Genomic DNA, 115343 nt, shown 5'->3' with positions numbered 1-115343 from the left:
GCGTTGGTAACTTATTAGCCTTGATAGCAGCCTGCACTATATCTTTTGCTGTCAGGTTTCCTATTTGGAATTCAGATAGCAAAGTACCCGCACTGGGAATACCCTGCTCTTTGAAAGCACCTTGATAAGCTAGAAAAGCAATATTGAAAGGTTGAAGATACCTGACATTTTGCGAATCTGTGTTGATTTGCCTCCCACTATTATTAACTGTTTGAGCGTCAACAATTCCAGGCATAAAAGCAATACAGGCAACGACAAGTGCAGAATTTATCAAATTTGTTAGTTTCATAATCTTTTCCTCAAATGAACTAGGTTTATTAGTTTTGTTTAGTAACAAAATCCTATTTTTTAGTAATCTATAGGATCTTGATATTCAGTTTTTATCTTCCGAAATCTTCTTTAATCAAAATTACTCAGTCCCATCATTTGATATGCAATAAAAGCAGTATCAAATGATTTGAGATAATTTACATTCTTGGGATAGCTAGATAAAACGTCATAGTTTACGAACGTGTTCATTGATGCGCCAGATTTTTGATTATCGGCTGTATGAACACTAGTGATTTTAGGCATAGAATTAATCCAAGCAACAAGATGTGCAGAATTTATCAAGTTTGGAATTTTCATATAGTTATCCTTAATTGAAATAAAGTACACCAGTTAGTATTATTAAGTTGCAAAGTCTGCTTTTTTATAAATCTCAACATTTTACACTCAGTTTATTTGATAGGTTGATTTGTTAATTACACCAAATAGCTGAGTCAAATTAACCCCACTCTCAGGAGTTGAAAATTTGTAAAAGATTTAGTAAGTAAAAACTTATAAAATGCAAAAGTGCGCCAAATTAAATATCTGGTTTGCTAGCCGTTCTCAAAGGTGCGATCGCTCATATATATGTAATAACGATTTTCTCTTTTAGATATTTTTTACTTTTGGCTATAAACTGAAATCCAACTTTTTTTAGCTACTTTAAAGTTTCCATACCAATATGCTAGGAAATCTTTCCGATAGAAGCAAATACTTTTAATTTTTAATTTGATAAGCAAAAGTGATGCTAATTAATACTGGCATTGCAAAATTTTCTCTAAACCTTATTGATGATTGATTTGAGGTTAGATGGGCTCTGGTGTAAGTTAGGCGCTCAGGAGGATAAAATAAGCTGATCGTGTCAAAATGTTAAGTGTATAGTTTATTTGCAAACTCACTTATGCCGAAAGCAATTTGGAATGGCGCAGTTTTAGCCGAAAGCGATCGCACCGTAGTTGTGGAAAACAACCATTATTTCCCTGCTGACTCTATTAACAAGGAGTACTTCACAGACAGTAATACCCACAGTACTTGTCCTTGGAAGGGTGTCGCCAGCTACTACAGTATTGAGGTTGATGGACAAATCAACAAAGATGCTGCTTGGTACTATCCCAGCACCAAGGAGAAGGCTAAGAATATTGAGGGTTATGTAGCCTTTTGGAAGGGTGTAAAAGTAGAGGCTTAATAAAAGTTGCTGGAAGTATTTTAGTTTCAGAAAATTGATTTAGTATTTACAGCAATCATCAAACAAAATTTTGTGGAGGTTGACTTGTGTCAACCTCCACATTTTTAGAGGTTGTTTGAAAAGTGCTTGGCTGTGATTTTAGGCATTTATTGATCCCCCCTAACCCCCCTTAAAAAAGGGGGGAACCGGAATCAAAGTCCCCCTTTTTAAGGGGGATTTAGGGGGATCTAAAACGTCTTGCTACCAAGAAGAGGACTTTTCAAACATCCTCTTAAACTATTTGCTAATTTATTATTAATTGCTGCGTTTTTCAATTCCAAACTCAGAAGTACAGCCTGATAGCTATGTAAGAAAAGTCTCATTGAGAATCTTTGCTAACCAGTACTTTAAAATGTCATTATACCTTTGCTTTACAAAGTGGGGTTTGCTTTCTCTTCGCTAGACCAATCCTCTGGTGCGTCAACAGTTCCCGTGATCGCTTCCAGCACATCCCAAGCATCCTCGGATGATGATGTTTCTTTCAACTCTTGAATTGTAATTACATAACGCCTGTTAGGTGCTAAATCTAAAGGGACATCTGGGCGCAAAACACCCCCGTCAAATACAACTGTTACTCTCTTGTTCATAAAAAACCTCTGAAACTTGTGCAGCAGTTGTGTGAGCTAATCTAAAGTACTCGAAGCTGACCCGATCGCGCTTCCACAATCATGATAATATAGTGCCGAAAATTGGCAGAAGCAAAATTGCGCGTAGGCGTAGCCCATTGTAAAAATTGTTATTTGCGATCGTTTTAGAGGATGCTTTTAGACTGTGGTAACGATCGCATAAGCGTTTGCGATAAATAGATAAACTCTGGTAACAAAACAACTTAATTAATAAGCTTTTCTTAAGTATTGTTAACGATCGCATAAGCGTTTGCCACAAATAGATAAACTCTGGTAACGAAACAACTTCATTGATAAGCTTTGCTTAAACGTTGTTAACGATCGCATAAACGTTTGCTACAAATAGATAAGCCCTGGTAACAAAACAACTTAATTGATAAGTTTTGTTTAAGCGTTGTGAACGAAGACATAAGTTTTGTCACAAAAACACAAGCATTCTGGACGAAACAACTTGTGTTCTGGACGAACAAACAAGTTTTCTGTAACAACGGATAAGCATTCTGGACGAAACAACTTGTATTCTGGACGATCGCACAAGTTTTCTGTAACAACGGATAAGCATTCTGGACAAAACAACTTGTATTCTGGACGATCGTACAAGTTTTCTGTAACAACGGATAAGCATTCTGAACCAAACAACTTGTGTTGTGAACGATCGCACAAGTTGTGGTAATGAAAACAACTTTATTCTTAACGTCCGCTTCTGTTTTAGTAACAAATTGACAAGCTGTTGCGAGCGCGGGAATTTGATTTGTAACGTCGCTGCTGCAAAAATACTTAAATTATTCTTGTGAAAAGGATTTTCTTTAAGCTTCGCATGGCACAAGTAGCAAAATTATGCTGATGCCAAGCTTGATAGAAATCGGGGTAAGGCATATTCTGGGCACATTTCCAGGCTAAATCGTAGAAATCATCATCCAATCGCCAATAACCGCTTAAAGCTTTAACTATTTTAAACCAATGGTTATTATCTCGTATAATTTTCCCTAAGCTTAATGCTGCACGCCTACGTGTGTAGTCATTCACATTATTGGATTGCAGCAGTTGCACCAAGGCGGTGATTGCAATTTCATTACCAGGGTCAATTTGCCCTAATGCTGCTGACAGCATTAGGGTATCGTCATCGAGATGATTTGATTGCAGCAGTTGCACTAAGGTGGTGATCGCAATTTCATTACCAGGGTCGATTTTCTCTAGGCTTACTGCTGCCTGGCAACGGGTGTAGTCATTCACACCATTGGATTGCAGCAGTTGCAGCAAGGAGGCGATTGCAATTTTATTGCCTGTGCCGATTTGCCCTAAGCTAGATACTACCAGCATACGAGTGTCGTCATCGAGATGATTTGATTGCAGCAGTTGCACCAAGGCGGTGATCGTAATTTCATTGCCAGTGCCCATGATTCCTAAGCTTTCTGCTGCCAGGCTACGGGTGTAGTCATACATATTATTGGATTTATTGGATTGCAGCAGTTGTATCAAGGCGGTGATCGCAATTTCATTGCCAGGATCGATTTTCCCTAAGCTAGATGCTGCCAGGCAACAGGTGTAGTCATTCACATTATTGGATTGCAGCAGTTGCACCAAGGCAGTGATCGCAATTTGATTGCCAGGATCGATTTTCCCTAAGCTTTCGGCTGCCAGCCTACGGGTGTCTTCATTTACATTATTGGATTGCAGTAGTTCCACCAAGGCGGTGATCGCAATTTCATTATCAGGGTCGATTTTCCCTAAGCTTTCGGCTGCCAGCCTACGAGTGTAGTCATTCACATTATTGGATTGCAGCAGTTGCACCAAAGCGGTGATCGCAATTTTATTACCTTTACCGATTTGCCCTAAGCTTTCGGCTGCCAGCGTAGGGGCGACCAGATGGTTTGATTGCAGCAGTTGCACCAAGGCGGTGATCGCAATTTCATTGCTAGGGTCGATTTTCTCTAAGCTTACTGCTGCCTGGCAAAGGGTTAATTTATCCACATTTATGGATTGCAGAAGTTGTACCAACGCAGTGATCGCTTTTGTATACTCCGTCTGTTGCAGTGCCAACCTAGCTTCCTGGGTAATTTTATAGGAAAATTGTACCCACTCTTGCTTTTTGATGTTGAAATAATCAAAGCCCCATTTGGTAATTTGCTTTACGATTTCATTGGCTCTTAAATAATCTTTAAACTCTACAATTCCTGCGGCTGCTAAAAAATAGGCACGGTATTTATAAAATTTTTGACATCCATCTTTAAAACTAACTAAAGCATCAATAAACTGTTGTTTTTGCTCTTTTAGATTTTCTTCTTCTCGTCCTAGCCAAAGTAATATTGTTTGCTTCCATTGCGGTTCAAAAATGCGATAAGTTCCTTGACTGGGATTTTTAGGAACGTGATTGAGAAAGAAATGCCAATCATCTATTGCTTTAGCAGCAAAATACTCTTGAAATGAGGCATGAAAGAAAGCGTAAACAGGTTTTCTATTTGTATCTATTCCTACACAGTTCAACCAGCCGCGATTTAGTGCCAATTTCAGCAGCGAATTTTCATCATCAGCATTCCCTAAGAAGAGATTAACAAAATCCTCCCGCAAGCGAAAACGGTTAGCTTCTTTGTCTATTGCTGCTTTAGCTAATTCTCCCAATTTAATATTAAGTTGCTGACGCTGTTTAGAGTTTGTCACAAATTCGGCTTTTTTCCACTTGTCAAAGTCATCAACAAATTGCTGATAAAGTCCCGCTTGAGTACCGGGTAATTTACCATCTCCCGATTGCCAATTTAAACACAGCAGCGTCAACCGCAAAGGATTTTTCACTAAATCCTGAATCCGTTCTTTACCTGATTCTTTTAACGCAGTACATAACTGCTTTCCAGTTTCAGGAATAGCAGCAAACCATCTGTGAATAAATCTCTCTACCTGTTCTGGATAAGAAAAATCTAAACTGCGATAGGTATCAAAATCATCAAGTGCATTACTGCTGCCATCCCACAAATTAACCCGACAGGTCAGCACAATTCGCGCTTGAGAAATTAACCCTCCTTCACGAAATTGCCGTGCAATCTCTGTTAGAGGATTAGATGCGGACATTTCATCTAACCCATCTAACAACAGCCACACATTATTTTGATTAAACAGAGCAACAAAATCATCCTTTAGTTGCTTAGTGGCTTCAGCTTTACCTATTTTCTCAGCTACCTGAGTTAACCAATTCTCCAACAGATAAGCTTTTAGTTCCTTTTCTCGCAAATCTGCTAAAGATACCCAAATGACAATCGACTGGTGAATCTCACGAGATACCCAATCAGCAATCTGCTGTAATAGTGTTGTCTTTCCTGCTCCTGGTTCGCCAATAATTGCAATTCGCTTACCTTGACTTTTAGGCGTGTTTTTCTGTTTGAGAACTTCATCTAGAAAAACATTATGCTCAAATGTTTTGGTGATTTCTGTTTCTTTGTACAGTTCTGAACCGTGTTCTGGAGAAACATCACCCTGACGTTTAGATTGTTTTTTGCGCTCAACTAATCCCAGTGGTACATAAACATCATCAACTTGCAAGGCTACCCCTTCAGTTGATGTCAGAGGATTTGTAGTTAGCTTTTGCCGTTCTCCGAGTATTTCACGGCAGACTTTACGCCAGTCATCGGGAGTTAACTTTGTCCCATCCTCCCCTGGGGACGACTGTAGTCAGTTGTAAGTATTGTGCTGTTGCCCTATTGTGATTTGTTGGGCAACCATTGCACCTTTCTCTGCTTTTATTTCTTCTGCTAACTTCGCAAAGTTATTGACAACTGATGGCTGTGACTTGATTTCTTCTACTAATTTTTTAATTTCCTTAGCAGTCTCAGACTGGTCATTGTTAACTGCTGCTTCCACATCCACAACTGCTTGAGCAATTTCTGGGTCTGCATCTGCTGCGGCTTTCAGTTCTAGCACTGCTTGACCATAATCTAAACGCTGTGGTTCATTTCCCTCTACAGCATTGGTGAGTAATGGCGATTTATTCTTTTGGCGGAGTAATCCGATTAACTTGCTACCTAGCGTCCATGTAGCATCACCAAGGTTTTCGCCAATTTTCTCCTGTGCTTTAGTCCAAAGTGTAGTAGCGATCGCAGTAGCAACAGCCGTCAGTGTTACAGTTACCATAAATTCACTACAAATTGAATTAAATAATATAAATAGTATTACGCAAATGGGCAATTATTACTGATATAACCCAGTTCTTAACCCGCGCAGGCGGGTTTTGTCTGTGTAGCCGCGATTTCTAATCGCCCACGCACTATAAAACAAACAGTGCGTTACGCCAAAGGCTAACGCACCATAAAAAAATATATAAAACCTAATTATGAATTATTAATTAGAGGCTGCCTTTTCTCCCACATTACGAATTATCTCCTCCAGGGTTTGCAATAACTCTTGCTCGTTGTAAGGTTTAGAAAAGTAAGCCCGTGCCCCCAATTGCATAGCTAGTTGCCGATGTTTATTGCTGCTACGAGAAGTCAGCATTGCAACTGGAATATTTTTTGTATCAACATCCGAATTGACCTTACCTAAAAAGCCATAACCATCAAGACGAGGCATTTCAATATCACAAATTACCGCTTCAACTCTCAATCCATTATGGAGTTTTTCTAAAGCATCTTGACCATCTTTAGCTTGCTCTACTTGATAACCTCCCTTTTCAAGAGTCAGGGCTAAAAAGCGGCGAACATTAATCGAGTCATCTACAATTAAAATTGTGCCTTTCTGCTTAACGGATGCTGCTGATATTTTATTTTCATCAAATATTAGGAACGGTGTTTTTAACCTTGCTGATGGTAATTGAATACCTTTAGGAGTCCGGCGATTTGTAGCAATCCAATAAAGCAATTCATTAACATTAACTAGTGGCACTACTCGACCATCACCGAGAATTGTGCAGTTGCTGAAGCCTTCTGGTAAAGGTATATTTCCCTCAACTTGGCGAATAGCAACTTCTTGTTCACCCCAGCAACGGTCTATTTGGATTGCTACTGGCTGATTATTCCCTTTGACTACTAATACACTGTTAGCATTAATTGCTGCCGGAGTCTCTAATTCTGAAGTATCGTAGCGCAGACAATTAAACTCTAAATAAGGAGTCAGGCGAATCAGTGGCAGCATGGTTCCTTGCCAATTTAGAACTTCGCTACCTGCCATTTGGAAAACTCGCTCTTGTTGGAGTAAGAATATTTCTGAAATGACATCTGTGGGAAATGCCAACAGCATTTTGTTGATTTCTACCAGCAGAACTCGCGCAACAGAAAGTGTAAATGGTACTGATAGAGTGAAAGTAGTACCAACTCCTGGTTCCGTATCAACTTTCACATCTCCTCGAATTAGTTTGAGATTGTTACGAACTACATCCATGCCGACACCTCGACCAGATAATGCTGTAACTTGTTCGGAGGTGGTAAAACCTGGTTCAAAAATTAGTGATAATAGTTCTTCGTCACTAGCATTAGCAAGTAGAGAAGCATCCAATCCCATAGCTAAAGCACGGGTGCGAATTTTCTCTAGAGAAATGCCCCAACCATCATCTCGGATGGTAATCAGGGTGCGATTACTGCGGTGACTAGCTGTAATTTCAATCAATCCTTGTTCTGGTTTACCTAAAAGGCGACGAGTGCCAGAGTCTTCGATACCATGATCGAAAGCATTCCTTAAGAGATGCATTAAAGGTTCGTTTAATGTTTCTAAAATGCTGCGTTCAATTAAAGTATTGCCACCTTCAATTTTTAACTGAACATTTTTCCCATACTCTACATTTAAATCGCGCAAGGCTCTAGGAAAACGTTCGGTTAAATCGGACAGTGGCCGCATTCGGATGTGATTTAACTTTGTCTGTAACTGTTTGGATGTTTTGTTGATTTTACGAGCGATTTGGTCTGTATCATCTACACTGAGTTGCACATCAGTTGTAACTTCCTGTACCTGAACAATGGTTTCCATAACTTCCTGCGATCGCAAGTTTAAATCGTTATAGCGATCCATTTCTAAGGCATCAAATCCTCTGTCTGTGCCTTGTGCTTGGTGGCCATTTTCAGCTTGTACCCGTAACCCAGTAGCTTGAGTAGAAATTTTGTCATAAGCTATACGCAAATCCTGGTTTTCTCGGTCGAGAACTTGTACTCGCTGGTTCAGGTTCCGAACGAGTTTGCGTAATCTTTCTAGTTGCGAGTTTAAGCCATTTCGCTGAACAATCAGTTCGCCAAATAAATCATTAATTTGCTCTAGTTGTTTACTGGGAACTCGGACGCTATTTTCATGAATTTCCCGATCTTTAACAACGCCGTTTGACTCTCCTTTTCCTTCGCTAGATTTAGCATCGGCAGGATTATTTTCTCTAGCAAATATGGGATTTTGTTCTGTAACATTAATAGAATTAACATCATCTGCAAATTCTGCATCTACAAATGTAAAATTAGCAGCGATACCTGCGCCAGGATGCGCCAACGCTTCATCATTAGTCCAATTTTCTCTAGTATTTTCTGGCTGCCAAACAGGTGTTGGCACTGCTTCTGGCAGGGCAATATCTATGTGTGCGATGGGAAGCTGTGGTATTACTTCTGCTGCTGGTAATAGTAGTGGTGATTGTGTATAACTAGCAAAATCAAGTTCCGTAGGTAAGTTATCTAGTTGATTTGTCAGCACCAAAGCTTGCGATCGCCGCCATGCTTGCAATGCTAATTGGGCAATTTCGGGAATGCGCGAACTGCTAACCGTTTCCAATTGCTGTGTTACTGACTCACAAAGCTTGGTAAAAGCTGCCAACTGAAGCATTTCACCCAAACCGCCCAATTCCGCTGCCATGATCACAATTTCTTCATGCAAACCAGGCTGTTCGCTATCTGCCAAGATAGATTCTAAACGCTGCAAACACTCTTCTACTTCTGTGGCAAATAGCAAGGGGATAACGTCTTGTCCATCCTCTGGGGATAGCATGGATGAGGCATCCTCCGGGGTGGGGTCGCCTAAGCGATCGTGCAACTCATCAAAAACTGGGTAACAAAAGGTTGCTAACCACGCATCTTCAACAACATTTCCTTCTGCAAGCAATTCGACAATCTGACGCAGCCAATCAACTCCAGATAGCAATAAACTTTGCAACTGGGTGTCAATTTCTAGAGAATTTTTTTTCGTTTTTAAAACTTTAAAGGAATCTTCCAAACGATGGGATAAATGACTTAGCGATTTAAATCCCATCATCCCCGCGCCACCTTTAATGGAATGAGCGGCTCGGAGTGCAGCATTGATTTTCTCTAAATCAATGCGGTTAGTAGTATCAATTTCTAGCAATACCCCTTCTAAGGTATTTAAGTAATCAGTTGCTTCTTCCAGAAACTGCATCTGGATTTCTAATTCTTTGTCTTGTAACATGGTTTTTGTCCTTAGTCATTGGTCATTGGTCATTAGTCATTGGTCATTGGTCATTGGTCATTAGTCATTAGTAAAAGGACAAATGACAACGGACAAATGACAACGGACAAATGACAAATGACAAAATTAACTAACTTTGAAAGCCTCGACAGTCTCTTGTAACTGTTGAGAAATCTCCACCGTTTGTTGTAGAGATTCGGAAACTTGACGAGAAGAATCGCTGGTACGTTGTGATATAGCAGCAATATCTTTCATCAATTGGCTAACACTTTGTGATGTTTCAACTTGAGATGCAGTTGCAGTAGAAATCGACTGTACTAAGGAGTCAATTTGACGCGATACATCCAAAATTTCACTCAGGCTTTGTTTCGCCTCCTCCACAATTAGAGTCCCTTCCACCACTTGGGTAGTGCCTATTTCCATCGCTTGAACCACTTCACTGGTTTCTCGTTGGATATTTTCAACAATTTGTTCAATTTCTTGGGTTGCTGCGGCACTCCTGACTGCTAATTCACCGACTTCTTCAGCAACTACGGCAAAACCTTGACCTTCTTCACCTGCACGCGCTGCTTCAATGCCGGCGTTAATGGCTAGTAAATTAGTTTGAATGGCGATTTGGTTAATCAAGGAAACTACACGGGAAATTTGTTGCGAAGATTCTCCCAAACGTTTCACTTTCTTAGCAGTTTCACCCACAGTTTCCCGCAAAGACAGGATATTTTGTACTGTTAAATCCATCGCGTGTCCACTCTTGGTAGCAGTGTTAGCGGCATGATTGGCAACGAAAGCAGCTTTTTCGGCGCTTTCGGCTACCGCTTTCATGGATTGAGTCATTTGGTCAACAGCATCTAGGGTGCGGTTGATTTCGGCAGCTTGCGTAAGTGCTTCTTCTGCTAAATGGCGCATTGCTCCTTCGTTAGAGCCAATGGCAGTATTAACGTGGGTGGCAGCTTTTTGAACTTGGGTAACAATATCGCGGAGACTTTCGACAATTGAGTTGAAAAAGTCGGCAACAGTACCGATTTCTCCAGCTGTCACGTCTGCACGTACTGTTAAGTCGCCTCTGGCTGCACCTTCTACATCGTTGAGTAGTTCTAAAAGTTGTTGTTGCAGTGTTTCTTTTTGATGCCGTTCATCATCAGAATCGGTAATTCCAATATTCCTAACTTGTTCTATCTCCTCTAATAACTTGGCTTGTTCTAAGGCATAGCCGACTTGAGTTGCTATCTGTTGAAATAAGTCAATTTCCGGCTGTTGCCAAACACGTGGGGTTTCGCAATGATGAGCAATTAATAAGCCTAAAAGTTTTTCTTGAGCAAGAATTGGTACAACCAAATTACCTTTGACAGCAAATTTTTCTAATAGTCGAATGTAACTGTTGGCATTTTTCAGACTTTGGTCTTGATGAATATCTGCAACTGCTTGCACCTGTCCATCACGCTCGGTTTCTATATAACGTTCCCGAAAATAAGGATCGTCGATTTTCACTCCAAGCATTTCCGGCCAATTACCAGTTACCGATTCCGCAACAACAACGCCATCCCGATTATCTGAATTCAGGCTATAAATTATTACTCGGTCTGTTTTTAGAACTTGCTGAACTTCTTTCACTGCTGCGTGATAAATATCTTCAGTTTTCAGACTTCTCCGAATTCGTAAGGTAATATCTGCTAGTAATTTTGCCCCTTCAACGTCTATTTCCTGTTCTTTAACTAAGACCTGTAATTGTTCGGCCATCAGGTTGATATTTGCACTCAATACCCCTAATTCGTCTTCCCTTTCGATTTCCACACGGGTATTGAATTTACCTTGACCAAGCTTTGTTAATGCCGCAGTTGCATTGAGAATTGGCAGTGTAGTAAGTTTAGCTAACCAAGATGCGATCGCACCCACAATCAATGCTGTCAGTGCTGTACCAATCGCTATAGTCCACAACAATTGTCTTTGCGGCTCAAATACAGTTGCAGTATCTGTGGACAAAAGCACTTGCCAGTTTAAATCAGGTAAGCCATCTAGTTTGGCGGCTGGTACGTAGCTGACCAATTTTTGTTTTTTGTCAGTTTTAGGAACATCTATAAAACTATCTACCTTGTTTGCTGTCAGCAGTTTAGGTAAATTAGCATACTCTCCCTTTGCCTCTTTCCCCAATAATCCCTTTTGGGGACTCAAGAAAACTGTTCCTGAAGCATCAAGCAACTGATATTGTTGTCCATTGGCTACGTAGTTTTTGATGACTTCTTCTAAAGATGTTACAGGCAGCCGCGCTCTTACCACGCCAATGGTTTGGCCCGTCCTTTTCTCTTTCACAGGTGCAGCTATATAAATACTCACTACACCAGTATTCTTTACTGCTTCTGGTTTACTGATGACAGGAGTATCTTTTTGTAAAGCGTCTTGAAAGTAGGCAAGGTCTTTTTGATTTTCCAGGGGTTCGCCTGTGGATTGGACAATCAAGTTACCTTGACGATCAAAAACAGCCACGCTGTCATAAGCTTTGTAAGCTTCGACAATTCGATCTAAAACTGCTTGTTTCTGTGAATTGCTGGTACTACCTTGGGAACTTGTCAAAAAAGGCAAACTTGAGATTACCTGAATATCCCCGTAGCGCCCCAGCATAAAGCGGTTAATTTTATCACTTAAACCAGTTGCTTCAGCTTGTTGAGACTGGGTAATTTGCTTAGTAATGGACTTGTTGGCAAAAGTAAAAGCGATCGCACCGATGCCCAATACTGGTATTGTACCGATTGCGATCGCTAAAATAGTCGCCTTCTTAGCCAATCCGAGTTTTGTAAAAAAGGCAAAAGCCTGGTTTAACGAAGAATTATTAGCAGTTCCACTACTATTCTTAGTTGGTAGCTTTATAACACCACTAGTTATTTTTTGGGATGAAATCAGCGACGCTCTATTTTGAGCGCTGCTACTTTGATTTGTGTTGGTTTTATTAAACATAAAAATAGTTCTCTTAACTATGTGAATAAGAACACTAAAAATCCTTTTTAGTAGTACATTTTAATCACTGCGGAGAATAGAAGACTGCCCAATTGCCTGTGCATCTAATACCAGCAAGATTTCTTCTTGTTGGACAACGCAGCCACATAAATAAGGAACCAAACTGGATGCCACTTGTCCTATAGGAGAATGAATTTCATCAGCAATGAACTTAGTTGTACCTTTGATTTCTTGCACAACTAAACCTAGCACCAATGATTCCACTTGGATAACGATCGTACTGTATTGTCGCAGTCGGTAATCTAGAGATTCTAAATTTAGCATTCTTGGCAAATCAACTACCCAAATTATCCGACTCCGCCAATTCATTAATCCTAATATGCAGGTGGGCATATTAGGCATTGAGGTTACAGATTCAATAGGTACAAGAATTGCTTCTTGCGTATGCTTCATTGATAAAACAGCAGCAGTTTGTTGATTTAGCTGAAACTTTAGATAACTGTCTGCTAAATTATTTTGATTTGGTTTTAAAGGAAGTGGAATGTTTGTACTAGTCATTGATTCAAATTACCACTGATTTAATAGTACGTAGGAGATGTTCGCGGGTGTAAGGTTTAGTTATGTAGGCATCTGCACCTTGTCTCATTGCCCATAAACGGTCAATCTCTTGGTTTTTAGAACTACAAATCACAATCGGCACTTTTGCAGTAATCGGATTTCTTCTCAGAGAACGACACAATTCAAATCCGCTCATCTCTGGCATTACTACATCAGTAACGATCGCATCTGGTTTTTCTAACACAGCTTTTTCTAAACCCTCTTTTGCACCACTTGCTTTAATTACGTTATAACCACTCTCTTTGAGATAATGACTCATTAATTCCAATTCACTGGGAGAATCTTCTACAATCAGAATTGTGCCAAGTAAAGTCAGACTCACTATATAAATCTCCTAAAAAATAACTTAAGGCGATTAAATTTGCTTATAGTTATTGGTTACTAGTAAAATTAACCAAGATGTTTAAAAACTATTTTTAGCAATTCTGATTGTGTAAAAGGCTTAGTCAAATATCCTGAAGACCTAACCATTTTCGCTTTTGCCCTGTCAATAAATCCTGTTCTACCAGTCACCATAATGATAGGTGTGTATTTAAAAGCTGAATGTTTTCGTAATAAGGAACATAGCTCATAACCATCTAAGCTCGGCATCTCAACATCTAGTAAAATCAGATCGGGCTTACTCCGCAAAATCTGCATTAAAGCTTTCACCGGATCGTTTATCATAACAACAGAAAATGTATTTTCATCCAAAAAGTGTTTAATAGAATTTAAAACTGTTTGGCTATCATCAATGCAGGCAATTGTATATAGTTTTTTTGCAGCAGGTAGTTGATTAGTTTTATTATTTTCAGGCATGTCAAAGTTGATTGATATTGGCAAATTTTGCCCAAGTTTTATTTGTATTGGTGGCTGAATTTGAGATGGTTGTATTTTAGATAAAACTTGGGAACCTGCACCAGACGGAATTGATGACTGGATATTTTGCCGATTTCTTAACTGTCTTTGACAGTGTTCAACAAGTAACCGCAAATCCAGGCGACAGAACTTTGGTAGTTCATCCAAAGAGCTTTCCGGGCTGAATTCATAGCTACCTTCTTTTAAACACAGAAATGATTCCAGTACTTCTTTTGCCAATTCGTCTATCAGGCTTGCTGCTTGCACAGCAGTAATATAATCCTGATTTACTAACCAACAAATAGCTTGGTAATCCGCATTAGGTATTGATTGATGTTCATCCTTCGTCTCAAACATCAGCCGCATTTGCACGCGAGTGGCGCTGTTGAGAGCAGGAATCTGCTGGCTTAAGCGTCGCAAGTGACTGTCAAGCCGCTCAAACAGTTTATCTGAATAGGAGGCATAAGTAAGTTTACCGTCCTCTAGATAAATTGACCAAGAAACTATTCCAGTAAATATGCTTAAGCACCCTGTAGCACGGCGGCTGGTTAATTGTGCTAACAGAGATAGTGGATGTAGTTTCTGGAACAACCTGTAGCTACCTATAGGAGTTGTGCTCATTTTGCTTTTACTTCAGCTAAATTCGATACGTGTTGGCTAAATTCGTATAGAGTTATTCCACATTTGAAATCAGCTAAAAAGCATCAAACTTTTGTATTTTAAAGTACATCAGTTTACATCTAGGTTTGTGGTACAACTCAACGACAGTAGCGTTATTTTCAGATGAGTAAATCTTAGTAAATTCATAAATCGTTATTAATTTACTTACTGTTACTGAGATTGATAAACATCTTGCGAGAATAAGACATAAAAATGTCAAGACTAGATGAAGCCACTTTCCATTGAGTAACCCCCATCTGACCACAGGAATAATACTGATTTTGTAGATAGTGATATATTTGAATTTCTGTATTTACACTGAAGTAAGCTCTATTTTTAAAGGAGCTAAACGCTAGATGAAGCCACTTTGTATCGAGTTACTTCAACTTGACCACAGTAATAATACTGGTTTATTGATAATAATAAATTGATTTTTTATATGTTTTAGTTTCATGAACAGAGATAATAGTATCTCTTATTTCAGTGTTCATACCTCGGTGGATGCTGCAAAAGCCTTATCAGCAGAATTTATCGAAAAGTTCCAGAAAAAGTATTAGCAGCAGGATTAGTAGTTTTCCATTCTATAACTACGTCATCGTGAGAACTTTCGATGATATTACCTGCGCTATCAATAATTTTTTTCACAGGAAAATCAGGAATAGGATTTGTAATTTGTGCTGAGGAAATATTAGAAAATACTAAGTTGAAAAGCAGAACTAGGCAGATACCAATTAAAAATGATGATTTATATTTAATTTATCGCGTGATTAACCTATTTGTCTGAATGACAATAATCTGTCACTGACAAAAAAATTAGTCACTGCACAGTATAACTACCAGCCTAGGTAAAGTAATTCAATTTATTAAAAATGCGGATAAAAGGACTTGAACCTTCACTCCTTTCGGAACTAGAACCTAAATCTAGCGCGTCTGCCAATTCCGCCATATCCGCATCAGTTTACTATCCTACCATAAGAAATTATTTTTGTGAATAGGGAATAGGGAATGAGGAAGAAGCAGTTCTTGCTGGGGCAATGGGGAGAATAAAAAATTACCTCTTTCCCCCTCTGCTCCCTGCCCCTCTGCCTCTTCTCCATACCCAATTACATAACCGCAACACGAGGCAGACGATGCTTAAACCCACAGAGAATTTCCCATGAAATAGTGTTTAGTTGTTCTGCCCAATCGTCTGCGGAAATTTGTTCTTTTCCCTGTTCCCCTAGCAAAGTGACTACTTCTCCTTCTTGGATATTGGGTATGGCACTTACATCCAACATCAACTGATCCATCGTAATTGTGCCGATTTGCGACACTCTCTGACCGCGAATTAACACCTGCATTTTGTTAGAAAGACTGCGAGGAACACCGTCAGCATAGCCAATTCCGACAACAGCGAGGCGAAGTTCACGCGGGGCAATAAATTTATGCCCGTAGCTAACAGCAGTTCCTGCGGCAATTGTTTTAACTTGGGTAACTCGTGCCTTAAGTTGCAAAACGGGCTTGAGGTCGATCGCATTTTGTAAATGCGGTGCTGGGTAGAGTCCGTAAACAGCTAAACCTACTCGCACAATGTCGTAATGCAATGCCGGATTTGTAAGTGCGGCGGCTGAGTTTGCCAAGTGCAAGCAAGGTGGTTCAATTCCCATTGCTTTGATTTGAGCGATCGCTTCCTCAAATCGTCTATGCTGTTCTTCCATTGCCGTTGTATCAGGATCGTCTGCTGTTGCCAAATGAGAATAAATACTGGCAATCGATAGATGTGGTAGGCGCTGCACTAATTGCACAAATTCACCTGCTTGCTGCCAATTAGTTCCTAACCTAGACATACCCGTGTCTAATTTGATGTGTACGGGCACTGGCGAACCATGATTCATGGATTCCAGAATATTGGAAAATACCAAAGCTTGTTTAGGGCTACAGAGTGTGGGCTGAAGTTTCCATTGTGCGATCGCATGAATCTGCTCTGGTGTATGAGTTGCTCCTAAAATCAAAATGGGCGCTTCAATCCCGCCTTCTCGCAATTGAATAGCTTCTGGAACTGTAGCGACTCCCAGCCAACTAGCTCCCGATTGAATTACAGTTTGGGCAACTGTCACCGCACCATGTCCATAAGCATCAGCTTTTACTACTGCCATCAACTGGGTACGCGGCGATAAAAACTGCACCAATTGCTGTACGTTATACGACAACGCCCCCAAATCAATTTCTACCCAAGCTCGTTGCGAAAACCACGCGTAGGTGTCGCACTGCTGATTAGGAACTACACCAGGGATTTGTTTGCGACTTAACATTTGTACTGACTCCTATCCCACCACGGCTAAACTTTCAAGTTATCTATCTATACACGCTCCTAAAAGCGAGATCAGATTAAATAGGAAGTTTAACCTTCATATTGGAAGTGATACAAGATGTTGCAGTAGTAAACTAAAAGTTAAGATTTATGAGTAGGGAGTTAGAGGTAAATCTTATAGCTCTGTTTTTTGCTGTGTTATTCGCATTAATCTACGTAAAATTATTAGTCTGATGTTAGAAGTTTTACTTCCAAACTCCTAACTCTTCACTCATAACTCTTAAGTCATAAATTAATTGCCGAATTCTGCCGAAAGTATAATTTATTCTCATCTCCCTAGCAGGGTGTATTTGTGTTAACATTTATGTAAAGCTAATACCCTGAGCGCAGATAAATGGGGAAGGTTTTAGTCTTAAACGCATCTTACGAACCTCTCAATATAACGAGTTGGCGGCGTGCTGTGGTTCTGTTAATCAAGGGCAAAGCAGAACGCGTAGAACACAACGGTAAATTTTTGTACTCGGATTTTCCGTTGCCGACCGTAATCCGGTTACGTCATTACGTGCGTGTTCCTTATAAAGAAATTCCTCTAACTCGCCGAAATATATTGCACCGTGATGGTCATGCCTGTCAATACTGTGGTTACACAGGAGATGAGTTGACTCTAGACCATGTAATACCGCGATCGCGCGGCGGGGGCGATGCCTGGGAGAACATTGTGACAGCTTGTGTCCGTTGCAATGTGAAAAAAGGCAGTCGGACTCCCCATGAAGCTCACATGCCTTTACGCCATCCTCCCCGCCAACCTTATAGCAGCCTCTATTTCGAGGTCAGCAAACATCTTAAGAGTGGACTGCATACAGAGTGGCAAAAGTATGTTATAGGGCTTTGAGCAAAAACGCAGAGGAGTAGAGGATAAAAAAGAAACACCTTATTGCTTTAGGTTCAATCTAACAGCTTTACTAATGGAGTGTTGAAAACTTGGCGGCTATATGGCTGGCAAAATGGCGATCGCGTCTCGTAGATCGGCGCAATGGTCAATGCTCAAGCCTATACACTTGTGTATGTGGTTCAACTTTTCTTAGGCATCCTCTCTGAATTCTGAGACTTTCCAAAGGGGATAGAAACAGGCGTTGTTAATTAAAAGTAATTGTTAATTGCTCAATAGTCATAATAATGAGATTATTGAGCATAAGAATATTTGAAAGATTAAGGACTAACCCTAAAGTATAAGATAGAAAGTATACCCTAAGTCAGATAAAAAATTCAGATAAAAATCCTGCTGATTCAATTTAAGGAAGAGAAAAAAGCTCCTCAAACAGATTTATGCTGCCAGATACAGCCCGATATACAAAACTTGCTTGTTTTCAGCACTCATATACCCTCTAGTTGAATTTAATTGATATCAAGCGCTGTTACTGACAAAAAATATACTTAGATGTATAGTGCAATGTCTTGATATTTTTGCGAAGATCAAAATAATGTGGCTAAATTCAGTGAATTGCTGATCTTAGTATTTCTGAATTAAAGGAGCCTCACACTTTAAAAAAGTTCCCTATGTACTTGAATTCTCCCGTTACTCAGTTTGAGAGTTTGTCATTGACCACAGCAGAGCCAAACCCAGAGGAACCTGAAATCGAGAAAGCGCCAGTGGAAATTGCATTTAAAAGTCCATCATTACCGCCATCGGTAGGTGACGGAGCTATATTTCTTAGTCACCGTGGTAATTCTCTGGCACAACAAAAGTCCGAAGAACTGCAAAAAACCCTTTTGGCACATCGACACGATCGCCAACTGGTAATTTTGCAAGATTTTCCTGACCCTGATGCCCTTTCTTGTGCATGGGCTTATCAGTTAATCGCCCAGCAATATGATATCAAATGCGAAATCATTTATGCTGGTGCATTGAGCCATCAAGAAAATATAGCTTTGGTAAGGCTGACTAACTTACCTATCCAACGCTGGACAACGCAAACCTTGAAAACTAAAGATTTGTCATCTTATCAAGGTTTTGTATTAATTGATAACCAGGGAACTACTTCACAGCTACTGTCAGCAGTGCAGCAAGCTGGAATTCCCCTAGTGGTACTCGTTGACCATCATAGTATCCAAGGCGATCTGCAATCAGAGTTTGAGGATATCCGCCCTTATGTAAGAGCGACAGCAACAATTTTTACGCAGTATCTCCAAACGGGATTACTAGCATTAGATAGCAGCATAAATCAACACGTTAAATGTGCAACTGCCTTGATGCACGGCTTGCGATCGGATACAAATCGGTTAATGCAAGCGCAAGAAGAAGACTTTATGGCAGCTGCGTATTTAAGCCGATTTTATGATGCCCAATTGCTAAACGCCATTTTACAGGCGAACCGTTCCAAGCGGGTAATGGATGTGATCGAGCGATCGCTAAAAAATCGCATCGTTCAAAATAACTTTTCCATTGCTGGTGTAGGTTACTTACGCTACGATGACCGCGATGCTATCCCCCAAGCGGCTGATTTTCTCGTTACCGAAGAAAACGTTCACACTGCGGTAGTTTACGGCATTGTTCATGATGAAGACGATGAACTAGAAATAGTCATCGGTTCCCTGAGAACTAGCAAACTGACCCTTGACCCTGATGAATTCATCAAAGAAGCCTTTGGACAAGACAGCGCCGGGCGGTTTTTTGGCGGTGGAAGGACAAGCGCAGGCGGCTTTGAAATTCCGATGGGCTTCTTATCTGGCAGCAACGAAAATTCCGCTTATGCGAAAATGAAGTGGGAAGTATTTGACGCTCAAATCAAGCAAAAACTGCTGAGGTTGGTTAATCCTAGAGATAACCCAATTCAATCAGAATAGAGAAAGATAAAGGAAGATGGAGAGAACTCCTAACTAATGCAGCAGTACAAGTGTTTGTTCAGATAGCATCCCTTCCCGATTTTTGATAAAAGTCGGGAATTTGGATTTTATGACGAAGGCTGAACTAAATCAAAGTTAACTTGCGCCTACTTATTTATTCGTGAAGAAGGAGCGCCATGAAGTCTATAAAACTCCAAATCTTACAAACTCTGTATGAGCAAGATTTTTATGCTTGGGTAGAGCAGACAGCAGAGCTTTTGCGATTGAACCACTGGGACACGCTGGATTTAGAACACTTAATTGAGGAAGTGGTGGACTTGGGTAAGAGTCAACAACGGGCGTTGCAAAGTGCGTTGCGGTTAGTCTTATCGCATTTGTTGAAGTGGAAGTATCAACCAGAACGTCGTAGCCACAGTTGGCAAGTCACCATTACCCGTGAGCGACTGAATATAGATGAATTGCTGCAAGAAAGTCCCAGCTTGCGGCGTTTTTTAAATGATGCCGAGTGGATAAATACTACCTATCAAAGAGCGCGGCGAGAGGCAATAGTGGAAACAAGTTTATCAGAGGATAACTTTGCGATCGCTTGTCCGTTTTCTGTTGATGAGATTTTAGACTTAGACTTTTATCCTAATGCTGAGGAATAATCGTAAAGTTATTTACCCTCTAACAACCGCTAATCATAGTCTAAATTAAGTAAATATACGGCTTATATTTAGTATGATAAATGGCTAGCATCATGGCAATCGTGATTAGTCAATTTTATTTTTGATGGAAACTATAATTTTTCTTTGCAACGGTGAGGCAGAATATTACAGTGCGAAAGGAATCATTAAAAATAGTGAACTTCCTGGCTTGATAAAATCAGAGATTTCGTCAGGACAATACTACGAAACATCCTGGAGTTGCTGGAATTCTAGATTTATACAGGTTGGAGATAGAGCTTACTTTCAGAGAAGCGGAAATATTGGTAATGAACCTAGTGGTTTTATTGCTGCTGGTCATGTTATTGCAGCACCAAAAGATGAGCAATTAAAGCTTTTAGATAGAAAAAAATATTCAGATTTAAGTGCAGCATATATATCCTACGATGGGAGATGTTTTGCCGTTAATATCCAAATAGATTCAGTTGTTGACTTTGATTTTCCTCTGGAACAAAAGGATTTAAGAAGATTACCTCAATTTCAGGGAATAAATTTTAATTTTGGAGCAAGCGGACGTAGATTCAATAGCAAAGCATCTGAATTTTTAAATTCAGAATGGGAGAAGCATTCCCTAATAAAACAAAGGCAAAGACGAGGAGTTAGACTTGTTGACATTTTTTTTGATAAGGGAGAGACATTTAAGCAAAATAAGGAGTACCAAGCTGCAATAGATGCTTATAAATTAGCTTTGGAAGTTGATCCAAAATATGTTAAAGCAATTAATAGAATAACTTCTTGTGAATCAATTTTGGAGAAGATTGACAAAACGCCAAAGCCTCCAGAAGCACCGATAGAACCGGAGCCAAAAATACTGCTGATTGAGCCAGAGCCATCGCCAGAGACGAATGAATTATTGCCTGCGATAGAAGAGCTTGATAAGGAAAATTTCTTCACTTTTACAAGTGATACCGAGGCTCGTCAAAAAATTGCTGTATCAATAGTTAGGAGGCAGGGTCAATCACAGTTTCGTCAATCTTTGCTGAAAGCCTATTCTTGCAAATGTGCAATTACAGATTTTGATGCTGAGGCTGCACTTGAAGCTGCCCACATTATTCCTTATATTGAAACCGAAAATAATGATCCGTCAAATGGTTTATTGTTACGTGCTGATTTACATACCTTATTTGACTTAAACCTCATTGCTATTAATCCAAAAACAATGATGGTGCATATTTCCCCAATTCTTCAAACGACTGAGTATCGAAGAATTGATGGGATAAAGTTGCGAGTTCCAGAAGATCAAATTTGCCATCCAAAACAGGAGTATTTAAAACAGAGGTTTGATCAGTGTAAATGGTGTCCTACTGTTTAATAATTTAAAATCAGATCAACGAATACGTAATAATAATTAAGATTAGGATAGGTTAAGTCACACCAGACGTAAATCCTAACTAAGCAAGGGCTACGCTAACAAAATTTAAAGTATGGAACTATACTTAATTCGTCATGGCATCGCCGAAGACAAGGGATTAGGCATCAAGGATGAGGAACGCAGCCTTACCAAAGAAGGAAGGCAAAAAACTGAGAAAATTGCCCAGAAACTTATTAAATTGGGTTTAAGCTTTGACTTGATTCTCACCAGCCCCTTAGTGCGGACCCGCCAAACGGCTGAAATCCTGATAGCAGAAAAACTAAGCTCTCAGTTAGAAGAATCTAGCCACCTCGCCCACGATGGTCAAATTTCTAATTGGCTCAAAGACTGGTTAGAACCGAGAAATTATTCCCAAAATACCCAACTGGCGCTGGTTGGACACGAACCTGATTTGACCAATTGGGCAGAAATTCTCCTGTGGGGAGAAGTCAAAGAAAGCTTAGTCTTGAAAAAAGCAGGTATGATTGGGATAAAACTACCAGAAACAGGTTCTCCTCTGGGTCGGAGTCAGATGTTTTGGTTGACACCACCCAAGTACCTGCTATAACAGTTTTCCAACATTTTCGATTGTTGTTAGAACGGCTACTGTTATGGCGACAATAAATTTCTGGTAAGTTAGCTTGATCAGATATTTCAAAAAGCAAATGGTGGTGCCATGATGGTGTGCGAATACAAGCCTGGTTTAGAAGGCATTCCCGCCGCTCAATCAAGTATCAGCTATGTTGATGGGCAAAAAGGAATACTAGAATATCGTGGCATCCGGATTGAAGAACTAGCAGAAAAAAGTACATTCCTAGAAACTGCTTATCTCTTAATCTGGGGTGAACTGCCAAGCAAGGAAGAACTGGAAGGATTTGAGCATGAAGTTCGTTACCACCGGCGGATAAAATACCGCATTCGGGACATGATGAAATGCTTTCCAGAAAGCGGTCACCCAATGGATGCCCTACAAGCCTCTGCTGCTGCTTTAGGTTTGTTTTATTCACTCCGGGATTTACATAATCCTGCCTACATTCGAGATTCCGTGGTGCGCCTGATAGCAACCATTCCGACGATGGTGGCGGCGTTCCAACTGATGCGAAAAGGCAATGACCCGGTACGTCCCCGTGATGACTTAGACTATTCGTCCAACTTTCTATACATGCTCGATGAGAAAGAACCCGATCCTTTAATGGCGCGGATTTTTGATATCTGCTTGATACTTCAAGTCGAGCATACAATGAATGCTTCTACCTTCAGTGCCAGGGTTACAGCTTCTACCTTAACTGATCCTTACGCTGTGGTTGCTAGTGCTGTGGGAACATTAGGTGGGCCCCTGCATGGTGGAGCCAATGAAGAAGTAATTCAGATGTTGGAAAAAATTGGCTCTGTAGAAAATGTCCGTCCCTACATAGATCATTGTCTAGAAACTAAATCTAAGATTATGGGCTTTGGACATCGTGTGTATAAAGTAAAAGACCCACGAGCCATAATTTTACAAGGTCTAGCAGAGCAACTGTTTGAGAAGTTTGGCTATGACAAATTCTATGACATTGCTCAAGAAATGGAACGAGTGGTAGAGGAAAAACTCGGTAGCAAAGGGATTTATCCCAATATTGACTTTTACTCAGGTTTGGTGTATAGGAAGATGGGGATTCCTACAGACTTGTTTACACCAATATTTGCGATCGCTCGCGTTGCCGGTTGGCTAGCCCACTGGAAAGAACAACTAGCAGAAAACCGGATTTTCCGTCCTACCCAGGTTTACAACGGCTTGCACGAAGTTACTTATACTCCCATTGAGCAACGGTAATTGGGCATGGGGCATGGGGCATGGGGCATTGGGCATGGGCAAGAGGACAAGAGGACAAGGAGAATTGGGGACAAGGGGAAAGACTTGTTTCAAGTTCTCACCTCTTGTCCCCTTGTCCCCTTGTCTCCCCTGCCCCCTGCTCCCATTCCCTCTGCTCCCCTTGTCCCTTGAATAGCCAATCCCAATGCCAACCATAAGTAGAAGTTCTCATATCGCTTCAGAGGGCTAAAACCATCCAAGGATATACTAGGCATGGGAATTAGCGACAAATCTTCAATCAAGCATCATCTGGGCAAAAATTAAAAATGGGTGAATTTACAGGTATTAATTTAACTAATAGTTGTAACTCACCATGACTCGATGTCTTAAAGAGCGGAAACATGAACTCAGGAATTGACCTCCAAGGAACTTTTATTGAATCCCTCCGGGATTTAGGTATACCAGCAGGAACAGCCAAAGCGATTTGGATGCCCCTGCCAATGATACTGATGCTGATTGGGGCAACAGTGGGGGTATTAGTTGCTACTTGGCTAGAACGGAAAATTTCCGCCTCCGCACAGCAGCGAATTGGGCCAGAATACCAGGGGCCTTTTGGGTTGCTGGTACCTGTAGCTGATGGTTTGAAGCTGGTATTTAAAGAAGATATAGTACCAGCCAAGTCTGACCCCTGGCTGTTTACTCTCGGCCCCATTATTGTTGTAATTCCGGTTTTTCTGTCGTTCCTGATCGTTCCCTTTGGGCAGAATATCGTTATTAGCAATGTGGGCATGGGCGTATTCTTGTGGATTGCCTTGTCAAGCATTCAACCCATTGGCTTGCTGATGGCTGGCTACGCATCTAATAACAAATACTCCCTCTTAGGGGGCTTGCGGGCAGCAGCGCAATCTATTAGCTATGAAATTCCTTTGGCGCTGGCGGTGTTAGCGATCGCTATGATGTCTAACAGCCTCAGTACCGTTGATATTGTCAATCAACAATCTGGCTACGGCATTCTGGGTTGGAACATTTGGCGACAACCAATCGGTTTTCTGATCTTTTGGATAGCCGCTCTAGCTGAATGCGAACGATTACCCTTTGACTTACCTGAAGCGGAAGAAGAAATCGTCGCAGGTTATCAGACTGAATACTCAGGCATGAAATTCGGTCTGTTCTACCTGGGTTCCTACGTTAACTTGATCCTTTCTTCCTTATTAGTAGCAATTCTCTACCTGGGCGGTTGGGACTTTCCTATTCCCCTCAATCTCATCGCTGGTTGGCTGGGAGTCAGTGAATTAAATCCCGTGTTCCAGATAGTAACTGCTTCTTTGGGAATCACGATGACCGTCTTCAAAGCCTATTTACTAGTGTTTGTCGCCATCCTGTTGCGCTGGACAGTGCCACGGGTACGGATTGACCAACTGTTAGATTTAGGATGGAAGTTTTTGTTACCAGTTGGTTTGGTTAATCTTCTATTAACCGCCGCTCTGAAACTAGCCTTTCCCTTCGCTTTTGGTGGTTAGTCATTTAGTCATTAGTTATTAGTCATTTCTACAAATGACTAATGACCAAGGGCAAAAGACAAGGGATAAATAACGCTGATAGCTTAAAAAGAGAGAGTGAACCAAAAATGCTCAAGTTCCTGAAACAAGTTGGTGATTACGCCAAAGAAACGGTACAGGCTGCACGTTACATTGGTCAGGGGCTTTCTGTCACATTCGACCACATGCGGCGGCGACCAATTACCGTACAGTATCCTTACGAGAAACTGATTCCTGGCGAACGGTTTCGCGGTAGGATTCACTTTGAATTTGATAAGTGCATCGCCTGCGAAGTTTGCGTTCGCGTTTGTCCAATTAACCTACCTGTAGTCGATTGGGAATACGACAAAGCCAGCAAAAAGAAAAAACTCAACCACTACAGTATCGACTTTGGAGTTTGTATCTTTTGCGGTAACTGTGTGGAATTTTGCCCCACTAACTGTCTATCCATGACAGAAGAGTATGAGCTGGCCACTTACGATCGCCATGAATTGAATTATGACAACGTAGCCCTAGGTCGTCTGCCCTATAAAGTAACAGATGACCCAATGGTTACACCACTGCGCGAACTAGTTTACCTACCCAAGGGTGTCCTCGAACCCCACGGACTGCCCGCAGATGCACCACGTGCAGGTGCGCGTCCAGAAGACCTAGTAGAACAAACAGAAAAATAAATGTAATTTGTCATTTGTCCATTGTCATTTGTCCTTTGTTATTTAACCAATGACTAATGACTAATGACCAATGATCAATGACTAATGACCAATGACCAATGACCAATGACTAAGGACAAAAAACAGTGAATCTAGCAGAAGGAGTACAGTTAGTATCACTTGGCATACTGGGCGTGATGATGATTGGGGCAGCCATTGGTGTAGTGCTGTTCTCTAGCATTGTCTATTCTGCCTTTATGCTGGGGGGTGTGTTCATCAGTATGGCGGGAATCTACCTCTTGCTAAATGGTGATTTTGTTGCCGCTGCACAAATACTAATTTATGTTGGGGCGGTTAACGTGCTGATTTTGTTTGCCATTATGTTGGTGAACAAGCGTCAGGATTTTGTTGCATTTCCCAACTCTTGGGTGCGTAAATTACTTACTGGTCTAGTCAGTGTAGGATTGTTTGGTCTTTTAAGTACAATGGTGCTGGCTACTCCTTGGGCTTACTCAACTACTCCTGTAGTGGGTGGTGAAAGCTCAATAGTTGTGATTGGAGAGCATTTCTTCACTGACTTTTTACTACCTTTTGAACTGGCTTCCATTTTGCTGCTGATAGCAATGGTAGGAGCAATTATTTTAGCCCGTCGTGAGTATTTGCCAGATCAACTGACACGATCCAATGTGGGGCAAACTGTTTTGACTTTACAAGAACGCCCCAGAGAATTGGTATCAACAACCAGCGAAACAAAAGAGTAATATTTGCGACTTCATTCGCAGATAAACAGCCAGCTTTTTCAGGAGGGATACTCAGATTCATGCAACTCCAGTACTTTTTATTACTAGCAGCAGCTTTATTCTGCATCGGCATCTACGGTTTAATTACCAGCCGCAACGCTGTGCGGGTGCTGATGTCAATTGAATTACTGCTCAATGCTGTTAATCTGAATTTAATGGCATTTTCCAACTTCCTCGACTCAACATTAATTAAGGGTCAGGTTTTCACAGTATTTGTGATTACCGTGGCCGCGGCCGAGGCGGCGGTGGGTTTAGCGATCGTGCTTGCCATTTATCGCAACCGCGATACCGTCGATATGGAGCAGTTCAATCTCCTGAAGTGGTAATTGTGCGTGCAACTCAAGCAGGTAATCATTGCTTATAAAGCGCGGGATGCCCGGAGTAAACAATGGGCAGAAATCTGTGCTAAACAACTAGAAAGCCGCGAGTGCCAAGTGTTGATGGGGCCGAGTGGGCCAAAAGACAACCCTTATCCAGTCTTTTTGGCTTCGGCGGCTCAACCAATCGATCTCGCTTTGGTACTCGGTGGCGATGGTACTGTTTTAACTGGTGCCAGACATTTAGCCCCAGCTGGTATCCCGATTCTGGGAGTGAATGTGGGAGGTCATCTGGGGTTTTTAACTGAGTCAGTAGAAGAGTTTCAGGATACAGAGAAAGTTTGGGATCGACTGTTTGAGGATCGCTATGCTATCCAACGGCGGATGATGTTACAAGCTGCGGTGTATGAGGGACACGGGTCTAATTTAGAACCAGTGAGTGAACGTTACCTGGCTTTGAATGAATTTTGTGTCAAACCCGCCTCTGCTGACCGGATGATTACCTCAATTCTGGAAATGGAAATCGATGGTGAGGTAGTCGATCAATACGTCGGGGATGGGTTGATAATTTCGACTCCCACAGGTTCCACAGGTTATACCGTTTCTGCTAATGGCCCAATTATGCACGATGGTATGGAGGCACTTACCATCACTCCCATTTGTGCAATGAGCCTTTCCAGTCGTCCCCTCGTTTTACCCCCTGGCTCTGTAGTGAGTATTTGGCCTTTAGGGGATTACGATTTGAGTACCAAACTGTGGACAGATGGGGTGTTAGGGACTTCTATTTGGCCTGGACACCGCGTTGATGTGCGGATGGCAGAGTGTCGGGCTAAATTTATTATTTTGCGCGAGAACAATTCCTACTATCAGACACTACGGGAGAAGTTGCTTTGGGCTGGTACAAGGGTTCACTACAACAATAATCACCGTAATTAATTAAGTATTTTAGAGTGCATTTATCACAGATTGCGATCGCGCTGCCGGCTGTAGGCGATGTCTACGACGGGCTACGCCTACGCAACCAAAACCATCCAAGCCCCTAGATTCATCTAGGGGCTTTCCCCATTCTGCTGAGACTTATGGCAAAAGTCTATCTCCTTGTCCTTTTATTTGACTTGTATTTATAGCCTATATCAAAGGAAAATTTTGTATCTTATTGCCAGATTTTTTAGTAATTAATGTCCATAATAAAAGCACTATACCTCTAATCCAAAAGAGCAAGAAAGCTCTCTAGAGGTTATTTTATCGAAAACTGTCTCAATCACGCTTCGACACATTAATGCATAATGTGAGCTATTTGTATAGTGCCTAAATCATAGTAGGATATTTTCGCAAATCTAAGTAGGAAGATAGATGGAAGTTTCTGGATGCAACATCAATTACTCACTGAATCCTCCTCCCTCTTTTGAAGATTTTCCCATACTTCAAACTGAAAAATATACCCTACGACTGGCTTCAACCGAAGAAGAATTAGAATCAATCTTTCGGTTACGCTTTGAAGTTTTTAATCTAGAACTAGGCTTGGGATTTTCTGCTTCTAACTTTACGCAGATGGATATAGATAAGTTTGATGCGGTTTGCCATCATTTAATCATGATTTCCAAACAAACGGGTAAAACCATTGGAACTTATCGGATGCAAACCTATATAATGGCTTCTCAAAGACTAGGCTTTGATGCTGCCGATATATTTAATCTGAATGGAATTCCTAATTCTGTGCTTCAGGCATCAGTTGAAGTTGGGCGTGCATGTATAGCTAAAGAATATCGCAACAGTCAGGCACTTTTACTATTATGGAAAGGGCTAGCAAATTATCTGATCTGGAGTAAAAATCAATACTTCTTTGGCTGTGCATCATTACTAACGCAATCTCCTTCGCAAGCTATTTGCACTTATAATTATTTTCAGAACAATGGCTTGATGCATCCAAGTATTTTAGTTTATCCAAATTCACAATCTTGTCTAGAACTGCCCCAAAATTGTCCAGACTCGTATAATGTGGAAATTCCTAAAATTTTGCAGGCATACTTGAATATTGGAGCTAAAATATGCAGTATTCCCGCTATCGATCGACACTTTAAAACTATTGATTTTTTAACCATATCTAATACCAAAGACTTTGCTAGATGGCGTTATCAAATATTGTAAAAATTATCTTTAGTCCTAACATCCCTTGGGATGTGTAATGAACAGACTTAGATATAACTCGTAATTACGAATTACGTTAGCGTAGCGGGGCGTAGCCCATTACGAATTATGATGATGGGCGTAGCTGCGACACTTCATCTAGTAGTGCGCCTGACTGGATTATTTTAGACAAAATATTGGGAAAAACACTTATGCGCCACCTCAAATTTGCTCCGAGTTGGTTGCGATTTTTAATTATTTTATTATTGACAATGGGTATATTGTTTCGCTTTTTTAACCTTGATACCAAGGTTTACTCCCATGATGAAACCTATACCTCATTGCGAATTTCTGGTCATACAAGAACTGAAGCACAAAACAAACTATTTAATGGTAGTGTCATTGGCAAAGAAAGTTTTGCTCAGTTTCAAGGGGTAAATAAAAAAAGCTTGAATGACACAATCATGACTTTGGCTAAAGAAGATTCTTTGCATCCACCGCTTTATTACATAATAGCCAGATTGTGGTTGGAAATTTTTGGTAATTCGGTGACGGCAATCAGAAGTTTATCTGCTTTGATCAGTTTGCTGGTTTTTCCTGGTGTTTATTGGCTATGTCGAGAATTATTTAATGTGCCGCTATTGGTTCCTGGTGTAGCGATCGCACTTATGGCAATTTCTCCAATTCAACTAGTATACGCCCAAGAAGCACAAGAATATATTCTCTGGTTAGTCACCATATTACTATCTAGCGCTTCTTTGCTGCGAGCAATACGCCTGGAATCACAAGATCAAGATCAGCTAGCAAAACAACGACAACAGCCAGAAATATTTACTATCTGGAGTATTTATGCAGTAACTTTGGCAATCAGTCTTTATACATTTCTTTGGAGTGCATTTGTCGCAGTTGCTCACGGAATTTATGTTATTACTACCGCCAGATTCCAGTTCTCTTCAACTGTCAGAACTTATCTTCTAGCATCATTGATAGGTTTTTTAGCCTTCATGCCTTGGCTCGTGGTTGTGATAGGTGATTTTTTCCAATTTTTGATTTCAGCAGATAAGGCAACACCACAGTCATCTTTGATGCCTAGATTTGAATTTTTGTTGATGCAATTAAGCCGAATATTTTTTGATATAAATCTGAGTTCAGATAATCAATTTAACTATTTAATTACATTAACTTGTTTCATATTTGTAGGATATTCAATTTATTTCCTTTGCCAAAGAACTAACTATAAAGTTTGGTTATTTATTATTATATTAATTGTCGTGCCAGCACTGCCTCTAATACTGCCAGATTTAATGGTTGAGGGTATACAATCATCTGAACCATATTTCATACCATCTTATTTAGGGATTCAAGTAGCTGTTGCTTATTTACTAGGTACACAAATATATAATGAGAGCATGTCACGCCAGAATCTTGGGTATGCGCTCGTCGGATTAGTAATTATTTGTGGTTTAATTTCTTGTAAGGTTAATTTTCAAGCAGAAACTTGGTGGAATAAGGGTATAAGCTATGGCAATCCCAAAGTTGCCCAAATCATCAATCTGACCACTCGCCCACTTTTGATTAGTGATGCTTTGGGTAATAATTATGGAAATGTCTTTTCTCTGAGCTATCTTTTGGAGCCAAAGGTACAATTTCTATTGGTTCAAAATCAAAAAATTCCTAAAATTCCTGATAGGTTTGCTGATGTTTTTTTATTCAATCCTTCAGACACTTGGCGCGAAACGATAGAAAAAAAATATAATTTAAAAACAGACATTGTTTATAGTGACAAATATTATTCGGTTTGGAAATTAGCTAAACCTCGCAGTGTACGCCAACGTGATATTCTCCGCAAGACGAAATTATCTGCTCATTGACTATCAGGTTATGAGAAAAGTTTAGTTTTTAGATACTTAATTGTTTCAAAGATATTTAAATTTTTACTTGCTTAAAAATAGCTAAAAATAACAAAAATAAATATTCACCAGATTCTTATCTAAAATTAATTTAAGTGGTACTACGATGCTTTAAATTGTCAGTTGAGATTAATTTAAAGGTGTTGTATGGGAATAGCAGATTTTCTTGGTCTTTTACATCCAGCGATCGCAATCATATTCGTGTTTCCACTCATTGGGACAGTGATTAATTTTGCTTGGCAAACACGCCAACGCAGATTGCAAATTTTAGCCGGGAGTAAGAGCAAAATTCCTCCAGTAGTGGGTGTAGAACATAAGCAATTAGGTGAAAGACTAACAAGTGCGGTTGTCGGATTAACTTTAATCGGATTAAGCTACCCTATTGGTAAAAATATTATTAACAATCAATTATGGAATAAAACACCTTTTCAAGTTGTTTTTATCCTATTAATATTAGCTGCTACTATCGCCTCTTTAGTATTTCTTTATCGGGCAAAGCCGCGAGTGTGGCGGGCAGCTTTTGCTACTTTAACTGGTGCAGGTTTAGTCATATTAGGCTGTCAAGATGGAGTATTTCGCCGTACCAATGAGTGGTATTGGTCACATTATTATATTGGTATTACCGCAGCACTGCTAATGATTTTTTCATTAGCTATTGTTCAAGATATTTATCAAGATAAATCCAATCGCTGGCGGATCGTTCATACGATTTTAAACTGCATTGCTTTGTTGCTATTTATTGGACAAGGTATGACAGGAACGCGAGATTTATTAGAAATTCCCTTAAGTTGGCAAGAATCCTATATTTATCAGTGTGATTTTGCTAATAAAACTTGTCTAATGCAAAATTCTTTACCACCAAAGTGAACTAAGAGATTTTCAATAAATCTATTATTCAATTTCTCTATATCTTAAGATTCAGCAGTCTAAAATATAGTGGCGGGTTTGAATCCCCCACTCAAAGATTGCTGGATTCTGGATTCTTCTTCAACGAAGAGGCAAGGGGAATGAGACATTGGGAATTGGGCATAAAGAAGAGACAGGGAAGATGGAGAAAACTTGTCCCCCTTGTCCCCCTACTCCCTGCCCCTTGCTTCTTTTTTAAGCAATATTATCTACAAGCCGATCGCGAATTGTTTTAAGTTGATCTTGAGTCTTAATTGGCTCTCGTGGTGCTGGCAGTTCTGTATTAGGCCAGTTAGGTAAACTATTACAGGGACATAACAATGCCGGCATCCCGACGTTTCGCGCGGCTACTGGCATACTGCAACGACCACAAGGAACCATATCCCATGCTGGTGTCAACAATTCAGCAATGGTTTCTTGCGTACCCTCTAAATGACAATCACCTGATTCAGGCGCAATCATTTTCTGCCAGCACTCTTCAAATTCTTCACTATAGCGATCGCCATTTAGCACCGATTTGGGCAAAATGCTTGCCTTGCCGTTGCTCGTAATCACTTTCTTACCCAACTGAAACCAGTAGGCAAGGTATCCTCTAACTTCTTGTTTGGTTGCCATAAGACAATTTTAGATTTTAGATTTTGGATTAATTTGAATCAATAGTTAAGAATCTTGACTTCTGAATACTCCAGTATCCTCTTTGGTTGGCAATGGCGAACCAAGGACACTAAGATTGAGAACATGACCACCAGTTACTAAATAAACAGTTTCACTAAGGGCAGCTAGTTGGCGAACTAAAGAACCCAAGCGATCGCGGAACATCCTTCCAAGGGGATAAGCTGGTACCACACCCCAACCTACCTCTTCTGCTACAAACAGCACATCAGCAGCAACTAACTCCACTGTCTCTAATAACTCTACAACAATATTTTCCCAGCTAGATTCGTCCTCCTCTAAGAGATTAGCAACCCAAGTTCCTAAAGAATCTACTAAAAGGCAGGTATAGGGTTTGGCATCGGCGAGAGTAGCAGACAGTTCTATAGGTACGGATAGAGTTACCCAGTCTTGAGGACGGCGTTGTTGGTGTTCTAAAATACGTTGATGCCATTCCTGGTCATCTGTGTTATCAGTCGCTGTTGCTACGTAAACAACTGCTTTCCCTGACTCCATAGCCAGAGTTTCCGCCCATTCACTTTTACCAGATCGTGCTGGCCCTGTTACCAAGATGATTTTACCCAAAGTTGTTTTCTGAGTATTTTAACAATAAGTAGCTAGTTGCAATTTATGGCCACAGTTTTTACTTTATCGGCGAGATTTTTGGTTTCAAATAACTTTTAAGGGATAAAATTAGCACCAACATCATTGATGTCACAACTGGCAAAAGCCGAAAATCCCAACAACCCCATTCTTAATGATTCAACAAGAGGCAGGGGGCAGGGGGAAAAGGAGCAAGGGAAAATGATCCCTGCTCCCTGCTGTGGAGTGAAGCAGAACATGGGTCTGATTCCCCTACAACAACCAAGTGTGGTTCTAGTTCTATTGGGTCGAATTCCCATCTGAATTATCCCCCCTGCTCCCTGCCCCCCTGCCTCTTCTTCAACACCATTGGGGACAGCAAAATTTTAGGATGTCTTTATGAACGCAGGCTTAAAACGCATAGAAGCAACTCTACACGATTTAGGGAATCGCGGCACTGCCTCTGCCGCCGAAGCAGTTGATTCGACAACAAAACGGCCTTTTTCTTTTAGAATCAGTGTCGGAGCCAACGAATCCGCAGAAAGTACACAAACTCCATCATCTCAGGAAGAACAAACAGTTGAATTGGGCGTAGATACTGAGAGCGATTATCCTCCTGAACAGAATTTCTTTCCTCACCATGACTCTGTGCAAACCTTTCAAACACAAGAGAATGGTGGCAAAGCGCCCAGCTTACCCAAGTTAAAAACTCCGAGTTTTAGTAACCATCGCCACGGAGCAAATCCAGCATTGGCGATGAATCTATTACAAGAAATTCAGGAAACTGTTGCTGGTTGGCAAATAGAACTGCAAAATATTTTGAACCAAATTCAGGATATTTACTTAGAAGGCCCAATTGTGAATGGCTGGTTAGAATCTAATCCCAGCGAACCAGAACCGGGAGGAACCGCAACACTACGCCATGCAGAAGTTGACCGCCTGATGAACTACGTAGAAGAAATTTGCGCTACTGGTGGGAAAGTATCTTATAAATCATCGATTACTGGCTACCGCCTCTGTGGTGTAGACGATGCTGGTAAAGTCTGGTCACGCCCATGTCCAGCAGATCAGGTTCCCAATGTTAGTATGGCGATCGCACGTTACCAAAAGTTACGTCAACTGTTGGGGCGCAAGCAATCTTTAGAAACCCGCCTGAGTCAACTGGCCCAAACACTTGTAGTTTTACACAGTCATATTCAACAAACGTGAAGTTTTAAAGATTATTTCCGAAGAAACTCGGTTGGTGGGTCGGTAATTTTTGGTTTAGATTAACTCTCAGCAGGTATGCGTTGGATTTAAGATTTTTATCTAAAATCCCAAATCTCAAATCCAAAATAAAATCTATGCCAGACACCCAAATCTCTGCCATTATCTGTACCCACAATCGAGATACCTATTTAGGGGCTGCAATTGATAGTCTTTTAGCGCAGGATTTTGCTGCTGACTTTGAAATTGTGGTAGTTGATAATGGCTCTAGCGATCGCACCCGTGAGGTTGTAGAACAAAGGGCCCACAATCCGCGCCTGAAGTATGTATTTGAACCCACTATCGGTTTATCTGTCGCCCGCAACACAGGTGCAAAAGTAGCTAGTGGCGACATTCTGGCTTATCTAGATGACGATGCTGTTGCTAGCCCTGGCTGGCTACAAGTTTTATATTTTGCCTATTACAATAATTCTAAACTAGCGATCGCAGGTGGCAAAGTCACTCTCTTATGGCCCCCAGGAATCGAACAACCACGATGGCTATCTCCAGGGCTAGCTGCAAATCTGGGTGCATACGACTTGGGTGACAGTAACATCTACATCGAGCAACCTGGCTTAACACCCAGAGGCTTAAATTACTCCATCCGCCGCAGTTTCTTAGAAGAAATTGGCGGTTTTGATCCTCATCTTGGTCGAGTGGGGAAAAATCTATTATCAAATGAAGAACTGCAAATGACCGAATTTGCCCTACAGCGTGGTTGGCAAGTTGCTTATCTTCCTGAAGCGCTGGTTGCTCACAATGTTGCCCCAGAACGCCTACAACGCACTTGGTTTTTAAATCGAGGCTGGTGGCAGGGTATCAGTGAATGCTATCGAGAACAACTCGCTGGTAAAGCTGGAATCGCTCAATTGCAGCGAGGTAGCGAACGGTTTGTGCGTGGCTTGTATAAAGCATTGCAATATTTTTCTGATCCAGCAGAACGGTTTGACAAACTTGTATATGCTTACGGTCAGATTGGTTACTTAAATGCAGCTATTCAAGGTCTTTTATTCACATCAAATAAGAAATAACCAATAACATAATTTATACTGATATGTCATCTAAAATACCAGTTTCTGTATTAATTCCGGCAAAAAATGAACAAGCAAACTTACCAGCCTGCCTTGCTAGCCTCAGCAGAGCAGATGAAATATTTGTAGTAGATTCTCAAAGTACAGATAACAGCATTGAAATTGCGAAAAGCCACGGTGTCAATGTTGTGCAATTCAACTTCAATGGACGTTGGCCCAAAAAGAAAAATTGGTCTTTAGATAATTTACCTTTCCGAAACGAATGGGTGCTAATTGTAGATTGCGATGAGCGCATCACGCCCGAACTTTGGGAAGAAATTGACCAAGCAATTCAAAATCAGGAATATACAGGTTATTACCTCAACCGCCGCGTCTTTTTCTTAGGAAAATGGATTCGTTATGGTGGAAAATATCCCGATTGGAATCTTCGTTTATTTCAGCATAAAAAAGGCCGCTACGAAAACCTAAATACAGAAGATATTCCTAATACTGGTGACAACGAAGTTCACGAACATGTGATTTTGCAGGGCAAAGTTGGGTATCTCAAAAATGATATGCTCCACGAGGACTTCCGCGATCTTTATCATTGGCTAGAACGGCACAATCGTTATTCCAACTGGGAAGCCAGCGTTTATTTTAATATTCTCACAGGTAAAGATGATAGCGGCACCATCGGCGCGAATCTATTTGGTGATGCAGTCCAACGCAAGCGCTTTTTGAAAAAAGTATGGGTACACCTGCCATTTAAACCTTTTTTACGGTTTGTTTTATTTTATATAATTCAACGCGGTTTTTTGGATGGCAAAGCTGGATATATTTATGCACGCTTGCTGAGTCAATATGAATATCAAATTGGCGTTAAACTTTACGAATTACGTAATTGTGGTGGTCATTTAAATACTGCAAACACTCCAAAGGAAGGAGCAGGACAGGGGAGCAGAGGAGCAGAAGTAAAGCTATTGACCATTGACTCCTGATAAATAACTAATGACCAATGACAAATGACGAACCTTTTGTAGATTTACGCAAATATGACCAATCTTGGTTTGATCGGGGACGGCCAAGTTGGTATGTATTGTTGTGGTGGCTTGTACAAGCGATCGCATTTCCCCTTACTCCTCAACCGTTAAATATTCTGCGTTGTGCTTTGCTACGACTATTTGGCGCTCGTATCGGCAAAGGTGTATTAATTCGACCCACCGCCCGCTTCACCTATCCTTGGAAAGTTACCATTGGCAATTACAGTTGGATTGGAGATAACGTAGTTTTTTACAGCCTCGATCAGATCAACATCGGTGAACATTGCGTAGTTTCCCAAAAAAGTTACCTGTGTACTGGTAGTCACGATCTCCAAGATCCTGCTTTTGGGTTAAAAACAGCGAGTATCACTATTAACAATGGTGCATGGGTAGCAGCAGATTGTTTCGTTGGACCGGGAGTGCAAATCGGCGCTAATGCTGTGATTGGCGCTCGTAGTACTGTTTTGACGAATATGCCTTCTGGACAGGTTTGTTGGGGAAGCCCCTGTCGTCCTAAGACGAGTCGCATAAAACTTGATACCCCTACAACCCCGTGATTTTATAGATAAAGATAGTAAGGTAGCCCAGCTAGCTGGGCTACCTTAAATTTTCTACATATTTTATTTATAGCGGTTCTCAATTGCATAGAATATAGACCAATAAGGTTCAGTTAAGGCTAAAACTCTAAAGTCAATTGTTTATAACCTAGATGCAAAGCGGTGAGCCAGTCCGATGGAAGGGTTCCCCGGCATAAAGGAACTGGCGTTAGCGTAGCGGTAGCGATAGCGTTCGCGCAGCGTCTCGTAGAGAGGAACGAGCGTCGGTACGAGCGTCACCCGTAGGGCTTACCGCAAGCTACCGCCCATCGCGCAGCGTCTTGCAGAGAAGGAGACAAAAGATGCAAAAAAAAAGAAGAAATACTTAACTGAACTGTATTCACCTATAACTCTGCTTTATACAGGTATTTCCTGGAGATAGTTTACTTTTAATTAAATCTTTTTGCTTTCTAGTCCAAAATTCGTGCATATCTAAAAAATCTAGCAGAAGATGTGATGCACCAAATCAGCCAGGAGATAGCCTAATTAGCAAAATTTTTTCTCATTCCCACAAGTGAGAGTCACCCAAATGTGTAAAAGTATAAGCTGTTATTGCGATCGCCTTTGACGTTCTCGCAGGGTACCTAATAAAATGGAGCGTTCACCTAGCATCTTGTTAGAGAATTAATCGTAATAACAATATATATCATCTTGGTTAATTTGCTTGCATTGGAATGCTCCCGAAGAATTAGGTGATGAAGTGCCCTTTGCCAACCATGTTCGTCAACTTGCCAAAGATTTTAAATATCAACAAATTCGATAAATTTAAAACAAATTTAATAGGAGGCAAGTATGAATTTTAACAAAGATGGAAGAAATGTCATTTTAATAGTTGATGATGCCCCTATTAATTTAGAGATATTATTCAAGCTTTTAGAGTATTACGGCTTGAAGGTTTTAGTATCTGAAGATGGAATGAATGCCATTGAAATTGCAGAAAATGCCTTACCTGACCTAATCTTATTGGATGTATTAATGCCAGGAATTGACGGCTTTGAAACTTGTAGACTTTTGAAAAAAAATCCAGTTACTCAAGATATTCCAGTAATATTTCTAACTGCTATAACCGATAAGATAGATCAAATCAAAGGTTTGAATCTTGGGGCAGTAGATTACATAACTAAACCTCTAGAACATAAAGAAGTTTTAGCTAGGATAAATATCCATTTACGTTTACGGAACCTCACAAAAAAACTTACAGAGCAAAATAAACGTTTAGAAATAGAAATCTTTGAGCGCCAACGAGTAGAAGAAGAACTGGGATGTCATTCAGCTGCATTAGACGAGTGGAACAATCGCTACCAAGCACTAATTCAAGCGAGTGGCCAGATTCTCTACGACTGGTACTTGGATACCAACGATATTGAATATGGTGGCAATGTAGAGCAAATATTAGGTTACTCTATGCCTGAGATGGTAGGAGGTTTGAAGCGTTGGTTAGAGTTAGTTCATCCTGATGATAGAAAATTATTCAATGAAGAGATTAACCGTGTTTTATCCGCAAAAGAGCGATTCCACCTTGAATTTCGCGTCGCTCGCAAAGATGGCACTTACATCACAGTTGAAAATAACGGGTATATCTTTTTAGACTCTACAGGCAAAGTTGCTCGGATGGCGGGCTTTGTAATTGATATTACCGAACAGCAAGCTGTGCTACGTGAACGCAAAAGTGCAGAACAAAAAATTCGTGAGCAAGCAGCTTGGCTCGATATCACCACAGACGCAATTATCGTTCAAGATTTGGTTAACAAAATTCAATTTTGGAATAAAGGGGCTGAACATCTATACGGTTGGATGGCAGAAGAAGTATTGAGCAAGAATGCCAATCAGTTTTTGTATCAAAAGCAAAGTTTTGGCCAACTAAAAAACATCCAGAAAACTTTAGTTGAACATGGTTCCTGGCAAGGTGAGTTATATCAAGTTACCAAACAAGGCCAAGAGATTATCGTTGCTAGCCGATGGACACTGGTAAATGATAATGAGGGACAAGCTAAATCCGTCTTAATTGTCAACTCCGACATTACAGAGAAAAAACAACTTGAAGCGCAGTTTCTCCGCGCCCAGCGAATGGAGAGCCTTGGCACGCTAGCAAGTGGTATTGCCCACGATCTTAACAATGCACTAACACCTATGTTGATGACAGTGCAACTGTTAGAGGCACAGCTTCCAGATGAAAAAAGCCAGCAATGGCTAACAATTATGGAAACAAATGTTAAACGCGCCGCAGATTTAGTTAAACAAGTGTTATGGTTTTCACGCGGCTCTGTAGGGAACTTTAAAACCTTACAGGTGCGATATTTGATTTCAGAAATTGAAAATATTATTAAACAAACATTTTCTAGAGCTATTGAAATCCGTACTGATGTTTCTGAGCAAAACTTATGGAATATCTTTGGCGATGCTACTCAGTTACACCAAGTGCTAATGAACCTATGTATTAATGCTCGTGATGCCATGCCTAATGGCGGTATCTTAAAGATTTCTGCAAAGAATTTCTGGGTTGATAGTCACTATGCCAAAATGAATATTGATGCTAAGGTAGGTTCTTATGTAATGATTAGCGTCTGTGATACAGGCATAGGAATTAAGAGAGAAATAGTAGATAGAATTTTTGAGCCATTTTTCACAACAAAAGAAGTTGGAAAAGGCACAGGGCTTGGTCTTTCAACAGTGCTTGGGATTATCAAAAGCCACTTCGGTTTTGTGAATGTAGTGACTGACGTGGGCAAAGGCACAGAGTTTCAAGTTTGCTTACCCGTCACGCAAACAATGCAGACAGATGGTAAATTATCTGGAGATGAATTACCACCGGGGCATGGAGAACTGATTCTCGTTGTTGACGATGAAGATTCAATTCGAGAGGTTACTCAAAGCTGGTTAGAAAAAAATGCCTATAAAGTTATAGTAGCTAGTGATGGTATTGATGCGATCGCACTATATACAGAATATCAACAAGAAATTAGTGTAGTCTTAGTTGATATGATGATGCCAAACATGGATGGGCCAACAACCATCAATGTGTTGAAAAAAATTAATCCAGAGATCAAAATTATTGGTGTTAGTGGATTAGCTTCCAATCATGAAATGATTAAAATCCTTGGTAATAGTGTCAAAACCCTTTTATCCAAGCCCTACACCTCAAGCGACTTGTTAAGAAATTTACAGATGGTGATTAATACAAAGTAGAGTTTGTCATTTGTCATTTGTCATTCGTCATTGGTTATTTCTACCTCATTCTCCATTCCCCAATCCCCAGTCCCCAATCCCCATTCCCCATTCCCCATTCCCCAGTGCCCATGAGTGGTAATATATTCTCATGGCTGCTCTAATCCTTGCTATTGATGAACAAACTACTGGATGAAACGCTGTCAATCGAAACTGCTGAACGCATAAACAGCAGAGCTAGCACTCCGTTTGATAATGCTTATAAAGCAGCATTGTCTACTGAGGGAGCAAGATATGTCCAAGGATTTTTAACTTTTGTAGGAAAGCCATACAGGCCGATTGAACACAGTTGGATTGAGCTAGGTGATGCCTTAGAGGTACGCATTATCGATCCTACATTACCGCACCTGAACAAAAATCCCCAAGAACTCTGGTATTTTGCGGCACAAAGGCTAACGGTTAAAAAATTGAAAGCCATCATTGAAGAATCGAAAGAAGATTATCCAGAAGATGAACCATTGCCAATCTATGGCGATCCACCTTATGAATATTATGGTGATGTAATGTTGGGTGGTCAGGACTATTTGGCAGCATATCAAGCCGCAGAAGCTAAGTGTAAAGAAATCAACAAACTCAACCCTGAGAGAAACTAAATAATTCGTAATTACGAATTATTTAATAGGATTTACCATCGCTGCCAAAGTATTCTCTATAGCCACAAATTTTGTCTCCACGCACATCAAAAGAAACCGCTACCCGATTTTTGTAAAGCTGTCCAAACAAAAGTCCCTCATCTCGAAACTCAAAAACAGCCGTTGTTTCATTGCTAGTCACACGGTCTAAACCAGTCAGGTTCAAACCAGGACTGAATGCTTCAAAAACGTACTCAAAAAATTCCCTAGCTCGCTGTTTACCGACATTCAAACCGTGGAATTTACCCATTGGAAACCAAAGGGTAAAATCTTCTGTAAGCATATCTAACAATGCTTCCCACTCTCCAGTTGCCATACCATAGGTAAGATGCTCAAATGCCTGTCGAGCAACTTTTAAAGTATTTTCTGAGTCTTGTGTCATTCCCACCCACCCTAACTAGATATAGACTAATGTTGTGTGACTTAAAACCTCACAACTACTTTGCCACAATTCTGACCACTGAAGAGATATTCTACAGCTTCGGGTATTGATTCTATGCCTTGAAACCGTGTTAGTTCATGTATAACAGGTAAAAGATGCGATCGCGTGCCTTTGCTATATATTCATAAAATCTCATATTCACTCGATAATAATTTTAATCTTCCCCACTCAGACACAGGTATTAAAATGAACAATAACATCTCTACAGGGCGCAAACATGTAGAAACTGAAGAATCACTCAACTCAGTTCTTAACTTTCCACAAGTGCCTTTTAATGTAGAAAACTTTTTTATTGGTAAACATGGTACTGCACAGGTTCTATCCGTCAACGAAAGTACAGGTGAATCTACACAGCGAGTCGTCCTGAAAAAGGGTTGGAGCGCACCGATTGGTCATTTTACTACTGATGTGGAAATTTTTGTGTTAACCGGCACACTTTGCCAAGGTGGGTTTAGACTACGCAATCTCAGTTACTCTTTCATCCCCGATGGCATACCTACTGGCCCTTGGAAAACGGAAGAAGACACCATCATCTTGTGGATGCCAAATGCTACCCCCACTTATATCACAGAAGACTACGCAAGCCTTGAGCAAATCCCGGAAACTTCTGTATATCATGTGAATATGCAGACCCATGAACGGATGACTGAGTATGTTCCTTTGCAAGAACTCCACGCGATGAAATGGGAAAGCACAACCTTTTTACCTCCTGGTTCAGCACGTAAAAGCCTGTATACCAATAAAAAAACCGGACGCGCCACGTGGATTTTAGGCTTAGTACCGATGTGGACTGAAGGCAATTTCTATGCTGGTCATCCTACTACTGAGGAGGCTTATGTCATCAGTGGAGATGTGCTTGGACATTGGTCTATGAGCGATGATCCTTTTAATAGACGCTATACGGCAATGTGCAAAGATGGCTATTACTGGCGACCAGCACACATTCCACACGGCCCGTTCTGGACAGAAAGCGGAGCATTACTTTTGTTTCGCACGAATGACCGCCTAGACTGTTATTGGATACTGCATAACCCAGATATTACTCAACAAGATCAGGCACGTCTCCAGGCTGCACTCGATCGCAACAAATCCCACTCCTGAAAATACAACCAGTAAGCAGGGTAAGTAATTAGGCGATCGCAATATACTCATCCCACAAGCAAAATAACCTTTAGACAACAAAGAATTTACTACGATTCCATCAGAATTTTTCACGTTCTGGGGGCAAGTTCATGTATAGTCGGTATACCTTGACATAAGCGATATCCACGGGTACTCCACAATGACAGATGCGTTAGGGTGGCGCAAAAAATTTGGCGTGCTTGCGCCCAGCACAAACACGATCGTCGAACCAGATTTTCACGCAATGGCGGTACGGGGTGTTACATCCCACATGTCCCGGATTCATATTCGCGATCAAGACTTGAGTAGTGACGAAAAGATGGTGCGTATTCTGGAGCAGATCGACAACGAAATTTTCTTCGCGGTTGATCGCGTGATGACAGCTGGTATCGACTACTTGATCATGGCAATGAGTGCCGAGACTTTTTGGGAAGGACTTAAGGGGAACAAAGCGTTTGTGAAACGGCTTGAGGATTATACTGGTCTTGGAGTGGCTGCGGGTGGCTCGGCGTGTCAGGCGGCTCTCGAAGCGTTCAAAGTAAACAAGATCGCCGTCATCACCCCTTATCAGGCTGTAGCTGACGACAGATTATGCGGCTTCTTCAGTGATATTGAGGTAGAGGTCGTCCGGTTGAAAGGGCTGCGTTGTCCTACTGCAATAGCGATCGCTGAAGTCTCCGAAAATGATCTTCGCAACTATCTTCAAGAACTTGATGGTGATGACGTAGATGCGATCGTGCAGATGGGTACCAATTTGAGTATGCTCCAGCTTGCCGACGAAGCGGAGCGGTGGCTCGGAAAGCCGGTCATTGCCATTAACGCGGCAATTTGGTGGTATGCCTTACGACATAACAACATCCAAGATCGAGTATACGGGTATGGGAGACTCTTGAGAGAATTTTGAAAATGGTGAATTATTCTTCCTAACCAGTTTGAAGATCATAATTAAGCTTATAAAGCTTTATCCCACTCTAATTGATGAGCTAAACCATATTTAATAAAATCTTCTTCTTGAGCTTTATCGCTTTTCCCAAAAACACCTAAGCTGTAAGGATTATCTTGCATCCGTTGTGTGACTTGCTCTTTCTCAAATCGGATCACTTCATCTCTAGGCTTATCCGGTTTAAAAAAGTCAACAACCAAAACAGTTCTATCATAATTAGTGTAATTATGTGGACAGTGTGGATAGCTATGATCTAAAACCAGGAATTTTCCTTCATGCCAATAAAGTTGATCGTGGCATATTTTCATAGCCACATCTCCCTCTGGAACTATTAATCCCAAATACCCACGATTTGTATGAGGGTTATAGTTTACATGTAGCTTAATATCTAATCCTGGATGGAACGTACCATAATAGACATTTCTGATGATATCATCATCAATAAAGTTCACATTTTTTATCAACTTAGCTAAATTTGGAAAATACTTCTCTCTTAATAAAAGTGCTTTTTTTGATGCCTCATCTGGCCCATAATCAGGATATTGTATTTGATAAGCTTGAATATATTGTTCAATAAAAAGACCTTGAAATAAAATACCAAAAGCGCTGTATTTTGCATTACCCTTGGTTTTAATCGTTTTACTTTTAGGCCCCAGAATATCGTAAGTTAACTTTAGCTCTTCATTAGATGCCTGATTAATAAAGCGTTTAAATTCTTCTCTAATCACTTGCCAGTTATCTTCAAAGATTTTGAGAAAAGTAAATTGATTTGGGTCTATATTATATTCATTAAAGCTTTCCATTGTTTTTTCTCCTGAAGATGATTTCATAAAAAACCGTTATATATAATGATAGGATTTGGTCTTCGTCCAGATTCGATGTTGGAATTCCTGACTAAACTCATTTTAGTGTGAGGTCTACTGTGTCTGAAACTCCCCTATTAGATCAAATTATCAAAAATGTGCGAGTAGTTCGTCCTCATCAGGATGCAATCGAACTACTTGATTTAGGCATTAAGGATGGAAAATTTGCTCAGATTGCCTCTAATATTAGCGCAGACACAGGCAAACAGGTATTTGATGGCAAAAACCTGCTAGGCTTTCCTGGAGTCGTGGATGCCCACATGCACGTCGGTATCTATCAACCCCTTGATAAAGATGCTCTGACTGAAAGCAAAGCAGCCGCAATGGGAGGCGTAACTACCAGCTTAAATTACATCCGTACAGGGCAGTATTATCTCAACAAAGGCGGCTCCTACCGCGATTTTTTTCCAGAGGTTTTGGCCTTATCCGCAGGTAATTTTTTTGTAGATTACGCCTATCACATCGCACCTATAGCTAGCCAGCATATCGACGAAATACCTTTATTGTTTGAGGAATACGGTATATCTTCGTTTAAAATCTTCATGTTTTATGGCGGATATGGGTTGCATGGTTTGTCAGACCAGCAAAACCTCTTTTTGATGATTAACAAAGAAGAAAGATACGACTTCGCACATTTTGAATTTATTATGCGCGGTCTAACTCGCTTGATGGAAAAACATCCAGAAGCGCGAGATACTATCAGCTTGAGTTTACACTGTGAAGTTGCAGAAATTCTCAATGCCTATACCAAAATAGTTGAAAATGATTCTAGTCTGAGCGGATTACACGCTTATAGTGCAGCGCGTCCGCCTCATTCTGAAGGTTTAGCAATTTGTATTGCTTCTTATTTGGCTAATGAAACTAACTGTGCAAATATTAATTTGTTGCACCTGAGTTCGCGTAAAGCAATGGAAGCAGCTTTGACTATGCAAACTGCTTTTCCCCATATTAATTTTCGGCGAGAAGTTACTGTTGGACATTTGCTATTAGATGTCGATACTCCTAATGGTATTTGGGCAAAAGTTAACCCTCCTATCCGTCCCCGCGCTGATGTAGAATACTTGTGGCAAGCAGTATTAAACAATCAAGTAGATTGGATAGTTAGCGACCATGCTTGCTGTTCTGCTGAACAAAAAAGAAGTGCTAAAGATCCAAATAATATTTGGTTAGCAAAGTCTGGTTTTGGTGGTACAGAATATTTACTTTCTGGTGTATTTAGTGAAGGTAGCAAGCGGGGGATGTCTTATAACCAGATGGCTAAGTTGCTATCTTGGAACCCATCGCGGCGTTTTGGGTTGTTAGAAAAAGGCGATATTGCTATTGGTTATGATGCTGATTTGGTGCTGGTAGACCCCAATGAAAGCTTTGTGGTAAGTGCTACTGAGTCTGAGTCACAACAAGGTTATACACCATTCGAAGGTGTAGAGTTAACTGGGCGGGTAAAGAATACCTTTTTGCGTGGAAATCTTATTTATAACAATGGGCAAGTTTTAGGTTCACCCACTGGGCGGTATTTGAAACGCTCCCAGCCTTGAATAATTCCCTCTACATGAAAGTATTTGCAAGTTTAAAGTAGAGACAAAATTATTCTATAAGTTCGGCATCTATTTATTCCAATCCCAAGGATAGTATGTATGTAATGGCGGTTCCCAGGCATGGTAAGAAAGATGGGGGTTCCCTCCTCGCACTAAAGCAAAGTATCCGGTTTCTGTGTATGCTGGGGCGTGTGAAATCAATGGCGGTCGCCAAAAGTAACAGCCTGGAGTCATGTGACCAGCCTGTGTGGTGAGGCTGCCTTGGAGGACAAATTCCTCTTCGGGAATGGGATGATACTCTGCAAAAGGTTCGACGAACTGCGGTAAACACCCTAAAAGCCAAGTGCTTCTTCCACCGTCTAGCCCCTTCCGTAAAGTTTTTCTCATTGCTCCTGGGGGAAAGCCGGGGGTGATAGTAGCAGACCAAGGAATCAGTTCTGAACTGTACGAGGGTATATATAATTCTCTTTTTGCTTCTGGTAAATCATTCAGTGATTTCGTAAAGCTAGGACGGCGCTGAGGCATCCATAAAGCTTTAGTATTTTCGCTAATATTCCATGCTTCAATACAGACACCTTCAGGAATAAAGGCATAACTGTAGCGTCCGAGGCGAAGTTGCCCAATTCGTATTTCTCCATTAAGGACAAAGATTTCCACATCGCAATTGAAATAACCTGAATTATTCTCCCAGTTTTGTGTCCACTCAATTAATTCTGTAGACGCACCAGTTTCAGTATCAAAACTCAAGATACGTGTCAGTCCACCTTCCAGCAAACCATCTACAAGCCAAGTTTTTTGGATGACATCTGCTGATTGAATAAACTCAATATGATCTCTTGCCATAATCTTTTTGTCAAATACCTATCTAAAATTTTAAATACTTTAATTTTCTAGAAAATCTATGACTATCTGCGATATTTCTTCAGCTAACTGATTCATCATACAGATAGTTCCACCTTCAATTTCAACCACCTTGCTATGAGGAATTGCTTTAGAAACAAAATATCTATTTTCTACCTTGGCTAAACCTAGCTTGTCAAAGATTTTCATATCCTCAGTTCCCCATAAAATCAAGGTAGGAGACTTGATTAACTGAAATCTTTTTGGTGCATCTAGACAGTAATCTTGTACAGCCCAAATCGCATATAAAGGATAGCCAGAGCTTTTTAAATCGTCTAAAACCCAACGTTGATTTAATTCTGGAGAGCCTACATATAGGGCGCGGGCTGACCATCTTTCCATAAGGTGGGAGCCATCTGCTTTTATTTTGAAACCGTCATTAAATCTTTTTAATAAGGCTGCTTTTCCTTCTTCGTCGAAGCCAAAAGCATTACATAATATAAGTTTATTTACTTTTTCAGGATATGCTGCCGCCACTTCTCCTGCCACAAAAGCACCCGTATGGTTTCCCAAGATGCTTGTCCTTGAAATACCTAATTCTTCCAAGAGGGCAATGACAGTTTTAGCATAATCTTCGGTGGAGTACATTCTTGGAGGTTTATCAGAATCACCTAGTCCTAAAAAGTCCATTGCAATCACACACCTTGTCTGAGCAAAGATAGACATTAGCTCACGAAATTCGTCACTACTCCTTGGGTTTTGATGAAGTAAAAGCAGAGGCTCTCCTTCACCACCGATACGGTAAAGAATCTGCCCATCTTCGGTGTCTAAAAATGCTCGTTTGATTGGTTTATTCATATCATACTGATAAATCAGTTCTTAATTAATTAGTTGTAATACACGCAGTTCATGGAAGGTATAACAATTTTATACCCCTACAACGTAGTAATATCTCATCTTTGTTATTTTTTATTACGAAACAGAGACTTATAAGTAATTCTTTTTACTTTTTTTGTGCCATTGTTTGTAACCATTCAATCAGGGGTCTCAAGGTTCCTGGTAATGCTGCTTCACTAACAGTCACTGTGTGCTGTTTACCGTTATCTTCCACTGTTAACTTATACTGAAAGCGATCGCTCTGAGGATTTGGCGAGGTAATTAGTTCCGGTAGCCTAAATAAATCTGCAACTTCCACCAGTCGGGGAAGTGTCGCAGCTTCATCTGGTGGGAGAGTGTCTGTATCAACGGTTGTCTTCTTGCTGATTCCAGCAAAGCCACCTGTGCGTTCAAAGGATATCCGCATTTTTTGCTCTCCGTTGTGTTATTTAGTTGGGATAAATATTTAGAATGGGAGACAACATTTCTCACATTCCACTTTAGCAACAATACACAACAGATTTATCAGTCCTGAGTGTTGAGTGAGGGAGTGGAAGGTATTGACTATTTATTCCTGACTCCTCACTCCTCACTCATAACTCCTAGATAACTCCTACCTTTTGCCAAGCGTTCTGTACAGCTTTTTGCTCATCACTACCATTACCGTAGAGTTCGCCAGCAACTTGAATGGTGACGTTGGCAGCTTTTTTAAAATCTGCTTTGGCTTTTAAGCGATCGCGTAAAGCTAGGTACCAGATTTTGCCCGCTTTTTCCCAAGCATAGCCACCAATGCTAACAGCCGCTAGATAAAACGCATGGTTAGGGATTCCTGAGTTGATATGCACGCCACCGTTATCATCAGTACCAGTGTATTTATCTTTCACATGGGCTGGTTGAGGATCTTTACCCAATACTGGATCATCATAAGCTGTTCCCGGTGCTTTCATCGATCGCAGGGCAACACCTTTGACAGTTGGTACTAAAAGACCTTCGCCAATGAGCCAATCTGCCTCTTGTGCTGTCTGATTTTTGATCTTTTGTTTCACCAGGGAACCGAAGACATCAGAAAACGATTCATTTAGTGCCCCTGGTTCGCCATAGTACTGTAAACCCGCTTCATACTGGGTTATACCATGAGTTAGCTCATGCCCAATCACATCAATTGACTTGGTGAAGCGTTGAAACAGTTCTCCGTCGCCATCACCATAAACCATTTGGTCGCCGTTCCAAAAGGCATTGTCATATTTAACGCCATAATGCACGGTGGAGTCTAAACGTAGCCCTTTATCGTCAATGGAATTGCGATCGAATATCTCATAAAACAAGTCATAAGTAGCACCAGCACCATCATAGGCTTCATTCACTGCTACATCACTGCTGGGAGGATCGCCTTCACCTCGCACTAATGTACCAGGAAGTTGCTGACCATATTTTGCATCGTAGATGGTACGGCGCTTTTCACCCGGAGAAGGTGCAAATGAGACAGTACCTACGACATCTCTCCGTCCGCGAAACTGTGCCGAAACATTTAATGTACGAAAAGCCCAATTACGCTGTTGAGGATTGCCATTTACAACGACATGTTCAAGTATATGGGGCGGAATAATACAACAAATCGGGCATCTAGACACAAGTGGATGCTCATACTTAAACCCGGCTGATTTCTTTTTATTTCGAGCCATCCAAGATATTCTCCTTTTAAAACTAAGTGATGGCAAACAGTGGCTTTAACTCCACTGGAGATAGGAGCAGAAAAACGAATCCAAATTGCGTGTCCCTGGTTTCTTTTCTGAAGAAAATTTTCTACTCTGTATTTTCGGATAGGTCTGTAGAGGATTAATAGTACCCTCATGGGTACTTCTGATGTGGAAATATTGCATCAAAACACAAGGACAGCTTAGATAATGTAAGTCTCAGCCAAAATCTTTGCGTGAGTTAGCAAGACCTCCTTTACAGACCTAAAGCGTCTATATATCAATACGGTTCAGTTAGCGCCAAAAAACTTAAACTGCGTAGGTTGGGTGGAGGAACGAAACCCAACATTTCCGGGACTTTGTTGGGTTGCGCTTTGCTTAACCCAAACTACAATTTTTCTTAACTGAACTGTATTGGTCTATATATTAGTTCTAATCAAGGGAAATAATGTTATTTATTACTGTTTTGTTACCATAAGTCGCTAATCCTATAAATATCGATTAGGGACAGGTAAATTCCAAATCCAGTATCAAAAACCCAAAATATTCATAACCAGCCACCTAACACCGCCAGACCATAATATTTCCAAGGTACTGCAACTGTTTTAAATCCAGCTTTGCTCAACATCTGTAAATGAGCATCTAGGCTAGCTAGCTGGTCTTGACTAGAGTAACCTTGAGTGCTGCTTGCACCAAGCTTTGCGCGAATTTCTGTTAAATTAGTTCCCTGTTCAACTGACCATTCTTCTCGTGCAGCCTGATAAACTTCTGCTAAGGCTGATGATTCCGGTAAAATTGGGTCTCCATTCCAAAAACAGCCATCTTGAGTGAGGCTAGCAGCAATTCGGCTAAATAACTTTAATTTCATCTCATCCTGAAGATGATGGATTGCCAAGGATGAGACACAAGCATCAAATTCGCTACCAATATCTAATTTTTCTGGATTATTTGCCCAATCACCAAAGTCTGCTTGTGTAGCAACCCAACGTTTTTGATATCCAGATGCTGTGATTTTATCTTGGGCAAATTGTAACATTCGAGGTGAGTAATCTAGAGCAATTACTTGGGCATTTGGAAAGCGTTTGAGTATTTTGAGACTAAGTTCGCCTGTACCACAACCTAATTCTAATATCCGCAGACTTGTCGAAGGTAGACAACGGCTAATTACTTCCAACATCTCATCGTATCTGGGTATCAGTTGGCGAATACCAATGTCAAAATCAGCAGTGCTGGCGAATACCTCTCCGGGAAATAACTGTTGCATAGGGTTTAGAACAAATATACACACTCATTAATATTAATTATCCATCATTACTGAGGTATATACTACAACGGTAGAATTAACTTTTTAGTATAAAAAATATTCACTTTATATACTTTTGGTAGAATACACATATCACTTTTTATGTTATTTAACAGAAAGTCATCTCTTAATTTAAGCTGAAATCCTATAATTTTGAACGAAAAAGCCAATTTAACTCTTTTTTAAGATTTGTAAATATAAAATGACTCATGTATTGAGTTAAACTGATATGTGTAATTAGTAACTCTGATTAATTAAAATTTTGGGTTTTCAAAAGTTACTGACGTTGGTATATTAAATACTGAACAGAAAGTTAACTAAAATAAACTAGAAGTCCACTGGCACTCTGAGTAAAACAGAGCGTAGCAAGTTTAGCGATAAAAGGTTCGAGACTAATGCTAAAAAACAGCGAACTGAAGGTTAATCAGGGCTGTAATCTTAAATGGAAGCCTGGAGATCAACTATTTATACAGTTTTCTCTCTTAGAAATTTTGCGAATTAAAACAGTTGTCAAACCTCTATATCTATAGATAGATATAGCAGAGTTAATAGTAAAGTTAATCTAAATTTAAGGTTAACTTGCCGAATTCATGTCAACAATCCCAAAAGAGCGCAAGCGTTATGACGATAAATTCTTAATGGGACTAGTTGATTAGTCTTGGGGCAACCTTAAATTAGAGGTTAGCTTACAGAATTTAGATCAATAATGTTGCTATTTAGTGGCATTGCTCGGTAATAATAATAAGCTTTTTTAGTAAAAGCTGGCTTTAGAATGCCTAAAAGTTTTGGCATTCATGAGCATAGTTTGTTATTGCCATACATCAGGGTAAATCTCAAATATTGCCTGAATTTTCACAAATTTTTCAGTTCTATCAAGGTCAATAATAATGAGTAATGTTCAAGCATCGTTTGAAGCAACAGAAGCTGAATTTCGCGTGGAAGGTTACGAAAAAATTGAGTTTAGTCTTGTCTATGTAAATGGTGCATTTGATATCAGTAACAGAGAAATTGCAGACAGCTATGAGAAGTTTGGCCGTTGTCTGACTGTAATTGATGCCAATGTCAACAGATTATATGGCAAGCAAATCAAGTCATATTTTAGACACTATGGTATTGATCTGACCGTAGTTCCCATTGTGATTACTGAGCCTACAAAAACCCTTGCAACCTTTGAGAAAATTGTTGATGCTTTTTCTGACTTTGGTTTAATCCGCAAGGAACCAGTATTAGTAGTGGGTGGTGGTTTAACCACTGATGTAGCTGGGTTTGCGTGCGCTGCTTACCGTCGCAAGAGTAACTATATTCGGGTTCCGACAACGCTGATTGGTTTGATTGATGCAGGTGTAGCCATTAAGGTTGCAGTCAACCATCGCAAGTTAAAAAATCGCTTGGGTGCATATCATGCTCCTTTGAAAGTTATCCTCGATTTCTCCTTCTTGCAAACATTACCAACGGCTCAAGTTCGTAATGGGATGGCAGAGTTGGTCAAAATTGCTGTTGTGGCGAACTCTGAAGTCTTTGAATTGTTGTATGAGTATGGCGAAGAGTTGCTTTCCACTCACTTTGGATATGTGAATGGCACAAAGGAACTGAAAGCGATCGCACACAAACTCAACTACGAGGCAATAAAAACTATGCTGGAGTTGGAAACTCCTAACTTGCATGAGTTAGACCTCGATCGCGTCATTGCCTATGGTCATACTTGGAGTCCGACCTTAGAATTAGCTCCGATGATACCGTTGTTTCACGGTCATGCCGTCAATATAGATATGGCTCTGTCTGCAACCATTGCGGCAAGACGTGGCTACATTACATCAGGAGAACGCGATCGCATTTTGAGCTTGATGAGTCGTATAGGTTTATCAATCGATCATCCTCTACTAGATGGCGATTTGCTCTGGTATGCTACCCAATCTATTAGCTTGACGCGAGACGGGAAACAACGCGCAGCTATGCCTAAACCCATTGGTGAGTGCTTCTTTGTCAACGATTTCACCCGTGAAGAACTAGATGCAGCTTTAGCTGAACATAAACGTCTGTGTGCTACATACCCTCGTGGCGGAGATGGTATTGACGCTTACATAGAAACTCAAGAAGAATCCAAACTATTGGGAGTGTGAAAACATGACCAGTATTTTAGGACGAGATACCGCAAGACCGATAACGCCACATAGCATTCTGGTAGCACAGTTACAAAAAACCCTCAGAATGGCAGAGGAAAGTAATATTCCTTCAGAGATACTGACTTCTCTGCGCCAAGGGTTGCAATTAGCAGCAGGTTTAGATCCCTATCTGGATGATTGCACTACCCCTGAATCGACCGCATTGACAGCACTAGCGCAGAAGACAAGCATTGAAGACTGGAGTAAACGCTTCAGTGATGGTGAAACAGTGCGTCAATTAGAGCAAGAAATGCTCTCAGGACATCTTGAAGGACAAACACTAAAGATGTTTGTGCATATCACCAAGGCTAAAAGCATCCTAGAAGTGGGAATGTTCACAGGATACTCAGCTTTGGCAATGGCAGAGGCTTTACCAGATGATGGGCGACTGATTGCTTGTGAAGTAGACTCTTATGTGGCCGAGTTTGCTCAAACTTGCTTTCAAGAGTCTCCCCACGGTAGCAAGATTGTTGTAGAAGTAGCACCTGCACTAGAGACGCTGCACAAGCTGGCGGCTAAAAAAGAATCCTTTGATCTGATCTTCATTGATGCGGATAAAAAGGAGTATGTAGAGTACTTCCAAATTATCTTGGATAGCAATTTACTAGCTCCCGACGGATTAATCTGTGTAGATAATACTTTGTTGCAAGGACAAGTTTACCTGCCATCAGAACAGCGTACAGCCAATGGTGAAGCGATCGCTCAATTCAACCGCATTGTTGCCGCAGATCCTCGTGTAGAGCAAGTTCTGTTACCCATACGAGATGGCATAACCCTGATTAGACGCTTGGTATAACAGGCGCTTCTCAATTCAAGGCATCACAAAAAGGCAATTGTTATAGCAGTTCTCCTTTGGATGCAATATCCGATAGGGACGCGCATCTGTGCGTCCCTACAAAAGAACCGCATTCCACGTTAATAAAATAATTTATGGCACAATCAATCTCTTTATCTCTTCCTCAATCCACAACGCCATCAAAGAGTGTGAGGATAAAAATAGTAGCTCTATTCAAGACTATCGGGACTCTAATACTACTGCTGATAGCCTTGCCGCTTAATGCTTTGATAGTATTGATATCTCTGATGTGTAGGCCGTTTACAAAAAAACCTGCCGTAGCCGCTCATCCCCAAAATATCTTGGTCAGTGGCGGCAAAATGACCAAAGCATTACAACTTGCCCGCTCCTTCCATGCAGCCGGACACAGAGTTATTCTGATTGAAGGTCATAAATACTGGTTATCAGGGCATAGATTCTCAAATGCTGTGAGTCGTTTTTATACAGTTCCTGCACCACAAGACGACCCAGAAGGCTATACTCAGGCGCTATTGGCAATTGTCAAACGAGAGAAGATTGACGTTTATGTACCCGTATGCAGCCCTGTAGCTAGTTATTACGACTCTTTGGCAAAGTCTGCACTCTCAGAATATTGTGAGGTTTTCCACTTCGATGCTGATATAACCAAGATGCTGGATGATAAATTTGCCTTTACCGATCAGGCGCGATCGCTTGGTTTATCAGTCCCTAAATCTTTTAAAATTACCGATCCTGAACAAGTTATCAACTTCGATTTTAGTAAAGAAACGCGCAAATATATTCTTAAGAGTATTTCTTACGACTCAGTTCGCCGCTTAAATTTAACCAAACTTCCTTGTGATACCCCAGAAGAGACAGCAGCGTTTGTCAAGAGTTTACCCATCAGCCCAGAAAAACCTTGGATTATGCAAGAATTTATTCCTGGGAAAGAATTATGCACCCATAGCACAGTCCGAGACGGCGAATTAAGGTTGCATTGCTGTTCAAATTCTTCGGCGTTTCAGATTAACTATGAAAATGTCGAAAATCCCCAAATTCAAGAATGGGTACAACATTTCGTCAAAAGTTTACGGCTGACTGGACAAATATCTCTTGACTTTATCCAAGCTGAAGATGGTACAGCTTATGCCATTGAATGTAATCCTCGCACCCATTCGGCGATCACAATGTTCTACAATCACCCAGGTGTTGCAGAAGCCTATCTTGGTAAAACTCCTCTAGCTGCACCTTTGGAACCTCTTGCAGATAGCAAGCCCACTTACTGGATATATCACGAAATCTGGCGATTGACTGGGATTCGCTCTGGGCAACAATTGCAAACTTGGTTTGAGAGATTAGTCAGAGGTACAGATGCCATTTATCGCCTGGACGATCCGATACCATTTTTAACTTTGCACCATTGGCAGATTACTTTACTTTTACTACAAAATCTCCAACAACTCAAAGGTTGGGTAAAGATCGATTTTAATATCGGTAAACTCGTGGAATTAGGCGGCGACTAAGTAATTCTTAAGAAGCAAAAATGGCATTTGTAAACCTGTTGAGCATGAATAGCGAAAAGCTTGTCCATGCTCTTGATTTTTTCTGCGATCGCCTCCTGCACTCCAAAAGAGAAGTAATTATTTATACTTTTATGGGTGCAGGCTTACACCGCTTATTTTTTTAATATCAATTTTGTAACACCTTTTTATTACTACCCAATGTTTCATTAATAGCGCTTATTAATAAATCATTTAGAGAGATTCCGGCTGCTTTCGCCATAGAAGAAATCACACTTTTGGGGGCAAAAGAACAATATAATCCAGCCTCTAAAAACCAAGGTTGTCCCTTTGGATCGATTCGGAAGTCAAATAAACTGTAGTGGCGACAACCCAAAGCCTGATGACACCTTTTAGCCACTTGCTGAACCTTTTGGGTGATTGGGTCGTTAGGGTCTAAAATCCAAGCCTTGATATTATCTTTAGCAGTCAAATGCAAGTCGCCATCGTCAGTTTGTTGGAGTTTATCAGCATAGTTGCGGATAGGTTTATCGTGTGAGTCTACCAGATACTCTTCAAGGGGTAAACCTATTAGCTCACCGTCTTTTACAATGATGCCGCATCTGACTTCTCGACCAAGTTCAATGAATGCTTCTACGATGACCTCATCTGCATATTCAAATGCTTTCTTTAAGGCAGCATCATATTCAGTCACATCCTTAACTAAGACTACTCCTAAAGAGTTATCAGAACTTACGGGTTTGACGACTGCTGGAGGTGTAATTGTCGGAATATCTCCTTGGCGAAGCAATTCTCCACGAGGCACTTTTACCCCTGCTGCTTCGACAATTGCTTTGGCTCTGGCTTTGTGGGCCGCGATCGCCATAATATCTGGGGTATTTCCTATATAAGGGATCTTGAGCAGATCGAATAGGGCACGGTACTGAGTCATTCCAGGAATACAAAACATTTGTGGTAACATCATGTCAATGTTTTGGCCTGTTAGAAATTGTATGGCATCAAACAGAGGAATCGGTTTGGTGAGAGCAATATCTTCTCGACTGAGAGAGTCAGGAAATCGCCACTGCCGATCGGGTGTAATGTATGCAATTTGAAAGTTATAAAGCGATGGATCTGCTGTTGCAGCCAAACAGTCTTGGGCGTAAAGACGTGATAAATCACAGTAAAAATCATTGTGTGCAGACCCAACTAAATGAAGGATATTAAGTACTGGCATAATTCATCTTTTTATCTACTATTATAACTAGAATTGAGTAATTAATGAAGCTGTAGCACAACGCTCTTTCTAAAAATTTCACTAGTCTATTAAATCGTGAGATATTCAAAGTTCCATTATGGCAGCAATTTAAACATCATCACTCTTGCATTCCAATATATAATAGTAGTACAAATAAGGTAATTTCTGATCTCTTTCAGAGTAGCTTTCCAGAAGTTTTGTCTTTATGGAAGTAAATTTAAACGACTCACGAGAGTAATTAAGCAAACCTTCAGTTAATAAACCTCAATCTATGTTGAAACCTAGAGTTTTTTAAAAGATATATTTATGTAGGTTGGGTGGAGTGAAACGAAACCCAACATTACCACCTTATTTATGTTGGGTTACGCTATCGCTGCACCCAACCTACGAAACTCACGAGAGTAATTAACCAAACTTTCAGTTAATAGTTAGTTTAATCAAAATCGATGATAAAAATAAACCGAGTTGCCTTCATAAATTAATTATTGAAGAGTAAGTTGGAATAGTTCTTCAATACTGATTTGGAAATCCAATAAACACAAAATAACGGAAAATTATAGACCTGATAAGGCATCCTCGCTCCTCGTTCTCATAACCCAAAGAAAGAAACCAAAGGAATTTGGTGCAGCCTTAAAAATAAATGGTATAAATATTTACAAAATTAAAATATAGTGCTATACGAATAAAGCAATTAAGCCTTCCTACGCGATGAGTTTAAAAGAAGAAAACAGTAAACTTAGAAGATAACAAGATAGTAACCCATTTCGCTATCAGTTAAGCTCAACTTTCGCTTCCCATATTTGGGAAACTATATGCTACAGCTTCTCATCATTGTGTTTGTTATCCTTTTAGGTTCAGCAATTTGTTCTAGTGTAGAAACAGCCCTGTTTTCTGTTTCAACCCTGAGAGTCAGACAATTAGCACAATCAAATAGTCCATCAGCAGTAAGACTTTTAGCGATTCGTGAAAATATGAATCGACCGATTGCGGCTCTTGTAATCCTCAATAATACTTTCAATATCATTGGTAGTATTCTTACAGGTAGTATTGCTGTTCAGGTATTAGGAGACAAATGGCTTGGTGTATTTTCAGGAATATTGACATTCTTAATTATCATCTTTGGTGAAATCATCCCAAAGACAATTGGAGAGCGTTATTCTGAGCAACTCGCCATACTTGCGGCTTTACCTGTAGCTGGACTTGCTATTGCTTTCACACCCTTAGTCTGGATTCTAGAAAATGTTACTGCACCCTTTGCCAAAGGGAAAAAACGACCAACTACGAATGAGGCTGAAATCAAGCTGTTGGCGAAGATTGGGCATCAAGAGGGAATTATCGAAAGCGATGAAGCAGAAATGATTCAGCGAGTGTTTAGATTAAATGATGTGACAGCATCTGACTTAATGACACCCCGAATCATGCTGACATATATTTATGGAGATATGACTCTTGCTGAGGCGAAAGCAAATATTATTGCGTCTCAACACACCCGGATTATTGTAATAAATGAATCTCTGGATGAAATTATTGGATATGCTCTCAAACAGAATTTACTGACAGCGATGGTTGAAGGAAGTAACAATCAAAAAATCGCTAGTCTAGCTCGAAAAGTCAACTTTGTTCCTGAGATAATTCGAGCAGATAAACTATTAAAAAATTTTATAGAAGCTCGTGAACATCTTGCAGTAGTGGTAGACGAATATGGAAGTATCGCTGGTGTCGTCACTTTGGAAGATGTGCTTGAGGTGATAACTGGTGAAATTGTAGATGAAACTGATAGAACTGTTGATTTGCAAGAAATTGCCCGCAAGAAACGAGAAAAAATGTTGCAGTCTGTTACTAGTAGTAATTAATGCAATCGCCTAAATAATCACACGGCACATTCATTTCCTCCTCTCTTTCTCTGCGCCTCTGCGGTTCGATTCCTAAAAACGATCGCCATCTGGTGCGTCAAACCCCGTTAACGCACCCTACCAATCATCTATTCGTCAATTTGACCAACGCGGCGGATATTCAAAATGTCGCTCATTTTCTTGATTTGCACAAATACTTGCTCTAATTGAGAGCGATCGCGTATATCTATTCCTAAATCCATCAATGCAGGTTGACCAACAGAGGTTTTCACCTGAGCATGGCGGACATTGATTCCTTGGTCACTCAACCGTGACAAAATATCTTTTAGCACCCCTACACGGTCAAGGGCTTCAATTTGAACATCTACTGGATACGTGTGCGGACGACCACTATTTTCGGCGCTTGGGTTCCACCTAACTGGTACTAAGCGCTCATATTCCACAGTTTCTAGATTATGACAGCCTTGGCGATGAATTGAAATCCCCCTACCTCGCGTCACCACACCAATAATCGGTTCGCCAGGAATCGGGGTACAACATCCAGCTAAATGATATACCAACCCCTCTACCCCAACAATAGGCGAATCACTGGCGCGGGAAGTAGTTGGAGGCGCATCTCGTAAAGCTTTTGATGTAGTAGGTGGTTCTTTGGGGATAAATGGCGGCACTGTAGAAACTGGTTGTTGTCCCTTCGCCACTTCTCGCCAACGATTTAGCACCAAGTTCAACGTCACTTCACCGTAACCCAAACCGGCAAGTAAATCGTCCACACTGTGGTAGTTACACTTTTCGGCGACAATCTGCATTGCATCGGACTTTAGCAAACTATCAAAACCAGTTTTACCTAGTTCCTTTTCTAACAATTCCCGTCCACGGGCAACATTTTCTTCGCGGCGCGATCGCTTGTACCATTGTTTGATCCGATATTTCGCCGCCGAACTTCTGACAAAGTTCAACCAATCCAAACTCGGATGGCAGTTCTTTTGAGTGAGAACCTCTACAATATCGCCATTTTGCAGTCGGGTTGACAGAGACACCATTCGCCCATTCACCCGCGCCCCTGAACAGTGGTTTCCAACTTCCGTATGAATGCGATAAGCAAAATCTACAGTGGTAGAACCGGGGCTTAAAGGAACAACATCCCCCTTAGGGGTGAAGACATAGACATCATCTTCAAATAGATTATCCTTGACACTATCAAGATATTCTTGTGCGTCCTTGAGATCGGTTTGCCATTCTAGCAGTTGCCGCAGCCAAGTAAACTTGTCATCTGTCCCTGTCAAATGGCTAATACTAGAACCTCCAGTTTCTTTGTATTTCCAATGGGCGGCAATCCCATACTCGGCGATATGATGCATTTCGATTGTCCGAATTTGCACCTCTAAAGGACGGCCAGTTAGTCCAATCACCCCAGTATGCAACGACTGGTAACGGTTAGGCTTTGGCAGCCCAATGTAATCTTTAAATCTCCCAGGAATTGGGCGAAAAGCATCATGAACCACCGCCAACGCCCGATAGCATTCCTCATTGCTTTGAACAATAATCCGCAGCGCTGCCAAATCGTAAATTTCATGAAATTCCTTTTGCTGGCGGTGCATTTTTTGGTAAATGCTATAAAGGTGCTTGGGACGACCGCTAATATCCTGAAAGCGGATTCCGGCTTGCTGCAAACGCTCTTGCAACATGTTCGTAGCTCTAGCCAGTTTCTCTTCTCGCGCCGTCCGTTTTTCAGAAACAAGCTCTTGCATTTGGCGAAAAGCTTCTGGTTCCAAATACTTAAAAGCCAAATCTTCCAGTTCCCATTTAATTCGCCAAATCCCCAAGCGATTGGCTAAAGGCGCGAATATATCTCGCGTTTCTTGGGCACTGCGGCGGCGGCTGGCCTCTGACATATATTGTAAAGTTCGCATATTATGCAAACGATCTGCCAATTTCACCACAATGACCCGAATATCTTGCGCCATTGCCAAAAACATCCGCCGGAAGTTTTCGGCTTGGCTTTCGGTTTTGCTGGTGAAATTGATCTTAGAAAGCTTTGTTACACCTTCAACCAATTGCCGCACTTCTGCGCCAAAGCGTTCTTCAATTTCTTGACTTGTAACTTCTGTATCTTCAACAACATCATGGAGAAATCCAGCTGCTATCATAGCAGCACTACCTCCCAAGTCATGCAGCAAGTCGGCTACAGCAATGGGATGAGCAATGTATGGTTCTCCAGATTTGCGGTATTGACCTTGATGCAGTTGGTAAGCAAATTCAAATGCGCGGCCAATTAAAACTGCATCACTATGCCTTCGGTCATCTTCTACTTCGCCGTTACTTGTCGATGACTCCTTCAAACATTTTTTTAACCATTCCGGAATGGCTAGATCAACTGATGAATTTATAGCTAGACTGCTCATACAAGTGGGTTTGGATAGGATCGGTAGATAAGTGAATGATAAATAAAAGTGGCAGCATCACCCTAAGAAAATGCTGTCGCCCATTAACCTTGAAAATCCATTGATGGCAAACAAAGCCTCAAATCCTGATTTGAGGCTTTTAGTGCTAATAAGCCTTTAAGAAAGTTTATTGTAAAAGAAAAATTACTTGACACTAATACTATCTTAACTAGCACTGGATGTCTTTAAACCCTGAGAAATATTTGGCACTCGTAACCTTGCTAGAGCAATTACGCTCCGATGCCACAACGACCCAAATCGCTGCGCCTGAACTGCGAGAGCGTGTAGCCTCGTTGCAGCAATTTTTCGGACAGCAGATTGTGCCTTTGGCTGATGAAAACTGGCGAGTACAGTCTTATCAAACGGAAATGAGCAAGCAATTGCGTTTGTTGGCGATAGATGTGATGTTTTTGCAAGGAGCGCGGCAGGCATCGACTGCACAGACGAGACTTCAGACGATTAGCGATCGCTTGACAACCCTCATTCAGTACTGTAATGCTATTCTGCAACCAGAAGCGGAAGGAGAAAAATAACAATTGTTCACCTTTTTCTCTAATTAATCCATCATCTCATTTACAACCGTTCGTGAAAAGTTATTTTGCTAACAAGTTAAAGGTGGGGAAGGGGGAATGGGGAATGGGTATTGGGTATTGGGTATTGGGCATAGTTATTCTCGTTGTCACTCTAAAGTTCTGATCTAAGAAAGCCTTATTTCAGATTTGTCCCCATGCCTTATGCCTAATTCCCAATCCCTTTGAGGAGAAGATTTATTGTGCGGCGCATATATGCTTCTACGGGCTCAGTTGTGGGTTTAAAGATCAGTGCATAATATAATGATCCGCTCACCAGGTCGATAATTAAATCTACGTCTGCATCCTTGTGTATTTCACCTCTAGATTGGGCACGCTCAAGTACTTTAGAGAATGCTTCACGTCGGAGTTTTATATATTTTGTCCAGTAAACCTCTGCAAACTGAGGATTGCTAGACGCGGTACTAGTTATTAAAGCGAGTGTCTGACGACCAAGGGGACTATCTATCTTTTTGGCGGCATTCTCGATCAAAATGTCCATATCTCCCCAAAAGCTGTTAGTATCGGGGATCGCTAAATCATCTCTCAGACTTTCTATCGCGTCTGCAACTAGTTCTTCTTTGGAAGTGTAACGCCGATAGATGGTCGTTTTACCAACTCCAGCACGACAAGCGATCGCTTCTATACTCATGCTCTGATATCCTACCTCTGCAAGCAAATCTAAGGTCGCTTGCAGAATCGCTTGGTCAGCGTGGATGCTACGTGGTCGTCCTGAAGGACTGTTGATTTGGTTACTCATAAAAATATCATCCCCAAGAAATATCTTCTTGGCAATTTGCTTCTACCTTTGGGCATAGAACGTACCATCTGGGAAACGAAGAAGCCCTACTACCCAGTTTTCATGCACGAAAACAGCAAAAATGACTATCCATCTTTAGCATAAGTATTTCTGCCGCTTTTCGTTGAGGTCTCCCTTGACCATTCCTATATGATACGCTACCGTAGCGTATACGTGAGATGTATAATTTTTGCTTTGGGAATCGCTCTGACAATGGCTACCAACATTAAACGTTCTAGTTTTGATCAATTTGGTTATGTCCACGGGCCATTGAAGTGGGCGATCGCTTTGACGGCTTCTCTGGGTGCAATTTTAGAAGTAATTGATACTAGTATCGTTAACGTTGCCCTGACGGATATGCAGGCTAGTTTGGGTGCAACTGTCAGTGAGGTAGGTTGGGTAGTAACTGGATATGCGATCGCAAATGTCGTCTTAATTCCCTTATCTGCATGGCTGGGAGATTACTTTGGACGCAAAACTTACTTTATCTTTTCGTTGATTGGCTTTACTATCGCCTCGGTTTTATGCGGGTTAGCATTCAATTTACCGATGCTAGTTCTTTCCCGAATTCTTCAAGGTTTATGTGGTGGCGGGTTGCTAGCTAAAGCACAAGCAATTTTGTTCGAGACTTTTCCACCTGCTGAACAGGGTTTGGCACAGGCAGTTTTTGGAGTAGGTGTAATTGCTGGCCCAGCTATCGGCCCGACTTTAGGAGGATTCTTGGTAGATGGTTTGGGCTGGCGATGGATTTTTTTTGTTAATATTCCCTTCGGGATCGTTGCAGTAGCAATGTCCTTCATGTTTTTGCCCAAAGACAAAGACAAAAGCGAGACACAAAGCCAATCCGTCGATTGGTTCGGCATTGGGTTTTTGATTATTGCCATCGGCTGTCTGCAAACTTTGTTAGAAGAAGGAGAGAAAGAAGACTGGTTTTCCTCCGGTTTTATCACCACGTTAGCGATCGCCAGTATTATCGGATTAGGGCTATTTATTTGGTACGAGTTGAAAATAGCGCATCCTGCCGTTGATTTGAGAGTTTTGCGTCACCGTTCTTTAGCTGCGGGAAGCGTTCTCTCAGCAGTAGTGGGTATGGGGCTTTATGGCACACTCTTTGCAGTGCCGATATTTGCTCAGAGTGTACTGCACTTTACGGCAACCCAAACAGGACTATTGTTAGCGCCTGGTGCTTTAGCGTCTGCGATCGTTATGGTTCTATTAGGCAAGCTGTCCAGTAAAATTGATGCCCGATTTTTAATTGCAATGGGCGCTGTTGGATCATCTGGAGTTATGTTTCAACTAGCAGCAATTACCCCACAAACAGGCACAGATGATTTATTTTGGCCATTGGTATGGCGTGGAGGTTTTACTGTGTTGATGTTTCTCCCTTTGAGTTTGGCAGTTTTAGGCCCGCTACCCAAACAAGATGTTTCTGCTGGGTCTGGTTTCTACAACCTTACCCGACAACTAGGTGGTAGCATCGGTATTGCCCTACTCACCACTTTGCTTGATCGAAGACAAACTTTTCATCGAGCTATCTTGTTAGCAAAACTTAGCCCTTATGACCCAGAAACCAATCAACGTTTAGATTTGCTCAATGGGGCACTTCAAAGCCAAGGTATGGATGCGGCAACAGCACAGCAACAAGCACTAGCTTTATTAAGTCAAACAGTAGACACTCAAGCTGCTGTTTTATCTTATGCAGATTGCTTTCGAGTGGTAGGGATAGGGTTCCTTTGCTCATTACCCCTATTACTATTCTTGGGTAAAGGCGGTGCCGGAGCAAAAGCACCAGTCGGTCATTAGACGGATACCAATTTTAAGCTCTCTGAACTAAAACTACGTAAAAATACTGCTTAAAAATCTTTTTTGACTGAAAGTCACAGAAGAAAATCAATATACACTGATATATCTGGATCAAAAATAAAAATCCTACTCAGTTTTGAGCAGGACTATATGAAGTCTTATTGCTAAAATTAGAAATTCCGAATCTTAGAAAAAGTTCATTATTGTAATAACACCAACACTGGTTAACATCATTAAAGCGCCCATAATTATAGATTGGCCTAATGGATTGCTGAATTTTGAATCGTTCATTTAAGTAAAATCCTTTTTTTAATAGTTCCTTAACCATATCAAAATCAGTATAAATATCTATAAAAGAGCTGTAAAACTTAAATTACCGTAAATTTTCTTAACAAAAAATTAATTTACAAATTAAGTATCGGTTTTTACTTATGAGGAGCTAGTCTTCTAGTCTCCCCACTCAATACTTGTCGGTTAAGGGGAAAGAAAAACCTTTAACCTTTACCCTTTAATCTTTACCCAAAACCCAATTCCGAGTTAAAAATCCTTAACCGAGCAGTATTGTCTCCCCACTTCTTATTCTCCAGTTCCCAAATGTAGTAATTTCCGAACAGAATAAATACCTGAACTCCGAGCGGAATACGCGCCTTTATGGAGTAAAATAAATCTTAATCAAGGTAGAAATATTTGAATAGAAGATTATCATGACAGTCTCCACGGCATCTAGAAACCAAGCGATCGCTTTTGACTTAGAAAAATTAAATGAGCAATTTGAAACTGCCACTCCTAAAGAGATACTGGCATGGTCTATAGAGAATATCCCAACGGGATTGGTGCAAACCAGCGCCTTTAACGTGGATGACATGATAATTACCCATATTCTTTACAGTGAACTGAAGCATCCCGTTCCTGTGATCTTTCTCGACACCTTGCACCACTTCCCTGAAAGCCTAGAATTAGTTGCCAAAGCCAAAGAAATTTACAATCTGGACTTGCAAACTTTCAAAACTCCAGACGTAGAAACTCGTGAAGCCTTTGAAGCCAAATACGGCGACAAACTTTGGGATACGGACATTGCTAAATTCCACCACATTACAAAAATTGAACCACTGTTACGGGGTCTAGACGAACTCAACAGCGTCGCTTGGATTACCGGTCGTCGCCGTGACCAAGCAGTAACCCGTGCGAATATGCCCATATTTGAATTTGATGGTAAAGGTCGGTTGAAAGTAAATCCCATTGCTACCTGGACACGTCAAGACAGCTGGGTTTACGTGGCTGAACATGGAGTTATCTACAACCCTCTCCATGACAAAGGTTATCCCAGCATCGGCGACCAACCTATCACCACCAAAGTAGGCGAAGGTGAAGACGAACGCGCTGGACGTTGGCGGGGAAGTGATAAAACAGAATGCGGAATTCATATTTAGTTATTGGTCATTGGTCATTTGTCACTTGTACTGAGCGAAGCCGAAGTATTAGTCATTAGTATTAGACAAAGGATAAATGACTAAGGACGAAAACAAATATGATTAAAATCCTCCATCTTTCCGACATCCACATGGGAAGCGGCTTCTCCCACGGACGAATTAATCCTACAACTGGATTAAACACACGATTGGAGGATTTTGTCAATACTTTGTCTATATGTATTGACCGAGCGCTGACAGATGCTGTTGATATGGTGATATTTGGTGGTGATGCTTTCCCGGATGCGACACCCCCGCCTTATGTACAACAAGCTTTTGCCAGCCAATTTCGCCGTCTTATGGATGCCAATATTCCAACAGTATTGTTGGTAGGCAACCACGACCAACATTCCCAAGGACAGGGAGGAGCGAGTTTAAATATTTACCGCACTTTGGGAGTGCCAGGGTTTGTTGTGGGTGATACATTAACTACTCACTGTATTGAAACCCGCAATGGCAAAGTGCAGGTAATTACCCTCCCTTGGTTGACTCGTTCTACCCTGATGACTCGCCAAGAGACTGAAGGTTCGTCTTTGGCGGAAGTCAACGAACTGTTAACGGAACGTCTGCGAGTTGTTATGGAAGGGGAAATTCGCCGTCTTGACCCTGATGTGCCAACTGTCCTTTTGGCTCACTTGATGGCTGATAATGCTAGCTTGGGGGCAGAACGCTTTTTGGCAGTGGGTAAAGGCTTTACTCTACCCCTATCTTTGCTGACGCGACCTTGTTTTGATTATGTAGCGTTGGGACACGTCCACCGCCACCAGAACCTCAATAAATCCAACAACCCGCCGGTGATTTATCCGGGAAGTATTGAGCGGGTAGATTTTAGTGAAGAAAAAGAAGACAAAGGCTATGTAATGTTGGAACTGGAGCGGGGGAGCGCTGAATGGGAATTTTGCCCCTTAACAGTTCGCACTTTCCGCACTATTGAAGTGGATATCTCGAAAGCAGATGAGCCGCAAGCGGTGTTAATGAAAGCGATCGCTAAGTATGATATTCAAGATGCTGTAGTGCGGCTAATTTACAAACTTCGCTCCGAACAGATGGATTTAATTGATAGTTCCTCTCTACATACTGCTTTAAGTCCGGCTCATACCTACACCATTCAAGCAGAATTAGTCAGTCAATTAGCCAGGCCCCGCATTCCTGAATTGAGTGCAAGTAGCAGCATCGACCCAATGGAAGCCTTGAAAACTTACTTGAACAACCGCGAAGACCTCAAAGACATAGCAACATCAATGCTAGATGCTGCACAGAAGTTACTAGCGGATGATGTGGAAATCTGGCTAGAAGCAGCAACTAGCGAGTAGGATAGATGCCAATCATATTTCAATACAGCGTGTAGAGACGTAAAATTTGGGGTCATCTGGAAAAACCCACGAAAAAACTAACTCCCTTCCCGTGTCGGGAAGGGGGAAATTTCAAAGTCTCTTCTAAAAGGAAAGAGATTTTCGAGATAGCCTAAATGGAGTTCTTCGATAAGGTGCTAGAACCCTTTGATGAATTTTCCGATACAGGTTAGGATAATCCATCAATTAAAGGAAAAACTTCAAACCCGCTTAATCGCGCTGTAACATGAAAGTCACCCAAATTTATATTTTTGGGCGGATTATTGAGGAGTTTGCTACTCTACTATCAACTATTGTTTTTCTTCTAGCTAGAGGAAATTTTTGACTCAGTAAAAAAAGTTATCAAGCCTTGAATAAGCTACTCTTTACAGGTAAATCTTTTCGTTTTATGGCTTTTGTCTTACCACTAATCATCTGGTGGGGATACAAAGAAGTACAAAACCAATTTGTACAGCCGCAAGCAGTTGTAGTGTTGGGTGGTTCAACGAGACGTTTAGAGCGAGAGAAGTTTACGGCCGAATTTGTTCGCCAGCATCCAAATATACCAATTTGGATTACTGGGGGTAGTCCACCTAGATTCACCCAACGAGTCTTTACCAAAGCTGGTGTTGATCCCAAGCGTTTACATCTGGATTATGAAGCCGTAGATACAGTTACTAATTTTACTACGTTAGTAGATGATTTGCAAGCTCGTGGTATCAAGAGCGTTTATTTAATTACTTCAGACTTCCACATGCGCCGGGCTTGTGTCATCGGCGAAATTATTTTGGGTAGTCGAGGTATTTATTTAAAACCAGTGCCAGTCCCTTCAGAAAAACCCCCTGAATCTATCGAAAAATCTATCCGCGATGGAGCAAGAGCGATACTTTGGATAGCAACTGGTTACACTGGTGTGGATGCAGCTAAAAATAAACGGTAAGTCATCAATGGGAATTTATATGATCTTGATGTAACTCAAGATAGGTAAATTAAGAGCATTAATGCCAATAATAATGATAATAACTAAGTAATAATAGACACATGAAACCACAGCGATCGCAAAACTAGCGCAACATTAACCCTCAAACAACACAATATAAAAACCAATTAACTGTTTTTGCTCATTTGGTTGCTTAGTGAATACTTTGCGTCCACCAAAATTTTGAGTGGTGACTTGCGTAAATGGAATTTATCTGTGTAGCTCAGGGAAAAAAACGCCCCAACTTATCTCACAATTTGATACCCTAGCTTAAACAGATTTGAATAAAAGTTAAAGCGTGGAAATTCAACTTGGGCGGGGAAAGACAGCTCGCAGAGCTTACGGAATAGATGAAATTGCTCTAGTTCCTGGTAACAGAACACTAGATCCCAGTTTGGCAGATACTAAGTGGCGTATTGGCAATATTGAGCGAGAAATTCCGATAATTGCCAGTGCAATGGATGGGGTAGTAGATGTTCGCATGGCTGTACGTTTGTCACAGTTGGGAGCATTAGGTGTCCTCAATTTAGAGGGGATTCACACTCGCTACGTTGACCCAGAGCCAATATTAGATCGGATTGCCTCTGTGGGGAAAGATGAATTTGTTGCCCTGATGCAAGAACTCTATGCCGAACCAATAAAGCCGGAATTAATTGAAAAACGTATTCAGGAAATTAAACAACAAGGTGGCATTGCGGCGGTAAGCGCAACTCCAGCCGGTGCAAGTAAATACGGTGAGGCGGTAGCAAAAGCTGGGGCCGATTTATTTTTTGTTCAAGCTACAGTAGTCTCTACTGCACATCTGTCACCAGAGTCGATAATACCACTTGATTTAGCCGAATTTTGCCGTTCTATGCCCATCCCTGTGGTGTTGGGGAATTGCGTAACTTACGACGTGACATTGAATTTGTTGAAAGCTGGGGCGGCGGGCATACTAGTGGGAATTGGCCCCGGTGCTGCTTGTACATCCCGTGGGGTGTTGGGTGTGGGTGTGCCACAGGCAACTGCGATCGCAGATTGTGCAGCAGCACGAGATGATTACTATAAGGAAACTGGCAACTATATTCCCATTATCGCTGATGGCGGTTTAATCACCGGTGGCGACATTTGTAAATGCATCGCCTGCGGTGCTGATGGTGTGATGATTGGTTCACCCTTTGCTAGAGCCGCAGAAGCCCCAGGACGGGGTTATCATTGGGGTATGGCGACTCCTAGCCCGGTGTTGCCTCGTGGTACCCGCATTCGCGTTGCCACCACTGGTAGCCTAGAGCAAATACTCATTGGCCCAGCCGGACTAGATGATGGCACTCACAATCTTTTAGGAGCCTTAAAGACGAGCATGGGCACTTTAGGAGCCAAAAATATTAAAGAAATGCAGCAAGTGGAAGTTGTGATTGCGCCTTCCCTATTAACCGAGGGTAAAGTTTACCAAAAAGCTCAACAATTAGGTATGGGGAAATAAAATTGGGGCATGGGGCATAGGGCATGGGTTATTATTCTTCCCCTGCTCCCCCTGCCTCGCCTGCCTCCCTTGCTCTCTACTCCCACTCTCCACTCCCAAATTCTTCAATAAATTTTTCCAGCCCCCTAAACAATTGCTGGAAAAATTCGATATGTCGCCTACAATAGAGATAGCGGAGACGAATGTTTCCGTTCACTCCTCACACCACACTCCGCCCGGACTACTGTTCGGGCGGTTCCTTATGTTTGTAAATAAATTCGAGAGCTTCTTTGCAAATGTACATCCTTAGACTCCCAAGCTGAGGTTTTTGCTATGGTAGAATTTTCACCAAGTTCAGATATTATTGGCGAAGGTTTTAGGCATGTCAACAGCCGCACAAGTTACCGATTCTAGTTTCAAGCAAGAAGTACTCGACAGCGATGTACCAGTTTTAGTTGACTTTTGGGCACCCTGGTGCGGACCATGCCGTATGGTAGCTCCTGTTGTCGATGAAATCTCCGAACAGTACAAAGGTCAAATCAAGGTCGTCAAAGTCAACACGGATGAAAATCCTCAAGTTGCTAGTCAGTACGGCATCCGCAGTATTCCTACATTAATGATTTTTAAAGATGGACAAAAAGTAGATATGGTGGTAGGTGCTGTACCTAAAAGTACATTAGCTTCCACTTTAGAAAAGTATCTTTGAAACTCAATTGGTAACAAAATCCCTTTGAGTTATCAATGTTGTTCTAGCTTTAGGTTAATTTTTACAAACAAGTTTGAGAGACGCGAATTTCTCGTTTTTCAAACTTGTTTACATTTGTATACAATCTCAGAATATTTTTAAGAGTTTTCTAGCTCAAAAATAATTCTCTAATTCCCGTACTACCAATTTCCACTGCTAGCGCCGCCAACAGAAACCCCAAAAGCTGAGTTACAATCACTCTACCTTCTGCACCAATCCACTGGTCAATCAGATTTGCTAAACGCAAAATCAACCAAGTGATAAACATCGCCCCTAAGATACCCACCGCCACAGCAATATGTGGACTTTGTGATTTCGACATCAGCAACATCACCGTTGTCAAAGTCCCCGGCCCCGCTAGCAGTGGTAAAGCTAGTGGAGTAATTGCGACATCGCGTCCTTCTTCAATAATTGGCTGATCTAATTCTCCCCGCAGCATTTGCAAAGCAATTAACAGCAACAATACACCTCCTGCTACTCGCAAAGAGCCGATACTAATTTCCAAATAATTTAAAATTACTTGCCCAGCAAAAGCAAATAGCAAAAGAACTGCGATCGCAATGATAATTGCTTTATCTATAACTTTGTTTCTTTGGTCTGGCATCATGCCCTTGGTCAAAACTAAAACAATTGGTATATTGCCCACAGCATCTGCTAGGACAAACACAGCGATGAATGTTTGAACAAGAATAGAAATATCCACAGCAGGTAACTTTTATCAGGGTTTGATCGTAAAATAATGCCAATCTTGCTCAGTTTGCCAGAACCTAGAGGAAGATTAAAATTAGCAATAAAATAAGTCTGTTAAAGAAAATCTTGGCTGACGTATTTCTAATTAAGTTCCATAGATGTTGAAGTAGCGATATATTTTGATAATCTATCTTCCATAAATCAACTGTTCGTTGTTGAATCTATGAAGTCTTATTTAGCCGCCGCTATTCAATTGACAAGTGTGCCCGATCTACACAAAAATTTGGCTCAGGCAGAAGAATTAATAGAGCTTGCCGTGCGTCAAGGCGCTGAATTGGTTGGCTTGCCAGAAAACTTTTCCTATATGGGCGAAGAAAAAGATAAACTCGCGCAAGGCGATGCGATCGCTCTTGAAAGTGAAAAATTTCTCAAAAAAATGGCCCAGCGCTTTCAAATTACGATCTTGGGCGGCAGCTTTCCACTTCCTGTAGACAATACAGGCAAAGTTTATAACACCACTCTACTTATCGACCCAAGCGGTCAAGAACTTTCCCGCTACTACAAAGTACACCTATTCGATGTTGATGTCCCCGACGGCAACACCTATCGGGAATCCAGCACTGTTGTGGCTGGTACGCAATTACCCCCCGTCTATTTTTCAGAAAAACTTGGTAATTTAGGACTTTCTATTTGTTATGATGTCCGGTTCCCTGAACTGTATCGTCATTTGGCAGAGAAGGGAGCCGATGTTATCTTTATTCCCGCCGCCTTTACCGCCTTTACTGGCAAAGATCACTGGCAAGTACTACTACAAGCCAGAGCCATCGAAAATACCGCCTACGTCATTGCTCCCGCCCAAACGGGGAATAACTACGGTCGCCGTCTAACTCACGGCCACGCCGTGATTATCGACCCTTGGGGTGTAATTTTAGCCGATGCTGGGGAAAAACCGGGAATTGCGATCGCAGAAATCAAGCCAACGAGGTTAGAACAAGTCCGTCGTCAAATGCCTTCTTTACAACATCGGGTGTTCTAGGGATTGGGGAGTGGGGAGTAGAGAGCAGGGGGAGCAGGGGAAGAAGCAACTATTGATTATTGACCATTCCCCATTCCCCATTCCCCATTCCCCATTCCCCATTCCCCATTCCCCATTCCCCATCCCCAACCCTTACAAATAAAATAAAAAACCGGGTAAATACCCGGTTTGTGTCAATATTAGAATCTTCAATTTTTTAGGAGCATAGCAGTACTATGCACCTATTTATTGGTAATCAGAATTAAACTTTAGCAGCAGCTTTGGTGACAACGTTTAGTTCACCTTTAGCATACTTAGCAGCAAAATCTTCCAAAGAAATTTGCTTAATCTTGCTTGCATTGCCAGCTGTGCCAAATTGTTGATAGCGTTCAGCACAAACCTTTTGCATGTATGTAATAGAAGGCTTGAGGAAGTGACGGGGGTCAAACTCCTCTGGTTTTTTAGCCAAAGCTTCACGTACAGCAGCAGTAATTGCCAAACGGTTATCGGTGTCGATATTTACTTTACGTACACCACTCTTGATACCTTTTTGGATTTCTTCTACAGGTACACCGTAGGTTTCAGGAATTGCACCACCATACTGGTTAATCAGTGCAAGTAAATCTTCAGGTACAGAGGATGAACCGTGCATTACCAAGTGGGTGTTAGGCAGACGGCGGTGAATTTCTTCAATGCGGCTGATGGCCAAAATTTCACCAGTCGGCTTGCGGGTAAATTTGTAAGCACCGTGGCTTGTGCCAATGGCAACAGCCAAAGCATCTACTTGGGTTGCTTCTACGAAGTCAACAGCTTCATCGGGATCGGTTAGCAGTTGTGAGTGGTCGAGTGTACCTTCAAACCCGTGACCATCTTCAGCTTCACCAGCACCAGTTTCTAGAGAACCCAAACAACCGAGTTCACCTTCAACACTGACACCCAAAGCATGAGCTACATTTACAACTTCGCGGGTAACATTGACGTTGTACTCGAAGCTAGCAGGAGTTTTAGCATCAGCTTCTAAAGAACCATCCATCATCACGCTGGTGAAGTTGTTCTTAATTGCTGAGTAGCAGGTAGCAGGAGCATTCCCATGATCTTGGTGCATGACAATGGGAATGTGAGGATAGGTTTCTACCGCAGCCAAAATCAGGTGGCGGAGGAAGTTTTCGCCAGCATAATTACGAGCGCCGCGTGAAGCTTGTAAAATGACGGGGCTATCTGTCTCTACAGCAGCCTTCAGGATTGCCTGAATCTGCTCCAAATTGTTAACGTTGAAAGCTGGGATGCCGTAACCGTTTTCAGCTGCGTGATCCAACAGCAGCCGCAGTGGTACAAGCGCCATAGATAGTCCTCCTAATGTGGTTGTCAGCTAGTCGGTCTGAGAGAAGCGTATTTATTACGCTAAATCTTAAGAGTTTTTTCAACTTATAGGAAATTATAACTAGTGTCGTGTATCTATGTTGAAAAAGTTTATGCCATCGTTACTATAACTATGTTCTATACTCCTGTACTATGAACCATCGTTGCTCTGTATCGCTGTAGATTTAGTTACCCTACAGCTAGTAGCTCTGGTAGCCTAGTATCCCAAATGGTCATCTCAAAGCGATCGCTTCAACTTAAACACACTAACTTCTGACAAATGCTCTCAGGGTGTTTTTCCCTAACTATTGGATTTGGGGTCAAACCATGCATAGTTTACATAAATTAACGTGAGTCTCCAACGGATACTCACATTAAATATAGCGTAGCTTGTTTCCGCGTTCGCGTAGCGTCCCGTAGGAAAGTTGTATTTCGCCTGCGGTTCCATCGAGCGAAGTCGAGATGCTCAGTACAAGTTTGTTACCACCGCAGGTATCGCTATCATCAAAATTATTCACTGGACGATAACCGAATGTTCGTTTATTATAAAAATTATGAGGCACAAAGACGACAAAAAAAATCAAGCAATCTGTGATGCGGCAATCGAACTGATTACTGCAAATGGTTTTGCTGATACTTCGATGTCGAAAATTGCAAAAACCGCGAATGTTTCGCCCGCGACAATATATGTCTATTTTGAAAACAAGGAAAACCTTCTCAATAAAATATATTTGTTCGTAAAGCAGGAAATGAGTGCAGAAATTTTGAAAGGTGTTAACCAGAACCTATCTGTAGAGAAAGCCTTTAAAATGATCTGGAATAATTATTATCAATACGCAATTAAAAATCCGGTCAGATTTGCTTTTACAGAGCAATTTGCTAATTCCCCTATGGTTGACCGCATTTGTAAAGATGAAAGTTCGAGCTATTTCAAGCCAATGTTAGATTTGTTCAATCGCGGTAAAGAGGAGAAAGTTTTTAAGGAAATTTCCCTGGAAATTTTTACCGCTTTTACCTTTGCACCTCTGACTGGATTGATTAAAGAGCATTTTAGTGGTGCTTTGATTTTTGATGAAAAAATGTTAGAAACCGCCTATAAAATTGCGTGGGACGCAGTAACGAATTAATTCTTTTTTTGGGAATTAATTAAATGAACGTTCGATTAATTAAATAGGAGTAAATAAAATGAAAAATGAAAAATGGAACGCGGAAAATATTCTAAGTCAAAAAGGAAGAGTAGCAATTGTAACGGGTTCAAGCAGTGGTATCGGTTATGAGACGGCGAAGGTTTTAGCTAATAAACAAGCGTCTGTAATTATTGCGGTTCGCAATTTGGACAAAGGAAACAAGGCATTGGCAAAAATTCTTCAACAGAATAAAGATGCCGACGTAAAGGTAATGGAACTTGATTTGGCGAATTTAGCATCAGTTAAAAATTTCGCTGAAAACTTTCAGAAAAATTATGTGCGTCTGGATTTACTGATTAATAATGCAGGTGTGATGATTCCACCGTATTCAAAAACGACGGACGGTTTTGAATTGCAGTTCGGCACTAATCATCTCGGACATTTTGCTTTGACAGGACAGCTTTTGGAACGTTTGATTGACACCGAAGGCTCACGAATTGTCAATGTTTCGAGCGGCGCACATAGTATAGGCAAAATAGATTTCGATGATTTGAATTGGGAAAAGAGAAGTTATGCCAAATGGAAAGCTTACGGCGACAGCAAACTTGCCAACATCTTTTTTACCTACGAACTCGACCGAAAACTAAAAGATAACGGTATCGACACACTTGTAACCGCCTCGCATCCGGGCTGGACAGCAACCGAATTGCAGAGAACTGCGGGTGGCGTTGTGAAATATCTCAACGGCATCCTTGCTCAAGACATCACGATGGGCGCATTACCAACTCTGCGGGCGGCAATCGAAGCAGGCTTAAAAGGCGCGGAATATTTCGGCCCCAATGGGTTTATGGAGATACGCGGCTATCCAATAAAAGTCGAATCAAACGAGTTATCCAAAGACCAAGCGATCGCTAAAAAACTATGGGAAGTATCAGAAAAACTCACCGATGTGAAATTTGAATTTAATAAAAAGGCCCATACGGGCAAATGACCAAATTCACACATCTGCTAACTAACAGATTTGATAATGGGCGGTCAGCGATCGCTTAACCGAAAATTTGGGAGCATCCAGAGCGATCGCATTCACAAATAGGACTTATGCAAAACTAAACGTTGTAGAGGCAAGGCGCTTTCCCGCAGGGTATCGCCTCTACCTGAAAATTAGGGTTTCGGCTATTATTTGCGTTAGTCCTAACAAATTTACTAATAATAAAACTTGCCTCTGCTTTTGATATGAAAGCAGAGGCGAGTCTTACTTAAACCTTTATATGGGTCGCCCGGGATTCGAACCCGGAACTAATCGGTTAAAAGCCGAGTACTCTACCGTTGAGTTAGCGACCCTTTCGCTGCATTTCGCAACTTTGCAATCATAGCATATACATCTGTAGATTTGTAAAGGGGTTTAGAAAAAATTAGCGGTCAACCTTACAGATGCTGTGTGGCTAGCTCCTGGTGCTAACACAGTCAGGTTATCACCAGTATTGAGAGAGTTACGGGTGGCACTCCACGGTTCTAGACAGTAGAATTCTTTGCCCTTGACTGTCCAAAATACCAGCCAGGTAGAGAAATCATCATAATCCAAGGTGAGTTTTAACTTCCGGCTACGATCTATCGCAGTGGCTGATTTACTCGTTAGCTGTCCAAAGGCAAAATCAATTTCGTCACGGCTAAAGTCAAAATTGCCATCAAAAGAGTGAAATTCCTTAGTTTGATTGTCTTGATACTGCTTTGAAGGAATTTCAACATCTAGCTGAGTTTTATCACCACATAAAAAGTAGGGATGGAAACCAGCCGAAAAGGGCATTGGTGTGGATGATAAGTTTTTATACTGCTGGCGGACTTCTAGGGTATTACCTTGAAGTTCGTAGGTGAAAGCCAGTTGAAAATCAAAAGGATAAACTGCCTTAGTTTGCTCATTGCTATCAAGAACAACAGTGAGACTAGCTTTATCTCCAGTTTCCTGTTCTGTTGCTTTCCACGGCAATTCACGGGCAAAACCGTGTTGTTTGAGAGTATATTTTTGCCCGTTGTGGATGTAAGTATTATCTGGGAGATTGCCACAAATAGGAAACAAAATTGGGTTCCCACCTCTAACACTCAAATCAGGATGAGTAAAGCGTTCAGTGTCTAAGTAGAAAATTTCTTGTCCTTGAATGCGCCAACGAGTGATGATACCACCGCGTTCAGGTACGACTTCCAATTGAGAACCAGCGGCTTCATCAGAAAGAATGTACGTCTTGTACTGTTGCTGTTGAACTGCAATGCTAAACACAAATTTTAGTCCTGAGTAAGGTGTAGTACTGAGTACATAGTGCTGAGTCCTGAGCAAAATAAAAAGTACTCAGCACTCAGCACTCATAACTCAGCACTGTTTATTCGTCTTCTGCAAACACGAAACGATATAACTCGCTGGGGTCTGGTTCGGGGCTGTTTTCGGCGAATTTAACTGCCTCGTCGATTACATCCTGAATTTTACGATCAATAGCTTTGATTTCTGCCTCATTCGCTAGATTTTGCTCCAGCAAATAAGCAGCCAGCTTCTTAATTGGGTCACGGGCAAACCAAAATTCTTTCTCAGCTTTGCTCCTCATTTCATCTGGGTCAGCCAAGGAGTGACCACGGAAGCGGTAGGTAAGCGCCTCAATTAATGTTGGGCCTTCACCTGCACGGGCACGGGCTACAGCTTCTTGAGCCACGGCTCGGACAGCTAGAACATCCATACCATCTACTTCCACGCCCACCATGTTAAAGGCACTGGCTTTTTTATAAATCTCTGGCTGGGAAGTTGCCCGCTCATGAGACATCCCAATAGCCCACTTATTATTTTCGACTACAAAAAGAATTGGCAGTTTCCATAGAGCTGCCATATTTAGTGTCTCGAAAAACTGACCGTTGTTAGCTGCACCGTCGCCAAAAAAGCAAGCCGTAACTTGGTCAGCATTTTTATCTCCCAGCACTTCGCGGCGGTATTTGCTTTGAAAAGCCGCTCCAGCTGCTACAGGAATTCCCTCAGCCACAAAAGCATAGCCACCCAGCAACCGATGTTCCGCAGAAAACATGTGCATGGAACCACCGCGCCCTTTGCTGCAACCTGTGGCTTTGCCAAATAATTCTGCCATTACCTCTCTTGCTGGTACTCCCGCACTCAAAGCATGAACGTGGTCGCGGTAAGTACTACAAACGTAATCTTCACCCGGTCGCATTGACTGTACAACACCCGTACAAACAGCTTCTTGACCGTTGTACAAATGGACAAAACCAAACATTTTGCCCCTGTAGTACATTTCAGCGCACTTGTCTTCAAACAAGCGCCCTAAAACCATATCCTCATACAACCATAACCCTTCTTCTTTAGTAATTTGCGTAGTAGCAGGATTAAATGTGGGTAAAGTACGCTCTTGAACCATTATTTTTGAGTATCCCTGTTGTACAACTTAAAGTTACGGTCTTAAATAAGTTGGTCTGATAACACCTCGGCTTTTAACAGGCTAGCGTTTGTAAGACTCAACAATCAAACTTTATTTATGCACCAAAAAAGGGTCTTAGGGAATAGCTGAATTTTTAATTTTTGATTTTTAACTTTTCAGCCCATACCCCGTGAGGATTTGACTCTAACGACAATATATATCGCTTTGGGTTTTTCTCTCTCACTATTCCCCTTCATAGACTAGCAATCAAGATAGACAGCTTTCTGCATATCCATTAACAATTTAGAAAAAATGAAGCAAAAGTCCATATACCCAAATAGGTAATTGTAATTAAAGGTTAATTATGATATTATTTTTATTCTCCCGTTATCAGGGTCGAGTCCCCAACAGTAGTATTTTTGTTACTTCGTACTGGGAAAGTATCAAAAAAATCAATTATCAATAGATTCTTGCAACCACAACATTTATGCCGTGATTAAAAGCGGTAGTTGTGGTTTGTGCTATCGAAGGCTGATAATAGTTGTGTTAAACAAAAATACTAAGAATTAAGACAAACAATTGAGGCTTTCTGGGCGAAAGCAAAAAATTAGTACTAGAATGTGACTCAAAATTTCGGGAAGGTACAAAACAGGTTGTTGCAATATACACTTGTAGAGTAAATTCTATACGGCATTTTTATGGCACGGTTTTACAGACCTGGAAAGCTCTAGGTAAATTATGTTGATCACGGTGCAGGGGAAGTAGGCTGTGCGAATTCCGCTAGATTACTACCGAATTTTAGGACTACCGTTAGCGGCAAGTGAAGAACAATTGCGACAGGCATACAGCGATCGCATTGTACAATTGCCACGACGTGAGTATTCTCAGGCAGCAATTTCTTCTCGTAAACAACTCATAGAAGAAGCTTACGTGGTTTTATCAGATCCAAAACAACGCAGTACCTACGATCAGCTTTATCTTGCCCACGCCTATGACCCTGATAACCTTGCTGCTGCCGCAGTAGCACAGGAAAATCGTACAGAAAGCACCAAAAGGGGTAGTGATACCCAGAGTCTTGGTATCGAAATTACCCAAGACGAATTAGTTGGCGCTTTATTAATTTTGCAAGAGTTGGGGGAATACGAACTTGTACTGAAACTAGGTCGTCCGTACCTGGTAAATAAAAATAGTGCTACAAGTGCAAGAAAGAGCAATAACTTAGCAGACGAAGAAATTTATGAAAGTGCTGAACACCCAGATGTTGTTCTCACTGTTGCTCTTGCCTGCCTAGAATTAGGTCGGGAACAGTGGCAGCAAGGTCACTACGAAAATGCCGCCATATCCCTAGAAACTGGTCAAGAACTGCTAGTACGCGAAGGTTTGTTCTCTAGTATTCAGGCAGAAATTCAGGCTGATCTTTACAAATTGCGGCCATATCGAATTTTGGAGTTGCTCGCATTACCTCAAGAAAAGACTGCCGAACGCAGCCAAGGCTTGGAATTATTGCAAAATCTCTTAGAAGATCGTGGCGGCATTGATGGCACGAATAATGATGACTCTGGTTTAAACATAGATGACTTTCTACGATTTATTCAGCAGTTACGCAACCACTTAACAGTCGCAGAACAGCACAAGTTATTTGAAGCCCAAAGCAAACGCAATTCTGCTGTTGCCACTTACTTAGCTGTTTATGCCTTGATAGCGCGAGGATTTGCTCAACGGCAACCTGCTTTAATTCGTCAAGCAAGACAAATGCTCGTGCGTCTGGGCAAGCGCCAAGATGTACATTTAGAACAGTCGCTATGTGCCTTACTTTTGGGGCAAACTGAAGAAGCAACTCGGGTTTTAGAACTTAGTCAGGAGTACGAAGCTTTAGCTTTTATTCGTGAAAAATCTCAAGACTCTCCAGATTTGTTACCAGGGCTGTGTCTATATGCAGAACAGTGGCTGCAACACGAAGTCTTTCCCCATTTTCGAGATTTAGCAAACCAGCAAGCTTTTTTAAAAGATTATTTTGCTAACCAACAGGTACAAGCTTATTTAGAAGCACTGCCAACTGATGCCGAAACAACTAATGAATGGGCTGTAATTAACCCCCAGTATTTTCCCCAGACCAAGGCAAAGAATAGTCATTTTCATAACAATTCAACTAAGAGTCCAGCGTCATTTAATCACAGCAGAGTACCTAACCCAGATTTGCCAGAAACACCAACAAAAGAAACGTCTGAATATCCAAACTTCTCACCACAGATGTGGAGTTCATCTGGAAGTATAAAATCAGAGGTTCCTGCTGCTGAAAGGATGAGCAGAGGCACTAATCAGCATTTGAACGGTTCAGGTAAGAGTGCTGAATCTGGTCATAACCAAAAGCGTAGGCGGAGAAAACCCACTCCATCTGCTAGCCGAGAGCGTATACCAGATAATCGTCCTCATTCTCGTCGTCCCCGACGGCGGCGAACTTTTGCAAACACCATAGAAGGTAAAACACGGCTGGTATGGAGAGTGTTTATTTCTTTGGTGAGCATATTAGTTTTCTGGGTATTAGCTACAACAACTTTTGGATGGTTAAAAAATCTGTTTTTTCCTCAACCTTCTCCGCCTGATCTACAGTTGTTTGTACAAATAAACCAACCACCGCTACCTATTCCCGATCCAAATAGAAAACCAGAATTAGAAGAAGGCCCTTTAACAAGTGCAGAGGCAGAAAAAGTTATTTACACTTGGTTATCTACCAAAGCCGCAGCTTTAGGGTCAAATCATGAGATTAATAATTTAGAGCAAATTTTAACTGGTTCAGCTTTATCTCAATGGCGACTGATTGCTCAACAGAATAGGTTAGACAATCGCTACCGCAAGTTCGACCATAGTTTGAAGATAGAAGCTGTTGAGAAAATTGGTTTATTTGCAGATCGTGCCGCAGTAGAAGCTACGGTCAATGAAGTGACGCAGTTATATGAAAATGGTCAGTTTAAAAACTCTTCTAATGATAAATTGAGAGTTCGGTATGATTTGATTCGAGAACGAGGTAAATGGCGTATTCAGAGTACATCTGTTGTGAATCAATTCACCAGATAATTTGGAACTTTTAGGTGAAAATTTGTAACAAGCTGTATCATTCAATTTAATTAGTAAAGGTTTTTCACATAGTTATCACTGAGATAATCCTAATAGGAATCCGATTTGATTTATGAAAAAAATTAGGTATTGTAGTAGCGTGTCAAGGCTAAAATAGTGTATTAGACGTAGTAGCGCGGCAAGCTTAATTTATTGGGTTGAGTAATTCTGTTAATGATTAAATTTTGATTTTTGTGAGTTTTTTAAACCCAAAATTTTAAGCATGTCACGCTAGTAGGTTGGGTGAAGTGGAGCGCAACCCAATATATATCAGAATGTTGGGTTACGCAAAGCCTCCAACGCCACTTGCTACAACGCGGGGAACCCGCGCAACGCAGTGGCTCCCCAACCTACAATTTTTTTGCAACATTTTAGCCTTGCCACTCTAGTATGTTTTCAAACATTGAATAGTAAAACTACTTGATGGTTAGTAGCAAAAATGTCTACTATTGAGTATCGCCTCCCCATGATCTGGAATCCAGGCTAGCCACTCATCTGCTGAAACCGGACATAATAAAAGTGCTTCGTCAAAACTAAAGGGGTTAGGAAGTTGCAAAAGTTTTACCCAATTTAAATCATCCAGATTCTGCCTTCTTGGTTGCACAGCAAAATCTGGTCTACGAGAATCTAGTTTCATAGCTTTCTATTAGCCTTCACAAGTGGGCTAATCTAAAATTATTTCTGTAACCTAGACTACAAAATAAATAATCTTTGTGAAAAGCATCTGTCGTATAACTTTACGTTGGCTGTGTGGAACTGTTTGCTTATATTGCAGACCACACAGGTGTGGCACGACAGGTTGTAGACTGGGCATTAGATTCGCATTCCCAACTAGCTTATGTCATTTACTTCTATGCCCTCGCTGCGTGAGCAACAACATCCCCTAATTCGTCAGCTAGCTGATTGTATTGAGGCAGCTTGGCATCAGCACCTGGATCTATCGCCCTACCATTTGCCTGATGAGTTGGGGTATGTGGAAGGTAGACTAGAAGGCGAAAAACTGACGATTGAAAATCGGTGCTATCAAACGCCCCAGTTTCGGAAGATGCACTTGGAACTGGCAAAAATCGGAAATATGCTGGATATTTTGCACTGCGTTATGTTTCCCCGTCCAGAATACAACCTGCCGATGTTTGGTTGCGATTTAGTTGGGGGTAGAGGTCAAATTAGTGCAGCGATCGCAGACCTTTCCCCTATCCAATTAGAGCGCACCTTACCAGAATCTTATACTACTGAACTGGCACAGCTACCAGTGCTTAACTTTTCCCAACCCCGTGAATTACCAGAATGGGGAAATATTTTTTCGGATTTTTGCATCTTTGTACGTCCCGGTTCCCCAGAAGAAGAAGCAATGTTTCTGTCGCGTGTGCGAGAATTTTTAGACATTCATTGTATGCAAGCGATCGCCTCACATCCTGTTTCAGTCGAACAAGTTACACAAAATCTCGCTGGACAACACAACTACTGCACCAAACAGCAGCAAAACGATAAAACCCGCCGCGTACTAGAAAAAGCCTTTGGTCCAGTTTGGGCAGAAAATTATATGACCACAGTTTTATTCGACCTTCCAACTTAATCATTCCCCCATCTCCCCATCTGTAGGCTCTGTTACGTTTTCGCGTCACAGATAAATGTAGAATTCATTCAACGAGAGTTTAATGGAGTCCCAAAACGCCAACAGTGAGAGTAGTCAGGTCTTTGAAGCAAATATCACAAAATGGTTGGTTGTCTTGGCAGGTGCAAGCAACTAGAGACAGCTAACTCATTGACCAGAAAGTTAAGGAAACTCTGATGTTAGGAATGCTCAAGTTGATAGATATTTTTTAGTTAGTTAATCATTCATTCACTTAAGGAAGACTAACTTTTGTAGCAAGATTGTATCCAAACAAGGCAACAGTCTATTTTTGTCAATTTTGTGACAACTGTAACCGTAGTTGTTGTAGCAGTACAGTATCGCATCATACCATTTTGGGATTTTGTGTAGAGACATGATATATCGCGTCTCTATATCTAGGCTTGTTAATTCTGCTAATTTCCATTGCACTCATGTCTCAATAATACTCAGAGTTATTGAATAGCCAGCTACTATAGCGCTTCTCGGTTTCAATACAGACCTAATCCCAAGTAAGTAAGCAAACTTCCATTCTTCTCTCCTAAAAAGCAAGAGGAATGGAAGTGAGGTCAATGTATTGCATACATAGACGCATAGCGGCTACCTGTAGCAATACTGCTCGCTTAAAAGGAAAAGGAGTGGAAGGCTCGATATATAAGGTTTTTCCCCTTTAACATGAGTCCCTTTCCCCCAAAACCCGACAAGTATTGCTAACCGTCGGGTACGAGCGTAGACGCATTAGCGACGTTCGCGTAGCGTCTTGTCGTAAGACATCGCTATAGAAAACACCATTTTGCAAAACCATAGTGTTGAGCGTTCATCACGCAATGGATTTTAAGCCATACCCAGCTTTAAAGCACTGTTGTTTGTCCTAAGCAGCTGGCTGTTGATTAAAAACCCTTTTATTTTTACTTCCATCAGCACAATTCAGGTAAACGGGCAACATACTATGTCAAGGGTGACTGAAAAGCCAAAGCCAAGTGAGCAGGCACTTAATCAAGAACAACCTAAGATTTGGTGGGGTATCGCTGTAGCTGTGCCAATAGTTATCGCGGCTGGGATACTAGGTACAGCCAAAATCGAGCAGCTGAGAAAACTCACTACATCTGTACCCGTAATGCCATCTACCAATAGCATTAGTGCTGTAGGGCGTTTGGAACCGCGAGGCGAAGTTGTTAAATTGTCCGCCCCATCATCAGGATTATCGCCATCCTCACGAATTCAGCAACTTCTGGTGAGAGAGGGTGAACAAGTCAAGCAAGGCCAAATTTTGGCAATTTTGGACAACCGCGATACCCAAATAGCCGGATTAGAAGAGGCGAAAGCCAAAGTGCAAGAAGCCCGTGCGAATTTAGCGCAAGTTAGGGCTGGATCTCCAAGAGATATTCAAGCTCAAAGAGCAGTTGTTGCTCGCCTACAAGCGCAGTTTGTTGGGGAAAGGGATGCTCAACAAGCAACGATCGCCCGGATTGCAGCTCAGTTAAGTGGGGATAAACTTGTTCAGCAAGCAACTGTGAATCGTTTAGAAGCTGAACTCAGTGGGCAAAGAGAAGCCCTCAGAGCAACGCTTACACGTATCCGAGCCGAACAGCGCAATGCCCAAGTCGATGCCGGACGCTATGATTTTTTATACCGAGAAGGTGCGATTTCTCAGCAAGAGCGCGATCGCAGACGCTTGAGTGCAGTAACTTCTAATCAACAGGTGGCCGAAAGCCAAGCTACCCTAAAGCAGACGTTAGCAACCATACGACAGCAACTTGCCGAGGCTAGAGCTAACCAAATACAAAATTTAGCAACTTTGCAACAGCAGCTAATCGAAGCGAAAGTTAACCGTGACAAAACTTTAGCAACTTTGCAAAGACAAATTGAGGAAGAAAAAGCCAAACTAAGCAGAATTTTAGATGTTAGTCCTACCGATGTGCAAGTAGCGCAAGCTCAAGTTAGTAATGCGATCGCAAATGTCAGAAAAGCCGAAGCACAACTAAGGTTAAGCTACGTTCAAGCACCAATTGCTGGAGAGATTTTAAAAGTTTACACCAAGTCAGGCGAAGCCATAGGTGCAAATGGCATTGCTGAAATTGGCCAAACTAGCCAAATGTATGTGATTGCTGAAGTAGCCGAAGACAGCATTGGTAAAGTGCAAATTGGTCAAAACGCCACTATCAGCAGCGATAATGGAGCATTTAGCGGCGAATTGAAGGGAACTGTTACTGAAATTGGCAGAAAAATTGGTAAAAAGGACGTGCTAAATACAGATCCAGCAGCAGATGTGGATGCCAGAGTTGTAGAAGTTAAAATTGCTTTGCCTCCAGAAGATAGCCAAAAAGTTTCTGGTTTAACTTACGCTAAAGTTGTTGTTGAAATTAATAACTAGTTAAGTTATGGATGAGCAGTAATCTCAATTTCTAATTTGATACTTTGAATTGGAGATGTTCTTAGCTAGGCTGTTTTATCAACTTCAAACATTCTATAAACAATGCTTGATAAATTACAGCAGTTTTTAATTAAGTGAGGTAGACAATCTAAACTTAAAAGCCAGATATTAAAACCTGCTACATTTGGTTTATGACTACTAAATTATGAATTCTGCTGTAAATAATAGCTGTGCTTGGATACTTATAAAATGAATCAAAAAATACCTCTGTCGTGGCTACAACTGACAAGGGAAAAAACTCGCCTAGCTGTGGCTTTAGCAGGAATTTCTTTTGCTGATATTTTGATGTTTATGCAACTCGGCTTCCGAGATGCCTTATATTATAGTAACGTTCGATTTCATAACAGCTTGCAAGGCGATATTGTCTTAATTAATAGTCAATCTAGCGCTGTTTTGGCGATGAGGAGCTTTTCTCAAAGACGTTTATATAAAGCTTTAGAGTTACCCGCAGTACAATCAGTACATCCTATATATTTGGACTTTACAATCTGGAAAAATCCTGTAACAGGTCGTCCTCGTAGTATTCTAATTTTTGGAATGAACCCAGAAACTAATATAGTTAACTTACCTGGGGTTCAGGAAAACTTAGAGAAACTTAAACTCCCAGATGTAGTTTTATTTGACCGTTCTTCTCGGATAGAGTATGGGCCTATTGCTGCTAATTTTAGCCAAGGAAAGACTGTAACAGCAGAGGTAAGAAGGCGGCGCATTAAAGTAGAAGGACTATTTACATTAGGTGCATCATTCGGTGCAGATGGTAATTTAATTACAAGTGATATTAACTTTATACGAATATTCAGTAATCGTCAAAAAGGATTAATTGATATTGGGCTGATTAGATTAAAACCGGGAGCAGATGCTCAAGTTGTTGCTCAAGAACTACGACAATATTTACCTAAAGAGGTAAATGTTTTAACTAAGCAGGAATTTATTGATTTTGAGCGGAATTATTGGGCAAACAGTACAGCTATTGGATTTATTTTCACATTAGGGACTGTCATGGGTTTCATTGTAGGAACTGTCATTGTTTATCAGATTCTTTATACAGAAGTTGCAGATCACTTAGCTGAATACGCTACTCTCAAAGCAATAGGCTATACACAAAATTATTTATTAACGGTAATTCTTCAAGAGGCTTTGCTATTAGCCATTTTAGGATACTTTCCTGGAATAGTTTTTGCTTTATTTATGTATCAAAGTGCTAGAGATGCAACACTTTTACCAGTTTTTATGAGTTTTGATCGTGCCGTAATGGTTTTGATTTTGACTATGCTGATGTGTATTATTTCCGGTGCAATCGCAGTCCGAAAATTACGTTCCGCAGATCCAGCAGATATCTTTTAATTAATTTAATATTAATTAATATTAAATTAATAGACTTTATAGTTGAAAATTAAGAAAACTTAATTTTTGAAAACCCAACTTACAGTTAACAAAAACATGATAGAAAAAGAACCTGTAATTGCCATTAAGAATCTCAATCATTACTATGGCAAAGGCGTATTGAGAAAACAGATATTATTTGACATCAACCTAGAAATTTATCCTGGTGAAATTGTAATTATGACCGGGCCATCAGGTTCCGGTAAAACCACATTACTGAGCTTAATTGGTGGCTTGCGGTCTGTACAAGAGGGAAGTTTAAAATTTTTAGGTGAAGAACTCGTTGGTGTCAGTCAAAACAAACTGGTACAAATGCGACGCAACATTGGTTATATTTTTCAAGCTCACAATTTACTAGGGTTCTTGACTGCGAAGCAAAATGTGCAGATGGCGGTAGAGTTGAATGATAATATTTCTCAAACAGAAGCAATGGCTAAATCAAAAGCCATGCTGGGGTCTGTTGGTCTAGAAGAACGAGTTGATTACTACCCAGATAATCTTTCTGGTGGACAGAAACAAAGAATTGCGATCGCTCGCGCCTTAGTAAATCGTCCTCCACTGGTGCTAGCAGACGAACCAACAGCAGCATTAGACAAACAATCAGGACGCGATGTTGTGGAAATAATGCAGAGTCTAGCCAAAAATCAGGGAACCACCATCTTATTAGTGACACACGACAACCGCATTTTAGACATAGCCGATCGCATCGTAGAAATGGAAGATGGTCTTTTAACCCGTAATTCCTCAAATGCACCCATTTAGTCATTTGTCCTTTCTAAATGACCAATAACTAATGACCAATGACAGCCATAATTTATTGTCTAGCCGAGCCTGATTTTTTCATTCCAGGTTGGTTTGGTGGAGTTGGGGCATTTGGTTGGCGACTAGTACGAAAGGTCACATTCACACCTTCATTCGATTGCTCCAGAACCAGTAAAGGCGTGGGTTTAGCCTTTTGATCCCAATGCATAGTAGCAATCCGACCTTGAATTGTTGGTTGCCAACTATCTTCATCTTCTATAGGGCTTAAGTAAGTTTCTATACAGTCAATAATTTGACTAATAGTCGCAGAAGTTGCTTGCGTCGGTAACTTCATTAATCGGATTTGAATGCGAAACAGCACTCGCTTGGCAGAGTTCCCTGGGCTACCAGTCTCATACTCTACATCAAAAATTTCATCTACTTGCCGTCCAGCGCTATTAGCAATTCCGACTGATCCAAGTTGTGCTTGATTTGGCCGCAGAGCTTGAGTAACTTTTTCTTTGATCTGAATCTTCACTTGATTAAGGATTGCAAAATGAAACACTTCCTCTGACATCCGCATTCGCAGATAATCTAGGTTAAAGTCCCGTGAGTTTACCAAATCGGGATTAGTTTCCATTTTGCGAATTGTTTCCAGCGCCAGCTTAAACTTTTTCTCTAATTCTCGCGCGCGGAATTGTTCAAACTTAATTTTTTTCTCCAGCTTATCCATCTGGAGTTTACTATATACAATCAAAGCAATCACCACTAAAGCCAGTCCTCCAGAAGTTACCAACAATAACGTTGGTATTTGAGGATTACTTGCTGGCACTTCCTGGGATGCTTTTTTAGGCTTTCCTGGGGTTTGGGCAAGATACATCGAAGTGGGCATGGTTGGAAACTGAAAAACTTGACTCCTGATGTTTAGGATGCCCAAATCTTCAATGCCATCTTGCTGTATCATTAATATTTTTAACAGCTTTTTACAAAACCACGTATGTCCAGACACCAGAGCGTCCCTGTTCTGTCTGACGTTTCATCTACAAGCTTTAGCAATATTCGTCTGATAGCCACAGACATGGATGGCACGCTAACTAGACGAGGCAAATTTACTACCCCACTGCTACAAGCTTTAGAGGATTTAGCGGCAGTTGACATTAAGGTGCTGATTGTCACTGGACGTTCTGCTGGGTGGGTGAGTGGATTGAGTAGCCTGATGCCGGTGGCAGGTGCGATCGCAGAAAATGGTGGTTTGTACTTTCCACCGGGGAATCACAAACCAGTAGTATTAACACCTATTTCCGATTTAGCCAAACATCGCCAGCACTTGGCTACGACGTTTGAAAATTTACAAACTAAATTTCCTCAAATCCAAGAATCTGCTGAGAATCGCTTTCGCGTCACTGACTGGACTTTTGATGTAGCTGGTTTGAGTCAAGATGAACTACAAACCCTAGACAGTCTTTGTCAACAAATGGGTTGGGGATTTACCTATAGCAACGTGCAGTGTCACATAAAACCCCAAGGGCAAGATAAAGCTCTGGGATTGTTGCAGGTATTGCGCGAATATTTGCCCCAGTATTCACCAGAACAAATTGTTACTGTGGGCGATAGCCCCAATGACGAAAGTTTATTTGATCGGCGTTATTTTCCTGTTTCTGTAGGCGTGGCAAACGTTTTGGAATATATGAATCAGTTGAAATATCACCCTGCTTATATTACCAATGCCGCCGAAGGTGAAGGATTTTGTGAGTTATCTAGTTATATTTTGAAAAGCTTGCACATCCCAAGTTAGGGAGAACTAGAGTTGTTCTACAATCTTTGGGGCTAAGGGACAAGATGAAATCTTCAAAAAGACTCTCTATGAGCAGCTAGGTGTCAAGGAATACTGGTTATTTGACCCTAAAAGCGAGTGGGTGGAACAACAGTTACGTGGCTATCGCTTGCGGGGAGAAATCTACGAACCTATAGAGGATGGACGCAGTGAACCGTTACAACTGCGTTTGGTGGTTGAGGGAAGGTTAATTGGGTTTTATCGAGAAAATAACGGGGAAAAATTACTCATCCCAAATGAACTGGCAGAAGCTTTACGACAGGAAGTTTTAGCAAGACAGCAAGCAGAAGAACTGGTAGAACAGGAACGCCAACGAGCAGAACAGGAACGCCAACGAGCAGAACAGGCAGAATTGAAAATAGAACAGTTAAAGGCAAGGTTGCGATCGCTCAATGTAGACCCTGATATTATTCAGTAACATACAGGCTGTAAGTCCAGGAGTTGCTGTAGCTATATCCGCCGTAGATATTGCATCTATTTTTTACTGAGTAATAATAGTTTCATTGTAGTACCCTCAAACTTCATCATTACAACAGAAAATTAAGTTGTTCAAGATCATCTGCCAGGTTTTGCTTATATCTCAGCCCAATCCCAAGTAAACAATTTGTTACCTGTGTCGTTGCTATATTTATTACCGTAGAGAGAATACAATAGATGGGGTATACCACGTTTCAATCTCAGAAATCTCAACAGTAGTGATTTGATTGAGGCAACTGTTTTATACAGTCATTTTCAGAGGTTAGCGTTTTATTTACAACTTTCAATAGAAAGTCCAAGACCAATGTAAAGTCAAGAATTTATCTTTAAATACCGAGGTATTAAATTATGCAGGAAATTGAAAGATTCTTTAGCAACTTCTTCAGTGGCATAATCAACCGTTTTAAGTATTCTGCGATGGACGCTGCCGATCGCAAAATGAGAGAAACTATCGACGAGCAGGTAGAACAAAGACGACAAAAACCCAAGCCCAAGGATGAGGAATAACGCTAGTAGATAGGTTTTTTGGGCTAGTTTAACTAATTGGTAATTTCTGAGTTAAATAAAAGCATAGCGCTTCCTATTGTTGAGTGGGCAGCGCTTTTTATCGCCCTTACCAAACACTCTAGCGAATGTGCTAACCTAGTATGGTTAACTAATCTCGCACATCTGAGAATTCGGGTGTTTCCCAGATTGGGAAATGCACTTGGATGGAGGTTTAACCCGAATAGGAGTTAGAAAATATATGCCAGTAGTTTCATTGGCTCAAATGATGGAGTCAGGGGTTCACTTTGGGCATCAGACCCGGCGTTGGAACCCAAAAATGTCTCCTTACATTTATACTTCCCGCAATGGTGTGCATATTATCGACTTGGTGCAAACTGCCCAGTTGATGGATAATGCTTACAATTACATGCGATCGCACGCTGAACAAGGGAAGAAATTTCTTTTTGTTGGCACCAAGCGCCAAGCAGCTGGAATCATCGCCCAAGAAGCTAGCCGTTGTGGTTCCCACTACATTAACCAACGCTGGTTGGGCGGAATGTTGACCAACTGGGCAACCATCAAAACACGGGTTGACCGTTTGAAAGATTTAGAACGCCGTGAAGAAACTGGCGCACTAGATTTATTACCGAAAAAAGAAGCCTCAATGCTACGTCGGGAAATGACGAAGCTTCAGAAATATTTAGGCGGCATTAAAACAATGCGGAAAGTGCCCGATATCGTGGTAATCGTAGACCAACGACGGGAATATAACGCAGTTCAAGAATGCCAAAAGCTGAATATTCCCATTGTGTCCATGTTGGATACAAACTGCGATCCAGATGTCGTAGATATCCCCATCCCAGCAAACGACGATGCTATCAGATCAATTAAGCTGATAGTCGGAAAATTGGCAGATGCCATTTATGAAGGTCGTCACGGTCAGCTAGATGCTGAAGATGATTACGAAGATTACGACGGTAGTGAGTATGACGATGACTACGAAGAAACCGAATATACTGATGCCGTAATTCCCGAAGAAGAAACAGAAGAATAGTGCTGTTAGCGGAAGCCCGTTAAGAGTGTTGAGTGCTGAGTAAGATAGAAAGACTCAGCAAATTTGATAGTGCTAAGTCTTGATTTTTGAAGTTGTTAAGTTGTGATTTGTCAATGAAGAATAAAATTGATGACTGAACACTCAAAACTCAGCACTCAGCACTAAATTAGGTGAGTGATTACAACTCAAGGTCAAGTTAGGAATTGAGGCAAAATGGCGGAAATATCTGCAAAACTCGTCCAAGAGCTACGCCAAAAAACTGGTGCCGGCATGATGGACTGCAAAAAGGCGCTGATAGAGACTGAAGGCAACGTAGAAGAAGCCGCAGACTGGCTACGGAAAAAGGGCATCTCTAAAGCGGGGGCAAAAAGCGATCGCATTGCGGCAGAAGGTCTAGTAGACACTTACATTCAGCCAGGTGGTCGAGTGGGTGTACTCATCGAAGTCAACTGCCAAACCGACTTTGTTGCTCGTAACGAGGCTTTTAAAGCTTTAGTTAAAAACCTGGCAAAGCAAGCAGCGACAGCTGATAGTGTTGAATCTTTGCTGGCTCAACCCTATATTGAGAATGAAAGTGCGACTGTAGAAGAATCCATCAAGCAAACTATTGCCACCCTTGGTGAAAACATCCAAGTGCGCCGCTTTGTTAATTTTGCAATAGCAGAAGGCACACAAGGCGTAGTAGACAGCTACATTCACACTGGCGGTCGAGTTGGTGTATTAGTAGAACTGGGTTCCCAAACTGAGTCAGCGGCTGCTAACTCAGAGTTTCAAAGCTTGGCACGGAACACTGCAATGCAAGTTGCGGCTTGTCCAAATGTCGAGTATGTGAGCGTAGACCAAATCCCCCCCGAAGTTGCCCAAAAAGAAAAAGACATTGAAATGGGCAAGGATGATTTGGCGAACAAGCCAGAGAATATCAAAGAAAAGATTGTTCAGGGACGGATTGAAAAACGCCTGAAAGAATTGACTTTGATCGATCAGCCTTACATCCGCGATCAGAGTATTTCCGTCGAAGACCTTTTTAAGCAATCGAAGGCGCAATTAGGCGAAGATATTCAAGTGACTCGCTTTGTCCGCTATATATTGGGCGAAGGCATTGAGAAGCAAGAAATTAGCTTTGCTGATGAAGTCGCTGCACAAATGGGCGGTAAATAATATTATTGGTCATTGGTCATTGGTGAGCCAGTGCGGTCTTCTCCCAAAGGGAGAGGCTAGCGCCTTCGCGGAGCGTCTCGTAGAGAAGGGGGTTTCCCCCATGAGCAACTGGTGAACCCGAAGGGTCATTCACAAATGACAAAGGACAAATGATAAATGACTCTTTACCAAACAGGTCAAGCAAATAGCCTGACCTGTGTTTTTTTAGCAGAGACGCGAAATATCTCACTTAATTTAAAATCTGAACTTCTTTGGGAAGTTATTATAAAATAAATTCGTACATTTGTACTATGTAATAGTTCACATGGACAAGAACGAAAAGATATGGCAAGAGCAATCGAGCGAATTGAACGGGATATTGCAGCATTAAAAGAAGCGATTCGGGCGATCGCAGTAGAACTACAAACTGCTTATGCTAGTTATCTAAACACCTTGGGGCTAGCTGTACGAAAACAGTTGATCCTGGCGAGCTATCACCTTTGTACACAGGGATATCCCGAAAACTTTCTGCATTTGTCATTGAATCAGCGCCAGCAATTGCAACAAGCTATCCGCAAGTTGGGGCAAGTGGCAGCCGAACAATTGCTCACTTCTATTAAAAGTCAGGAAGTTGGGTTAGATAAAGAAGATGAAGAAGATGAAGATGAGGAGAATAAGGAAGTAACATCTTCTGAACTTCTGGACACCTCGAATTCTCAGTCTCTCACCGCCGACACCTCTAATCCTATAGAACTAGTAAAATGGCAACAGAACTTAGAAGAAGTAACGCAAGATATACTGAAAAAACTTTCGCATGATGCTAATGTTTTAATACAAAAATCTGGAGTATTACCTAAAAAATTACCAGAACCGATTTTAGCAGCAGCGGCTGCGGCTGCATCAGAAGCATCGGCTGAGGTCATGCCAGGGCCACCCAACTTATTAAACTTAGTAATTGAAATTGAAAATGAGCAGCAGTCAGAAGATTCTGGGCTGACGCAAATTATGGCTATTAACCTGCGGCTAGGAGAAATTGAATTTGCTGATGTGGCACTCTCCTCTGAACGCAGGCAAATCCGCAGTATTTTAGTTCAGCTAAACAAGCTAGGACGAGAGTATCAAAAGAAACATCGAGAGAAAGCGATCGCTGAAGCTGAAGCTGCATGGCGTGCTAGTTGGTTTGAAGATTAGTCATTTGTCCAGAGTCAAATGACTAATGACTAATGACTAATGACTAATGACTAATGACCAATGACTAATGAAAAACCAGATTGGATACGATTGCACAAAGCCTTGGCAATAGAAGCCGAACGGGGCTTTACAGACTTGGTGGGCAGAGAATATCGCTTCAGTGAATTTTTAAGCCTGACTTTGGGCAAATTCCCAACAGGCTTACTCCAAACTGAACGCCGCCGTTGGCAAGGACTAGCAGTGCAATTTGCTAGTTATCCACATCTAGCACTGGAAGAAAGACAACATTTAGTAGCAGAAACTCGTAGGTATCTATCACAACTACAGCAAGATGAGCAGGGGGAAGACGGGAAGCAGGGGAGAATTAATAAATTAAAAATTCCAAATACGAATCCGAAATCTCCAATTGTTAGTGAGGTGAGTCGGAGGCTTGCACCGAAAATTGACCAAAAACTCAGTGATTTACCAGAAATAGGTTTCAAAAAAGCTGATAATTTGGCACGGCTTGGTTTACACACCGTCCGCGACTTGCTTTTCTATTATCCTCGTGACCACATTGATTATGCGCGTCAGGTAAATATCCGCGAGTTACAGGCCGGTGAGACGGTGACAATAGTGGCTACAGTCAAGCGTTGTAACTGCTTTAGTAGCCCTAAAAATCAGAAATTATCAATTTTAGAACTGGTCGTAAAAGATAATAGCGGTCAACTCAAAATTGGTCGTTTTTACGCAGGTACACGCTTTAGTAGTCGCGCCTGGCAAGAAAGTTTAAAACGTCGTTATCCAGTGGGTAGTATTTTAGCCGCGTGTGGGTTGGTGAAAGAAAGTAAATACGGTTTGACGCTTGATAATCCAGAACTAGAGGTTTTGGCAAATCCAGGAGATTCGATTGAGTCGCTAAATATTGGGCGAGTAGTGCCAATTTATGGATTGACTGAAGGCGTAGTGGCGAATACAGTCCGACAGGCGGTAATTACTGCTTTACCTGCTGCGGCTAACCTGAAAGACCCTTTACCAAGTGGTTTGCGGCAGAAATATGGTTTGATGGAATTGAAAGATGCGATCGCTAATATCCATTTTCCCAGCGATAGCGCCGCCCTGCAAGTTGCCCGTCGTCGCCTAGTCTTTGATGAATTTTTCTACCTACAACTTGGGTTACTACAACGTCAGCAGCAAGCAAGAGCGATTCAAACTAGCGCCATCCTTGTCCCACGAGGTCAACTTGTAGAGAAATTTCACGAAATACTACCTTTTAAACTCACTGGCGCACAACAACGAGTCCTTAACGACATCCTCAACGACTTACAAAAACCTGTACCCATGAATCGTTTGGTGCAAGGCGATGTCGGTTCTGGTAAAACAGTTGTCGCCGTGCTAGCTATCCTCGCAGCAATTCAATCTGGCTACCAAGCGGCGTTAATGGCTCCCACAGAAGTTTTGGCAGAACAACATTATCGCAAGTTAGTTAGTTGGTTTAACCTCCTACATTTACCAGTAGAATTACTTACAGGTTCCACCAAAACTGCTAAACGAAGACAAATACATTCTCAGTTAGGAACTGGTGAATTACCTCTGTTAGTGGGAACTCATGCCTTAATACAAGACTCTGTAAACTTCCAGCAACTGGGGTTAGTGGTGATAGATGAACAGCATCGTTTTGGGGTAGAACAACGGGCGCGTTTGCAACAAAAAGGTGAACAACCCCATGTGTTAACTATGACAGCTACCCCGATTCCTCGAACCTTGGCACTGACGATACACGGGGATTTAGATGTCAGCCAAATTGATGAGTTACCACCAGGACGGCAAAAGATTCAGACAACAGTATTGTCGGGTCAGCAACGCAACCATGCTTACGACCTAATCCGGCGAGAAATTGCTCAAGGTAGACAAGTTTATGTGGTTTTGCCCTTGGTGGAGGAATCAGAAAAACTGGATTTGCGATCGGCTGTTGATGAGCATCAAAAGTTACAAGAAAGTATTTTTCCCGATTTTCAAGTGGGATTACTGCACGGTCGTATGAGTTCAGCCGAAAAGGACGAATCTATTACCAAATTCCGTGATAACCAAACGCAGGTTTTGGTTTCTACTACCGTTGTCGAGGTTGGTGTAGACGTACCTAACGCTACAGTAATGCTCATTGAAAATGCGGAGCGATTTGGCTTATCGCAACTGCACCAATTGCGAGGGCGTGTAGGTCGTGGTGCGGCTCAATCTTACTGTCTGTTGATGAGCAGTTCCAGAAGTCCTGATGCTCAACAACGGTTGAAGGTGTTAGAACAATCTCAGGATGGCTTTTTCATCTCCGAAATGGATATGCGTTTTCGTGGCCCAGGGCAAGTACTGGGAACTCGTCAATCGGGAGTGCCAGATTTTACCTTAGCAAGTTTGGTTGAAGATGAAGAAGTTTTACTTTTAGCGCGGCAAGCAGCGGAGAAAATAATAGAGATGGATGTTACTCTAGAGCGCTGGTATTTGATGAAAGAAGAGTTGAAGTATCGATATGAGCGGTTGATGGGTGGAGCGATTTTGACGTAATTTGACCTGATAAAATACCAATCTCATAGCTATTTAATCACGATGCTTGCTGCATTTCGGCATAGGCTTCATAGACACCCTTCACGTTGTACCAGTTGAGAAAAATTCGAGCAATTTCTAAAGCTAATTGCGGTTTGCCTAAATTAATTAGCCATTGCAAAAACGGAGCCATTGTCCGTTCATTAAGTGCGCCATTGAGGGACAAAAGTCCCCAAAGTAAGCGATGTAGCCAAGTCATTTGAATCATCATTCGCACTTCCCATGTGGGATGCTTCTGATAAAATAAAACTCCCATCCGTCCGCGTTGAATTTCTTGGTCAATCAATCGGGGAATTTGCTCTAAGTTAAATGCTGGATGCCAGTGATATCCTACGGCTTCTGGACATTTAATTAGTGTCAAACCTAGTTTTTTCAGCCGCACACCCAATTCTAAATCTTCCCAGCCATAGAGTTGAAAGCCGGTATCAAAAAGCCCCGCTTTCTCTAACCAATGTTTAGGAATTGCTACATTTCCCGTAGCAAAAAAAGCCGCTGAAAAATCTGTAACTTTGTAGGGTTCAGCCGTTGGGTTATTGAAATTACAAGTATTAATAACTGCACCGTAAGTAAAAAAGCGATCGCTCCCCAATTTCTCTTTTCCCTGCACTAGGGCGTTCCCATGAGCTTGCAAGAAATTATTCAGCACTACTAAATCACTATCAATAAAGATAATTGTGTCTCCCAGCGCCTCTTTTACTCCCAAATTCCGAGCCGCAGCTGGGCCAGCATGATCTTGCTGAAACCATCGCACATGGCGAAACTCTTCTTTGTGTTCTGCCAACCACTCCAATGTGCCATCAGTAGAACCATCATCCACCAAGACAATTTCGTAATCAGTAACCGAAGTTGGCTGGTTTAACTCTTGCACCTCCAAGGCGCGGAGGCACTTTTCTAAGATCGGTTGGCGATTATAAGTCGGTATCACAACGCTGAAAAACACAGTCTCACCCACAACATTATTTATCCATCTCCAGAATAGGACAGATGAGGCGCTGACACTGTTCCTTAGCTGATTCTGGTTAAGAAAATGTCAAAGGAAATAATTTTTATAGGTATTCCCCGACCATCTCTAATTGGTATCCGCCCGAAAATTCTCAAAGTAAGTTTATTTAACAAGGCAGAATTCATTCTGACTTCTGACTTCTGACTCCTGAATTCTGTTTGATAAATCTCCATTAATCAACATATAACCTGATGTTAATTTTTGGTCATTAGATTATATGACAAACTTAAAACTTTTTGTCTAGTTATGTAACCTAAATAGCAAACAACCTTTTGTTAATAACAGGTTACTTACTGTTCAAAATCTGTGGCATTTCACGTAAATAATTGATGGCTTTTTCTGCCAGTAATCAAGATTTGCCTCTACTAAATTTTTTATGTCACAACAGAGGAGAGTTTGATGTCTAAATTAAGTCGCAGACAAATTTTAATATTTTTTGCTGGCAGTGCTGGTGCTGCTGTATTGGGAGACACAATTCTAGATGGTGTTTCTAAAATTGCAGGAGCAAATAACAGACGACTAAGCTTTACACCAGTGCGCTTACCCCATCCCTTACCGATTTATAGACAGCAAAAAAGTTTTTTGCCAACGGCAATTGGTCAAGGACAGGTAATTAATCCATCTGCAAATGCGAAGTTAAATAGCTACAACGTAGTTGATGATGTGGTAGTGCCACCAGAGTATGAACGTTATGTAATTATCAGCTGGGGCGATCGCGTCTTTCCTAACCCTGAAGATTATTTCGGTTACAACAACGATTATACGGGTTTTATTCCTCTCGGCAGAACCAACGATGTAGGCTATTTGTGGGTCAATCACGAATACGTGAGTTTTCCTTTTTCTGATCTAGCACCAGAAGCTCCTGCTGATGTTAAAGGATTGCCTACTACCTTTGAATCAGTAATTGGCTGGGCTTTACCTTCCACTAGAAATATTGAATTTGACGGCGAAGCACTATATAACTTAGGCGGCTCAATCGTCCGCATCTCCCGACGTAATTCCAGTAACCGCTATGCTGTGGTTAAAGGTGATGCGAGGAATCGCCGCCTTCATGGTCTTTCTGGGTTAGGAATTAATAGCCAAAGGAGTGATGAATATAAAAATGTCACTTTTTGGGGAAGTCGTAGCTACCAAAAAGGCGATCAAAACTATCTCATCGCAACTGGCCCAGCTGCAACCCAAGTATTTAACCTCTCCTCCGATGGATTGGGTAACAAAATTATTGGCACTGGCTATAACTGCTCTGGCGGTACAACTCCTTGGGGAACTATTTTAAGTGCTGAAGAAAATTTTCAAGGCAGTGTAGGATCTTTTGTTGGTGTCACAGAACCAGTTACCCCTAATGGTACTCAAACAGGTTACATCGATGGCACTACTGGTAAGACCTTCGGTTTAGTTGGTGAAAAATACGGTTGGATTGTCGAAATTGATCCCGTTAATCCGAATTTCCGCCCTCGCAAACATACTTCGTTGGGTCGTTTCCGCCATGAAAACGTTGCCATCCGTGCTGAAGCTAAGAAACCATTAATTGCCTATATGGGTGATGACAGACGCGGGGGACACACCTGGAAATTTGTCAGTGCAGGTATTATTTCTTCCCCAACCAGCAAAGCCAACAGCAGTTTGTGGGAAAGTGGTACGTTGTATGTCGCCCGTTACAATCCAAATGGTACGGGTCAATGGATACCGTTACGTTTAACTACTCCCAGCAATCCCATTCCGCCATCGGTAATTTCTTCTGTAGAATTTGCTGCTTTGGGTTCGGCTCAAAGAAATGGTCTTTTACCCCTACCAAAACGCAATGGTATTGCAGGTCAAACTACAGATGGTGGTTCCCTCGCAGTCGATCGCACCAATGAAGCTGATAGACTACCTGATTATCAAGGTAAGAAGCTATCTGACTTCTACACTTCCCAGGGTGCTATTCTCGTTGATGCTTTCTTAGCAGCGAATTTGGCTGGCGGAACTCCCACAGCACGTCCAGAAGATATAGAAGTGCATCCGGCTACCAAAGAAGTCTTCATTGCTTATACTGATGGTGCGCCGGGAAGCGACGGTTATCCAGATTCACGCATTTTCCAAGTTGCCAAGTTGAGTACAAATGTCAACGCAACGCAACAATCAGGGGGATTGTACAAGCTTATTGAAGATAGTGCCGATGGTACTGGTCTAACCTTCCGTTGGCAGAGATTTGCTCAGGGTGGAGAAGCCGGATCAATTTCTGGTGCTGGTTTTGCTAATGTAGATAACCTAGTGTTCGACAATAAAGCAAATGTTTGGGGTGTGACAGATATGTCTACCACCACTCACAATGGCTTTAATGTTGGTGCTGCCGGTACTGTAACTACCATCGACCACACAGCCAGTGGTAATGTTTCTAACTTCACAGGAGTTTTCGGTAATAACTGGCTATTCTACATTCCTACTACTGGTGCTAATGCGGGAGAGGTAATACCCTTTGCTCATGGCCCAGTGCGTTGTGAGATGACCGGGCCAACTTTTGTGGGAGATACGCTTATTATTTCCGTCCAGCATCCTGGCGAAGATAGCCCAATTAACGATGGTACGATTTTGAGTCGTGATATTGAATTACTGGATTTGAGTGGTGTTACATTCAATCAGGCTCGGATAGTGCCTCGTGGTAGTAGTTGGCCAAGTAACATCCCAACTGCTGACGGTGGTAAAGGTCAACCTAGAAGCTTTCCTAAACCATCTGTAATTGGCATCAAACGTAAGAATCATACTGGTAATTTTACTTAGTATTACGAATGTAGAGACGTTATTTATAATGTCTCTACATTGATTTCCAAGGTAGCGCTACTAATTCACTCCAGATAGTTTTTTCTTGCGTTTCATCCCCAACGCCATAGCTCCTGCGATCGCTATACCAATAATAGTCATCGGTTCTGGTACGGGTGTACTCTTAGAGTAGCTTACTGTACCCACCTCTGTTGTAGACAATAAGTCAGCACTCAAAATACTATAAAATTTTGTTCCTTCTGTATTTGGATTACCTGGATCATTCCCAATGAAAAACTGATCTTCAACTAAATAGCTCAGTCCTGACAGGTTGCCATCTGTAAAGCTGACTACAGGAGATAATGGGTAATCAAAATCACTTGCCTCTGTATATTGAGTACCCAAGTAGTCAAACGTAACATATAATCCATTGCTAACACCTAGGGTTTCCTCACCTATGCCGGTTAAGGTCGAGTCATCATATTGAAAAGAGCCGAAATATTGACCGAGATTATCGCCAGATGTCGCATTCACGGTGAAACCATAATTAACCAAGGCAGCTTGCGTCGGTTTAGCAATAGTAGCAACCGAGATAGCAACAGCAAAAGTAGCAATGCTAATATCTTTAGCTAATTTCATCAGACAATGCTCCGAAGCTAAAAAATGATTAATTCTGTAATTTCACTTAAATAAACTTTCAACCTATGTATATAGGTTAAGAAATAATAAACAAAAGATGATCGTGGTTAAATCTTCAAGTTTGTCAGCTATATATAAAAGTTGTGTAAACTTATTCCATATTTACAGTAGGCTATGTTGATATTTGAAGCTGATTATCAACATTTCTTGAAAAGAAAAAATATTTTCCATTAATCTCATTAAAAATATTGAGACGTTCAAAACTGGCTTAAAAATATTTACATACAAGCGATCGCTTTATAAGTAAACTTCCACGAGAGTGAACCGTAATTATGACTCCTAACTTCTAAATCCTTCTATAGGTTGTTGCATGAATAAAATATACCTGGGTTAGTTCAGATATAATAATGACTCATTCTTTGTTGTCCTAAGTGGAGAAATTAATGGGTCGCGCCAAAAAGGTTGTCCTGGCATATTCTGGTGGAGTGGATACTTCCGTTTGCATCCCTTACCTCAAACAGGAGTGGGGTGTGGAAGAGGTGATTACCCTAGCAGCAGATTTAGGTCAGGGAGATGAATTAGAGCCAATTCGAGAAAAAGCTCTGAAATCAGGTGCAAGTGAATCACTCGTGGCGGATGTCAAAGACAGCTTCGTTAAAGATTACGCTTTTGGAGCGATTCAAGCCAACGCACTTTATGAAAATCGTTATCCTCTAGGAACTGCTCTTGCCCGTCCACTGATCGCTAAGATATTAGTAGAAACGGCTGAAAAATATGGTGCTGATGCGATCGCTCACGGTTGCACCGGCAAAGGTAACGATCAGGTTCGTTTTGATGTCTCTGTAACCGCGCTGAACCCCAATCTGAAAATCCTCGCACCAGCCAGAGAATGGGGTATGAGCCGTGAGGAAACCATCGCTTATGGTGAGAAGTTTGGTATCCCCTCACCAGTCAAAAAATCTTCTCCCTACAGCATTGACAAAAATTTGCTCGGTCGTAGCATTGAAGCTGGTTTACTCGAAGATCCGTCATTTGAGCCACCAGAAGAAATTTATGAGATGACCAAAGCGATCGCTGACACTCCTAACGAGCCAGAGTACATCGAAATTGGTTTCCACGGTGGTATTCCCACAACCATCAACGGCATAGCTAAACAGCCAGTTGAGCTAATTGAAGAACTCAATCAGCTTGTAGGAAATCACGCCGTTGGACGGATAGATATGATTGAAAACCGTCTGGTTGGCATCAAATCGCGGGAAATCTACGAATCACCCGCGATGTTAGTGCTAATCCAGGCACATCGGGATTTAGAAAGCTTGACATTGACGGCAGATGTCACTCATTACAAGCGTGGCATTGAAGAAACTTATAGCCAAATCGTCTACAACGGTTTGTGGTATAGTCCACTCAAAGTTGCACTAGATGCCTTTATTCAAAAGACACAAGAGCGAGTCTCTGGCACTGTGCGAGTAAAGCTATTCAAGGGTAACTCCACGATAGTTGGGCGTTCGAGCGATAATTCCCTCTATACTCCTGATTTGGCAACCTATGGAGCCGATGACCAGTTTGACCATAAAGCTGCTGAAGGTTTTATCTATGTTTGGGGACTACCAACTCGCATTTGGTCACGGCAAATAAAAAGTTAGGAGTCAATTCAATTTTAGATTTTGGATTGAAGGAGAAATCTAAAATCGGCAGAGTTAGGAGTTAAAATGCAAAATACAAAAGTAAAAATTCAAAAAATAACTTTTTACTTTACTCCTAACTCCTCACTTTTTACTCTTCACTACTAGCTTCTTTAACTTGGCGAGACTCTAGCCACAGGGGTACAACAATTAAGGCAGTGATGATTAGTAAAGCTGCGATCGCAAATTGACCTACCCAAGCAACCAATTGTTCTAAAGAGACAATTTTGCCAGCAAAAAAAGCTAATGTCACCATCAAACTAGCCCAAGCAACTGCTCCTAACAAATTGTATAAAAAGAATTTTCCAAAAGGCATTTCGGCTATACCAGCTAATGGTGCCGCAAAAACTCGCAATAATGCTAAAAAACGTCCGAAAAATACAGCTTTAGCAGAATTTTGACTAAATTGATCTTTAATAGTCAGCAACCGTACTTCAGAAATCCGAAATATGCTACCAACTTTTACCAGAAAAGGCCAACCGCTAACTCTACCAATCCAATAGCCACAAGTGCCGCCAATTACCGCACCCATAATTGCGTCACCGAGAACCAGCCAGTAATTTAGTTCATCGCTGCCAGCTAAAAACCCGCCCACAAGGGTCACGGTTTCACCAGGAAGGGGAATGCCTAAATTTTCTAGCAAAATTCCCAAAAAAATTGCCCAATACCCGTAATTATGGGCCAATTCCTGGATATTTTCTAGTGAAATCAGCTCTAAAGACATTCCGCACCGCCGTCTTTACAAATTTTTACTTTTACTATATCTTTGCTTGTTTTTGGGCGGGGTGTCAATCAAACCGCTACATTGACTTATTCGGTCATTAGTTTAATTCTGAGTAATCCATAGTTCATACTCCTATGGAAACTATTAATTTTTGAGTATTAACTGTATAAATCTTAGCATTTCCTAGCACAAGTTAATTTTATTTAAAAATAAATAAAAAGAAATTACAAAAAATTTATATATCTCTGGTTAAATTATAAAAATTTCGTAAAAGATACGATTGATACCGAAATTATGAAGTCCTTATGCCTATATTTATGAAAGTTATCACAAATTATACGACATGAATACTGAAATAATTACTTTCAATTGCAAGGCTGCAATCCCCTAAATATCTAGGGAAAACAGTCATTTTGCCTTTGAAAGAGAAGAGGTATTTATGTCATTTTTCGATTTTTAGTCAAGTGTTCAATTACCCTGTTGAATTTATGATTCTCACACAAGAACTTCAAGTTATTTTGTTTAAACCCCAAGGAAGCATAGATTTAGAAGGCGGAAAGGCTTTGAGTGAACAGATGGCTGGAGTAGTGCCTCAAGCTCATCAACTCTGGGTTATTGACTTAGCAAAAGTTAATTTCATGGACAGTTCTGGGTTAGTTCCTTTAGTCAAAGGGTTGAAAGCTGCACGTCAGAGCGGTTGCCGTTTAGTTCTATGCAACGTGCAAACTCCTGTACGGCTAATTTTGGAACTTACCCAGCTAGATACAGTGTTTGAAATTTTTCCCACTTACGAAGACATTTTTACTGGCGAAGATATTTAGTCTGGTGCTAGCAGGCTTAGATAATAAATCTACCTTTAGATGGATGGTAGAGTCAATCAATATTTGCATTTTTTCACATTTCCCCAAATATTCTCACTCGTCAAAGATAACAGTCTGGTGCTAGCAGGCTGATTTTTTATATTATCTAGATAATGAAATGTTAAGGAAAACTCATGGCTTTGATCTAGGTGGTCTTAACGACATAGAAAAGCGGAAAATTACCAAAATCAGTCAAAGAAAATGCAAAGAATTGCATTCTCCCTAGCACCATTAAATTACTCGAAGCTAATTGCTCTAAATCCGACGCAACTAACGCAAGGAAGCAAGAGGTAAGAAAGGTTAGAATATTAGCCTTTGCGTTATTTCTAACTCTATAGTGATTTTTACCTTAAATGTATTACTTGGATGTCTCCAAGATGCTTTGCTATGACAATTTCTTACCTCTTCGATTCCACCATAATGGTAACTTTAGGCATTCTGGGGAGTTGAAAGATTAGTTTGTTCCGACGCTGGGCGGGGAAAATTTGGCAAATCAATTCCACTGTGACTAGCATTGCGAGTTTTGAGTGCTAAACGGTAACTCACACTTTGCAGTTCTGCTTGCAGTTTGCGATTTTCTCGTTGTAGCATTGCTACTTTTTCTCTCACTGGTGTCATCCGCTCCTCAAACTTTCGACGGTAAATTTGAGGCAACTCTTGTACTACTTGCTCTAACATCCGAGTGCGATCTGTAAGTTCTTGGACTGACTGTCGCAATTGATAAATTTCGGAGTCACGAGTTGTAATTTGCTCTTGGTAGAACGCCACCTGCTGCTCAACAGCTTGGAGTTGTTCTTGTAATGCCTGTAACTGGCTCAGATCGCGCTCAAGATCCGGCTGCTGGGGCATAAAACTAGTATTACCCTTTACTAGCCGGAAGAGTTCTTGAGATAGTTGTTGCACTAATTGATCGCGGAGTTGCAGCTCTTGGCGTAGCTGCGAAACTTCCGTAGAGAGAACTTGAATATTTGGTGTATCAGATTGGCTCACAGTAGCTTACAGCTCCCATTCAGAATCTTGTCCACTCTTAGGTATAACTGCGGGAGTACTACCTTTGGCAAGTATTTGTTAATTTAGCATTCCCAATTAAGTTACGAAAAAAGAAGAAGACAAAATTTTACTGAATGGAAATTGGGAATTGGGGAAAGATTTACTAAAACAGCTTTTCTGCTCCCCGCCCTATACTCCCTGCTCCTTAGACGGTTGCAGCTACTTTAGTGGGCTTTTCCTTTTCCTCTTTAGGGGGTTTTTCCTCTGCGATATCCTGCTTAATTGTCAAATAGCGAATCACTTCTTCACTCAAGCGCATAGCGCGTTCAAAAGGAGCGATCGCAGTTGCAGGCGCAGTGTAGTTTAACTGGATATAGATCCCATCGCGGTGTTTTTTGATTTCATAAGCTAGACGACGCTTACCACGATTTTGAATTTGGATATCCTCAGCGCCTTGGTCACGAAGCAAATTCTGATATTTAGTAATTGCTTGCTCTGCCTGTTCGTCTCCTAGGTCGGGACGGAGGATGTACATTGTTTCGTAATTTGTAGTCATATTTTCCAGTTTCCTTATGGACAAAAAAGGTTGCTGACATCAATTTATACTTGATTTAAATTTAAAATACTAGTATTAATCAACATCGGAAGCAACAAGGAACTATAATCTTACCAGTTTTCAATTTGAATCATTAGCCAAATCGCCGAAGTTTGTATATTTTGGATGTCCCTAATGAAAACTAGGTCGTAAGGCTACCTCCAGAGCCTCTCACTGACCAGCAAGGGGAGTGAGGACAACGTATCTTTCTCTAAGGACATCTATAGCGGCTTTCAGGCTCAACGCTAAATTGGTTTGCTAAAAAGCTAACTGAGAATTACTCCCGCTCAAAGTTTCTAATCGCAGATAAAAGGATATTCATCAAGGTTATGGCACAGCGCTACGTGCGAATTCAAAATCAAGAAGGACAGATTTACTATGGGATACTACAACTATCCCTCAATGTGCAGGTGCTAGATGCTCCGCCCTGGTTACAAGGACAACCAACTGATTTAATTTTGACACCAGAAAATTATCAAATTCTGGCTCCTTGCGCTCCCTCAAAAATTGTGGCGGTGGGTAAGAATTATGCAGAACATGCAGCCGAAATGGGAACTCCAGTACCTTCTGAACCACTAATTTTTCTCAAGCCACCCACGACTATCATTCCATCTGAGAGAGAAATTAAGTACCCTCCCCAGTCACAAAGAGTTGACTACGAAGGAGAGTTAGCATTAGTGATTGGCGATTACGCTTTTGAATGTACACCAGAGGTAGCCCAAACAAAAATTTGGGGCTACACCATCGCCAATGACGTAACAGCGCGGGATTTACAAAAACTGGATGCTCAATGGACGCGAGCTAAAGGTTTTGATACTTTCTGTCCTTTGGGCCCTTGGATTGTGCGGGAGCTAAATCCAGGAGCGAGATTGCAGACTTTTGTGAATGACGATGTTAACCCAGTTCAATCTGCCTGTATCGATCAGATGGTATTTTCCCCTGATGTTTTAGTTTCCTACATTAGCCAGGTGATGACGCTACTACCTGGTGATTTGATACTTACAGGTACACCAGAGGGTGTAAATCAATTACACCCAGGCGATCGCGTCCGCGTCGAAATTGAAGGTATTGGTCGCCTGGAAAATACCATAGTGGCTCGTTAAGACTAGCGTACTTGCATGTACACTGCATCGGAAATCGCTGGGATTTCTGCATAACGCCCGCTTACAGACTGGATTACTGAATATGCAACTGCTCCCACTATGCCGATAAAAATGGTTGTGGATAGAGTTTGGATTGCAAAACCACCAACGGGAACTAGTCCCACAACATCAGTGAGGATGTTAAACAAAAAGATAATGATGTCCAAAAGGATTGCTTGCATGGTGTTGAAACGAATAAAGTGACTAATTTTTTCGTTTCTGACTACTAGTAAAAATAAAGCAAAGAAAATAATCATTCCTGCATAACGCACGCCGTAGTAAATTCTCAACAATGGCAGAAGCGGCAGAAACAGTAGTTGTAGCGGTGGAAAATCTGATAGCAAATATCTACCAAATACAAAAACCTCAATCAGAGGAAGCAAATAAGGCAAACAAGCAAAAATTCTATCTGAAACCGTTGTAGACCCGCGCCAAGACATTATGCGTTCTCCTGTGGTTAAATTTATATAGTTACTTGAGCTTAGGATAACGCAGTTACTTGGTCTTGCTGGTAAATTAAACTATTCTATATGGGCAATGCGAAAGCCCATCATGCACTCATACTGGTCTGGCTGCTGTTGAGTAAGTTTGCGAATGGCTTGACCACAGCGTAGTTCACCTCCACGCCAACGGGGTTGACCGCTCCTGTCAGCGAGTAAACAAGACTGGCAAACTTGCTCAGGGGCAAGGATTTGCTCGTCCATCAAAATGACTAGCATCGAATCCCTCCTGTAAATCCTTATTGTCACCTACATTTCACTCAGGTGAGGATACTTCTTTGAACCGCTTCAGGTAAGTTGGGCGCGTGCTACGCGATTAACTGTGGATTTGCGATGACGCTTTGCATCTGCCAGAGGCGATCGCAAATCACATTTAAGAGCCACATCCTACCTTCCTTTTTGTAGCAAAAAAGTGGAAAACCACAATTCAAGAACAATTGTCAAGTGAATCTTAATTTTTATTGTATGTTGTGTCTATTGCAAATTTGACATTTATAGTAAAAAATGATACAAAAATATTCCTATTAATTTGATCATAGACAGCCAACGGTGTCCATTGTATTCCTGTTAATTTAGCCGTGGAGAGTGCCAAAGTTAATATTCAGGAAACAACAAAAGCTTTACACACAAGCAACACGGCGATCCATTGAATTTTCCGGTAAAACGGAGTTAACTAGATAGCTATTTAAGGGGTACATTTACAAAATACTGGGGTAAACTTGCAAGCAAGTTAATACACAATATTACTCAGAGGCTCGTCGGTCTGGGCATCACTCACAATGGAACACTGGCAATTTCTGATACAGAAACAAGGCGCTCGCTCGTGGCATATCCTAGAATCGCCAAATTTAGAAATTTTGGAAGGGCAGTATAGAGTTTTGGCTCGTTCTAGCCTCTCGAATACAGACGTGGAAGTGCGGGTAACTCACTCTTCAACTCAGGAAGTTCAACCAACGCGGCGAATTTTCAAGCGATCGCGTCGCACTAATTCAGAAGGCTTAATGGCGGTAATTCCCTTTACTTACTTTGATGCGGGAGTTTGGGAGTTGCGCTGTAACGGCGATTTGATGTCGGATTTACTCGGTAAATCTTGGCAATACAGTGTCCAAATTAAAGTATTGTCCGAGGAAGAAGAGGCAGAGCAAAGGAAAAATCTAGAGTCAAATTTACTTAATCAGGCTGATACTGTTTCTGAAAACTTGGATACTGCCCCGGAAGAACCTGCAATTACTTTAGATGAAGCGATCGCAGTTTCGGCAGAATTGGCTACCACAGTTGTTCCAGATGAAGAGAACTTGGATGCAGCCCCAGAAGAACCTGTAATTACTTTAGATGAAGCGATCGCAGTTTCGGCAGAATTGGCTACCACAGTTGTTCCAGATGAAGAGAATTTGGATGCAGTTCCAGAAGAACATGCAATTACTTTAGATGAAGCGATCGCAGTTTCGGCAGAACTGGAAATTGCTACAGATAGCAACTCTGCTACCACAGTTGTTCCAGATAAAGAGAACTTGGATGCAGCCCCAGAAGAACCTGTAATTACTTTAGATGAAGCGATCGCAGTTTCGGCAGAATTGGCTACCACAGTTGTTCCAGATGAAGCGGAAAAAGATATAGTTATCGATGATCCTGTGAGTCCTGTATGGCTCAAAGGTGAGACGGCAGAGCAAATTTTACAAAATTTAATAGATTTAGCTTTACCCGATTCTGAACTGCTTCTGAATGATGAAGAGGTTACAGATTCGCCAGCAGCAGAACCACCATTATTGTTAACTTTAGATCGAGATAGTTATATTGCTCGTTGGGGACAAGCTCTTACAATCAATGGGCGCATAGAACTTAAAGACAAGACAAATTTAGAGCAGGGTGAAACATTATCTCCAAAAAGCTTGCAGGCACTTGAACTAGGAATTGAACTGCGATCGCCCCTAGAGTCGGAAATCTTGACTCAGATACGACACTTACCAGACCAGGAGTTACCCTTCACCATCAATACCTCAATTGATATTCCTGCTGACTTTGAATCGAAGTTAATTTTGGCAGATATCAGTTTGTATGGTCGATACGCCGATGTTGATGAAATTATAAGGTTAGCCAGCCAGTCCTTCACAATTACAGCAGATGTAACAGAATTACTGGCAATAACAGCCGCAGCAAAACCTAGTACATCCTTAAATGACCCTATAGCCCCATCGGACTCGCCTGATGCTTCCACAGAGCCAGAGACCGCCGTGAGGATCGATTTAAAACTATTCAATCTGGTCAAGATTTCAAAAACAGATCAGTCCCAAATACTCAATCCATCTCCAAATACAGCCCTACCGCCGCCAATTAACCTGCAAGTTCTGCGAGAAACCACTCTGCGGAAATCTAAAAGTTCAGGCAATTCGCCTCAATTACCGAAATTGCCGCCTCTTCAAATCGATGCTAACCCTCACACAGATGTTATTGCAGAATTCCCTACACAAGAGGAACTTCTAGAAAAGGATACAACTATAGCTGCTATCAACTTGGAGCAGCTAGTTATCAAGCAACGTCGAATGTCAATCCTCGATACAACTTTTCCATACTTGAGACGGGTACAAGCTTTGCCAGGTGATGCAGAAGAAGAAGTAAAAAATAATGTCCCTCCAGATACATTGGAAGGTGAAGCGGCTGAAGAATTGCCACAATTAGACGCAATTGTCGCTGAGGATGAAAATATACCGGAATTAGTGCTACATGATGCACAATTTCAGGAAGAATCTGTTGCTGAGATAGAAACCCAGCCAAATGCACAATTTCAGGAAGCATCTGTTGCTGAGATAGAAACCCAGCCAAATGCACAATTCCAGGAAGAATCTGTTGCTGAGGTAGAAGCCCAGCCGAATTCACAATTCATTACAACAGGCAATCTGTACTCATCTCCCTTACTGAGGAAGTGGATGCAGAGCCAAGGATACTCTTTGCCTGAATCCATCAATGAACTGGAATCTCAAAACTACGATCGCAATGTTCCAGGCCAGCAGACTCAGCTTTTTCTGAGTGCTGGAACTCCCGATGTTGATGTCGATTTGCCATTAAGCCTGGATGATGCCACAGGGACGTGGGAAGAAGGCCAAGAGTCGGTTTTTGATCTTGAGAACTTAGGGGAAGATGCAGACACAGCAAATGAAGCTGATCTAGAGACAGTGGAAGATCCGGTGGTAGAAAAAGTATCTGAACCAACACTTTCAATGGCTCTGGTAAGACAACTACCGCCTCCCCCTCCTCCGATAAAAGTAAATATAGCGTCAGCTTGGTTGGCGCAAGAAATCGTTGTAGATGATACAGATAGTGAACTAGAAGCCGATACAACGAATAATTACTTGTTAGAAGAAGATAAGCAACCATTGTTAGGTTTATCCCCTTCTCTATCCATAAGTGCGGGAGCCATTGAGCCTTTGCCAATTCCGCAACTGTATCTACCAGAAGGCGAACTAATCGCCGACAAGTTGATCATAGTGCGCGTAGTACTGCCTGAAGTACCTCCCCAAGTAGTTGTGAAGTTATGGGTTGAAGATTATCAAACTCGCTGGTTACTAGATGGGCCCCATTTATTGACAAATTTACTACCTAGTGTATTGGGAGGCTTGGAAGTAATGACACAATTAAAGATTCCTTTTGGCTGTTTAGAAATTCGCATAGAAGCGATCGCACTTGATTTGACAACCCAACAAGAGAGCCATAAAGTCACAACAGTAAGGACTGTAATTCCTCCAGACTTGCCAAACTTGCAGCTAGATGAACTACTGGGTATGTAACTCAGGGATGAAGGGAAATTGGGGATTGGGCAAAACAGTTCCGTTAGCGGATAGCTAAGGTTTAGCCCGTGACGAGTGACGAGTGACGAGTGACGAGTGACGAGTGACGAGTTAAGAGTTACGAATTCTCCCTCTGCCTCCCCTGCCCTCTGCCCCCCTTGTCTCCCAAGATGGGCTGTGTTAAAAATCTTTAGAATTTCAAAAATCTGGCAGAATTTGCAGTAAGCTCATTTTGAATTGTAGTGTTATTTAGCAGGAACTTTTACTATGGCAGCTTCCTTTTTGCCTTCTATCTTCGTTCCCATCATTGGTTGGGTTTTGCCAGCTATAACCTTCGCATTTCTGTTTTTATACATTGAAAGCGACGATATCAGCTGATTTAGTCATGAGTCATTAGTCATTAGTCATTTGCGAAAAACAAATGACAAAGGATAAAGGACAAATGACTATTGACCAAAATTAATACCGCCTATCTCATAGAGACAGGCGGTTTTTTTAAGGTTGATTTCTCAACAAATGCTAGAAAATCCTAACTTATAGTGTTCGGTTCAAACTAACTAATGTTAAATCGAAGAACCGAGTCCGGCGTAGGCACCATAAAAGAAAATGCCCAAGACTGTAATTATACCTAAACCTGCGATCGTAGCGACGACCCACAGGGGAATTCTCCCACTTCCAGACACAGCTTCTCTCCTCCCTTAACAACAAATCAACACACGCTCAACAAACAAAGATTAAAAAGAGTAGTTCCAGTTAGTTAAAGAAGTAACTGGAAAACAGAATCCCCAGAACGAAAACTAGTAGTAGTCCCAGGTATAGCGAAGTCCGGTTTAGTTCAACCGGCTGATTATTGGGATTGGGCGATCTTTCTACCATAATTGCTCCTAACGGTGAATAAATTGCATTGCGGCGATCGCGCCTAAAAAGAATACAGTTGGTACACCTAAAGTGTGTACTGCCAGCCATCTAACGGTAAAAATTGGATAGGTAACTGGTTGATTGATGTTATTGCCGCTAGTCATGATCTCAAACTACTTTCCAATAAATTGTTCAACTTGTTTTTTAGCTTCAAAACGGTTCTTCACAATTGGCACTTCTTGCCGCGCTGGTGTGAAATACTCATTGGGGCGAGGTGTGCCAAAAGCATCATAGGCCAGCCCTGTGCTGACAAATAGCCAACCAGCAATAAACAATGCTGGGATGGTGATGCTGTGAATTACCCAGTAACGAACGCTAGTAATGATGTCCGAAAACGGACGTTCTCCAGTGGTACCTGACATTTAGATCCCTACCTTATACATAGAGTGTTATTGAGTTTATTATCCTACAAAGTTAAGAAAGAGTTACAAGTTGCAAAGTTCTTCTCAGAAATAGGTATTGGGGATTGGGGATTGGGGATTGGGAAAACTCTTACCTAGTCCCTAGTTCCTAGTCCCTAGTCCCCATTAAGCCGCTTCTTGAGAAGTTGTTTCAGGGTTCGGGAGATATTTGAGCAAAACGCCGCGATCGCCAATTATAAATCCCCGTTCTGGCTCTAAGAACACAATCTTATACAAATTAGCGGCAACTTCTTCGACCTCACGGTCTTTTTCCCAGGTTTTGCCACCGTCGCCACTCCGAAGCAAATTACCGCTACCGCCACCTATCCAAATTTCATCAGGTGTACGATATGCCAAATCCAGTAAACCCCAACTAGTGGCTAACTCTGGATATTTTGCCTCTTGCCATTCTTCAGGTTTAGTTGGGTCACTAAACTGAATTTGACCTCCTCTAGCCAGCAACCACAATTGCCCATTGTTGGCAAAACCCATATTTTCTACCCGCCGAGAACTGTTGCGGTTATGAGGTACCCAAGCATCTTGTCCTGGTTCCCAAGTCGAGTAGAAGCTACCCTTGGCAGAAACGGCAACATATTTACCATCAGCAGAACGTTCCAAGTTACGCACTACACCGACGGCTGATTCCACCTGGGCTTTCCAGTTTTTGCCGCCGTCTGTAGTTTTATATATGGCTCCCACATCAGTAGCCATTTCAGCTGTATTGTCTGCTAATGCCTTAACTGCGATCGGGCTACCTGGTAGCTTTTCGCTCAGGGGAATACGTGACCAAGAAGCACCTTCATCCGTAGTATGCAGCAACAGTCCAGGCTCTCCAGCAATCCAGCCTTCTTTACCTGTAAAACTTACTGAATCAAAACGATACTTTTGCTCATCCAGTTGCAGTGTTATTGGTTTCCAGGTATTACCACCGTCATTGGTTTCCAATAGGGTGGCATTGCTACCTACTAAGTAGCCATGCTCAGGGTTATTAGTAAAAGCAATATCCAGTAGATTCGAGTCTGTTGGCACAGAAATGACTTTCCAGGGGTTGTAGCTAACAGAAGGAACTTTGCTACAACCGATGCACATGATGACTACTATTAACAAGGCAGCTATTCGTTGCCAACCTTTCACAATTGAATGCATTAGTATTTCTTAAGTTGTTTCTAAATTTCTGTAGGTGTTCTCTAAAAGGTTTACCTTATACCAGTTTCGGATTTTGGATTTTAGACTTGGAATTAAAAAGCTTTCCAAAAATCCCAAAAAATCTTAGCCCAATATGGTATTGAGGGTCATCGCCGCTCTACGGAACTGGTAAAACGACACAATTATGTGATTTTAATTACACAATAACTCCCTGTTTCCCAAATAACGGCTGTCATTGTAAGCCGTAGAGACTGATAAAAAACAAGAAGCCAAGGGCCAAAGCGCCAAAAATTAAGATATTCTTTTGGGTTGGCGTTAGGTTATTGACACCCAAACCGTAACCGAGATTTTCTTTGAAACCGGATGCAGTACCCGCAGGGCCAATGTTGGCAAAAGCGGTTTTCTTGGCACTACAAACTGGACAGCGCCAATTTATAGGCAGTTCTGCAAAGAGTATCCCTGAAGGAATATCATGCTTGTCGTCTCCCTTTTCAGGTTCGTAAACATAACCGCAGGCGCGACACTCGTAGCGGTCTAACACCGGAGTCTCAACAGCTGGTTCGCTCATGGCTAGGGCCTCGCAGAGGAGAATTCTTAAATATACGTTAAAAATTATGACATAATTGTTAGGCTTTTCTATCACTATCAAAAGCTAATTAAATAGTTGAAGTGTATCTGTTTCCCAGATTTCAGAAAAACCAAACAGATATAATGTAAAAGAAAGTAACGTAATTGAAGGGATTGGGGACTAGGGATTGGGAATTGGGAATTATAAAGTCAATAATTTTGTATTAGGGATAAGGGATTGTAAATTCAGAAGGATTTACCAGTCTCCAATCCCCAGTTCCCAGTCCTCAGTCCCCAGCCCCCAGTCACTACTTAAAATACTCCATAAGCGGTAGATACTCATTGTGTTTGTCCTCAGCGGTTACGAGTACCTTCTAGGCTTCTTCATAATCTGTAGCCTAGTACCTGCCTTAGCGCTCTCAGCTTCCAAGCTCCTACGACCTAGTGGTTACGCCCCAGAACGTCGCACTACTTATGAATCTGGTATGGAACCCATCGGGGGAGCCTGGATTCAGTTCAACATCCGTTACTACATGTTTGCTCTAGTCTTCGTCGTCTTTGATGTGGAGACTGTATTCTTGTATCCTTGGGCAGTAGCTTTCCACCGTTTGGGGCTATTGGCTTTTATTGAAGCGCTAGTCTTTATTGCAATTCTTGTAGTCGCTTTAGTTTACGCATGGCGTAAAGGAGCTTTGGAATGGTCTTGAATTCTAATTTAACAACTCAGGACAAACAGCGAATCATCAACCCCATTGAGCGTACCAATGTCACTCAAGACCTTTCAGAAAACGTCATTTTGACGACGGTTGATGACCTCTACGACTGGGCGCGGCTTTCTAGTCTGTGGCCGTTGCTGTTTGGTACTGCTTGCTGCTTTATTGAGTTTGCAGCTTTAATTGGTTCCCGATTTGACTTTGACCGTTTTGGGCTAATTCCCCGTTCTAGCCCCCGCCAAGCCGATTTAATTATTACGGCAGGGACTATCACGATGAAGATGGCTCCCCAACTGGTGCGTCTTTATGAACAAATGCCAGAGCCGAAGTATGTAATTGCGATGGGAGCTTGTACAATTACTGGCGGGATGTTCAGTGTTGATTCCCCCACAGCAGTGCGCGGAGTCGATAAACTGATTCCTGTAGATGTATACTTGCCTGGTTGTCCTCCCCGTCCAGAAGCAATTATCGACGCAATCATTAAGCTGCGGAAGAAAATCTCCAATGAGTCGATTCAAGAGCGGGATAAAATTAAGCAAACTCACCGCTACTACAGCACGACTCATAACCTGAAGCCAGTGGAAGAAATTTTAACTGGTAAGTATTTGCAGTCAGATACTCGCTCTGCACCACCAAAGGAATTGGCGGAAGCGATTGGTATGCCAATACCACCTGCACTACTGACAGCAAAGGCACAAAAGGAGGAACAAACCCGTGGCTGAAGAAGAATCTAAACCAGTACCATCAGAAAAAGAAGAGGCATTGGTACAAGCGGGTAAAGTTTCCCAGTGGTTGACGGAAAATGGCTTTGACCATGAGTTTTTAGCACCAGATAAGAATGGTGTAGAGATAATTAAGGTGCCGGCAGATTTCTTGCTTCCCACCGCTACAGCCCTTTATGCTTATGGGTTTAATTATCTCCAGTGTCAAGGTGGTATAGACCTTGGACCAGGACAAGAATTGGTGAGTATGTATCACTTGATTAAAGTCGGTGATAATAGCGATCGCCCCGAAGAAGTTCGAGTTAAGGTGTTCTTACCACGGGAAAATCCTGTAGTGCCTTCTGTGTACTGGATTTGGAAGACCGCAGATTGGCAAGAGCGCGAGTCTTACGATATGTACGGCATTATCTACGAAGGACACCCAAATCTCAAGCGGATTTTGATGCCGGAAGATTGGGTGGGTTGGCCTTTGCGGAAGGATTACATCTCGCCTGATTTCTACGAGTTGCAAGATGCTTATTAGAGATTGCTGAATTTCAGTAGTGATTAACCCCTTTCCGGTGGCGGAGAGGGGTTATGTTTTTGGTGTTTTTATATAAAGTTGGTTGACACAACTTGCTGTAATCCAGTGTTTAAAAACTTTACACAGAGGATTTTGTTTACTCAAATATTGATGAGTTGAAATTTGACTATACTTTCATATTTTTGATAAGTGTAGGCGGTTTATTAGTTGAATACAGGTAAGTGGTGAGTTAAGTTTTAATACGCCAAATTTGGACGTTGTAAATGTAAGTATGATTGCGTAAGCTTTTCAGTAGCTCAAAATTTTGTGCTTGTAATAAACTCATTTAACACTTTTTTTATTACGACCTGATGTGAAGTAATTCGTAGCGACTGTCTTGAATGTCAAGTGCGATCGTTAACAAAAAACTGGAACTGTGAACATTGACGCAACTGGGGAACGCTGCGCTAGATTCGGTGGTGGCTGGTACGGGCATTGAGATTTTACATAGG

At 41.4% G+C, this 115343-nt stretch carries 104 protein-coding genes, 2 tRNA genes and 2 pseudogenes (1 of these 108 running past the window's edge); 61 read left to right on the top strand and 47 right to left on the bottom strand.

What is annotated here, in order from left to right; translation table 11 throughout:
- Positions 1–289 carry the 5' portion of a hypothetical protein gene (locus tag IQ274_RS19300; protein WP_194143138.1) on the bottom strand. The gene continues 83 nt to the left of window position 1, outside the view, so 289 of the gene's 372 nt are visible here — the first part of the coding sequence; the start codon lies at positions 287–289; its stop codon lies beyond the left edge, outside the window.
- 110 nt (positions 290–399) lie between these two features.
- Positions 400–627 carry a hypothetical protein gene (locus tag IQ274_RS19295; RefSeq protein WP_228058255.1) on the bottom strand — a complete coding sequence of 76 codons (228 nt, stop codon included), beginning with the start codon at positions 625–627 and terminating at the stop codon, positions 400–402.
- Positions 628–1207: 580 nt separating this feature from the next.
- Here IQ274_RS19295 and IQ274_RS19290 point away from each other — a divergent pair.
- On the top strand, positions 1208–1492 hold the full coding sequence (locus IQ274_RS19290) for a DUF427 domain-containing protein (RefSeq protein ID WP_194143136.1): 285 nt from the start codon (positions 1208–1210) through the stop codon (positions 1490–1492).
- A 410-nt stretch (positions 1493–1902) separates the two neighbouring features.
- On the opposite strand, the gene IQ274_RS19285 is transcribed toward IQ274_RS19290, so the two are convergent.
- The 11 genes from IQ274_RS19285 to alr all read right to left on the bottom strand — a co-directional run bounded on the left by IQ274_RS19285 (position 1903) and on the right by alr (position 16883).
- On the bottom strand, positions 1903–2118 hold the full coding sequence (locus IQ274_RS19285) for an antitoxin family protein (RefSeq protein WP_194143135.1): 216 nt from the start codon (positions 2116–2118) through the stop codon (positions 1903–1905).
- 426 nt (positions 2119–2544) lie between these two features.
- A complete protein-coding gene (locus IQ274_RS19280) occupies positions 2545–2820 on the bottom strand; it encodes a hypothetical protein (RefSeq protein ID WP_194143134.1) in 276 nt (91 codons plus the stop codon).
- Positions 2821–2934: 114 nt separating this feature from the next.
- Positions 2935–5688, bottom strand: coding sequence for a HEAT repeat domain-containing protein (locus tag IQ274_RS19275; RefSeq protein ID WP_228058254.1), 2754 nt, complete (start codon positions 5686–5688; stop codon positions 2935–2937).
- Positions 5689–5817: 129 nt separating this feature from the next.
- Positions 5818–6276: a hypothetical protein gene (locus IQ274_RS19270; RefSeq protein WP_194143133.1), complete on the bottom strand. Its 459-nt coding sequence runs from the start codon at positions 6274–6276 to the stop codon at positions 5818–5820.
- A 207-nt stretch (positions 6277–6483) separates the two neighbouring features.
- Complete coding sequence (locus IQ274_RS19265) at positions 6484–9528, bottom strand: hybrid sensor histidine kinase/response regulator (protein WP_194143132.1); 3045 nt, start codon at positions 9526–9528, stop codon at positions 6484–6486.
- A 126-nt stretch (positions 9529–9654) separates the two neighbouring features.
- Positions 9655–12477: a methyl-accepting chemotaxis protein gene (locus IQ274_RS19260; RefSeq protein ID WP_194143131.1), complete on the bottom strand. Its 2823-nt coding sequence runs from the start codon at positions 12475–12477 to the stop codon at positions 9655–9657.
- 60 nt (positions 12478–12537) lie between these two features.
- Positions 12538–13035 (bottom strand): chemotaxis protein CheW, encoded by a 498-nt coding sequence (locus IQ274_RS19255; protein WP_163928296.1) that lies wholly within the window; start codon positions 13033–13035, stop codon positions 12538–12540.
- A gap of 4 nt (positions 13036–13039) precedes the next feature.
- Positions 13040–13417, bottom strand: coding sequence for a response regulator transcription factor (locus IQ274_RS19250; protein ID WP_012411883.1), 378 nt, complete (start codon positions 13415–13417; stop codon positions 13040–13042).
- Between the two features lie 68 nt (positions 13418–13485).
- Complete coding sequence (locus tag IQ274_RS19245; RefSeq protein ID WP_194143130.1) at positions 13486–14553, bottom strand: response regulator; 1068 nt, start codon at positions 14551–14553, stop codon at positions 13486–13488.
- Between the two features lie 909 nt (positions 14554–15462).
- Positions 15463–15544: transfer RNA gene (locus IQ274_RS19240), tRNA-Leu, on the bottom strand.
- Positions 15545–15695: 151 nt separating this feature from the next.
- Positions 15696–16883 (bottom strand): alanine racemase, encoded by a 1188-nt coding sequence (alr, locus tag IQ274_RS19235; RefSeq protein WP_163928300.1) that lies wholly within the window; start codon positions 16881–16883, stop codon positions 15696–15698.
- 393 nt (positions 16884–17276) lie between these two features.
- Here alr and IQ274_RS19230 point away from each other — a divergent pair, with 393 nt between their 5' ends.
- The 6 genes from IQ274_RS19230 (at position 17277) to IQ274_RS19205 (ending at position 23594) form a co-directional block, all read left to right on the top strand.
- Positions 17277–17774 carry an HNH endonuclease gene (locus IQ274_RS19230; RefSeq protein ID WP_114083489.1) on the top strand — a complete coding sequence of 166 codons (498 nt, stop codon included), beginning with the start codon at positions 17277–17279 and terminating at the stop codon, positions 17772–17774.
- Positions 17775–18439: 665 nt separating this feature from the next.
- Positions 18440–19726 (top strand): DHH family phosphoesterase, encoded by a 1287-nt coding sequence (locus IQ274_RS19225; RefSeq protein ID WP_163928302.1) that lies wholly within the window; start codon positions 18440–18442, stop codon positions 19724–19726.
- Between the two features lie 176 nt (positions 19727–19902).
- Positions 19903–20373: a DUF29 domain-containing protein gene (locus IQ274_RS19220; RefSeq protein ID WP_194143129.1), complete on the top strand. Its 471-nt coding sequence runs from the start codon at positions 19903–19905 to the stop codon at positions 20371–20373.
- Positions 20374–20497: 124 nt separating this feature from the next.
- Positions 20498–21742 carry an HNH endonuclease gene (locus IQ274_RS19215; protein WP_194143128.1) on the top strand — a complete coding sequence of 415 codons (1245 nt, stop codon included), beginning with the start codon at positions 20498–20500 and terminating at the stop codon, positions 21740–21742.
- Positions 21743–21854: 112 nt separating this feature from the next.
- Complete coding sequence (sixA, locus tag IQ274_RS19210; RefSeq protein ID WP_194143127.1) at positions 21855–22349, top strand: phosphohistidine phosphatase SixA; 495 nt, start codon at positions 21855–21857, stop codon at positions 22347–22349.
- A gap of 108 nt (positions 22350–22457) precedes the next feature.
- Positions 22458–23594: a citrate synthase gene (locus IQ274_RS19205; RefSeq protein ID WP_194143126.1), complete on the top strand. Its 1137-nt coding sequence runs from the start codon at positions 22458–22460 to the stop codon at positions 23592–23594.
- A gap of 89 nt (positions 23595–23683) precedes the next feature.
- On the opposite strand, the gene IQ274_RS19200 is transcribed toward IQ274_RS19205, so the two are convergent.
- Entirely contained in the window at positions 23684–23848 is a 165-nt protein-coding gene (locus tag IQ274_RS19200; protein ID WP_194143125.1) for a hypothetical protein, read from the bottom strand.
- A gap of 126 nt (positions 23849–23974) precedes the next feature.
- On the opposite strand from IQ274_RS19200, the gene nuoH reads away from it, so the two are divergent.
- The 8 genes from nuoH (at position 23975) to IQ274_RS19160 (ending at position 31785) form a co-directional block, all read left to right on the top strand.
- Positions 23975–25093 (top strand): NADH-quinone oxidoreductase subunit NuoH, encoded by a 1119-nt coding sequence (nuoH, locus tag IQ274_RS19195; protein WP_114083481.1) that lies wholly within the window; start codon positions 23975–23977, stop codon positions 25091–25093.
- A 107-nt stretch (positions 25094–25200) separates the two neighbouring features.
- Complete coding sequence (ndhI, locus tag IQ274_RS19190; RefSeq protein WP_094349399.1) at positions 25201–25785, top strand: NAD(P)H-quinone oxidoreductase subunit I; 585 nt, start codon at positions 25201–25203, stop codon at positions 25783–25785.
- Between the two features lie 125 nt (positions 25786–25910).
- Entirely contained in the window at positions 25911–26525 is a 615-nt protein-coding gene (locus IQ274_RS19185) for an NADH-quinone oxidoreductase subunit J (protein ID WP_163928315.1), read from the top strand.
- A gap of 59 nt (positions 26526–26584) precedes the next feature.
- Complete coding sequence (gene nuoK / locus IQ274_RS19180) at positions 26585–26890, top strand: NADH-quinone oxidoreductase subunit NuoK (RefSeq protein WP_006199065.1); 306 nt, start codon at positions 26585–26587, stop codon at positions 26888–26890.
- A 6-nt stretch (positions 26891–26896) separates the two neighbouring features.
- Positions 26897–27817 carry an NAD(+) kinase gene (locus IQ274_RS19175; protein WP_012411870.1) on the top strand — a complete coding sequence of 307 codons (921 nt, stop codon included), beginning with the start codon at positions 26897–26899 and terminating at the stop codon, positions 27815–27817.
- A gap of 417 nt (positions 27818–28234) precedes the next feature.
- Positions 28235–29029: a GNAT family N-acetyltransferase gene (locus IQ274_RS19170; protein ID WP_194143124.1), complete on the top strand. Its 795-nt coding sequence runs from the start codon at positions 28235–28237 to the stop codon at positions 29027–29029.
- Between the two features lie 191 nt (positions 29030–29220).
- Positions 29221–30879 (top strand): glycosyltransferase family 39 protein, encoded by a 1659-nt coding sequence (locus IQ274_RS19165; RefSeq protein WP_194143123.1) that lies wholly within the window; start codon positions 29221–29223, stop codon positions 30877–30879.
- A 186-nt stretch (positions 30880–31065) separates the two neighbouring features.
- Positions 31066–31785, top strand: a complete 720-nt coding sequence (locus tag IQ274_RS19160) for a DUF4079 domain-containing protein (protein ID WP_194143122.1) — start codon at positions 31066–31068, stop codon at positions 31783–31785.
- Positions 31786–32019: 234 nt separating this feature from the next.
- Here the strand turns inward: IQ274_RS19160 and IQ274_RS19155 are convergent, their stop codons facing one another.
- The gene (locus IQ274_RS19155) at positions 32020–32439 is read right to left on the bottom strand and encodes a hypothetical protein (protein ID WP_194143121.1); all 420 of its coding nucleotides are present in this window, start codon (positions 32437–32439) and stop codon (positions 32020–32022) included.
- Positions 32440–32484: 45 nt separating this feature from the next.
- Positions 32485–33060: a bifunctional adenosylcobinamide kinase/adenosylcobinamide-phosphate guanylyltransferase gene (cobU, locus tag IQ274_RS19150; protein WP_012411865.1), complete on the bottom strand. Its 576-nt coding sequence runs from the start codon at positions 33058–33060 to the stop codon at positions 32485–32487.
- Positions 33061–33186: 126 nt separating this feature from the next.
- On the opposite strand from cobU, the gene IQ274_RS36615 reads away from it, so the two are divergent.
- The 7 genes from IQ274_RS36615 to IQ274_RS19120 all read left to right on the top strand — a co-directional run bounded on the left by IQ274_RS36615 (position 33187) and on the right by IQ274_RS19120 (position 40766).
- Entirely contained in the window at positions 33187–33381 is a 195-nt protein-coding gene (locus IQ274_RS36615) for a hypothetical protein (RefSeq protein ID WP_228058253.1), read from the top strand.
- Positions 33382–33456: 75 nt separating this feature from the next.
- Positions 33457–34266 carry a hypothetical protein gene (locus IQ274_RS19145; RefSeq protein WP_163928328.1) on the top strand — a complete coding sequence of 270 codons (810 nt, stop codon included), beginning with the start codon at positions 33457–33459 and terminating at the stop codon, positions 34264–34266.
- 134 nt (positions 34267–34400) lie between these two features.
- Positions 34401–35333, top strand: coding sequence for a glycosyltransferase family 2 protein (locus IQ274_RS19140; protein ID WP_194143120.1), 933 nt, complete (start codon positions 34401–34403; stop codon positions 35331–35333).
- A 23-nt stretch (positions 35334–35356) separates the two neighbouring features.
- A complete protein-coding gene (locus IQ274_RS19135) occupies positions 35357–36310 on the top strand; it encodes a glycosyltransferase family 2 protein (protein ID WP_194143119.1) in 954 nt (317 codons plus the stop codon).
- 17 nt (positions 36311–36327) lie between these two features.
- Positions 36328–36909 (top strand): hormogonium polysaccharide biosynthesis acetyltransferase HpsU, encoded by a 582-nt coding sequence (hpsU, locus tag IQ274_RS19130; protein WP_194143118.1) that lies wholly within the window; start codon positions 36328–36330, stop codon positions 36907–36909.
- Between the two features lie 831 nt (positions 36910–37740).
- Positions 37741–40134, top strand: a complete 2394-nt coding sequence (locus IQ274_RS19125) for a response regulator (protein ID WP_194143117.1) — start codon at positions 37741–37743, stop codon at positions 40132–40134.
- Positions 40135–40289: 155 nt separating this feature from the next.
- Complete coding sequence (locus IQ274_RS19120) at positions 40290–40766, top strand: hypothetical protein (RefSeq protein WP_163928337.1); 477 nt, start codon at positions 40290–40292, stop codon at positions 40764–40766.
- A 22-nt stretch (positions 40767–40788) separates the two neighbouring features.
- Here the strand turns inward: IQ274_RS19120 and IQ274_RS19115 are convergent, their stop codons facing one another.
- Entirely contained in the window at positions 40789–41187 is a 399-nt protein-coding gene (locus IQ274_RS19115; RefSeq protein WP_114083467.1) for a nuclear transport factor 2 family protein, read from the bottom strand.
- A gap of 41 nt (positions 41188–41228) precedes the next feature.
- Positions 41229–41377, bottom strand: a pseudogene (locus IQ274_RS38040) (alcohol dehydrogenase); the annotation flags it as partial.
- Between the two features lie 56 nt (positions 41378–41433).
- Here IQ274_RS38040 and IQ274_RS19110 point away from each other — a divergent pair.
- Together IQ274_RS19110 and IQ274_RS19105 are read left to right on the top strand one after the other, a co-directional pair.
- Positions 41434–42348, top strand: a complete 915-nt coding sequence (locus IQ274_RS19110; protein ID WP_190933551.1) for a DUF4437 domain-containing protein — start codon at positions 41434–41436, stop codon at positions 42346–42348.
- Positions 42349–42529: 181 nt separating this feature from the next.
- Positions 42530–43273, top strand: a complete 744-nt coding sequence (locus tag IQ274_RS19105; protein ID WP_194143116.1) for an arylmalonate decarboxylase — start codon at positions 42530–42532, stop codon at positions 43271–43273.
- Positions 43274–43320: 47 nt separating this feature from the next.
- On the opposite strand, the gene IQ274_RS19100 is transcribed toward IQ274_RS19105, so the two are convergent.
- Positions 43321–44115 carry an aspartyl/asparaginyl beta-hydroxylase domain-containing protein gene (locus tag IQ274_RS19100; protein WP_194143154.1) on the bottom strand — a complete coding sequence of 265 codons (795 nt, stop codon included), beginning with the start codon at positions 44113–44115 and terminating at the stop codon, positions 43321–43323.
- Positions 44116–44234: 119 nt separating this feature from the next.
- Here IQ274_RS19100 and IQ274_RS19095 point away from each other — a divergent pair, with 119 nt between their 5' ends.
- On the top strand, positions 44235–45710 hold the full coding sequence (locus IQ274_RS19095; protein ID WP_194143115.1) for an amidohydrolase family protein: 1476 nt from the start codon (positions 44235–44237) through the stop codon (positions 45708–45710).
- A 69-nt stretch (positions 45711–45779) separates the two neighbouring features.
- Here the strand turns inward: IQ274_RS19095 and IQ274_RS19090 are convergent, their stop codons facing one another.
- The 5 genes from IQ274_RS19090 to IQ274_RS19070 all read right to left on the bottom strand — a co-directional run bounded on the left by IQ274_RS19090 (position 45780) and on the right by IQ274_RS19070 (position 50384).
- Complete coding sequence (locus IQ274_RS19090; RefSeq protein WP_194143114.1) at positions 45780–46553, bottom strand: DUF4437 domain-containing protein; 774 nt, start codon at positions 46551–46553, stop codon at positions 45780–45782.
- Positions 46554–46592: 39 nt separating this feature from the next.
- The gene (locus IQ274_RS19085) at positions 46593–47408 is read right to left on the bottom strand and encodes an alpha/beta fold hydrolase (RefSeq protein ID WP_194143113.1); all 816 of its coding nucleotides are present in this window, start codon (positions 47406–47408) and stop codon (positions 46593–46595) included.
- 145 nt (positions 47409–47553) lie between these two features.
- Positions 47554–47853, bottom strand: a complete 300-nt coding sequence (locus IQ274_RS19080; RefSeq protein ID WP_194143112.1) for a protealysin inhibitor emfourin — start codon at positions 47851–47853, stop codon at positions 47554–47556.
- Between the two features lie 175 nt (positions 47854–48028).
- Positions 48029–49108 (bottom strand): M4 family metallopeptidase, encoded by a 1080-nt coding sequence (locus tag IQ274_RS19075; RefSeq protein WP_194143111.1) that lies wholly within the window; start codon positions 49106–49108, stop codon positions 48029–48031.
- 559 nt (positions 49109–49667) lie between these two features.
- Entirely contained in the window at positions 49668–50384 is a 717-nt protein-coding gene (locus IQ274_RS19070) for a class I SAM-dependent methyltransferase (RefSeq protein ID WP_194143110.1), read from the bottom strand.
- Positions 50385–51310: 926 nt separating this feature from the next.
- Between IQ274_RS19070 and IQ274_RS19065 the strand changes: the two genes are divergently transcribed.
- From IQ274_RS19065 to IQ274_RS19050, 4 genes are all read left to right on the top strand, one after another.
- On the top strand, positions 51311–52543 hold the full coding sequence (locus tag IQ274_RS19065; protein WP_012411849.1) for a sedoheptulose 7-phosphate cyclase: 1233 nt from the start codon (positions 51311–51313) through the stop codon (positions 52541–52543).
- A gap of 4 nt (positions 52544–52547) precedes the next feature.
- Complete coding sequence (locus IQ274_RS19060) at positions 52548–53381, top strand: O-methyltransferase (protein WP_194143109.1); 834 nt, start codon at positions 52548–52550, stop codon at positions 53379–53381.
- 134 nt (positions 53382–53515) lie between these two features.
- Positions 53516–54901, top strand: a complete 1386-nt coding sequence (locus tag IQ274_RS19055; protein WP_194143108.1) for an ATP-grasp domain-containing protein — start codon at positions 53516–53518, stop codon at positions 54899–54901.
- Between the two features lie 20 nt (positions 54902–54921).
- Entirely contained in the window at positions 54922–55065 is a 144-nt protein-coding gene (locus tag IQ274_RS19050; RefSeq protein ID WP_194143107.1) for a hypothetical protein, read from the top strand.
- Between the two features lie 2 nt (positions 55066–55067).
- Here IQ274_RS19050 and IQ274_RS19045 read toward each other — a convergent pair whose 3' ends face one another.
- A complete protein-coding gene (locus IQ274_RS19045; RefSeq protein WP_194143106.1) occupies positions 55068–56114 on the bottom strand; it encodes a D-alanine--D-alanine ligase family protein in 1047 nt (348 codons plus the stop codon).
- A gap of 833 nt (positions 56115–56947) precedes the next feature.
- Between IQ274_RS19045 and IQ274_RS19040 the strand changes: the two genes are divergently transcribed.
- Positions 56948–57988 carry a hemolysin family protein gene (locus IQ274_RS19040; protein ID WP_163928362.1) on the top strand — a complete coding sequence of 347 codons (1041 nt, stop codon included), beginning with the start codon at positions 56948–56950 and terminating at the stop codon, positions 57986–57988.
- A gap of 128 nt (positions 57989–58116) precedes the next feature.
- On the opposite strand, the gene IQ274_RS19035 is transcribed toward IQ274_RS19040, so the two are convergent.
- Positions 58117–60390, bottom strand: a complete 2274-nt coding sequence (locus tag IQ274_RS19035) for a RelA/SpoT family protein (protein ID WP_012411844.1) — start codon at positions 60388–60390, stop codon at positions 58117–58119.
- Between the two features lie 218 nt (positions 60391–60608).
- Between IQ274_RS19035 and patD the strand changes: the two genes are divergently transcribed.
- Positions 60609–60962 (top strand): heterocyst frequency control protein PatD, encoded by a 354-nt coding sequence (gene patD, locus IQ274_RS19030; protein ID WP_194143105.1) that lies wholly within the window; start codon positions 60609–60611, stop codon positions 60960–60962.
- A 205-nt stretch (positions 60963–61167) separates the two neighbouring features.
- Here the strand turns inward: patD and IQ274_RS19025 are convergent, their stop codons facing one another.
- Positions 61168–61758, bottom strand: a complete 591-nt coding sequence (locus tag IQ274_RS19025; protein WP_194143104.1) for a TetR/AcrR family transcriptional regulator — start codon at positions 61756–61758, stop codon at positions 61168–61170.
- 252 nt (positions 61759–62010) lie between these two features.
- Between IQ274_RS19025 and IQ274_RS19020 the strand changes: the two genes are divergently transcribed.
- The 6 genes from IQ274_RS19020 (at position 62011) to trxA (ending at position 69526) form a co-directional block, all read left to right on the top strand.
- A complete protein-coding gene (locus tag IQ274_RS19020) occupies positions 62011–63600 on the top strand; it encodes a DHA2 family efflux MFS transporter permease subunit (protein WP_194143103.1) in 1590 nt (529 codons plus the stop codon).
- Between the two features lie 704 nt (positions 63601–64304).
- Positions 64305–65030, top strand: coding sequence for a phosphoadenosine phosphosulfate reductase (gene cysH / locus IQ274_RS19015; protein ID WP_163928371.1), 726 nt, complete (start codon positions 64305–64307; stop codon positions 65028–65030).
- A gap of 98 nt (positions 65031–65128) precedes the next feature.
- Positions 65129–66382, top strand: coding sequence for an exonuclease subunit SbcD (sbcD, locus tag IQ274_RS19010; protein ID WP_194143102.1), 1254 nt, complete (start codon positions 65129–65131; stop codon positions 66380–66382).
- Between the two features lie 427 nt (positions 66383–66809).
- Positions 66810–67340, top strand: coding sequence for a YdcF family protein (locus IQ274_RS19005; protein WP_012411838.1), 531 nt, complete (start codon positions 66810–66812; stop codon positions 67338–67340).
- Positions 67341–67677: 337 nt separating this feature from the next.
- Positions 67678–68841: a GuaB3 family IMP dehydrogenase-related protein gene (locus IQ274_RS19000; RefSeq protein ID WP_194143101.1), complete on the top strand. Its 1164-nt coding sequence runs from the start codon at positions 67678–67680 to the stop codon at positions 68839–68841.
- Positions 68842–69202: 361 nt separating this feature from the next.
- Positions 69203–69526, top strand: coding sequence for a thioredoxin (trxA, locus tag IQ274_RS18995; protein ID WP_012411836.1), 324 nt, complete (start codon positions 69203–69205; stop codon positions 69524–69526).
- Between the two features lie 148 nt (positions 69527–69674).
- On the opposite strand, the gene IQ274_RS18990 is transcribed toward trxA, so the two are convergent.
- Positions 69675–70268 carry a MarC family protein gene (locus IQ274_RS18990; RefSeq protein WP_194143100.1) on the bottom strand — a complete coding sequence of 198 codons (594 nt, stop codon included), beginning with the start codon at positions 70266–70268 and terminating at the stop codon, positions 69675–69677.
- A gap of 210 nt (positions 70269–70478) precedes the next feature.
- On the opposite strand from IQ274_RS18990, the gene IQ274_RS18985 reads away from it, so the two are divergent.
- Complete coding sequence (locus tag IQ274_RS18985) at positions 70479–71291, top strand: carbon-nitrogen hydrolase family protein (protein WP_163928379.1); 813 nt, start codon at positions 70479–70481, stop codon at positions 71289–71291.
- 241 nt (positions 71292–71532) lie between these two features.
- Here IQ274_RS18985 and fba read toward each other — a convergent pair whose 3' ends face one another.
- Positions 71533–72612, bottom strand: a complete 1080-nt coding sequence (gene fba, locus IQ274_RS18980) for a class II fructose-bisphosphate aldolase (RefSeq protein ID WP_100898838.1) — start codon at positions 72610–72612, stop codon at positions 71533–71535.
- 442 nt (positions 72613–73054) lie between these two features.
- Here fba and IQ274_RS18975 point away from each other — a divergent pair, with 442 nt between their 5' ends.
- Both IQ274_RS18975 and IQ274_RS18970 read left to right on the top strand, forming a co-directional pair.
- A complete protein-coding gene (locus tag IQ274_RS18975) occupies positions 73055–73756 on the top strand; it encodes a TetR/AcrR family transcriptional regulator (protein ID WP_228058252.1) in 702 nt (233 codons plus the stop codon).
- Between the two features lie 58 nt (positions 73757–73814).
- Positions 73815–74747, top strand: coding sequence for an SDR family NAD(P)-dependent oxidoreductase (locus tag IQ274_RS18970; protein WP_194143099.1), 933 nt, complete (start codon positions 73815–73817; stop codon positions 74745–74747).
- A gap of 278 nt (positions 74748–75025) precedes the next feature.
- On the opposite strand, the gene IQ274_RS18965 is transcribed toward IQ274_RS18970, so the two are convergent.
- The 3 genes from IQ274_RS18965 to pdhA all read right to left on the bottom strand — a co-directional run bounded on the left by IQ274_RS18965 (position 75026) and on the right by pdhA (position 77163).
- A tRNA-Lys gene (locus IQ274_RS18965) sits at positions 75026–75097 on the bottom strand.
- A gap of 61 nt (positions 75098–75158) precedes the next feature.
- Complete coding sequence (locus tag IQ274_RS18960; protein WP_163934244.1) at positions 75159–76028, bottom strand: aldose epimerase; 870 nt, start codon at positions 76026–76028, stop codon at positions 75159–75161.
- Positions 76029–76128: 100 nt separating this feature from the next.
- Positions 76129–77163 (bottom strand): pyruvate dehydrogenase (acetyl-transferring) E1 component subunit alpha, encoded by a 1035-nt coding sequence (gene pdhA / locus IQ274_RS18955; RefSeq protein WP_114080372.1) that lies wholly within the window; start codon positions 77161–77163, stop codon positions 76129–76131.
- 768 nt (positions 77164–77931) lie between these two features.
- Here pdhA and IQ274_RS18950 point away from each other — a divergent pair.
- Positions 77932–80238, top strand: a complete 2307-nt coding sequence (locus IQ274_RS18950) for an IMS domain-containing protein (protein WP_194143098.1) — start codon at positions 77932–77934, stop codon at positions 80236–80238.
- A 466-nt stretch (positions 80239–80704) separates the two neighbouring features.
- On the opposite strand, the gene IQ274_RS18945 is transcribed toward IQ274_RS18950, so the two are convergent.
- Positions 80705–80914: a hypothetical protein gene (locus tag IQ274_RS18945; protein WP_194143097.1), complete on the bottom strand. Its 210-nt coding sequence runs from the start codon at positions 80912–80914 to the stop codon at positions 80705–80707.
- A 201-nt stretch (positions 80915–81115) separates the two neighbouring features.
- On the opposite strand from IQ274_RS18945, the gene IQ274_RS18940 reads away from it, so the two are divergent.
- The 4 genes from IQ274_RS18940 (at position 81116) to IQ274_RS18925 (ending at position 86468) form a co-directional block, all read left to right on the top strand.
- Complete coding sequence (locus IQ274_RS18940) at positions 81116–81853, top strand: phycocyanobilin:ferredoxin oxidoreductase (protein ID WP_163934250.1); 738 nt, start codon at positions 81116–81118, stop codon at positions 81851–81853.
- 985 nt (positions 81854–82838) lie between these two features.
- Complete coding sequence (locus IQ274_RS18935; RefSeq protein ID WP_163934252.1) at positions 82839–84263, top strand: HlyD family efflux transporter periplasmic adaptor subunit; 1425 nt, start codon at positions 82839–82841, stop codon at positions 84261–84263.
- A gap of 249 nt (positions 84264–84512) precedes the next feature.
- Positions 84513–85667, top strand: coding sequence for an ABC transporter permease DevC (gene devC, locus IQ274_RS18930; protein ID WP_194143096.1), 1155 nt, complete (start codon positions 84513–84515; stop codon positions 85665–85667).
- Positions 85668–85763: 96 nt separating this feature from the next.
- Positions 85764–86468, top strand: coding sequence for a DevA family ABC transporter ATP-binding protein (locus IQ274_RS18925; RefSeq protein WP_194143095.1), 705 nt, complete (start codon positions 85764–85766; stop codon positions 86466–86468).
- 52 nt (positions 86469–86520) lie between these two features.
- On the opposite strand, the gene IQ274_RS18920 is transcribed toward IQ274_RS18925, so the two are convergent.
- On the bottom strand, positions 86521–87339 hold the full coding sequence (locus tag IQ274_RS18920) for a hypothetical protein (protein ID WP_163934274.1): 819 nt from the start codon (positions 87337–87339) through the stop codon (positions 86521–86523).
- Positions 87340–87444: 105 nt separating this feature from the next.
- On the opposite strand from IQ274_RS18920, the gene IQ274_RS18915 reads away from it, so the two are divergent.
- The 7 genes and pseudogenes from IQ274_RS18915 (at position 87445) to recG (ending at position 95164) form a co-directional block, all read left to right on the top strand.
- The gene (locus IQ274_RS18915; RefSeq protein WP_163934255.1) at positions 87445–88242 is read left to right on the top strand and encodes an HAD family hydrolase; all 798 of its coding nucleotides are present in this window, start codon (positions 87445–87447) and stop codon (positions 88240–88242) included.
- 28 nt (positions 88243–88270) lie between these two features.
- Positions 88271–88699: pseudogene (locus IQ274_RS18910) on the top strand (Uma2 family endonuclease); the annotation flags it as partial.
- A 407-nt stretch (positions 88700–89106) separates the two neighbouring features.
- Positions 89107–89265 carry a hypothetical protein gene (locus IQ274_RS18905; protein WP_163934259.1) on the top strand — a complete coding sequence of 53 codons (159 nt, stop codon included), beginning with the start codon at positions 89107–89109 and terminating at the stop codon, positions 89263–89265.
- Positions 89266–89503: 238 nt separating this feature from the next.
- A complete protein-coding gene (rpsB, locus tag IQ274_RS18900; protein ID WP_163934263.1) occupies positions 89504–90298 on the top strand; it encodes a 30S ribosomal protein S2 in 795 nt (264 codons plus the stop codon).
- Positions 90299–90511: 213 nt separating this feature from the next.
- On the top strand, positions 90512–91456 hold the full coding sequence (tsf, locus tag IQ274_RS18895; protein WP_194143094.1) for a translation elongation factor Ts: 945 nt from the start codon (positions 90512–90514) through the stop codon (positions 91454–91456).
- Between the two features lie 324 nt (positions 91457–91780).
- Positions 91781–92626 carry a hypothetical protein gene (locus IQ274_RS18890; protein ID WP_194143093.1) on the top strand — a complete coding sequence of 282 codons (846 nt, stop codon included), beginning with the start codon at positions 91781–91783 and terminating at the stop codon, positions 92624–92626.
- Between the two features lie 60 nt (positions 92627–92686).
- Positions 92687–95164 carry an ATP-dependent DNA helicase RecG gene (gene recG / locus IQ274_RS18885; protein WP_194143092.1) on the top strand — a complete coding sequence of 826 codons (2478 nt, stop codon included), beginning with the start codon at positions 92687–92689 and terminating at the stop codon, positions 95162–95164.
- Positions 95165–95201: 37 nt separating this feature from the next.
- Here the strand turns inward: recG and IQ274_RS18880 are convergent, their stop codons facing one another.
- Positions 95202–96155 carry a glycosyltransferase family 2 protein gene (locus IQ274_RS18880; RefSeq protein ID WP_194143091.1) on the bottom strand — a complete coding sequence of 318 codons (954 nt, stop codon included), beginning with the start codon at positions 96153–96155 and terminating at the stop codon, positions 95202–95204.
- Between the two features lie 450 nt (positions 96156–96605).
- Between IQ274_RS18880 and IQ274_RS18875 the strand changes: the two genes are divergently transcribed.
- Positions 96606–98966, top strand: coding sequence for a PhoX family protein (locus IQ274_RS18875; RefSeq protein WP_194143090.1), 2361 nt, complete (start codon positions 96606–96608; stop codon positions 98964–98966).
- Positions 98967–99026: 60 nt separating this feature from the next.
- On the opposite strand, the gene IQ274_RS18870 is transcribed toward IQ274_RS18875, so the two are convergent.
- The gene (locus IQ274_RS18870; protein WP_194143089.1) at positions 99027–99584 is read right to left on the bottom strand and encodes a PEP-CTERM sorting domain-containing protein; all 558 of its coding nucleotides are present in this window, start codon (positions 99582–99584) and stop codon (positions 99027–99029) included.
- Positions 99585–100027: 443 nt separating this feature from the next.
- On the opposite strand from IQ274_RS18870, the gene IQ274_RS18865 reads away from it, so the two are divergent.
- Positions 100028–101230 (top strand): argininosuccinate synthase, encoded by a 1203-nt coding sequence (locus IQ274_RS18865; RefSeq protein ID WP_114080385.1) that lies wholly within the window; start codon positions 100028–100030, stop codon positions 101228–101230.
- A 130-nt stretch (positions 101231–101360) separates the two neighbouring features.
- Here IQ274_RS18865 and IQ274_RS18860 read toward each other — a convergent pair whose 3' ends face one another.
- The gene (locus IQ274_RS18860) at positions 101361–101993 is read right to left on the bottom strand and encodes a DedA family protein (protein WP_163928483.1); all 633 of its coding nucleotides are present in this window, start codon (positions 101991–101993) and stop codon (positions 101361–101363) included.
- Positions 101994–102481: 488 nt separating this feature from the next.
- Between IQ274_RS18860 and IQ274_RS18855 the strand changes: the two genes are divergently transcribed.
- The gene (locus tag IQ274_RS18855; RefSeq protein ID WP_114080387.1) at positions 102482–102814 is read left to right on the top strand and encodes an STAS domain-containing protein; all 333 of its coding nucleotides are present in this window, start codon (positions 102482–102484) and stop codon (positions 102812–102814) included.
- A gap of 468 nt (positions 102815–103282) precedes the next feature.
- Here the strand turns inward: IQ274_RS18855 and IQ274_RS18850 are convergent, their stop codons facing one another.
- Both IQ274_RS18850 and rpsF read right to left on the bottom strand, forming a co-directional pair.
- Positions 103283–103843: an Npun_F5560 family protein gene (locus tag IQ274_RS18850; protein WP_114080388.1), complete on the bottom strand. Its 561-nt coding sequence runs from the start codon at positions 103841–103843 to the stop codon at positions 103283–103285.
- Positions 103844–104048: 205 nt separating this feature from the next.
- The gene (gene rpsF, locus IQ274_RS18845) at positions 104049–104399 is read right to left on the bottom strand and encodes a 30S ribosomal protein S6 (RefSeq protein ID WP_012411808.1); all 351 of its coding nucleotides are present in this window, start codon (positions 104397–104399) and stop codon (positions 104049–104051) included.
- 368 nt (positions 104400–104767) lie between these two features.
- Between rpsF and IQ274_RS18840 the strand changes: the two genes are divergently transcribed.
- Positions 104768–105541: a fumarylacetoacetate hydrolase family protein gene (locus IQ274_RS18840; protein WP_163928484.1), complete on the top strand. Its 774-nt coding sequence runs from the start codon at positions 104768–104770 to the stop codon at positions 105539–105541.
- A gap of 2 nt (positions 105542–105543) precedes the next feature.
- Here the strand turns inward: IQ274_RS18840 and IQ274_RS18835 are convergent, their stop codons facing one another.
- Entirely contained in the window at positions 105544–106020 is a 477-nt protein-coding gene (locus IQ274_RS18835; protein ID WP_012411806.1) for a Tic20 family protein, read from the bottom strand.
- An 81-nt stretch (positions 106021–106101) separates the two neighbouring features.
- Positions 106102–106299 carry a hypothetical protein gene (locus tag IQ274_RS18830; protein WP_041565682.1) on the bottom strand — a complete coding sequence of 66 codons (198 nt, stop codon included), beginning with the start codon at positions 106297–106299 and terminating at the stop codon, positions 106102–106104.
- Positions 106300–106859: 560 nt separating this feature from the next.
- On the opposite strand from IQ274_RS18830, the gene IQ274_RS36610 reads away from it, so the two are divergent.
- The gene (locus IQ274_RS36610; protein WP_228058251.1) at positions 106860–109862 is read left to right on the top strand and encodes a hypothetical protein; all 3003 of its coding nucleotides are present in this window, start codon (positions 106860–106862) and stop codon (positions 109860–109862) included.
- A 267-nt stretch (positions 109863–110129) separates the two neighbouring features.
- Complete coding sequence (locus tag IQ274_RS18820; RefSeq protein ID WP_084227157.1) at positions 110130–110240, top strand: photosystem I reaction center subunit VIII; 111 nt, start codon at positions 110130–110132, stop codon at positions 110238–110240.
- Positions 110241–110425: 185 nt separating this feature from the next.
- Here IQ274_RS18820 and IQ274_RS18815 read toward each other — a convergent pair whose 3' ends face one another.
- From IQ274_RS18815 to IQ274_RS18790, 6 genes are all read right to left on the bottom strand, one after another.
- A complete protein-coding gene (locus IQ274_RS18815; RefSeq protein WP_012411803.1) occupies positions 110426–110545 on the bottom strand; it encodes a photosystem II reaction center protein J in 120 nt (39 codons plus the stop codon).
- A gap of 70 nt (positions 110546–110615) precedes the next feature.
- Positions 110616–110738, bottom strand: coding sequence for a photosystem II reaction center protein L (locus IQ274_RS18810; RefSeq protein ID WP_012411802.1), 123 nt, complete (start codon positions 110736–110738; stop codon positions 110616–110618).
- Positions 110739–110746: 8 nt separating this feature from the next.
- Positions 110747–110884, bottom strand: coding sequence for a cytochrome b559 subunit beta (gene psbF, locus IQ274_RS18805; RefSeq protein WP_012411801.1), 138 nt, complete (start codon positions 110882–110884; stop codon positions 110747–110749).
- Between the two features lie 9 nt (positions 110885–110893).
- Positions 110894–111142 (bottom strand): cytochrome b559 subunit alpha, encoded by a 249-nt coding sequence (gene psbE, locus IQ274_RS18800; protein WP_012411800.1) that lies wholly within the window; start codon positions 111140–111142, stop codon positions 110894–110896.
- 165 nt (positions 111143–111307) lie between these two features.
- On the bottom strand, positions 111308–112327 hold the full coding sequence (locus IQ274_RS18795; RefSeq protein WP_163928485.1) for a photosynthesis system II assembly factor Ycf48: 1020 nt from the start codon (positions 112325–112327) through the stop codon (positions 111308–111310).
- 232 nt (positions 112328–112559) lie between these two features.
- On the bottom strand, positions 112560–112895 hold the full coding sequence (locus IQ274_RS18790) for a rubredoxin (protein ID WP_114080394.1): 336 nt from the start codon (positions 112893–112895) through the stop codon (positions 112560–112562).
- 343 nt (positions 112896–113238) lie between these two features.
- Here IQ274_RS18790 and ndhC point away from each other — a divergent pair, with 343 nt between their 5' ends.
- Genes ndhC through IQ274_RS18775 form a run of 3 tightly spaced genes read left to right on the top strand, consistent with a single transcriptional unit; the run spans position 113239 to position 114852 of the window.
- Positions 113239–113601 (top strand): photosynthetic/respiratory NAD(P)H-quinone oxidoreductase subunit C, encoded by a 363-nt coding sequence (gene ndhC, locus IQ274_RS18785; protein WP_012411797.1) that lies wholly within the window; start codon positions 113239–113241, stop codon positions 113599–113601.
- Positions 113592–114329 carry a photosynthetic/respiratory NAD(P)H-quinone oxidoreductase subunit K gene (gene ndhK / locus IQ274_RS18780; RefSeq protein ID WP_163928486.1) on the top strand — a complete coding sequence of 246 codons (738 nt, stop codon included), beginning with the start codon at positions 113592–113594 and terminating at the stop codon, positions 114327–114329. The genes ndhC and ndhK overlap by 10 nt, the downstream gene beginning before the upstream one ends.
- Entirely contained in the window at positions 114322–114852 is a 531-nt protein-coding gene (locus IQ274_RS18775; RefSeq protein WP_194143088.1) for an NAD(P)H-quinone oxidoreductase subunit J, read from the top strand. Before ndhK ends, IQ274_RS18775 begins: the two co-directional genes overlap by 8 nt.
- The last annotated feature ends 491 nt before the right edge of the window (positions 114853–115343 follow it).

The sequence above is a fragment of the Nostoc sp. LEGE 12447 genome (assembly GCF_015206985.1).
Taxonomy (GTDB): Bacteria; Cyanobacteriota; Cyanobacteriia; order Cyanobacteriales; family Nostocaceae; genus Nostoc.
This window is presented reverse-complemented; position numbering and strand designations above follow the sequence as displayed.

Bases quoted from the DNA above. Each gene is read 5' to 3' on its own strand.
- IQ274_RS19205 (WP_194143126.1), top strand. From the start codon at position 22,458: ATGATGGTGTGCGAATACAAGCCTGGTTTAGAAGGCATTCCCGCCGCT.
- IQ274_RS18935 (WP_163934252.1), top strand. From the start codon at position 82,839: ATGTCAAGGGTGACTGAAAAGCCAAAGCCAAGTGAGCAGGCACTTAAT.
- sbcD (WP_194143102.1), top strand. From the start codon at position 65,129: ATGATTAAAATCCTCCATCTTTCCGACATCCACATGGGAAGCGGCTTC.
- cysH (WP_163928371.1), top strand. From the start codon at position 64,305: ATGACAGTCTCCACGGCATCTAGAAACCAAGCGATCGCTTTTGACTTA.
- nuoK (WP_006199065.1), top strand. From the start codon at position 26,585: ATGCAACTCCAGTACTTTTTATTACTAGCAGCAGCTTTATTCTGCATC.
- IQ274_RS18790 (WP_114080394.1), bottom strand. From the start codon at position 112,895: ATGAGCGAACCAGCTGTTGAGACTCCGGTGTTAGACCGCTACGAGTGT.
- IQ274_RS19120 (WP_163928337.1), top strand. From the start codon at position 40,290: ATGAACAAACTACTGGATGAAACGCTGTCAATCGAAACTGCTGAACGC.
- devC (WP_194143096.1), top strand. From the start codon at position 84,513: ATGAATCAAAAAATACCTCTGTCGTGGCTACAACTGACAAGGGAAAAA.
- IQ274_RS19245 (WP_194143130.1), bottom strand. From the start codon at position 14,553: ATGAGCACAACTCCTATAGGTAGCTACAGGTTGTTCCAGAAACTACAT.
- IQ274_RS19080 (WP_194143112.1), bottom strand. From the start codon at position 47,853: ATGCGGATATCCTTTGAACGCACAGGTGGCTTTGCTGGAATCAGCAAG.
- IQ274_RS19135 (WP_194143119.1), top strand. From the start codon at position 35,357: ATGTCATCTAAAATACCAGTTTCTGTATTAATTCCGGCAAAAAATGAA.
- IQ274_RS19050 (WP_194143107.1), top strand. From the start codon at position 54,922: ATGGCATTTGTAAACCTGTTGAGCATGAATAGCGAAAAGCTTGTCCAT.
- IQ274_RS19055 (WP_194143108.1), top strand. From the start codon at position 53,516: ATGGCACAATCAATCTCTTTATCTCTTCCTCAATCCACAACGCCATCA.
- psbE (WP_012411800.1), bottom strand. From the start codon at position 111,142: ATGTCAGGTACCACTGGAGAACGTCCGTTTTCGGACATCATTACTAGC.
- IQ274_RS19040 (WP_163928362.1), top strand. From the start codon at position 56,948: ATGCTACAGCTTCTCATCATTGTGTTTGTTATCCTTTTAGGTTCAGCA.
- IQ274_RS19105 (WP_194143116.1), top strand. From the start codon at position 42,530: ATGACAGATGCGTTAGGGTGGCGCAAAAAATTTGGCGTGCTTGCGCCC.
- IQ274_RS18920 (WP_163934274.1), bottom strand. From the start codon at position 87,339: ATGCCCACTTCGATGTATCTTGCCCAAACCCCAGGAAAGCCTAAAAAA.
- IQ274_RS18870 (WP_194143089.1), bottom strand. From the start codon at position 99,584: ATGAAATTAGCTAAAGATATTAGCATTGCTACTTTTGCTGTTGCTATC.
- IQ274_RS18875 (WP_194143090.1), top strand. From the start codon at position 96,606: ATGTCTAAATTAAGTCGCAGACAAATTTTAATATTTTTTGCTGGCAGT.
- IQ274_RS19025 (WP_194143104.1), bottom strand. From the start codon at position 61,758: ATGAGTAACCAAATCAACAGTCCTTCAGGACGACCACGTAGCATCCAC.
- IQ274_RS19290 (WP_194143136.1), top strand. From the start codon at position 1,208: ATGCCGAAAGCAATTTGGAATGGCGCAGTTTTAGCCGAAAGCGATCGC.
- IQ274_RS18810 (WP_012411802.1), bottom strand. From the start codon at position 110,738: ATGGTAGAAAGATCGCCCAATCCCAATAATCAGCCGGTTGAACTAAAC.
- IQ274_RS18905 (WP_163934259.1), top strand. From the start codon at position 89,107: ATGCAGGAAATTGAAAGATTCTTTAGCAACTTCTTCAGTGGCATAATC.
- IQ274_RS19230 (WP_114083489.1), top strand. From the start codon at position 17,277: ATGGGGAAGGTTTTAGTCTTAAACGCATCTTACGAACCTCTCAATATA.
- IQ274_RS19270 (WP_194143133.1), bottom strand. From the start codon at position 6,276: ATGGTAACTGTAACACTGACGGCTGTTGCTACTGCGATCGCTACTACA.
- IQ274_RS18915 (WP_163934255.1), top strand. From the start codon at position 87,445: ATGTCCAGACACCAGAGCGTCCCTGTTCTGTCTGACGTTTCATCTACA.
- IQ274_RS18830 (WP_041565682.1), bottom strand. From the start codon at position 106,299: ATGCTAGTCATTTTGATGGACGAGCAAATCCTTGCCCCTGAGCAAGTT.
- sixA (WP_194143127.1), top strand. From the start codon at position 21,855: ATGGAACTATACTTAATTCGTCATGGCATCGCCGAAGACAAGGGATTA.
- IQ274_RS19285 (WP_194143135.1), bottom strand. From the start codon at position 2,118: ATGAACAAGAGAGTAACAGTTGTATTTGACGGGGGTGTTTTGCGCCCA.
- IQ274_RS18925 (WP_194143095.1), top strand. From the start codon at position 85,764: ATGATAGAAAAAGAACCTGTAATTGCCATTAAGAATCTCAATCATTAC.
- IQ274_RS19225 (WP_163928302.1), top strand. From the start codon at position 18,440: ATGTACTTGAATTCTCCCGTTACTCAGTTTGAGAGTTTGTCATTGACC.
- rpsB (WP_163934263.1), top strand. From the start codon at position 89,504: ATGCCAGTAGTTTCATTGGCTCAAATGATGGAGTCAGGGGTTCACTTT.
- IQ274_RS19060 (WP_194143109.1), top strand. From the start codon at position 52,548: ATGACCAGTATTTTAGGACGAGATACCGCAAGACCGATAACGCCACAT.
- IQ274_RS18985 (WP_163928379.1), top strand. From the start codon at position 70,479: ATGAAGTCTTATTTAGCCGCCGCTATTCAATTGACAAGTGTGCCCGAT.
- tsf (WP_194143094.1), top strand. From the start codon at position 90,512: ATGGCGGAAATATCTGCAAAACTCGTCCAAGAGCTACGCCAAAAAACT.
- IQ274_RS19110 (WP_190933551.1), top strand. From the start codon at position 41,434: ATGAACAATAACATCTCTACAGGGCGCAAACATGTAGAAACTGAAGAA.
- IQ274_RS19090 (WP_194143114.1), bottom strand. From the start codon at position 46,553: ATGGCAAGAGATCATATTGAGTTTATTCAATCAGCAGATGTCATCCAA.
- ndhI (WP_094349399.1), top strand. From the start codon at position 25,201: ATGCTCAAGTTCCTGAAACAAGTTGGTGATTACGCCAAAGAAACGGTA.
- IQ274_RS19125 (WP_194143117.1), top strand. From the start codon at position 37,741: ATGAATTTTAACAAAGATGGAAGAAATGTCATTTTAATAGTTGATGAT.
- IQ274_RS19165 (WP_194143123.1), top strand. From the start codon at position 29,221: ATGCGCCACCTCAAATTTGCTCCGAGTTGGTTGCGATTTTTAATTATT.
- IQ274_RS19160 (WP_194143122.1), top strand. From the start codon at position 31,066: ATGGGAATAGCAGATTTTCTTGGTCTTTTACATCCAGCGATCGCAATC.
- IQ274_RS18940 (WP_163934250.1), top strand. From the start codon at position 81,116: ATGTCATTTACTTCTATGCCCTCGCTGCGTGAGCAACAACATCCCCTA.
- IQ274_RS19260 (WP_194143131.1), bottom strand. From the start codon at position 12,477: ATGTTTAATAAAACCAACACAAATCAAAGTAGCAGCGCTCAAAATAGA.
- trxA (WP_012411836.1), top strand. From the start codon at position 69,203: ATGTCAACAGCCGCACAAGTTACCGATTCTAGTTTCAAGCAAGAAGTA.
- IQ274_RS19065 (WP_012411849.1), top strand. From the start codon at position 51,311: ATGAGTAATGTTCAAGCATCGTTTGAAGCAACAGAAGCTGAATTTCGC.
- IQ274_RS19255 (WP_163928296.1), bottom strand. From the start codon at position 13,035: ATGACTAGTACAAACATTCCACTTCCTTTAAAACCAAATCAAAATAAT.
- IQ274_RS19265 (WP_194143132.1), bottom strand. From the start codon at position 9,528: ATGTTACAAGACAAAGAATTAGAAATCCAGATGCAGTTTCTGGAAGAA.
- rpsF (WP_012411808.1), bottom strand. From the start codon at position 104,399: ATGACTACAAATTACGAAACAATGTACATCCTCCGTCCCGACCTAGGA.
- IQ274_RS19035 (WP_012411844.1), bottom strand. From the start codon at position 60,390: ATGAGCAGTCTAGCTATAAATTCATCAGTTGATCTAGCCATTCCGGAA.
- IQ274_RS19085 (WP_194143113.1), bottom strand. From the start codon at position 47,408: ATGAATAAACCAATCAAACGAGCATTTTTAGACACCGAAGATGGGCAG.
- IQ274_RS18970 (WP_194143099.1), top strand. From the start codon at position 73,815: ATGAAAAATGAAAAATGGAACGCGGAAAATATTCTAAGTCAAAAAGGA.
- IQ274_RS19005 (WP_012411838.1), top strand. From the start codon at position 66,810: ATGGCTTTTGTCTTACCACTAATCATCTGGTGGGGATACAAAGAAGTA.
- hpsU (WP_194143118.1), top strand. From the start codon at position 36,328: ATGACAAATGACGAACCTTTTGTAGATTTACGCAAATATGACCAATCT.
- IQ274_RS18835 (WP_012411806.1), bottom strand. From the start codon at position 106,020: ATGTCTTGGCGCGGGTCTACAACGGTTTCAGATAGAATTTTTGCTTGT.
- nuoH (WP_114083481.1), top strand. From the start codon at position 23,975: ATGAACTCAGGAATTGACCTCCAAGGAACTTTTATTGAATCCCTCCGG.
- pdhA (WP_114080372.1), bottom strand. From the start codon at position 77,163: ATGGTTCAAGAGCGTACTTTACCCACATTTAATCCTGCTACTACGCAA.
- psbF (WP_012411801.1), bottom strand. From the start codon at position 110,884: ATGACTAGCGGCAATAACATCAATCAACCAGTTACCTATCCAATTTTT.
- IQ274_RS19140 (WP_194143120.1), top strand. From the start codon at position 34,401: ATGCCAGACACCCAAATCTCTGCCATTATCTGTACCCACAATCGAGAT.
- IQ274_RS18860 (WP_163928483.1), bottom strand. From the start codon at position 101,993: ATGTCTTTAGAGCTGATTTCACTAGAAAATATCCAGGAATTGGCCCAT.
- IQ274_RS19070 (WP_194143110.1), bottom strand. From the start codon at position 50,384: ATGCAACAGTTATTTCCCGGAGAGGTATTCGCCAGCACTGCTGATTTT.
- IQ274_RS19145 (WP_163928328.1), top strand. From the start codon at position 33,457: ATGAACGCAGGCTTAAAACGCATAGAAGCAACTCTACACGATTTAGGG.
- IQ274_RS18840 (WP_163928484.1), top strand. From the start codon at position 104,768: ATGGCACAGCGCTACGTGCGAATTCAAAATCAAGAAGGACAGATTTAC.
- IQ274_RS19020 (WP_194143103.1), top strand. From the start codon at position 62,011: ATGGCTACCAACATTAAACGTTCTAGTTTTGATCAATTTGGTTATGTC.
- IQ274_RS19170 (WP_194143124.1), top strand. From the start codon at position 28,235: ATGGAAGTTTCTGGATGCAACATCAATTACTCACTGAATCCTCCTCCC.
- IQ274_RS19075 (WP_194143111.1), bottom strand. From the start codon at position 49,108: ATGGCTCGAAATAAAAAGAAATCAGCCGGGTTTAAGTATGAGCATCCA.
- IQ274_RS18820 (WP_084227157.1), top strand. From the start codon at position 110,130: ATGGCAGCTTCCTTTTTGCCTTCTATCTTCGTTCCCATCATTGGTTGG.
- IQ274_RS19220 (WP_194143129.1), top strand. From the start codon at position 19,903: ATGAAGTCTATAAAACTCCAAATCTTACAAACTCTGTATGAGCAAGAT.
- IQ274_RS19215 (WP_194143128.1), top strand. From the start codon at position 20,498: ATGGAAACTATAATTTTTCTTTGCAACGGTGAGGCAGAATATTACAGT.
- IQ274_RS18890 (WP_194143093.1), top strand. From the start codon at position 91,781: ATGGCAAGAGCAATCGAGCGAATTGAACGGGATATTGCAGCATTAAAA.
- IQ274_RS19295 (WP_228058255.1), bottom strand. From the start codon at position 627: ATGAAAATTCCAAACTTGATAAATTCTGCACATCTTGTTGCTTGGATT.
- IQ274_RS18865 (WP_114080385.1), top strand. From the start codon at position 100,028: ATGGGTCGCGCCAAAAAGGTTGTCCTGGCATATTCTGGTGGAGTGGAT.
- fba (WP_100898838.1), bottom strand. From the start codon at position 72,612: ATGGCGCTTGTACCACTGCGGCTGCTGTTGGATCACGCAGCTGAAAAC.
- recG (WP_194143092.1), top strand. From the start codon at position 92,687: ATGACTAATGAAAAACCAGATTGGATACGATTGCACAAAGCCTTGGCA.
- IQ274_RS36615 (WP_228058253.1), top strand. From the start codon at position 33,187: ATGTCACAACTGGCAAAAGCCGAAAATCCCAACAACCCCATTCTTAAT.
- patD (WP_194143105.1), top strand. From the start codon at position 60,609: ATGTCTTTAAACCCTGAGAAATATTTGGCACTCGTAACCTTGCTAGAG.
- IQ274_RS19045 (WP_194143106.1), bottom strand. From the start codon at position 56,114: ATGCCAGTACTTAATATCCTTCATTTAGTTGGGTCTGCACACAATGAT.
- IQ274_RS19155 (WP_194143121.1), bottom strand. From the start codon at position 32,439: ATGGCAACCAAACAAGAAGTTAGAGGATACCTTGCCTACTGGTTTCAG.
- IQ274_RS19100 (WP_194143154.1), bottom strand. From the start codon at position 44,115: ATGGAAAGCTTTAATGAATATAATATAGACCCAAATCAATTTACTTTT.
- IQ274_RS18945 (WP_194143097.1), bottom strand. From the start codon at position 80,914: ATGAAACTAGATTCTCGTAGACCAGATTTTGCTGTGCAACCAAGAAGG.
- ndhK (WP_163928486.1), top strand. From the start codon at position 113,592: ATGGTCTTGAATTCTAATTTAACAACTCAGGACAAACAGCGAATCATC.
- IQ274_RS18855 (WP_114080387.1), top strand. From the start codon at position 102,482: ATGATTCTCACACAAGAACTTCAAGTTATTTTGTTTAAACCCCAAGGA.
- IQ274_RS18795 (WP_163928485.1), bottom strand. From the start codon at position 112,327: ATGCATTCAATTGTGAAAGGTTGGCAACGAATAGCTGCCTTGTTAATA.
- IQ274_RS19200 (WP_194143125.1), bottom strand. From the start codon at position 23,848: ATGCCTAGTATATCCTTGGATGGTTTTAGCCCTCTGAAGCGATATGAG.
- alr (WP_163928300.1), bottom strand. From the start codon at position 16,883: ATGTTAAGTCGCAAACAAATCCCTGGTGTAGTTCCTAATCAGCAGTGC.
- IQ274_RS36610 (WP_228058251.1), top strand. From the start codon at position 106,860: ATGGAACACTGGCAATTTCTGATACAGAAACAAGGCGCTCGCTCGTGG.
- IQ274_RS19115 (WP_114083467.1), bottom strand. From the start codon at position 41,187: ATGACACAAGACTCAGAAAATACTTTAAAAGTTGCTCGACAGGCATTT.